The sequence below is a fragment of the Pseudomonas sp. FW305-20 genome, from assembly GCF_058788075.1.
The window spans coordinates 1-113,410 of record NZ_JBYTAJ010000018.1; the positions used below are offsets into that span (position 1 = coordinate 1).

General features: G+C 59.0%; 105 protein-coding genes and 4 tRNA genes. 53 read left to right on the forward strand and 56 right to left on the reverse strand.

Features of this window, described 5'->3' with window-relative positions:
- Window positions 1–91 precede the first annotated feature (91 nt).
- Entirely contained in the window at window positions 92–460 is a 369-nt protein-coding gene (locus tag AC3WP4_RS16675) for a PilZ domain-containing protein (RefSeq protein WP_074871075.1), read from the reverse strand.
- A gap of 159 nt (window positions 461–619) precedes the next feature.
- On the opposite strand from AC3WP4_RS16675, the gene AC3WP4_RS16680 reads away from it, so the two are divergent.
- The 3 genes from AC3WP4_RS16680 (at window position 620) to yjiA (ending at window position 4,030) form a co-directional block, all read left to right on the forward strand.
- Window positions 620–2,686: a carbon starvation CstA family protein gene (locus AC3WP4_RS16680; RefSeq protein ID WP_074871073.1), complete on the forward strand. Its 2,067-nt coding sequence runs from the start codon at window positions 620–622 to the stop codon at window positions 2,684–2,686.
- A gap of 14 nt (window positions 2,687–2,700) precedes the next feature.
- The gene (locus AC3WP4_RS16685) at window positions 2,701–2,898 is read left to right on the forward strand and encodes a YbdD/YjiX family protein (RefSeq protein WP_008154232.1); all 198 of its coding nucleotides are present in this window, start codon (window positions 2,701–2,703) and stop codon (window positions 2,896–2,898) included.
- A gap of 163 nt (window positions 2,899–3,061) precedes the next feature.
- Entirely contained in the window at window positions 3,062–4,030 is a 969-nt protein-coding gene (yjiA, locus tag AC3WP4_RS16690) for a GTPase (RefSeq protein ID WP_074871071.1), read from the forward strand.
- Window positions 4,031–4,104: 74 nt separating this feature from the next.
- Here the strand turns inward: yjiA and AC3WP4_RS16695 are convergent, their stop codons facing one another.
- The 6 genes from AC3WP4_RS16695 to AC3WP4_RS16720 form a co-directional block, all read right to left on the reverse strand.
- The gene (locus tag AC3WP4_RS16695) at window positions 4,105–4,650 is read right to left on the reverse strand and encodes a hypothetical protein (RefSeq protein ID WP_074871069.1); all 546 of its coding nucleotides are present in this window, start codon (window positions 4,648–4,650) and stop codon (window positions 4,105–4,107) included.
- A 398-nt stretch (window positions 4,651–5,048) separates the two neighbouring features.
- A complete protein-coding gene (locus tag AC3WP4_RS16700; protein WP_102616143.1) occupies window positions 5,049–5,744 on the reverse strand; it encodes a GntR family transcriptional regulator in 696 nt (231 codons plus the stop codon).
- Between the two features lie 45 nt (window positions 5,745–5,789).
- Window positions 5,790–6,494 carry a FadR/GntR family transcriptional regulator gene (locus AC3WP4_RS16705; protein WP_074871066.1) on the reverse strand — a complete coding sequence of 235 codons (705 nt, stop codon included), beginning with the start codon at window positions 6,492–6,494 and terminating at the stop codon, window positions 5,790–5,792.
- A 67-nt stretch (window positions 6,495–6,561) separates the two neighbouring features.
- Entirely contained in the window at window positions 6,562–7,878 is a 1,317-nt protein-coding gene (locus AC3WP4_RS16710) for a C4-dicarboxylate transporter DctA (RefSeq protein ID WP_102616144.1), read from the reverse strand.
- A 277-nt stretch (window positions 7,879–8,155) separates the two neighbouring features.
- Window positions 8,156–9,409 (reverse strand): serine hydroxymethyltransferase, encoded by a 1,254-nt coding sequence (gene glyA / locus AC3WP4_RS16715; RefSeq protein ID WP_033054266.1) that lies wholly within the window; start codon window positions 9,407–9,409, stop codon window positions 8,156–8,158.
- Window positions 9,410–9,650: 241 nt separating this feature from the next.
- Window positions 9,651–13,499 carry a sensor domain-containing protein gene (locus AC3WP4_RS16720; protein WP_102616145.1) on the reverse strand — a complete coding sequence of 1,283 codons (3,849 nt, stop codon included), beginning with the start codon at window positions 13,497–13,499 and terminating at the stop codon, window positions 9,651–9,653.
- A 283-nt stretch (window positions 13,500–13,782) separates the two neighbouring features.
- On the opposite strand from AC3WP4_RS16720, the gene ettA reads away from it, so the two are divergent.
- The gene (gene ettA / locus AC3WP4_RS16725) at window positions 13,783–15,447 is read left to right on the forward strand and encodes an energy-dependent translational throttle protein EttA (protein ID WP_074871060.1); all 1,665 of its coding nucleotides are present in this window, start codon (window positions 13,783–13,785) and stop codon (window positions 15,445–15,447) included.
- 350 nt (window positions 15,448–15,797) lie between these two features.
- Window positions 15,798–17,135, forward strand: coding sequence for an NADP-specific glutamate dehydrogenase (gene gdhA / locus AC3WP4_RS16730; RefSeq protein WP_102616146.1), 1,338 nt, complete (start codon window positions 15,798–15,800; stop codon window positions 17,133–17,135).
- Here gdhA and AC3WP4_RS16735 read toward each other — a convergent pair.
- The 5 genes from AC3WP4_RS16735 to AC3WP4_RS16755 all read right to left on the reverse strand — a co-directional run bounded on the left by AC3WP4_RS16735 (window position 17,132) and on the right by AC3WP4_RS16755 (window position 20,919).
- Entirely contained in the window at window positions 17,132–17,626 is a 495-nt protein-coding gene (locus AC3WP4_RS16735) for a GreA/GreB family elongation factor (RefSeq protein ID WP_102616147.1), read from the reverse strand. The genes gdhA and AC3WP4_RS16735 overlap by 4 nt on opposite strands.
- A 70-nt stretch (window positions 17,627–17,696) precedes the next feature.
- Entirely contained in the window at window positions 17,697–18,053 is a 357-nt protein-coding gene (locus tag AC3WP4_RS16740) for a hypothetical protein (protein WP_074871055.1), read from the reverse strand.
- A gap of 78 nt (window positions 18,054–18,131) precedes the next feature.
- Window positions 18,132–18,437 (reverse strand): chorismate mutase, encoded by a 306-nt coding sequence (locus tag AC3WP4_RS16745; protein WP_074871054.1) that lies wholly within the window; start codon window positions 18,435–18,437, stop codon window positions 18,132–18,134.
- Window positions 18,438–18,471: 34 nt separating this feature from the next.
- Entirely contained in the window at window positions 18,472–20,325 is a 1,854-nt protein-coding gene (locus tag AC3WP4_RS16750) for an Lnb N-terminal periplasmic domain-containing protein (RefSeq protein WP_102616148.1), read from the reverse strand.
- A 105-nt stretch (window positions 20,326–20,430) separates the two neighbouring features.
- Complete coding sequence (locus AC3WP4_RS16755; RefSeq protein WP_017340868.1) at window positions 20,431–20,919, reverse strand: DUF3015 domain-containing protein; 489 nt, start codon at window positions 20,917–20,919, stop codon at window positions 20,431–20,433.
- A gap of 276 nt (window positions 20,920–21,195) precedes the next feature.
- On the opposite strand from AC3WP4_RS16755, the gene AC3WP4_RS16760 reads away from it, so the two are divergent.
- A complete protein-coding gene (locus AC3WP4_RS16760) occupies window positions 21,196–23,634 on the forward strand; it encodes a Lon protease family protein (RefSeq protein ID WP_074871050.1) in 2,439 nt (812 codons plus the stop codon).
- Between the two features lie 318 nt (window positions 23,635–23,952).
- Window positions 23,953–24,294: a PA4575 family protein gene (locus tag AC3WP4_RS16765; protein ID WP_074871047.1), complete on the forward strand. Its 342-nt coding sequence runs from the start codon at window positions 23,953–23,955 to the stop codon at window positions 24,292–24,294.
- A 5-nt stretch (window positions 24,295–24,299) separates the two neighbouring features.
- Here the strand turns inward: AC3WP4_RS16765 and AC3WP4_RS16770 are convergent, their stop codons facing one another.
- Window positions 24,300–26,129 (reverse strand): hypothetical protein, encoded by a 1,830-nt coding sequence (locus AC3WP4_RS16770; RefSeq protein ID WP_102616149.1) that lies wholly within the window; start codon window positions 26,127–26,129, stop codon window positions 24,300–24,302.
- Window positions 26,130–26,300: 171 nt separating this feature from the next.
- Here AC3WP4_RS16770 and AC3WP4_RS16775 point away from each other — a divergent pair, with 171 nt between their 5' ends.
- The 3 genes from AC3WP4_RS16775 (at window position 26,301) to bamJ (ending at window position 27,960) form a co-directional block, all read left to right on the forward strand.
- Window positions 26,301–26,789, forward strand: coding sequence for a TIGR00645 family protein (locus AC3WP4_RS16775; RefSeq protein WP_033054284.1), 489 nt, complete (start codon window positions 26,301–26,303; stop codon window positions 26,787–26,789).
- Between the two features lie 132 nt (window positions 26,790–26,921).
- Complete coding sequence (locus tag AC3WP4_RS16780) at window positions 26,922–27,221, forward strand: DUF6482 family protein (protein ID WP_074871044.1); 300 nt, start codon at window positions 26,922–26,924, stop codon at window positions 27,219–27,221.
- A 121-nt stretch (window positions 27,222–27,342) separates the two neighbouring features.
- Window positions 27,343–27,960, forward strand: a complete 618-nt coding sequence (gene bamJ / locus AC3WP4_RS16785) for a BamJ family beta-barrel-assembly machinery protein (RefSeq protein ID WP_046048787.1) — start codon at window positions 27,343–27,345, stop codon at window positions 27,958–27,960.
- A 134-nt stretch (window positions 27,961–28,094) separates the two neighbouring features.
- On the opposite strand, the gene AC3WP4_RS16790 is transcribed toward bamJ, so the two are convergent.
- The 3 genes from AC3WP4_RS16790 to AC3WP4_RS16800 all read right to left on the reverse strand — a co-directional run bounded on the left by AC3WP4_RS16790 (window position 28,095) and on the right by AC3WP4_RS16800 (window position 29,995).
- A complete protein-coding gene (locus tag AC3WP4_RS16790) occupies window positions 28,095–28,352 on the reverse strand; it encodes a PA4570 family protein (RefSeq protein WP_074871042.1) in 258 nt (85 codons plus the stop codon).
- 206 nt (window positions 28,353–28,558) lie between these two features.
- Window positions 28,559–28,900 carry a zinc ribbon domain-containing protein YjdM gene (locus tag AC3WP4_RS16795; protein WP_008154270.1) on the reverse strand — a complete coding sequence of 114 codons (342 nt, stop codon included), beginning with the start codon at window positions 28,898–28,900 and terminating at the stop codon, window positions 28,559–28,561.
- A 126-nt stretch (window positions 28,901–29,026) separates the two neighbouring features.
- Entirely contained in the window at window positions 29,027–29,995 is a 969-nt protein-coding gene (locus tag AC3WP4_RS16800) for a polyprenyl synthetase family protein (protein WP_033054288.1), read from the reverse strand.
- Window positions 29,996–30,235: 240 nt separating this feature from the next.
- Here AC3WP4_RS16800 and rplU point away from each other — a divergent pair, with 240 nt between their 5' ends.
- From rplU to AC3WP4_RS16825, 5 genes are all read left to right on the forward strand, one after another.
- Window positions 30,236–30,550, forward strand: coding sequence for a 50S ribosomal protein L21 (gene rplU / locus AC3WP4_RS16805; protein WP_003176051.1), 315 nt, complete (start codon window positions 30,236–30,238; stop codon window positions 30,548–30,550).
- Window positions 30,551–30,584: 34 nt separating this feature from the next.
- Entirely contained in the window at window positions 30,585–30,860 is a 276-nt protein-coding gene (gene rpmA, locus AC3WP4_RS16810; RefSeq protein ID WP_017340859.1) for a 50S ribosomal protein L27, read from the forward strand.
- A gap of 194 nt (window positions 30,861–31,054) precedes the next feature.
- Window positions 31,055–32,278, forward strand: coding sequence for an Obg family GTPase CgtA (gene cgtA / locus AC3WP4_RS16815; RefSeq protein WP_076029690.1), 1,224 nt, complete (start codon window positions 31,055–31,057; stop codon window positions 32,276–32,278).
- Window positions 32,279–32,415: 137 nt separating this feature from the next.
- Window positions 32,416–33,534, forward strand: a complete 1,119-nt coding sequence (gene proB / locus AC3WP4_RS16820) for a glutamate 5-kinase (protein WP_074871039.1) — start codon at window positions 32,416–32,418, stop codon at window positions 33,532–33,534.
- Window positions 33,535–33,546: 12 nt separating this feature from the next.
- Entirely contained in the window at window positions 33,547–34,011 is a 465-nt protein-coding gene (locus tag AC3WP4_RS16825) for a CreA family protein (RefSeq protein ID WP_074871037.1), read from the forward strand.
- A gap of 121 nt (window positions 34,012–34,132) precedes the next feature.
- Here the strand turns inward: AC3WP4_RS16825 and rpsT are convergent, their stop codons facing one another.
- The gene (gene rpsT / locus AC3WP4_RS16830) at window positions 34,133–34,411 is read right to left on the reverse strand and encodes a 30S ribosomal protein S20 (protein WP_008154937.1); all 279 of its coding nucleotides are present in this window, start codon (window positions 34,409–34,411) and stop codon (window positions 34,133–34,135) included.
- A 252-nt stretch (window positions 34,412–34,663) separates the two neighbouring features.
- On the opposite strand from rpsT, the gene murJ reads away from it, so the two are divergent.
- From murJ to ispH, 6 genes are all read left to right on the forward strand, one after another.
- Complete coding sequence (gene murJ / locus AC3WP4_RS16835; protein WP_074871036.1) at window positions 34,664–36,202, forward strand: murein biosynthesis integral membrane protein MurJ; 1,539 nt, start codon at window positions 34,664–34,666, stop codon at window positions 36,200–36,202.
- Window positions 36,203–36,331: 129 nt separating this feature from the next.
- The gene (gene ribF / locus AC3WP4_RS16840) at window positions 36,332–37,282 is read left to right on the forward strand and encodes a bifunctional riboflavin kinase/FAD synthetase (RefSeq protein ID WP_074871032.1); all 951 of its coding nucleotides are present in this window, start codon (window positions 36,332–36,334) and stop codon (window positions 37,280–37,282) included.
- Window positions 37,283–40,114, forward strand: a complete 2,832-nt coding sequence (gene ileS, locus AC3WP4_RS16845) for an isoleucine--tRNA ligase (protein WP_102616150.1) — start codon at window positions 37,283–37,285, stop codon at window positions 40,112–40,114.
- On the forward strand, window positions 40,107–40,619 hold the full coding sequence (lspA, locus tag AC3WP4_RS16850; RefSeq protein ID WP_074871028.1) for a signal peptidase II: 513 nt from the start codon (window positions 40,107–40,109) through the stop codon (window positions 40,617–40,619). The genes ileS and lspA overlap by 8 nt, the downstream gene beginning before the upstream one ends.
- 7 nt (window positions 40,620–40,626) lie before the next feature.
- Entirely contained in the window at window positions 40,627–41,064 is a 438-nt protein-coding gene (fkpB, locus tag AC3WP4_RS16855; RefSeq protein ID WP_173860468.1) for an FKBP-type peptidyl-prolyl cis-trans isomerase, read from the forward strand.
- Window positions 41,065–41,181: 117 nt separating this feature from the next.
- The gene (gene ispH / locus AC3WP4_RS16860; RefSeq protein ID WP_007901894.1) at window positions 41,182–42,129 is read left to right on the forward strand and encodes a 4-hydroxy-3-methylbut-2-enyl diphosphate reductase; all 948 of its coding nucleotides are present in this window, start codon (window positions 41,182–41,184) and stop codon (window positions 42,127–42,129) included.
- Here the strand turns inward: ispH and AC3WP4_RS16865 are convergent.
- Window positions 42,098–42,655, reverse strand: coding sequence for a GspH/FimT family pseudopilin (locus AC3WP4_RS16865; protein ID WP_074871025.1), 558 nt, complete (start codon window positions 42,653–42,655; stop codon window positions 42,098–42,100). The genes ispH and AC3WP4_RS16865 overlap by 32 nt on opposite strands.
- 131 nt (window positions 42,656–42,786) lie before the next feature.
- Between AC3WP4_RS16865 and AC3WP4_RS16870 the strand changes: the two genes are divergently transcribed.
- From AC3WP4_RS16870 to thiO, 7 genes are read left to right on the forward strand one after another with little or no spacing between them, the layout of a single operon-like run.
- The gene (locus tag AC3WP4_RS16870; protein ID WP_102616152.1) at window positions 42,787–43,260 is read left to right on the forward strand and encodes a GspH/FimT family pseudopilin; all 474 of its coding nucleotides are present in this window, start codon (window positions 42,787–42,789) and stop codon (window positions 43,258–43,260) included.
- Complete coding sequence (gene pilV, locus AC3WP4_RS16875) at window positions 43,257–43,706, forward strand: type IV pilus modification protein PilV (protein WP_074871020.1); 450 nt, start codon at window positions 43,257–43,259, stop codon at window positions 43,704–43,706. Before AC3WP4_RS16870 ends, pilV begins: the two co-directional genes overlap by 4 nt.
- Complete coding sequence (locus AC3WP4_RS16880) at window positions 43,703–44,416, forward strand: PilW family protein (RefSeq protein WP_074871019.1); 714 nt, start codon at window positions 43,703–43,705, stop codon at window positions 44,414–44,416. Before pilV ends, AC3WP4_RS16880 begins: the two co-directional genes overlap by 4 nt.
- Before the next feature lie 11 nt (window positions 44,417–44,427).
- Entirely contained in the window at window positions 44,428–44,907 is a 480-nt protein-coding gene (locus AC3WP4_RS16885; protein WP_074871018.1) for a pilus assembly PilX family protein, read from the forward strand.
- The gene (locus tag AC3WP4_RS16890; protein ID WP_102616153.1) at window positions 44,894–48,013 is read left to right on the forward strand and encodes a pilus assembly protein; all 3,120 of its coding nucleotides are present in this window, start codon (window positions 44,894–44,896) and stop codon (window positions 48,011–48,013) included. The genes AC3WP4_RS16885 and AC3WP4_RS16890 overlap by 14 nt, the downstream gene beginning before the upstream one ends.
- A 14-nt stretch (window positions 48,014–48,027) precedes the next feature.
- Window positions 48,028–48,423 carry a type IV pilin protein gene (locus AC3WP4_RS16895; RefSeq protein WP_102616154.1) on the forward strand — a complete coding sequence of 132 codons (396 nt, stop codon included), beginning with the start codon at window positions 48,028–48,030 and terminating at the stop codon, window positions 48,421–48,423.
- Between the two features lie 56 nt (window positions 48,424–48,479).
- The gene (gene thiO / locus AC3WP4_RS16900) at window positions 48,480–49,580 is read left to right on the forward strand and encodes a glycine oxidase ThiO (protein WP_102616155.1); all 1,101 of its coding nucleotides are present in this window, start codon (window positions 48,480–48,482) and stop codon (window positions 49,578–49,580) included.
- Window positions 49,581–49,613: 33 nt separating this feature from the next.
- Here the strand turns inward: thiO and AC3WP4_RS16905 are convergent, their stop codons facing one another.
- From AC3WP4_RS16905 to AC3WP4_RS16920, 4 genes are all read right to left on the reverse strand, one after another.
- Window positions 49,614–50,954: a sigma-54-dependent transcriptional regulator gene (locus tag AC3WP4_RS16905; protein ID WP_102616156.1), complete on the reverse strand. Its 1,341-nt coding sequence runs from the start codon at window positions 50,952–50,954 to the stop codon at window positions 49,614–49,616.
- Between the two features lie 2 nt (window positions 50,955–50,956).
- Complete coding sequence (locus AC3WP4_RS16910) at window positions 50,957–52,546, reverse strand: sensor histidine kinase (RefSeq protein ID WP_074871008.1); 1,590 nt, start codon at window positions 52,544–52,546, stop codon at window positions 50,957–50,959.
- Window positions 52,536–52,769 (reverse strand): PP0621 family protein, encoded by a 234-nt coding sequence (locus AC3WP4_RS16915; RefSeq protein WP_074871005.1) that lies wholly within the window; start codon window positions 52,767–52,769, stop codon window positions 52,536–52,538. The genes AC3WP4_RS16910 and AC3WP4_RS16915 overlap by 11 nt, the downstream gene beginning before the upstream one ends.
- A gap of 122 nt (window positions 52,770–52,891) precedes the next feature.
- The gene (locus AC3WP4_RS16920; RefSeq protein ID WP_074871002.1) at window positions 52,892–53,914 is read right to left on the reverse strand and encodes an outer membrane protein assembly factor BamD; all 1,023 of its coding nucleotides are present in this window, start codon (window positions 53,912–53,914) and stop codon (window positions 52,892–52,894) included.
- Between the two features lie 151 nt (window positions 53,915–54,065).
- Here AC3WP4_RS16920 and rluD point away from each other — a divergent pair, with 151 nt between their 5' ends.
- From rluD to AC3WP4_RS16955, 7 genes are all read left to right on the forward strand, one after another.
- Complete coding sequence (gene rluD / locus AC3WP4_RS16925) at window positions 54,066–55,028, forward strand: 23S rRNA pseudouridine(1911/1915/1917) synthase RluD (RefSeq protein ID WP_007942311.1); 963 nt, start codon at window positions 54,066–54,068, stop codon at window positions 55,026–55,028.
- The gene (pgeF, locus tag AC3WP4_RS16930) at window positions 55,025–55,750 is read left to right on the forward strand and encodes a peptidoglycan editing factor PgeF (RefSeq protein WP_102616157.1); all 726 of its coding nucleotides are present in this window, start codon (window positions 55,025–55,027) and stop codon (window positions 55,748–55,750) included. The genes rluD and pgeF overlap by 4 nt, the downstream gene beginning before the upstream one ends.
- 129 nt (window positions 55,751–55,879) lie before the next feature.
- Window positions 55,880–58,444: an ATP-dependent chaperone ClpB gene (clpB, locus tag AC3WP4_RS16935; RefSeq protein WP_074870998.1), complete on the forward strand. Its 2,565-nt coding sequence runs from the start codon at window positions 55,880–55,882 to the stop codon at window positions 58,442–58,444.
- Window positions 58,445–58,742: 298 nt separating this feature from the next.
- Window positions 58,743–58,818 (forward strand) — tRNA-Asn (locus AC3WP4_RS16940).
- Between the two features lie 9 nt (window positions 58,819–58,827).
- A tRNA-Pro gene (locus AC3WP4_RS16945) sits at window positions 58,828–58,904 on the forward strand.
- Between the two features lie 5 nt (window positions 58,905–58,909).
- Window positions 58,910–58,985 (forward strand) — tRNA-Lys (locus AC3WP4_RS16950).
- 97 nt (window positions 58,986–59,082) lie between these two features.
- Window positions 59,083–59,159: transfer RNA gene (locus tag AC3WP4_RS16955), tRNA-Pro, on the forward strand.
- 114 nt (window positions 59,160–59,273) lie between these two features.
- Here AC3WP4_RS16955 and AC3WP4_RS16960 read toward each other — a convergent pair.
- From AC3WP4_RS16960 to AC3WP4_RS16980, 5 genes are all read right to left on the reverse strand, one after another.
- Window positions 59,274–59,672 carry an HvfA family oxazolone/thioamide-modified RiPP metallophore gene (locus AC3WP4_RS16960; protein ID WP_074870996.1) on the reverse strand — a complete coding sequence of 133 codons (399 nt, stop codon included), beginning with the start codon at window positions 59,670–59,672 and terminating at the stop codon, window positions 59,274–59,276.
- 264 nt (window positions 59,673–59,936) lie between these two features.
- A complete protein-coding gene (locus AC3WP4_RS16965) occupies window positions 59,937–61,235 on the reverse strand; it encodes an NAD(P)/FAD-dependent oxidoreductase (protein ID WP_074870994.1) in 1,299 nt (432 codons plus the stop codon).
- Between the two features lie 60 nt (window positions 61,236–61,295).
- A complete protein-coding gene (locus AC3WP4_RS16970; RefSeq protein WP_074870992.1) occupies window positions 61,296–61,469 on the reverse strand; it encodes a DUF3094 domain-containing protein in 174 nt (57 codons plus the stop codon).
- Between the two features lie 54 nt (window positions 61,470–61,523).
- On the reverse strand, window positions 61,524–62,051 hold the full coding sequence (locus tag AC3WP4_RS16975) for an MOSC domain-containing protein (protein WP_074870991.1): 528 nt from the start codon (window positions 62,049–62,051) through the stop codon (window positions 61,524–61,526).
- Window positions 62,048–62,674 carry a DUF1780 domain-containing protein gene (locus tag AC3WP4_RS16980; RefSeq protein WP_074870989.1) on the reverse strand — a complete coding sequence of 209 codons (627 nt, stop codon included), beginning with the start codon at window positions 62,672–62,674 and terminating at the stop codon, window positions 62,048–62,050. Before AC3WP4_RS16980 ends, AC3WP4_RS16975 begins: the two co-directional genes overlap by 4 nt.
- A gap of 129 nt (window positions 62,675–62,803) precedes the next feature.
- Here AC3WP4_RS16980 and AC3WP4_RS16985 point away from each other — a divergent pair, with 129 nt between their 5' ends.
- From AC3WP4_RS16985 to AC3WP4_RS17000, 4 genes are all read left to right on the forward strand, one after another.
- A complete protein-coding gene (locus tag AC3WP4_RS16985; protein WP_102616142.1) occupies window positions 62,804–63,271 on the forward strand; it encodes an FAD/FMN-containing dehydrogenase in 468 nt (155 codons plus the stop codon).
- Between the two features lie 302 nt (window positions 63,272–63,573).
- Entirely contained in the window at window positions 63,574–64,938 is a 1,365-nt protein-coding gene (locus AC3WP4_RS16990) for an aromatic acid/H+ symport family MFS transporter (RefSeq protein ID WP_102616139.1), read from the forward strand.
- Complete coding sequence (locus AC3WP4_RS16995; protein ID WP_102616138.1) at window positions 64,935–66,155, forward strand: benzoate/H(+) symporter BenE family transporter; 1,221 nt, start codon at window positions 64,935–64,937, stop codon at window positions 66,153–66,155. Before AC3WP4_RS16990 ends, AC3WP4_RS16995 begins: the two co-directional genes overlap by 4 nt.
- Before the next feature lie 17 nt (window positions 66,156–66,172).
- A complete protein-coding gene (locus tag AC3WP4_RS17000) occupies window positions 66,173–67,441 on the forward strand; it encodes an OprD family porin (RefSeq protein ID WP_102616137.1) in 1,269 nt (422 codons plus the stop codon).
- A gap of 8 nt (window positions 67,442–67,449) precedes the next feature.
- Here the strand turns inward: AC3WP4_RS17000 and AC3WP4_RS17005 are convergent, their stop codons facing one another.
- Window positions 67,450–67,692 (reverse strand): DUF2790 domain-containing protein, encoded by a 243-nt coding sequence (locus AC3WP4_RS17005; protein WP_102616136.1) that lies wholly within the window; start codon window positions 67,690–67,692, stop codon window positions 67,450–67,452.
- 121 nt (window positions 67,693–67,813) lie between these two features.
- Between AC3WP4_RS17005 and AC3WP4_RS17010 the strand changes: the two genes are divergently transcribed.
- Complete coding sequence (locus AC3WP4_RS17010; RefSeq protein WP_074870979.1) at window positions 67,814–68,746, forward strand: LysR family transcriptional regulator; 933 nt, start codon at window positions 67,814–67,816, stop codon at window positions 68,744–68,746.
- 80 nt (window positions 68,747–68,826) lie between these two features.
- On the opposite strand, the gene AC3WP4_RS17015 is transcribed toward AC3WP4_RS17010, so the two are convergent.
- A complete protein-coding gene (locus AC3WP4_RS17015; protein WP_074870978.1) occupies window positions 68,827–70,281 on the reverse strand; it encodes a TrkH family potassium uptake protein in 1,455 nt (484 codons plus the stop codon).
- Window positions 70,282–70,526: 245 nt separating this feature from the next.
- On the opposite strand from AC3WP4_RS17015, the gene AC3WP4_RS17020 reads away from it, so the two are divergent.
- Together AC3WP4_RS17020 and AC3WP4_RS17025 are read left to right on the forward strand one after the other, a co-directional pair.
- A complete protein-coding gene (locus AC3WP4_RS17020; protein WP_074870976.1) occupies window positions 70,527–71,216 on the forward strand; it encodes an energy-coupling factor ABC transporter permease in 690 nt (229 codons plus the stop codon).
- 63 nt (window positions 71,217–71,279) lie between these two features.
- The gene (locus tag AC3WP4_RS17025; protein ID WP_008153324.1) at window positions 71,280–71,495 is read left to right on the forward strand and encodes a hypothetical protein; all 216 of its coding nucleotides are present in this window, start codon (window positions 71,280–71,282) and stop codon (window positions 71,493–71,495) included.
- A 3-nt stretch (window positions 71,496–71,498) separates the two neighbouring features.
- Here the strand turns inward: AC3WP4_RS17025 and yacG are convergent, their stop codons facing one another.
- Genes yacG through pilB form a run of 5 tightly spaced genes read right to left on the reverse strand, consistent with a single transcriptional unit; the run spans window position 71,499 to window position 76,110 of the window.
- Window positions 71,499–71,699, reverse strand: coding sequence for a DNA gyrase inhibitor YacG (gene yacG / locus AC3WP4_RS17030; protein WP_008153323.1), 201 nt, complete (start codon window positions 71,697–71,699; stop codon window positions 71,499–71,501).
- Complete coding sequence (gene coaE, locus AC3WP4_RS17035; protein WP_074870974.1) at window positions 71,696–72,319, reverse strand: dephospho-CoA kinase; 624 nt, start codon at window positions 72,317–72,319, stop codon at window positions 71,696–71,698. The genes yacG and coaE overlap by 4 nt, the downstream gene beginning before the upstream one ends.
- Entirely contained in the window at window positions 72,316–73,188 is an 873-nt protein-coding gene (locus tag AC3WP4_RS17040) for a prepilin peptidase (protein WP_102616135.1), read from the reverse strand. Before AC3WP4_RS17040 ends, coaE begins: the two co-directional genes overlap by 4 nt.
- 1 nt (window position 73,189) lies before the next feature.
- Window positions 73,190–74,407 carry a type II secretion system F family protein gene (locus AC3WP4_RS17045; protein ID WP_074870970.1) on the reverse strand — a complete coding sequence of 406 codons (1,218 nt, stop codon included), beginning with the start codon at window positions 74,405–74,407 and terminating at the stop codon, window positions 73,190–73,192.
- A gap of 2 nt (window positions 74,408–74,409) precedes the next feature.
- The gene (gene pilB, locus AC3WP4_RS17050; protein WP_074870968.1) at window positions 74,410–76,110 is read right to left on the reverse strand and encodes a type IV-A pilus assembly ATPase PilB; all 1,701 of its coding nucleotides are present in this window, start codon (window positions 76,108–76,110) and stop codon (window positions 74,410–74,412) included.
- A 226-nt stretch (window positions 76,111–76,336) separates the two neighbouring features.
- Between pilB and AC3WP4_RS17055 the strand changes: the two genes are divergently transcribed.
- Both AC3WP4_RS17055 and AC3WP4_RS17060 read left to right on the forward strand, forming a co-directional pair.
- The gene (locus AC3WP4_RS17055; protein WP_102616134.1) at window positions 76,337–76,765 is read left to right on the forward strand and encodes a pilin; all 429 of its coding nucleotides are present in this window, start codon (window positions 76,337–76,339) and stop codon (window positions 76,763–76,765) included.
- 733 nt (window positions 76,766–77,498) lie between these two features.
- On the forward strand, window positions 77,499–77,852 hold the full coding sequence (locus AC3WP4_RS17060; protein WP_076029720.1) for a BON domain-containing protein: 354 nt from the start codon (window positions 77,499–77,501) through the stop codon (window positions 77,850–77,852).
- 195 nt (window positions 77,853–78,047) lie between these two features.
- Here the strand turns inward: AC3WP4_RS17060 and AC3WP4_RS17065 are convergent, their stop codons facing one another.
- From AC3WP4_RS17065 to dksA, 16 genes are all read right to left on the reverse strand, one after another.
- Window positions 78,048–78,344 (reverse strand): DUF2845 domain-containing protein, encoded by a 297-nt coding sequence (locus tag AC3WP4_RS17065; RefSeq protein ID WP_102616133.1) that lies wholly within the window; start codon window positions 78,342–78,344, stop codon window positions 78,048–78,050.
- On the reverse strand, window positions 78,344–81,295 hold the full coding sequence (locus AC3WP4_RS17070) for a DUF748 domain-containing protein (RefSeq protein ID WP_102616132.1): 2,952 nt from the start codon (window positions 81,293–81,295) through the stop codon (window positions 78,344–78,346). The genes AC3WP4_RS17065 and AC3WP4_RS17070 overlap by 1 nt, the downstream gene beginning before the upstream one ends.
- A 93-nt stretch (window positions 81,296–81,388) precedes the next feature.
- A complete protein-coding gene (locus tag AC3WP4_RS17075; protein ID WP_102616141.1) occupies window positions 81,389–82,405 on the reverse strand; it encodes a class I SAM-dependent rRNA methyltransferase in 1,017 nt (338 codons plus the stop codon).
- 241 nt (window positions 82,406–82,646) lie between these two features.
- Entirely contained in the window at window positions 82,647–83,516 is an 870-nt protein-coding gene (locus AC3WP4_RS17080) for an oxygenase MpaB family protein (protein WP_102616509.1), read from the reverse strand.
- 65 nt (window positions 83,517–83,581) lie between these two features.
- Window positions 83,582–85,519, reverse strand: coding sequence for an acetate--CoA ligase (acs, locus tag AC3WP4_RS17085; protein ID WP_102616508.1), 1,938 nt, complete (start codon window positions 85,517–85,519; stop codon window positions 83,582–83,584).
- 233 nt (window positions 85,520–85,752) lie between these two features.
- A complete protein-coding gene (gene pgi / locus AC3WP4_RS17090; protein WP_074870952.1) occupies window positions 85,753–87,417 on the reverse strand; it encodes a glucose-6-phosphate isomerase in 1,665 nt (554 codons plus the stop codon).
- 230 nt (window positions 87,418–87,647) lie between these two features.
- Window positions 87,648–88,028, reverse strand: a complete 381-nt coding sequence (gene panD, locus AC3WP4_RS17095) for an aspartate 1-decarboxylase (RefSeq protein ID WP_008153310.1) — start codon at window positions 88,026–88,028, stop codon at window positions 87,648–87,650.
- Window positions 88,029–88,224: 196 nt separating this feature from the next.
- A complete protein-coding gene (gene panC / locus AC3WP4_RS17100) occupies window positions 88,225–89,085 on the reverse strand; it encodes a pantoate--beta-alanine ligase (protein WP_074870949.1) in 861 nt (286 codons plus the stop codon).
- Complete coding sequence (gene panB / locus AC3WP4_RS17105; protein WP_076029729.1) at window positions 89,082–89,882, reverse strand: 3-methyl-2-oxobutanoate hydroxymethyltransferase; 801 nt, start codon at window positions 89,880–89,882, stop codon at window positions 89,082–89,084. The genes panC and panB overlap by 4 nt, the downstream gene beginning before the upstream one ends.
- Window positions 89,883–90,249: 367 nt before the next feature.
- Window positions 90,250–90,735 (reverse strand): 2-amino-4-hydroxy-6-hydroxymethyldihydropteridine diphosphokinase, encoded by a 486-nt coding sequence (gene folK / locus AC3WP4_RS17110; protein WP_102616507.1) that lies wholly within the window; start codon window positions 90,733–90,735, stop codon window positions 90,250–90,252.
- 3 nt (window positions 90,736–90,738) lie between these two features.
- The gene (locus AC3WP4_RS17115; RefSeq protein ID WP_074870944.1) at window positions 90,739–92,139 is read right to left on the reverse strand and encodes a polynucleotide adenylyltransferase PcnB; all 1,401 of its coding nucleotides are present in this window, start codon (window positions 92,137–92,139) and stop codon (window positions 90,739–90,741) included.
- Between the two features lie 873 nt (window positions 92,140–93,012).
- Window positions 93,013–94,449 (reverse strand): sigma-54-dependent transcriptional regulator, encoded by a 1,437-nt coding sequence (locus tag AC3WP4_RS17120; protein ID WP_102616506.1) that lies wholly within the window; start codon window positions 94,447–94,449, stop codon window positions 93,013–93,015.
- A 22-nt stretch (window positions 94,450–94,471) separates the two neighbouring features.
- On the reverse strand, window positions 94,472–97,426 hold the full coding sequence (locus tag AC3WP4_RS17125) for a sensor histidine kinase (protein ID WP_162493952.1): 2,955 nt from the start codon (window positions 97,424–97,426) through the stop codon (window positions 94,472–94,474).
- Window positions 97,410–97,586: a hypothetical protein gene (locus AC3WP4_RS17130; RefSeq protein ID WP_003176118.1), complete on the reverse strand. Its 177-nt coding sequence runs from the start codon at window positions 97,584–97,586 to the stop codon at window positions 97,410–97,412. The genes AC3WP4_RS17125 and AC3WP4_RS17130 overlap by 17 nt, the downstream gene beginning before the upstream one ends.
- 77 nt (window positions 97,587–97,663) lie before the next feature.
- Window positions 97,664–98,560 (reverse strand): tRNA glutamyl-Q(34) synthetase GluQRS, encoded by an 897-nt coding sequence (gene gluQRS / locus AC3WP4_RS17135; RefSeq protein WP_102616505.1) that lies wholly within the window; start codon window positions 98,558–98,560, stop codon window positions 97,664–97,666.
- A gap of 198 nt (window positions 98,561–98,758) precedes the next feature.
- Complete coding sequence (gene dksA, locus AC3WP4_RS17140) at window positions 98,759–99,199, reverse strand: RNA polymerase-binding protein DksA (protein ID WP_007902025.1); 441 nt, start codon at window positions 99,197–99,199, stop codon at window positions 98,759–98,761.
- A gap of 331 nt (window positions 99,200–99,530) precedes the next feature.
- Between dksA and AC3WP4_RS17145 the strand changes: the two genes are divergently transcribed.
- Together AC3WP4_RS17145 and sfsA are read left to right on the forward strand one after the other, a co-directional pair.
- The gene (locus tag AC3WP4_RS17145) at window positions 99,531–100,703 is read left to right on the forward strand and encodes a pyridoxal phosphate-dependent aminotransferase (protein ID WP_074870938.1); all 1,173 of its coding nucleotides are present in this window, start codon (window positions 99,531–99,533) and stop codon (window positions 100,701–100,703) included.
- Entirely contained in the window at window positions 100,703–101,416 is a 714-nt protein-coding gene (gene sfsA, locus AC3WP4_RS17150; protein ID WP_074870936.1) for a DNA/RNA nuclease SfsA, read from the forward strand. Before AC3WP4_RS17145 ends, sfsA begins: the two co-directional genes overlap by 1 nt.
- On the opposite strand, the gene AC3WP4_RS17155 is transcribed toward sfsA, so the two are convergent.
- Window positions 101,413–101,730: a Rieske (2Fe-2S) protein gene (locus AC3WP4_RS17155; protein ID WP_102616504.1), complete on the reverse strand. Its 318-nt coding sequence runs from the start codon at window positions 101,728–101,730 to the stop codon at window positions 101,413–101,415. The two genes, sfsA and AC3WP4_RS17155, sit on opposite strands and share 4 nt — an antisense overlap.
- 166 nt (window positions 101,731–101,896) lie before the next feature.
- On the opposite strand from AC3WP4_RS17155, the gene AC3WP4_RS17160 reads away from it, so the two are divergent.
- From AC3WP4_RS17160 to AC3WP4_RS17175, 4 genes are read left to right on the forward strand one after another with little or no spacing between them, the layout of a single operon-like run.
- The gene (locus tag AC3WP4_RS17160; RefSeq protein ID WP_102616503.1) at window positions 101,897–102,769 is read left to right on the forward strand and encodes a heme/hemin ABC transporter substrate-binding protein; all 873 of its coding nucleotides are present in this window, start codon (window positions 101,897–101,899) and stop codon (window positions 102,767–102,769) included.
- A gap of 50 nt (window positions 102,770–102,819) precedes the next feature.
- Window positions 102,820–103,803, forward strand: coding sequence for a FecCD family ABC transporter permease (locus tag AC3WP4_RS17165; RefSeq protein WP_173860491.1), 984 nt, complete (start codon window positions 102,820–102,822; stop codon window positions 103,801–103,803).
- Window positions 103,803–104,570 carry a heme ABC transporter ATP-binding protein gene (locus AC3WP4_RS17170; RefSeq protein WP_102616502.1) on the forward strand — a complete coding sequence of 256 codons (768 nt, stop codon included), beginning with the start codon at window positions 103,803–103,805 and terminating at the stop codon, window positions 104,568–104,570. Before AC3WP4_RS17165 ends, AC3WP4_RS17170 begins: the two co-directional genes overlap by 1 nt.
- 21 nt (window positions 104,571–104,591) lie before the next feature.
- Window positions 104,592–105,443, forward strand: coding sequence for a ChaN family lipoprotein (locus AC3WP4_RS17175; RefSeq protein WP_102616501.1), 852 nt, complete (start codon window positions 104,592–104,594; stop codon window positions 105,441–105,443).
- 223 nt (window positions 105,444–105,666) lie between these two features.
- On the opposite strand, the gene AC3WP4_RS17180 is transcribed toward AC3WP4_RS17175, so the two are convergent.
- The 4 genes from AC3WP4_RS17180 to AC3WP4_RS17195 all read right to left on the reverse strand — a co-directional run bounded on the left by AC3WP4_RS17180 (window position 105,667) and on the right by AC3WP4_RS17195 (window position 109,002).
- On the reverse strand, window positions 105,667–106,476 hold the full coding sequence (locus tag AC3WP4_RS17180; RefSeq protein ID WP_102616500.1) for a Crp/Fnr family transcriptional regulator: 810 nt from the start codon (window positions 106,474–106,476) through the stop codon (window positions 105,667–105,669).
- Window positions 106,477–106,491: 15 nt separating this feature from the next.
- Entirely contained in the window at window positions 106,492–106,764 is a 273-nt protein-coding gene (locus AC3WP4_RS17185; RefSeq protein ID WP_003228231.1) for a TfoX/Sxy family protein, read from the reverse strand.
- A 245-nt stretch (window positions 106,765–107,009) separates the two neighbouring features.
- Window positions 107,010–107,354, reverse strand: coding sequence for a pentapeptide repeat-containing protein (locus AC3WP4_RS17190; protein ID WP_074870926.1), 345 nt, complete (start codon window positions 107,352–107,354; stop codon window positions 107,010–107,012).
- A gap of 91 nt (window positions 107,355–107,445) precedes the next feature.
- The gene (locus AC3WP4_RS17195) at window positions 107,446–109,002 is read right to left on the reverse strand and encodes a bifunctional aminoglycoside phosphotransferase/ATP-binding protein (RefSeq protein ID WP_102616499.1); all 1,557 of its coding nucleotides are present in this window, start codon (window positions 109,000–109,002) and stop codon (window positions 107,446–107,448) included.
- Between the two features lie 118 nt (window positions 109,003–109,120).
- Here AC3WP4_RS17195 and mrcB point away from each other — a divergent pair, with 118 nt between their 5' ends.
- From mrcB to AC3WP4_RS17210, 3 genes are read left to right on the forward strand one after another with little or no spacing between them, the layout of a single operon-like run.
- On the forward strand, window positions 109,121–111,445 hold the full coding sequence (gene mrcB / locus AC3WP4_RS17200) for a penicillin-binding protein 1B (RefSeq protein ID WP_074870922.1): 2,325 nt from the start codon (window positions 109,121–109,123) through the stop codon (window positions 111,443–111,445).
- A 16-nt stretch (window positions 111,446–111,461) separates the two neighbouring features.
- The gene (locus AC3WP4_RS17205) at window positions 111,462–112,196 is read left to right on the forward strand and encodes a tetratricopeptide repeat protein (RefSeq protein ID WP_074870921.1); all 735 of its coding nucleotides are present in this window, start codon (window positions 111,462–111,464) and stop codon (window positions 112,194–112,196) included.
- Window positions 112,196–112,531 (forward strand): YqcC family protein, encoded by a 336-nt coding sequence (locus tag AC3WP4_RS17210; RefSeq protein ID WP_074870920.1) that lies wholly within the window; start codon window positions 112,196–112,198, stop codon window positions 112,529–112,531. The genes AC3WP4_RS17205 and AC3WP4_RS17210 overlap by 1 nt, the downstream gene beginning before the upstream one ends.
- 107 nt (window positions 112,532–112,638) lie before the next feature.
- On the opposite strand, the gene AC3WP4_RS17215 is transcribed toward AC3WP4_RS17210, so the two are convergent.
- Entirely contained in the window at window positions 112,639–113,061 is a 423-nt protein-coding gene (locus AC3WP4_RS17215) for a DUF4124 domain-containing protein (protein ID WP_102616498.1), read from the reverse strand.
- Between the last annotated feature and the right edge of the window lie 349 nt (window positions 113,062–113,410).

Consider the following 113,410-nt stretch of genomic DNA (forward strand, 5'->3'; position numbering starts at 1 on the left):
CTTGCTGAAAGGGCAAAGCGAATATCAACCAAAAGCCAGTTGAGGGCTTTCCCTCAACCATAGAATCTCCCACAGGGTATGGGTATGGCCTTCAGATTTCGATCAAGGCGCCCAATTCGCGCTCCAGTTCCTCAGGATCGCCCAGGTTGAGCTCAACCAACCGCCGCAGGCGCTCGATGGATTCCAGGCTGATGTGTTTGCAGACAAACCCGAGCTGACCATGATCATCGTGGGTCAATTGCACATCCATCTTGATGGCGACGTCCTCGTTGAGATGAATATCGACCAGAAAATGCCAGTCACGATTTCCCAGCCACGGTTCGGGCTTTTCGATCAACAGTCCCTTCAATGACAGGTCGATCAACTTCACCGGCCAGATGAATTCCCCTTGGCTTAGCTCGGTTCGGGCATCGAACGCAATACGTTTGAAGCGGCGGCGATCGGCAGGGTGCTCGCTCATGGCGCAATCCTCGTAAATGTCCGGTGACTATAGACCCGCATTGTCCAAGGCTGCCAGCAAAGTGATGGCTCAACCCATGTCGGGGGGATGGTCTTTGCCGTCAGGAGAGCTAAACTCCGGATGGCTGTCTTTCTTGTCCACCCTGGCTGGAATCATAAAATGAAAAACAATAATAGCCTGCTACGCCATCTACCCTGGCTGCTGCTGGCAATCGTGGGGGCGTGCGCCCTGGGTGTAGTGGCATTGCGCCGAGGCGAGGCGATCAACGCCTTGTGGATTGTGGTCGCCGCCGTGGCCATCTATCTGGTTGCGTATCGTTACTACAGTTTGTTCATCGCTACCAATGTGATGCAACTCGACCCGCGACGGGCCACCCCCGCCGTGCTCAACAATGACGGTCTGGACTACGTTCCGACCAACAAACACATCCTCTTCGGCCACCACTTCGCGGCCATTGCTGGCGCGGGGCCGCTGGTCGGTCCGGTGCTGGCGGCGCAGATGGGCTACCTGCCCGGTACGCTGTGGCTGATTGCCGGCGTGGTGCTGGCGGGTGCCGTTCAGGACTTCATGGTCCTGTTCATGTCCACCCGCCGCAACGGCCGTTCCCTGGGCGACATGGTCCGTGAGGAAATGGGCCGCATCCCCGGGACCATCGCGCTGTTTGGCTGCTTCCTGATCATGATCATCATCCTCGCGGTGCTGGCCCTGATCGTTGTGAAAGCTTTGGCCGAAAGCCCTTGGGGCATTTTCACGGTGATGGCGACCATTCCGATCGCGATGTTCATGGGCATTTACATGCGCTACATCCGCCCGGGCCGCATCGGTGAAATTTCCATCGTCGGTGTGCTGTTGCTGCTGGGGTCAATCTGGCTCGGGGGGCAGATTGCTGCTGATCCGGTCTGGGCCAAGGCGTTCACTTTCACTGGCGTGCAGATTACGTGGATGCTGGTCGGTTACGGGTTCGTGGCCGCCTCGTTACCGGTCTGGCTGATTCTGGCGCCGCGTGACTACCTGTCGACCTTCCTCAAAATCGGCACCATCGTGGCCCTGGCGATCGGCATCCTGATCACCATGCCTGAGCTGAAAATGCCGGCGCTGACCCAGTTTATCGATGGCACCGGCCCGGTATGGAAGGGCGGTCTGTTCCCGTTCCTGTTCATCACCATCGCCTGTGGCGCGGTTTCCGGTTTCCACGCGCTGATCTCCTCCGGCACCACACCGAAGTTACTGGATAACGAGGTCAACGCCCGTTACATCGGTTACGGCGGCATGCTGATGGAATCCTTCGTGGCCATCATGGCCATGGTCGCCGCGTCGGTGATCGAACCAGGCGTGTACTTCGCCATGAACAGCCCGGCGGCGGTCGTCGGCAGTGACGTGGTGGCTGTGGCACAAACCGTCAGCAGCTGGGGCTTTGCGATTACCCCGGAAGCGCTGCAAGCGGTGGCCAGGGACATTGGTGAAACCACCATCCTGGCCCGTGCCGGCGGTGCGCCGACCCTGGCGGTCGGTATCGCGCAGATCCTGCACAGTGTCCTGCCGGGTGAAAACACCATGGCGTTCTGGTACCACTTCGCGATCCTGTTCGAAGCACTGTTCATCCTGACGGCTGTGGACGCCGGTACCCGTGCCGGGCGTTTCATGCTGCAGGATTTGCTCGGTTCCTTCGTGCCAGCGCTGAAACGCACCGAATCCTGGACCGCCAACCTGATCGCCACCGCCGGTTGCGTGGCGATGTGGGGTTGGTTGCTGTACCAGGGCGTGATCGATCCGCTGGGTGGTATCAACACCTTGTGGCCGCTGTTCGGTATCTCCAACCAGATGCTGGCCGGTATCGCGCTGATGCTCGGCACTGTCGTGCTGATCAAAATGAAACGCCAGCGCTATGTCTGGGTCACCATGCTGCCAGCGGTGTGGCTGCTGATCTGCACCACCACCGCCGGCTTCATCAAGCTGTTCGATGCCAACCCGGCGATCGGCTTCCTGTCGCTGGCCAAGAAGTACAGCGATGCCCTGGCCAACGGTCAGATCCTCGCCCCGGCCAAGGACATTACGCAGATGCAGCACGTGATCTTCAACGCCTACACCAACGCAACGCTGACGGCGCTGTTCCTGTTCGTGGTATTCAGTATCCTGTTCTATGCGCTCAAGGTCGGTATTTCCGCCTGGGGCAGCAAGGAACGTACGGATAAAGAAGCGCCATTCCAGGCTCTGCCGGATGCGTAATCGAGGATTGCAGCATGTTCAATGACCTGAGTCGCCTCGGTAAATACCTCGGTCAGGCCGCGCGCCTGATGGTCGGGATGCCCGACTACGACAATTACGTCGAGCATATGCAAACCAAACACCCGGACAAACCGGTGATGACCTATGAGATGTTCTTCCGGGAACGCCAAGAGGCTCGTTACGGTGGCAAGGGTGGGCCGAAGTGCTGTTGATCCAGTTGTCGGGTTAACAGCAATACCTGTGGGAGCTAGCCTGCTGGCGATGGCGGCTGAACATTCAACATCACTGTTGATTGACAGTCCGCCATCGCCAGCAGGCTAGCTCCCACATTTGTTTTGTGTTGATACTTCTATTCAGTGAGTCAGGAGATTCAGTTTGTCCTCTCCCATCCCGGTAACAATCCTCAGCGGCTTCCTCGGCGCCGGCAAGACCACGCTGTTGCGCCACCTGCTCAAAGCCGAGCACGGCCTGAAAATCGCCGTGATCGAGAACGAATTCAGTGACGCCGGTATCGACACCCAACTGTTGGGCGACGAGCCGGTGCAAGTGATGACGCTGTCCAACGGCTGCGTTTGCTGCACCATCCACACCGACCTGACCAAGGCCTTGTACCTGCTGCTCGAACGCCTGGACAGCGGCGAAATCGCCTTCGACCGTCTGGTGATCGAATGCACCGGCCTGGCCGACCCGGCACCGGTGGCCCAAACCTTTTTCATCGATGAAGAGCTGCGTGAGCGCTACATTCTCGACGGCATCATTACCCTGGTCGATGCGGCGCACGCTGACACTCACCTGACTCAAACCATCGCCCAGGCGCAGATCGGTTTCGCCGACCGCTTACTGGTGAGCAAGCGCGATCTGGTGGACGAGGCGACCTTTACCGCGCTGAGCGAGCGCCTGACCCGCATCAACCGTCGTGCACCGATCCGCGTGGTCGAGCACGGCAAGATCGATCTGGCCGAATTGCTCGACGTGCGCGGTTTCAATCTTAATGCTGACCTCGGCGGCGGCGTCAGCCTGCGCCCGGTGAGCAAAGCGCCGTCCATCGACCGCATTTCCAGCCTGGTGCTGCGCACCGACAAGCCGCTGGATATCGACAAGCTCAGCGAATTCATGAACGAACTGCTGGAGGACCATGGCAAGCAATTGCTGCGCTACAAAGGCGTATTGAACATCCTTGGCGAGCCACGGCGCATGGTGTTTCAGGGCGTGCTGAAGTTATACGGATTCGATTGGGACACCGAGTGGGCCGACGATGAAACGCGCGAAAGCGTGATCGTGTTCATCGCCGATGATTTGCCGGAAGAGAAGATTCGTGAAGGCTTTTCTCGCGTAGAAGCATAACGGCGGAGGTATTTGCTCGATGGTAAGTTTGTCCTGCCTTTTCTTGTTATATGAAAAGGCAGGTGCTGAGATGATTAAACGGTCAGGATGCTCGAGTCAACGTTGCGCTTGATGATTTTCAGTGTGAAGTTCATCTGGACTCCCGCGCCTGTATAGATAATAAATCCTTCACTTGTATTCTTTCGGCGCTTTAGCGAGTAGTTGTTAGCATGAATTGTTACGGATAGGGTGTTTGATTTGGGGTCGTCGAGAGAAGCCAGGTTGCCGTTATTGTCTACGAAATGAAACATGGCGGATTTCTTGGGACCTGCATTCGGACCATCCATCGCGGTGAGACAGTCATTTTCGTCAATGCCGACTAGTCTTCCAAAGAGCGGGCCAGGCGTAATAACAAACATGCGATAGACAAAACCTCCAATATTCAGGAAGTAGAACTGCAAGGGAGCGCGAGGCAGGTCTCTATTGGCGAATAAAGTATCTGAAACGAATGTATGAGTGGGGGAGAAGTCGAAGAAGCCCGTGACAGGGATCGTGACTTCGCGGCCGTGTGTCAGGCGAGGGAAATGCAGGTGGCCGTGATCACTGGTCAGTTCTGCAATAAAGGATTGTTCAGCGGTCATAGTTTTATCTTCCTTGATAATAAATTGAGGTTAAGGTGTTTTTGTTCAATCGGCTGGGCGCAGCCTTCTTGTATCCATAAGTCCAGAACTTGAAAGTTTCGATGCAGTGCAATGATTATGAAGTCATGTTGTATGTTTGTGTTGATTGCATTGTCTCAGTAAAGGTCGAACCAGAGATTAAATTATTTTTTTCTGGTTGTGCTCGTTCCTTTGTTTCAGGAAGTTGGAGGTGTAAATGAGGTTTTTTATGTGGGAGGTCTAAAGCAATAGTTGGCAGTTAAAGCGTGAGATTGTGGGGTGGCATCAGGTTTAAATAGTTTCAAGTTAAAAAAACCGGCAAAAGAGCCGGCTCTCGGGGCGGTCATAAAATGTTGTACGCAAGCGGTTATAAAACCCGATTATGGGTTCAGCAACTTCACTTCTAAATGCTCCAGAAGTCGGGTCATCAAGCCTTCGGCAACTTTGGCATCTCCGCACTCCACCGCCTCGACGATCACCGCATGTTCTTGCCACAAGCAGTCACTACGCGCTTGATCTTCGTAGTAGGCGATGGCCAATGAGGTCAGCGGCACGAGGCTGCCGAGAAATTGTGCCAACGGCACGTTGCCTGCGAGTTGCGCCAGTTGCAGGTGGAACTCGCCCGACAGACGAATAGCCGGCCCGCGTTGGTTTTGCTCGATATAGCGGCGTTCGCGCTCTATCAATTCGCGTAATTGCGGCAGGTGCCGGGAAGCTGGTTGCTGGCAGGCCAGTCGCACCAGAGTGGTTTCGGTGAGCCGGCGGGCATGGAGAATTTGACGGGTTTGTTCGGCATCGGGGGTCGCGACTTGCGGGCGATGATTGGGCCGCAGAATGATGACCTGCTGATGCGACAATCGCGCCAGTACCTGGCGGATGATACTGCGGCTGACACCGAATGCCTGGCCAAGGCTTTCTTCGGTAAAGCGGCTGCCCGGGGCAATGCGTTGTTCGAGAATGGCATCGAAAATCTGCGGGTAGATGTCGTCGACGCTATGCTTCTTATCGCTCTGACGGCGCAAGGGCAGAGCAGTGGAAATCGAGAAAACGGGAATCTTCAAGGCGTAGGAATTCATGGCCTGTCTCCAGTCCGGTTGCCGATAGGTTTTTTTCCAGTACTGCTATTTGCCCAGATTGTCGTCTGGAATATTCAGTTCGATGCCCATCCGCTGGCCTTCCCGAAGGATGTGCCGACGCATCTCGGCGCTGGCCTGGGCGCTGTTTTTGCTGCGAATAGCGCGCACCACGGCTTCGTTCTCCTCAAGGCGCTCAGCCAAATGCTCCGGGGAGTTGCGCAGTACGTCGGCGCTTTGCTTGAGGGCGTTGCTGGTCTGTTGCACCACACTCTGGAAGATTGGATTCGAGGTCAGGGTGAACAGTTCTTCGTGGAACGCGATGTAGGCGTTCACCCCGGCTTCGCTGTCGTTGGCTTCCAGCGCTTCGCGCATGTCCATCAGGGTCAGGCGCAATTGCCCGACTTCCTTGCTGCTGATCGACTGCGCCACCAGGCCGACAATGAACGGCTCAAGGGTGTAGCGCAGTTGCAGCACATCTTCCAGGCTCGCTCCGGCGACTGCGCTGTCGTGGCTTTGGCTGTCGCTGAGATTGGCTTCCAGCACCACCACGCCTTTACCCGGCATGGAACGCACCAACCCAAGGGTTTCCAGGACGATGACGGCTTCACGCAGGCTAGGGCGGCTGATGCCCAGTTGTTCGGCCAGCTCACGCTGCCCCGGCAGCATCTCGCCGGAGCGCCACTGACCACGGGCCAAGGCGGCCCGAAGTTTTTCTACTACTGAATTCACAACGGTCGACGAGGTGATCACTGTTCGCTCCATGAGCATCCAAAACGATTGATGACCGTGCCTGCCCGGGGGCAGGCACGGCGATTACTCAGAATTCCTGCTGATGCGCAGGGCCAACGGGCTTTCTCGGCTGGAAGGTATAACCCACCTGGCCGGAAAGTACTTTGTTCGCCCGTTGGATATCGATGTCCTTTTCCCAGCGCGCAATGGCCACGGTGGCGACGCAGTTGCCGATCAGGTTGGTCAGCGCCCGGCCGATGCCCATGAACCAGTCCACTGCCAACACCAGCACCAGTCCGACCACCGGAATCGCCGGGATCGCCGTCAGTGTCGCCGCGAGAATCACCAGCGCCGAGCCGGGAATCCCGTGGGCACCTTTGGAGGTGATCAACGACACCAGCAGAATCGTCAGCAGGTCGCTCATCGCCAGTGGCGTGCCGGTGGCATTGGCGATGAACACGATGGCGAGGGTCAGGTAGATCGAGAAACCGTCCAGGTTGAACGAGTAACCGGTAGGAATGACCAGCCCGACCGTCGAACTGCCGATGCCCAGATGCTCAAGCTTGCGCATGATTTGTGGCAGCACGGCGTCGGAAGAAGCGGTGCCCATGACGATCAGCAGTTCTTCGCGCAGGTACTTGAGCAACGGCCACATCTTCAGGCCTGAAAGGCGCATCACCAGGCCGAGGATCAGCGCCACGAACGCTACGCAGGTTATGTAGAAAAGACCGACCAGGCTGCCCAGGTGCTGCAGCGAGTCCAGGCCATATTTGCTGGTGGTGAAAGCGATGGCGCCGAACACGCCGATCGGCGCCAGACGCACGATCATGCCCATGATGCGGAAGATCACATGGCTCAGCTCATTGATCAGCCGGGAAATACCCGACGCAGCTTCGCCGACCAGGTTCAGCGCACTGCCGAACAGCACTGAAAACAGCAGGACCTGCAGAATGTTGTTCTCCGCGAAGGCGCCGATGACCGAGGTCGGGATCAGATTCATCAGGAACTGGGAGGTGGTTTGCATGTGCTGACCGCGCTGGGCGATATCGCCCATGTCGGCAGCGGAAAAAAGCTGATCCAGATGGATGTTCGCGCCGCTGCCGATACCGGTGGTGAAGGCGAACACCAGACCAATCACCAGGGCGATGGTGGTCAGGATTTCGAAGTAGATCACCGATTTCAGGCCGATGCGTCCGACCTTCTTCAAGTCGCCGGCACCGCTGATGCCGCTGACCACCACACAGAACACGATCAGACCGATGAGCATCTTGATCAGTTTGATGAAGCCATCGCCGAGCGGTTTGAGTTGGGCGGAGTATTCAGGAAGGGTCAGCCCACAGACGATGCCGAGCATCAGTCCGAGAACCACTTGGAGGAAGATTGAACGCGAGCACCATCTGAGCATGGGAGGAATCCTGGTCGGTGTCCTGGCTGCCGTGCGCTTCGCGCATCAGATTCAGGACTTAATTATTGTGGTCTTACCGGTATGTCCAGTGCAGGCGCAGTCTAGGCGCTGTTTTTGGGTGATCGCAAGCAGATTTTGAGTAATTGGCATGACCGGTCTTACCAGTTGGGCGCAATGCCCCGACCTTGAGCCTTTTCGCGGTTTGAAAAAAAATGCGGACGAAAAAAAACCGGCCATCACTGGCCGGTTTTTTCATTGCTGCGGTTTAGCGGGCTGATTAAGCGCCGTACACCGGCAGCTTCTTGCAGATGGCCTTGACCTTCTCACGAACGGCGTCGATCACCGCTTCGTTGTTCAGGTCCGCCAGGATGTCGCAGATCCAGCCGGCCAGTTCTTTGCACTCTGCTTCCTTGAAGCCACGAGTGGTCACAGCCGGAGTACCGAAGCGCAGGCCGGAGGTGACGAACGGGGAGCGTGGATCGTTTGGCACGGAGTTCTTGTTCACGGTGATGAACGCTTTGCCCAGAGCGGCGTCGGCGTCTTTACCGGAGATTTCCTGCTTGATCAGCGACAGCAGGAACAGGTGGTTCTGAGTACCGCCCGACACCACGTCGTAACCGCGCTCGATGAACACGCCGGCCATGGCCTGGGCGTTTTTCACCACTTGTTGCTGGTAGGTCTTGAACTCAGGCTGCAGCGCTTCCTTGAAGCAGATCGCTTTGGCGGCGATCACGTGTTCCAGCGGGCCACCCTGGGCGCCCGGGAATACGGCGGAGTTCAGTTTCTTCTCGATGTCGGCGTTGGCGCGAGCCAGGATCAGGCCGCCACGTGGACCGCGCAGGGTCTTGTGCGTGGTGGTGGTCACGACGTCAGCGAAAGGCACCGGGTTCGGGTAGACGCCAGCGGCGACCAGACCGGCCACGTGGGCCATGTCGACGAACAGGTAAGCGCCAACCTTGTCAGCGATTTCGCGGAAACGCGGGAAGTCCAGGATCTGCGAGTAGGCAGAGAAACCGGCCACGATCATTTTCGGCTTGTGCTCAACCGCCAGGCGCTCGACTTCGTCGTAGTCGATCAGGCCGTTGCCGTCGATACCGTACTGGACGGCGTTGTACAGCTTGCCGGAGGAGGAAACGCTGGCACCGTGGGTCAGGTGACCGCCGTGCGCCAGGCTCATGCCCAGGATGGTGTCGCCCGCTTGCAGCAGAGCCAGGTAAACGGCGCTGTTGGCTTGCGAACCAGCGTGTGGCTGAACGTTGGCGTAATCGGCGCCGAACAGTTCTTTTGCACGGTCGATGGCCAGTTGCTCGACCACGTCGACGAACTCGCAACCACCGTAGTAACGCTTGCCCGGGTAGCCTTCGGCGTACTTGTTGGTCAGTACCGAGCCTTGAGCTTCCATCACCGCTGGGCTGGTGTAGTTTTCCGAAGCGATCAGCTCAATGTGCTCTTCCTGGCGCTGAGCTTCTTGCTCCATGGCGGCAAAGAGATCGGCGTCGTACTTGGCAATAGTCAAATCACGGCTGAACATGGCGGTCCTCAGGGATCGGGGCAGAAAAGGGGGGCATTCTAACCCAACCGCTTTTAGAAGGCATATGAAAGGACATCATGTCGCGGACAAGTGGGCTTCATGACGGGATCAGCGGTGATCATGCTGGCCCAAATCGCCAGCAGGCTGGCTCCCACAGTAGATTCTCAGTGGCCCCAAATCTTGTGTACACCCAAAAAACCTGTGGGAGCCAGCCTGCTGGCGATGGCCTTCCTACAAAATCTCAGTCGAGCATGAAGAGCGCATCATTGCTGAACTGCGCTTCAAACCGGTTCGCCGGCATCGGCCGGCCGAACAGATACCCCTGAACCTCGTCGCAACCATGCTCACGCAGGAAGTCGAGTTGCTCGTGGGTTTCCACGCCCTCGGCGATCACCGCCAGATTGAGGCTGTGGGCCATGGCGATGATCGCGCGGGCAATCTGCGCATCCTGCTCGCCCGACGGCAGGCCGTCGACGAAGGTGCGGTCGATTTTCAGCACGTCGATGGGGAACTGCTTGAGGTAGTTGAGCGATGAGTAACCGGTGCCGAAGTCGTCAACCGCAATGCTCAGGCCGAGATTTTTCAGCCCGGCAAGAATCTGCATCGCTTCGCTGACTTCGCGCATCAGGATACTTTCGGTCAGTTCCAGCTCCAGGCACGCCGGCGGCAGGCCAGTTTCCTTGAGGATATTGGCAATTCGCGTCCCGAGTTGGCCGTCGGAGAACTGCCGGGCGGAAATGTTCACCGATACCTTCGGCACCCGGACCTTGGCCTGATGCCAGGTCTTGAGCTGACGGCAGGCCTCGCTGATCACCCAATCGCCGACATCCACCACCAGGCCGAGTTCTTCGAGCACCGGAATGAAGTCTCCCGGCGGCACCAGACCGCGTCGCGGATGGCGCCAGCGCAGCAAGGCTTCGGCGCCGGTCAGGCGTTTGCCATCGCCGCTGAACTGCGGTTGGTAATACAGCACAAACTCGTCTTGCTCCAAGGCATGACGCAAGTCGCTTTCCAGCTCCAGGCGCTCCAGGGCGCTGGCGTTCATGTCGGCCTGATAGAACTGGAAGTTGTTCTTGCCACGCTCCTTGGCGTGATACATCGCGGTGTCGGCGTTTTTCATCAGCTGGCTGAGTTCGTTACCGTCCTGAGGGCTCAGGGCGATGCCGATACTGGCGGTGACGAAGAACTCGCGGCCTTCAAGCACGAACGGTTTCACCAGGCTGGCGAGAATCTGTTCGGCCACATGAATCGCCCGGTTCAAGGCAATTTCACGGTTGGCCCGCGGTTGCAGCAGCAAGGTGAATTCATCGCCGCCCATGCGCGCCACGGTGTCGTCATCGTCGACACAGCCGAGCAGGCGCGTGGCCATTTCCTTGAGCATGCGATCTCCGGCGGCGTGGCCGAGGGAGTCGTTGATCGGTTTGAAGCGGTCCAGGTCAAGGAACATCAACACCACCCAGGACTTCTGCCGTTCGGCCGATTGCAGCGCCGAGTGCAGGCGATCCTGGAACAGCGTGCGGTTGGGCAAGTGGGTCAGGGCGTCGTAATAGGCGAGGCGGTGAATCCGCTGCTCGCTGGCCTTGCGTTCGCTGATGTCGCTGAAAAAGCACACGTAGCTGGCCAGATCGCCTTCGTCATCCAGCACCGCGGTGATCCCGACCCAGGCCGGGTAATGCTCGCCGTTGCGTCGTTTGAGCCAGACTTCGCCTTCCCACGTGCTGTGCTGATGCAATTGCTTGAGCACATAACGCAGATGCGCTTCCTGCTGTTCGTCGACGGTCAGCATGTTCGGCAACTGGTCAAGCACCTGCTCCACCGCATAACCGCTGACACGGCTGAAGGCTTCGTTAGCCTGGACGATGTAGCCGGCCGGGTCGGTGATCAGGATCGCCGAGGTCGAGTGCTCAAAGACTGTCGCCGCCATGCGCAGGTCTTTTTCGGCCCGACGTTGCTGGCTGATGTCGCGACCGACGCCCAGCACGCCTTCGAATGCACCGTGTTCGTCCCAGACCAGCACCAGCCGCAGTTCGATCGGAATCTTGCGCCCGTCGGCCCGCAGGCAGTCGAACAAAAACAGTTGGGTCTGCACCTGGCTGCGCAACAACGCCAGTTGCTCGGGTTTGTTCAGCGCTTTACTGACCCGGTCCATCAGGCTGTAAATGCCGGTCAGTTGTTGCGGGTTGGCGATGGTCGATTGCCAGCCGTTCTGGAAAATCCAGTCGGCGTCGTAGCCCAGCACGGCTTGCACCGACGGGCTGACGTAGTTGAGCGCCATCTTGCTGTCGGTCGAGAAAATCACGTCGCTGATGCTTTCGGCAAGCATCCGGTAGCGCTGCTCGCTGTCGCGCAGGGACTCACTGGCTTCAATCTGATCAGTGATGTCCTTGGCCACGCCGATGATCCGCGTAACCTGATCGTGCTTGTCCCGCGCCAGTGCCTGTTCGCGGATGTCGAAGCGCCGCCATTTACCGTCCCGGTGGCGGAAGCGCAGCTGGCATTGCATCAATTGTCTGTAACCGGTCTGCCGCTGGGTCTGGCGCGAGCGGTGGTAGAAGTCGGCATCTTCGGGGTTCAGCAGGATCTCCCAGAAATACTCGCCCATCTGGTGCAGTTCGGTACGGTTGTATCCGAGCGTCTGACCCAAGTGGTGGTTGCTGAAAATCATTCGCTGGCTGACCACGTCCTGCACGTACAGATGATCCGGCACGGTGCGTACCACGTCGGACCAGAATCCTTCACGCTCCAGCAGCGACAGTTCGACGAGCTTGCGGCTGGTGATGTCGGTAATGCTCAGGATCACCGCTTTGTAATCGTCCTGGTCTTCAGGCAGGCGCAGGACCAGCCACAAATGCTGGTCACGGCCATTGGCGTCTTGCAGTTTGATTTCCAGTTCAAGCTGTTTCTGCCGGTTGAGCACCGCGTCGAGCACTTGATTGCCGATGGCGGCGCCGTCCTGCGGGTTACCGTCGATCAGCAGTTTCCAGGCGTGATCGCAGGTGTTGACGTTGAGCAGTTGCAGGGCGACCAGGTTGACTTCGGTGATGCGCAGTTCCTGCAGCAGGTGCTCGCGCTGTTGCGGTGTTTCGAGCCAGGCTTTCAGTTGTTCGCTGCTGTGCAGCTGAGCTTTGTCGAAAAAGCTTTTGAGCCCGGACACGTCGAGTACACACAAGGCGACGCCGGTGCCTTCGAAAATATCCTGGTAGCGTCGGCGGCCTTCGTGCACCTGGCGCTGGCGGCGGCGCATGTTCAGTAGAGCGATGAACGGCAGGAGCGAGAACGCCAGGCCCAGAAGGCATTTGCCGATGAACGCCGGCAGCAGGTGTTCGATCACCCGTTGCCGGTCGAACAACCCGCGCAGTTGCCAGTCGCTGCTGCTCAGGGGCACGGTCAGCACGCTGTTGGTCAGCTCATCCGGTGTTATGACCGTCGGTGTGGCCGAGGGCTGCCCATCGTCGCGGCTGATGATCTGGTGGTTGATGCGGTTTTCCACCAGCCATAGCGGGCGAATACCGGTTTCGTTTTGTTTGGTCAGCGCTGAGAAAAATGTCGGCGTCAGGCGCAGAACCCAGTAGCCGCGGGTGCTGCCACTGGCTTGATGCAGCAGCAGATGCACCACCGAACCGTCATTGGCGTTGCTGAAATAATGGGCCTGGGCGTGACTGCGCCGGACCAGTTCGCTCAGGTAGTCGGCATCGTCGCTGGTGTCGGCACTGTCGGTGAGGACTTTCCCGGAAGGGCTGAGCAACGCGAGGCTGCGCAGCTCGGGCAAGGATCTTTGCAGTTTGCGCAGCAGCGCCTGCTGTTCGTCGGCGCTTTGCGGCTGTTCGACGATCGGCAGCAGGTTGAGGGCGATCTGGGCGTTGAGCGCCATGTTCAGGCTGATTTGCGAGGCCAGATCGGCGGTGTAGTCGATGGTGTACTGACGCTGGTGTTGTTGGGTGTCGCGCAACTGATCCAGCAACTGCCAGAACAATAGCGTGAGCAACATCAGGGCGAGCGCCGCCAGCGCGCCCTTCAAGGACCCACGCAAGGGTGAGCCGGTCGCAGGATTGAGTGCGCTCACGGAAGAAGGTGGGGTGACATTAGACAAACTGTAATCCTGCGGTTTGGCTGGACTGGCGCGACGTGCACTATAAGCCGGACGCCCGGAGGGCGGCTAGCATGCCCTGAGTTGTGGCAAAGTGCCAGTCCCGCTCGGCTGGACTGCCTTCCGTCAATCAGGTAGCTTTGCCGGTTACGCGGGAGCGTTCCAGCTCCTAGAATCAGGTTTTTTCAGCGCGCAGCATTGATCGCTATCAATCGTCGACGCGCACAACCTGGACGGGCATCGCCCGCGCCCCAATCATTCATCGTTCACTGACCCTAGGTTCTCCATGGCTCAATACGTATTCACCATGCATCGGCTGGGTAAAGTTGTTCCGCCGAAGCGGGAAATCCTGAAAAACATTTCGCTGTCGTTCTTCCCGGGCGCCAAGATTGGCGTACTCGGCCTTAACGGTTCGGGTAAGTCCACGCTGTTGAAAATCATGGCGGGCGTCGACACCGAGTTCGAAGGCGAAGCCCGTCCGATGCCGGAACTGAACATCGGCTACCTGCCGCAAGAACCGATCCTGGACCCGACCAAGACCGTGCGTGAAGTGGTTGAGGAAGCGGTCAGCGTGATCAAGAACGCCCAGGCTCGCCTGGACGAGGTCTACGCCGCCTACGCTGATGAAGATGCCGACTTCGACAAACTGGCCGCTGAACAAGCCAAGCTCGAAGCCATCCTGCAAGCCAGCGACGGTCACAACCTGGATCGCCAACTGGAAGTCGCCGCCGATGCGCTGCGTCTGCCGGCCTGGGATGCCAAGATCGAATTCCTGTCCGGTGGCGAGAAGCGTCGTGTGGCCCTGTGCCGCCTGCTGCTGTCCGCTCCCGACATGCTGCTGCTCGACGAACCGACCAACCACCTGGACGCCGATTCCGTCGCCTGGCTGGAGCATTTCCTGCACGATTTCCCGGGCACCGTGGTCGCGATCACGCACGACCGTTACTTCCTGGACAACGTTGCCGGCTGGATCCTCGAGCTCGACCGCGGCGCCGGTATCCCGTACGAGGGCAACTATTCGGGTTGGCTCGAAGCCAAGTCCGATCGTCTGGCGGCCGAATCCAAGCAGCAGTCGGCCCACGAAAAAGCCATGAAGGAAGAACTGGAGTGGGTGCGCAAAGGCGCCAAGGCCCGCCAGTCCAAATCCAAGGCTCGTCTGCAACGCTTCGAAGAAATGCAATCGCAGGAATTCCAGAAGCGCAGCGAAACCAACGAGATCTACATCCCGGCCGGTCCACGCCTGGGCGATAAGGTCATCGAATTCAAGAACGTTACCAAGGGCTATGGCGATCGCGTGCTGATCGACAACCTGTCGTTCTCCATGCCTAAAGGCGCCATCGTTGGCGTGATCGGCGGTAACGGCGCGGGTAAATCGACCCTGTTCCGCATGCTGATGGGCAAGGAAACGCCGGATTCGGGCAGCATCGAAGTCGGCGAAACCGTGCAACTGGCGTGCGTCGATCAGAGCCGCGAAGACCTGGACGGCAGCAAGACTGTGTTCCAGCAGATCTCCGACGGTTCGGATCAGATCCGCATCGGCAACTACGAGATCCCGTCGCGCACCTACGTCGGTCGTTTCAACTTCAAGGGCGGCGATCAGCAGAAGTTCGTCAAGGACCTGTCCGGTGGTGAGCGTGGTCGCTTGCACCTGGCGCTGACCCTGAAAGAGGGCGGCAACGTCCTGCTGCTCGACGAACCGTCCAACGACCTCGACGTTGAAACCCTGCGTTCCCTGGAAGAAGCCCTGCTGGACTTCCCGGGCGCTGCCATTGTGATCTCTCACGATCGGTGGTTCCTTGACCGCGTTGCGACTCACATCCTGGCGTACGAAGACGACTCGCAAGCGGTGTTCTTCGAAGGCAACTACACCGAGTACGAAGCCGATCGCAAGAAACGCCTCGGCGAAGCGGCTTCCCAGCCGCACCGTGTACGGCACAAGAAACTCGCCTGATTTCAGGTGGGTTGCATGAAAAAGCGGAGCCTTCGGGGCTCCGTTTTTTTTGGCTTTCAGATAGACCGCAGTGCGGCTATCGCGAGCAGGCTCGCTCCCACATGGGATTTATCCAATGGAGATCTACTGTGAGAGCGAGCCTGCTCGCGATGGCGATTTCCAAATCAGTGCAAACCTGAATCTGATAATCCCTAATCGGGTGCAATAAAGAGCTTTTCAGGGGTTTATTTACATCAGGTGCACCATTTAATTTCATAAATGCGACATTTTGTTCTGTCGTGGTGCGCATTCAGTTTGCTAAAGTCCGGCCCAATCTCTTCCAACGACAATAAATTTGCCGAGACTTTTCCATGATCGAATCCGTTGAATCCTTCCTCGCCCGCCTGAAAAAACGCGACCCTGACCAGCCTGAATTCCACCAGGCCGTGGAAGAGGTCCTGCGTAGCCTGTGGCCCTTTCTGGAAGCCAATCCACGCTATCTGACGTCGGGCATCCTGGAGCGGATGTGCGAGCCGGAGCGGGCGATCGTTTTCAGGGTTTCCTGGGTCGACGATCACGGCAAAGTGCAGGTCAATCGCGGATTCCGCATCCAGATGAACAGCGCTATTGGTCCGTACAAGGGCGGGTTGCGTTTCCATCCTTCGGTGAACCTTGGCGTGTTGAAGTTCCTGGCCTTCGAACAGACCTTCAAAAACTCGCTGACGTCGCTGCCGATGGGCGGTGGCAAGGGTGGTTCGGACTTCGACCCGAAAGGCAAAAGCGATGCTGAAGTCATGCGGTTTTGCCAGGCCTTCATGAGCGAGTTGTACCGTCACATCGGCGCAGACGTTGACGTTCCGGCCGGTGATATCGGCGTCGGTGCGCGCGAGATCGGTTTCCTGTTTGGCCAATACAAGCGCCTGAGCAACCAGTTCACCAGCGTGTTGACCGGCAAGGGCCCGAGCTATGGCGGCAGCCTGATTCGCCCGGAAGCCACCGGTTTCGGTTGTGTGTACTTTGCTGAAGAAATGCTCAAGCGCAGCGGTGAAACCGTCGAAGGCAAGCGTGTGGCCATCTCCGGTTCCGGCAACGTTGCGCAATACGCCGCGCGCAAGGTCATGGACCTGGGCGGCAAAGTGATTTCGTTGTCCGACTCCGAAGGCACGCTGTACTGCGAAAGCGGTTTGACCGAAGAGCAGTGGCTGGCGGTGCTGGAGCTGAAAAACGTCCAGCGCGGGCGCATCAGTGAACTGGCCGGCCGTTTTGGCCTGGAGTTCAAGGCCGGCCAGCACCCATGGGCGCTGAGCTGCGACATCGCGCTGCCCTGCGCGACACAAAACGAACTGGATGCCGAGGCGGCCCGCACGTTGTTGCGCAACGGCTGCCTCTGCGTGGCGGAAGGTGCGAACATGCCGACCACCCTTGAAGCGGTGGACCTGTTTATCGAGGCGGGGATTCTGTTCGCGCCGGGCAAGGCTTCCAATGCCGGTGGTGTCGCGGTGAGCGGGCTGGAGATGTCGCAGAACGCCATGCGCCTGCTGTGGACCGGTGGTGAAGTGGACAGCAAACTCCACGCGATCATGCAGTCGATCCATCACGCTTGCGTGCATTACGGCGAAGAGAATGGCCGGATCAACTACGTCAAAGGCGCGAACATCGCCGGCTTCGTCAAAGTTGCCGACGCGATGCTCGCCCAAGGCGTGGTTTAAGCCGGCTCGATACGGATGATCTCGATCAACTGATCACCCGCCGGACGTTGCCACAGCACCTCGTCACCGAGTTGCGCCCCGAGCAGCGCCCGGCCCAGCGGTGAACCCCAATTGATCAGGCCCGCCGACGCGTCGGCCTGATCTTCACCGACCAGTTGCACGGTTTGCTCGGTGTCGTGTTCGTCGGCGAAGGTCACACGGCTGCCGATCTGCACTTTTTGCGTCGAGTTGGCGGCGGTCACGACCTGGGCGCTTTGCAGGCGCTGCTTGAAATACCGCAAATCCCGTTCAAGGTCCGCCAGGCGCTGCTTGTCGGCGTGCTCGCCTTTGGCCGATTGCTCGCTGTGCAGGTGTTGCAGTTCGGCGACTTTCACCTGCAACTGGGCCAGCCCCGTGGGCGTGACGTAATTGGGCTGCGCACTGACCTGTCGTTCGACGGGCTGATCGGCTTGCGCGGCGGCGTTATCTTCATTGACGAAGGCACGACTCATGGTTTTCTCCCGTTATAGGGTTTGGGCCATGGTCGCAGGCTTTTAGTTTCGACAGATATCTGTCAGCGACTTATTGCGAGCGAAAAGCACGAGCGGCGTCCTGGTCCTTCTGTTGCTGCCAGGCTTTGTCTCGGTCGTCCCAATGGTGGCTGCGATAATCCTCGCGGTCCTCGCTTTCGCGCATCGCCTGACACTGACGGAAGCCATCGCTCCAGCCCTCGGCGTACTGCTTGTCCTTGAGGTAACGCGGAACGTTTTTACGAAACTCTCCGGTGATTGCCCCCGCCGCTTGCCGGCCACTGCTGCAACCGTCATCGAAGCCATCGGCGAATGCCGGTGGATAACCCTTGGCGATCAAATCTTCGTGGGTCGTCTGGCAACCCGCGATCAACATCAGCAAACCCACCACACCCACGCAACGCCACATCTCAGACTCCCAGACCGTCAACGGCCTATATGAGAAGTCTAGGAGTGGATTCGTGAGGCGTTTGTGAAAGGCCTGTGATTAATCTGTTGGCGTTTTGGCCAGGCGCGCGTGTTCAGACAATTCCTGTTCGATGAACGCAGCGATCATGGCGCGGTAAACCTGCTCCGTTACCGCTGGGCTGGCGCCTGCGCCCTCAGCCAGTGCGCGAACTTTGGCGATGACCTGCTCGACCCGCGCCGGGGCTTTCACCGCGTCGGTGTCCTTCTTGAAACGAGCCGCCTGCGCCACGTAAGCGCCGCGCTCGGCCAGCAGGGTGACCATCTGACGGTCCAGTCGATCAATATTTTGGCGAACGTCTTCGAGGGAGTTGCAGGTAACGACCATGTTGTTCGAGCTCCATTTTTCTACGGGGGACGGATTAATAGTGATACCACTTCACCTCAAGCATCACTTCGTTCTCGGGCGAAGCCAGGTGGCTGAATTCGCGCTGGGCACTGAGGCGTAAACCCAGGTTGCGCGACAATTCCCACTGCTGATTCAGACTCACGCTACGGCGCACTTCGCCGTTGGTGAAAAAGTCCCCCTTGGCTTCCAGGCTGAAGTTGCCCAGCGGGTTTTTCCATAGCACGCCGCTGTTGAAACCCGCCGCAGGGGCGATGAAGCCGGCAAAGTCGTTGTTGTGTTCAACGCGCACGGTGCCCAAAGCGAAGCCGAGCATGTCGTCGCCCAGTTGCCAGGTCCCGCCGCCACCGCCATTGACGTGGCTGACCAGGGTTTCGTCGTCATGCTTGCCCGGCACGCGCTCCAGGCCGCCAGTGACTTGCCACGAGAGCGGCTGCAGCAATTCATTGCGCGGGGTCAGGGAGCGAATGGTCGCCAGGTCAAATTGCTGCAACTGCCAGTGATTGCCCTCGTACTGGCGCAGTTTCATTTGCAGGATTTCGATCTGCGCGCCAAGGGGGAAACTCTCGGCGTTGTCGTTGAGGTCGTGATACGCCATGCGCAAGCCGTACTCGCCAAACGCCTTGTCGCCTCGAGTGCCGATACCGGCCTGCCAGGTGCGCGATTCATGGCCATCCTCAGGCAGGCCAGGTTGCGGGATGTCCAATTCCGGTGCCGGGTTCTGGTTGATCGCCCGCAGCAATTCGAAACTGCGTTGCGCCCGTTGTGGGTCGCGTTCCTGGCCGTTGGCGCGGTAGCGCTCCAGGCGATAGGCGGCGTCGATGATCAATGCCTGGCGATCCTTGGGTTGAGCCTTGAACGCCGGTTCTTGCAACTGCTTCTGGTCGGCACTGACTTTCAGCACCCACTCCTGTTCTTCATGGGTCAACGGTTCGGCGCGGCTCAGCAGTTCACGTTCGCGAGACGGTCGATACTGAATGGATTCCACCAGCCCGGCTTCTTTCACCGCTTTCACGGTGTCGGTAGGAATCGCGGTCAGCGGGAACAGTTCAGTCAATCGCAGGCTCGGACGGGCCACTTGCAGCAGTTCGAGCAGGCGATACGAGCAGTTTTCATCGAAGAAAAAATAATCGAACTGAATCTGCTTGAGCTCCCAGACGTGCTCGACCATGCGCTCGGTTTCTGTCTGGGTCAGATTGAGGCGGTATTCCCACAGATCGCGATTCTCCAGGCTGCGGTATTCCGAGAGTTTTTCCTGATAGGGCACCAGGGCAAACAGACCCGGATAGCCGCCCATCAAGCCTTTCCACGCATACAGGATGCTGTTGTCCGAGCCTTCGATGTACGCGCCGAAGTTGATGGCATAACTGAGCAGGGCGGTTTGATCGCTCTGCACATTGGCCTGGTCGATGCGCAGCAATGTGTGGCCGAACATCGATGACGGACTGTTCAGATACGCCGCCGGGAAAATCATCACCGCACTGTGGGGCGAGACATCCTTGAACCATTGCTTGAATTCGGTGCAGGGAAGCGTCGGCAGATCAGTCAGGTTGAGCTGTGCCTTGAGCCAGCGGGTGCGGGCCGGGTAGACGCATTGCGCATGTTTTTCGCCCGCACTGGCCGGGGCGTACAACGCTTGCACGGTCGCCGCCAGCTCGCGGTCAGGATGTTGATTGCCGTCGGCGGCGAGGAAGAATTTCTTGTCGCTGACATAGCTGCGCCAGCCGCCGAGTTTGGCGGCTTCGTAGTGACCCAGGGAAATCCAGAAGGGGTCATTGGCCAGTTGCTGCAAACGTTGATTGTCGATTTTGGGCGTGGCAGACAGCGGGGCGCAGACACAGAGCGCCAGCCAGGCAAGGCGTTTGAGCATAGTGGGCAACTTAAGTCGGAAGAAACAAAGACCCGAAGGGGCAGGCCAAAAGGGCCAGGTTCAAAAAATAAAGCCCGCTCCCCGAAAGGAGCGGGCGAGTCGAGCTTAAGCTTGAGTGGCGTACTTGGCCAGACGCGGATCGCTCTTCAGAACGGCCAGGGTATTGGTATGCACATCGTCAGCGGTCACGTCAGCCTTGCTGAAGATCTGCTGGAAGTGCTCATGAGTAACGGCGGCGAAATGCGCACGGTCTTCCGGCGCCACGCCCAGTACCACAGCGTAAGTGGTCAGCGCTTCGCCCTGACCTTTAGCCATGTCTTCGGACAGCTCGTTCATCATGCCATTCATGGCAATCCAGGATTTGCCGCCATAGGTCAGCGACGCATTGGTCGAGCAACCGTTGGTACCCGAGGTCATACCGAACGTTGCGTTGCCGGAAGTGCCGTTGGTGGTGGATGCCAGGAAGTGAGCCGGGGTGCCACGCTGACCTTCGAACAGCATGTTGCCCCAACCGCAATCCGGGCCGCCTGGCGCCTGAGCCATGGCATTGAGGGATACAGCGGTGAAGAGAGTACCGAGAAGAATCCGTTTCATAGCTTTGTTCTCTTTATGTGCATACCAATGGACAAGGGGTCTGGCCCAATCTGGCGCCAGTGGGCCGGTTATCGTTCCAGCCGCGCAGTTTGGAGTTTAGGCACGTTCCTGAGGTTCCGTTATTTTTTGCATAACATTCGTTGAAAACACTGATTTAGACCCTGCCCGCACAGCAATACCGCTTTGTCTATGCTTTGGCCAGAGGCGCGCCTTGCAAGTGAGGTATGGGCAGCGCCAGAATGCCGCTATCTGCCCCGCCTGATGTAAGGAAGCCCGATGTCTGATCCTGTTGCTGCCAGCTTGCGTCTAGCGCCTGAAGCGCTGACCCGTCCGTTTTCCGCTGAACAGTTCAGCTTCTCTACCACCAATGATCTGGAGCCCTTCCGCGGTGTGCTTGGCCAGGAACGTGCGGTCGAAGCCTTGCAGTTCGGTGTGGCGATGCCACGCCCCGGTTACAACGTATTCGTCATGGGCGAGCCCGGCACCGGCCGGTTTTCGTTCGTCAAACGCTACCTGAGAGCCGAAGGCAAGCGCCTGCAGACCCCGGCCGACTGGGTCTACGTCAATAATTTCGATGATCCTCGCGAACCTCGCGCACTGGAGTTGCCGTCGGGCACTGCTGGCGCCTTTATCGATGACATCAACGGCCTGATCGACAACTTGCTGGCCACTTTTCCGGCGGTGTTCGAACACCCGTCCTACCAGCAAAAGAAAAGCGCCATCGACCGCGCCTTCAACCAGCGTTACGACAAAGCGCTGGACGTGATCGAGCGCCTGGCGCTGGAGAAGGACGTTGCGCTGTACCGCGACAGTACCAATATCGCCTTCACGCCGATGAGCGAAGGCAAAGCCGTGGACGAAGCCGAATTTGCCCAGTTGCCGGAAGCCGATCGCGAGCGTTTTCACGACGACATTGCATGGCTGGAAGAGCGGCTGAACGAAGAACTCGCCAGCCTGCCGCAGTGGAAGCGTGAGTCGAGCAATCAACTGCGCCAGCTCAACGAAGAAACCATCACCCTGGCCTTGCAGCCATTGCTTTCTCCATTGTCGGAGAAGTATGCGGAAAACGCGGCGGTCTGCGGTTACCTGCAAGCCATGCAGGTGTACCTGCTCAAGACTGTGGTCGAGCAACTGGTGGACGACAGCAAGACGGACGCCATCGCCCGCAAGCTGCTGGAAGAGCAATACGCGCCGAGCCTGGTGGTCGGTCATCCGTTCAGCGGCGGTGCGCCAGTGGTCTTTGAGCCGCACCCGACTTACGAAAACCTGTTCGGCCGCATCGAGTACACCACCGATCAGGGCGCGCTCTACACCACATATCGACAGTTGCGTCCGGGTGCGCTGCACCGCGCCAACGGCGGCTTCCTGATTCTTGAAGCGGAAAAAATGCTCAGCGAGCCGTTCGTGTGGGACGCGCTCAAACGCGCGCTGCAATCGCGCAAGCTGAAAATGGAATCGCCGCTGGGCGAGATGGGCCGTTTCGCGACCGTGACCCTTAATCCGCAACATATTCCGTTGCAGGTCAAAGTCGTGATCATTGGCGCCCGACAGCTTTACTACACGCTGCAGGACCTCGATCCGGACTTCCAGGAGATGTTCCGCGTCCTGGTGGACTTCGACGAAGACATCCCGATGGTCGACGAAAGCCTGGAGCAGTTCGCCCAGTTGCTCAAGACCCGCACTTCCGAAGAAGGAATGGCGCCGCTGACCGCCGATGCGGTGGCGCGCCTGGCGACTTACAGTGCTCGCCTGGCTGAGCACCAGGGGCGTTTGTCGGCGCGGATCGGTGATCTGTTCCAACTGGTCAGCGAGGCGGATTTCATTCGCCAACTGGCCAGTGACGAAATGACCGACGCCGGGCACATCGAACGTGCGCTCAAGGCCAAGGCCACGCGAACCGGGCGCGTCTCGGCGCGGATTCTCGATGACATGCTGGCCGGGATCATCCTGATCGACACGGACGGCGCGGCGGTGGGCAAATGTAACGGGCTGACAGTGCTGGAGGTCGGTGACTCGGCGTTCGGTGTGCCGGCGCGGATTTCCGCCACGGTGTATCCGGGCGGTAGCGGCATCGTCGACATCGAGCGCGAGGTCAATCTTGGCCAGCCGATTCACTCCAAGGGCGTGATGATCCTCACCGGGTATCTGGGCAGCCGATACGCCCAGGAATTCCCGCTGGCGATTTCCGCGAGTATCGCCCTGGAGCAATCCTACGGTTACGTCGATGGTGATAGTGCATCGTTGGGCGAGGCTTGCACGCTGATTTCGGCCCTGTCGAAAACCCCGCTCAAGCAGTGTTTTGCGATTACCGGTTCGATCAACCAGTTCGGTGAAGTGCAGGCGGTGGGCGGGGTCAACGAGAAGATCGAAGGCTTCTTCCGGCTCTGCGAAGCCCGTGGGTTGACCGGCGAGCAGGGAGCAATCATTCCCCACGCCAACGTTGCCACGCTGATGCTCGACGAGAAAGTGCTGACGGCGGTGCGCGCGGGGCAGTTCCACGTCTACGCCGTGCGCCAGGCTGATGAAGCCCTGAGCCTGTTGGTCGGTGAGCCGGCCGGTGCGCCGGACGCGGATGGCCAGTTCCCTGAAGGCAGCGTTAACGCGCGGGTGGTGGAACGCTTGCGGGTCATCGCAGAAATGATCAGCGAAGAGGACCTCAAGGAAGCCGAGAAAGAAGCTGCGCAGGAAGCCCTGGTCGAGGCCAAACCGGCCTGACCGATCTGAAGGATCACACCGATCCACTGTGGGAGCGAGCCTGCTCGCGATGACGCACTGCCATCCAGCACATGTGTTGGCTGGAAGTCCGCTATCGCGAGCAGGCTCGCTCCCACACTTGTATTAAGTGAACGCTGAAAAAGTGCCATCACTCTGACGTCAATATTCACACAATGACCATTCGGCGCCTTCTGGTCCCACTTGACGTGCTAGTCAGACTTTTCCTCTATTCTCAGGTCAAGGATATCGACAGTAATCACTGGATCGAGACAGCCCTCCCGTGGGGGTTGAATACCGGATCTACCGAGGGTCGCCGCCATGTCGCGCAACCTCTGCCTTACCCGTCAATGCCTGGGCCTTGTGACCCGTATCGAGTGTGCCATCCGCCCATTGGCGGGTGATACGGGCATGTGGACCTTACTCTTCGCCGCCGGGATGGCCGGCGAACAACCCTCCGCCATTAAAGCCCAGGGCCCGTTTCATGGCCCCTTTGTGGCTGAGTCGATCCTCGACACCATCGTTGAAAGTCTCACCCTGCATGGCTATGAGCTGGCCGATGATCCGCAAATCTGGTGCCTGCACCTGCAAGCTCAGTTGCGGGAAATCAATGGTGGCCGCTGCCGCAACTCTGGAGGCTTCGAGTTTCGGCCCGAGCATTGAGCAAACTATTGAACAAGGTGGGAGGTGTCCGCCTTATCGAGTTTGACCTCAAAGCCATATTGCACGGTGGAGAGGTCGGTTCGTTGATAGGTTTCCAGGCGGGTTGGTTGCCCGTAGAAATAATGCACCCCCAATAATGCCGGGCCTTCCGCGCTCGCATCGTGGCTGACCGCCAGAATCTCCTTCAGATAATTGCCGCTGTCGTCCTTGGCGAAGAAACGCCAGTCCTGGGCGGGAAACTGCTTCAGATCAACCACCAACGCATTGCCTTTGAGCGTCAGCCCTTTGGGCAGCTGGTGGGCGTCGATGGTTTTCTTTTCGATGCTGGCGAGAAACAACGGCATGGAGCCCACTGCGTAAGCCGGCGTTTCCGGAAACAGGTTCAAGTCGTAGGTGATAGTGCCGCGCAGGGGATCGACCTGATAAGCCTCAGGCGGCAATTCGATCGGCTCATCGCGCTTGCCGTTACTGTCCTCGGTAAAGAAGCTGACCGGGCTTTCGCCAGGGTTGAAGGAGGTGCCGAGCAGCTCATCATTGAAGCTTTTGGGGTGATCGAAGTCGATACGCGCGGCGCTGGGGTCTTCGACCGACTGACTGATGCGGACGCTTTTTTTCAGTTGTTCCTCGCCAAGTGTGGCGCCCTTGAGCCAGCTCGGGGCCTGGTCGTCGTACACCACCACCGGCAGTGTCAGGGGCTGGATGGTCTTTTGCGTGGTATGTGGGTCGAAGCGAAGTACCGGCAGGTTCAAGTCCTTGCGAGTCACCGTGGCCGTTGAAAAGTCCAGTACGCTGACCTCAAGCGTTTCGATCGGTCCGTTGAAGTACACCTTGGAATACTGTCGGCTCTGTTGCTTCTCAAAGGCGCGCTGTTCTTCCTCGAGCTGTTCTTCGAAGCTCTCGCTCCAGGCTTTCTGCTGTTGCATTTTCGCCAGTTGTTTTTGATAGAAGGCTATTTGTGCGGAGGTTTCGTTGATCGAGCCTGAGCGCGAGAGAAATTGCCCGGTGCTGTCCCTGGCCTGGACGATCAGCGGGTTCAACGGTATTTGGCTGACCTCCGGGGCCAGTGGCGCGCTGTTGTTGAATTCGATTTCGGCATAGTTGTTTGCAAGGTTGAGCAGGGTGACGCTGAGGTTGTCGTTGGTGCGAGTCTGGCCAACGTCCTTTTTCGTCAGGTCGAAGCTGTAGAGCCGACCCGGCGCGATGATTTCCACCTTGCCTTGCAGGCTCACCGGTTGTGGCTGTTTCGTGTTTTCGACACCCAGGCCATCGATGAAGGGGTAGGTCACCGTCAGGTCTTCAGGGTTGGTCAGGTTTGAGCTCGATGGGCTCAGTTGAATTCCAGGATCGGTTTCTGACCATTCCGGTTGATATTGAATGACGCGTTTGTTGCTCAAAGTTACCGATTGCCATTCAAGGCTATGGGGAAAGAGATACGCGGCCGGAATGTTGAAGTTGAAGGGGAGCACCGGTTGCAGGTCGGTCAGGTAGTCGGAACTGGAATCCTTGTGCAGCACGAACAGGCCGTTGATATACGTGTCGACCAAAGCCTGGGGCGTCGGATAGTGCTTGAGGATCGCGAGGGCGTCTTCGCCATATTCTGTTTCCACCGGTTTGCTGTCGAGCTTGAGTTGCGCACGCTCAAGCAACAACAGTGAGCCGCCAAGTTCAGCCACGGCATCCTTGAGCTTTGGGTCCTGAATCGCCTCCAGAGACTTCTCGAACTGCGCCGTCCTTTCCTCGAGGCTGACCTGGCGCTTCTCCTCGCTGGGTGAGCAGGCACTCATCAGCAAAGCCAGGCAAATTCCGGCGCTCGTTAAAGGCAATCGCACATCCATTTCCCGTCTTCCTGTCCGCTGTCGCTGAGCTGTCATTGCTTTGGACACTAGCAGAAAAACCTTGTCACACACGCGCAGGTTGCGGATTTCCCAACGGTTTCTGTCTGCTTCTGGGTATAGACAGGCGGCTGGTATACTCGCAGCCATTTTCAACCCCACGTGTGAGAGTCAATGGAACGCTTTATCGAAAACGCAATGTACGCCAGTCGCTGGCTGCTGGCGCCAATCTACTTCGGTCTGTCCCTTGGGCTGCTGGCCCTGGCGCTGAAATTCTTCCAGGAAGTCTTCCACGTCATCCCTAACGTGTTCTCGATGGCCGAGTCGGATCTGATTCTGGTGCTGCTCTCGCTGATCGACATGGCGCTGGTAGGCGGTTTGCTGGTGATGGTGATGATTTCCGGCTACGAGAACTTCGTTTCCCAACTGGACATCGACGACGACAAGGAAAAGCTCAACTGGCTGGGCACCATGGATTCCTCTTCATTGAAGATGAAGGTGGCCGCTTCCATCGTGGCCATTTCGTCCATCCACCTGCTGCGGATTTTCATGGACGCCAAGAACGTCGATCCCGAGCATTTGAAGTGGTACGTGATCATCCACATGACCTTCGTGATTTCGGCGTTTGCCATGGGCTATCTGGATAAGCTGACCAAGCACTGATCGCTTTTACCGGTATACCCAACCGCCCGAATGTTGCGAAACAGACGGGCGGTGTCGTTTATGGCTTGTACTTTGAAGCGCCGAGGCCTATGCCTGTAATGATCTTGGCTCGCCACTGTGTGAGGTGTGTTCATGAACCTGCAAGAGTTGAATGCCTATGCCATCGCCGGGAAGATTGATGAACTCAACCTGATCTCGATGGAAGGCGGGATCTATCTATTGGAAGCGCGGATGCATGGCGCGGCGTACCCATTGAGTGATGCCCGCGGCCAGATGTTTCATTTGCGTTCGGTCGAGCATGCGCGTGAAGTGCTTCATGCCTTTCCCAGCTTGCCGTTCAACCTTGTACACATTTCGGTTCATGACGAGATGTGTGGGCTCGGTGCCAGTTCCGAAGAGAGCCTGAAGGTACCCATCGCGTGGCAGCACTGACAGCTCTCATCAACTCAATGGCATCTGTGCTAGTCTGCTGGCCCTTTTGGTTCCGGGCGCTCCGGGGCGCGCTGTGTACGCACGGCGAGTTCCAGGGCCGTCCGCACAGCGGAGCAGTGTCATGTCCGAAGTAAATCTGTCCACCGACGAAACCCGCGTCAGCTACGGTATTGGCCGTCAGTTGGGCGACCAACTGCGCGACAACCCGCCACCGGGCGTTAGCCTGGACGCGATCCTGGCAGGTCTGACCGACGCTTTCGCCGGCAAGGAAAGCCGTGTGGGCCAGGAAGAAATGTCCGCGAGCTTCAAGGTCATTCGCGAAATCATGCAAGCTGAAGCAGCTGCCAAAGCTGAAGCCGCTGCTGGCGAAGGCCTGGCATTCCTGGCTGAAAACGCCAAGCGTGACGGCATCACCACCCTGGCTTCCGGCCTGCAATTCGAAGTGCTGACTCAAGGTGAAGGCGCCAAGCCAACCCGTGAAGATCAAGTACGCACTCACTACCACGGCACTCTGATCGACGGCACTGTGTTCGACAGCTCCTACGATCGTGGTCAGCCTGCAGAATTCCCGGTTGGCGGCGTGATCGCTGGCTGGACCGAAGCCCTGCAACTGATGAACGCCGGCAGCAAATGGCGTCTGTACGTGCCGAGCGAACTGGCTTACGGCGCTCAAGGCGTTGGCAGCATTCCGCCGCACAGCGTGCTGGTGTTCGACGTCGAACTGCTCGACGTTCTGTAATACCTGGCCCGATGCTACGTCGGGCTAATGTGGGAGCGAGCCTGCTCGCGATAGCGGCATAACAATCGACTGAAATGTTGAATGCTAGTCAGCCTTCGCGAGCAGGCTCGCTCCCACAGTTTTTGCAGTGATCTTCATACCTCGAACTTTGTATTGAGATCATGAGACGGGCGCAATGCCCGGGCATAGCAGAACAGAAACAGATTGCGCACCAGTTCCTTGAGCACCACCGGCTCGCTGGAACTCAAGCCGTTGAGGTCCAGATCACCCTGATCCTGCAGCTCGTTCAAGGCTTCTTCTTCAAGCACCGCACAGACTTCCCCGGTTTCCCGATGCAGGATCCTGAGGTAAGGGTGTGGGCGGTCCAGCCAGGCGTCGATCAAATAAGTCATGGGTCTCATCTCCATTGATGGGTTTCAATGAGAATAATTCTTATTCATCAAATAGCAAGGACCTATTGGCGGTTTGTGTTTTTTTAAGGGTAAAGCTTGCGTAAGGTCAAAGCGGCTGGCGTTTGTCTATTGCGAGGGATTATTGGGCGACGCGGGGGAGGGTGAAGCACCATCCCACGCAGGACGCGGGATGGAATACAGCAGGCTCAGACTTTTCTGACGAACTCGGATTTGAGCTTCATCGGGCCGATGCCGTCGATCTTGCAGTCGATGTCGTGATCACCATCGCACAGGCGGATGTTCTTGACCTTGGTACCGACCTTGACCACCAGCGATGTGCCTTTGACCTTGAGGTCCTTGATCACGGTGATGGTGTCGCCGTCCTGCAGGACATTGCCGACCGAATCCTTTTTCACGGTGTCATCGGACACTGCTTCGGCTTCGCCGCTGGCGGACCACTCGTGGGCGCACTCAGGGCAGATCAACTGGGCGCCGTCTTCGTAGGTGTATTCGGAATTGCATTTTGGGCAGGGTGGCAACGTGCTCACTAAAGCTCCTTGGATTGAGGATCGCTAAAAGTCGCACATTATATAGGGTTTTAGGCCGAAGAGGGCGTGGCGCTAAATAACCTGTGGGAGCGGCCCGTGGCGAGGGGGCTCCCACAGGGGGATGAATCAGTGCGTGCGGGCGACCGCAAACTCGCTCAGCTCGACCAGAGCATCGCGGTATTCGCTGGCAGGCAGTGCATCGAGGCATTTGATCGCGCGGGCCACGTAGTCACGGGCCAGTTGCGCGGTGTAATCCAGCGAACCAGACGCTTCGACGGCTTCGCGGATGCTTTCCAGGTCTTCGATGCCGCCTTTCTGGATCGCCTTGCGTACCAGGGCAGCCTGCTCCGGCGTGCCTTCGCGCATGGTGTAGATCAGCGGCAAGGTCGGCTTGCCTTCAGCCAGATCATCGCCGACGTTTTTGCCCAGGGTTTCGGCGTCGCCTTTATAGTCCAGCAGGTCGTCGACCAATTGGAACGCCACGCCCAGATGATCGCCGAATGTACGCAGGGCTTCCGACTGTTCCGATGTCGCTTCGCAAAGCGCAGCAGCACTGTGTGTCGAGGCCTCGAAGAGCATCGCGGTCTTGCCGCGGATGACTTCCATGTAGGTCTCTTCGGTGGTGCTGGCGTCACGAACCTTCGACAGTTGCAACACTTCGCCTTCGGCGATGATGCGCGTGGCTTGCGAAAGGATTTTCATCACCGGCATGGAGCCCAGTTCGACCATCATTTCGAAGGACCGCGAATACAGGAAGTCGCCCACCAGCACGCTCGGGGCGTTGCCCCACATGGCGTTGGCGGTCGAGCGGCCACGGCGCATGCCGGACATGTCGACTACGTCGTCATGCAGCAGGGTTGCGGTGTGCAGGAACTCGATGGTCGCGGCCAGCAGGCGCAGGTCATCGCCTTCGCGCCCCAGTGCCTTGCCACACAGCAACACTAATAGAGGACGCAGGCGTTTACCGCCAGCCGAGGTAATGTAATCGCCGATTTTCGATACCAGCGGCACTCGGGAAGTCAGCTGCTTCTTGATGATGCCGTCGACGGCGCTAAAATCGTCCGCCACCGCGCGGTAGAAAGCTTGGGGTTGCATCAGCGACAGTTGCTCCAGAAGGGTTGCGCGGCATGCTAGGACCCACGTCGGCGGGTGTCAAGGCACGATGGACGGCCTCTTGCATCGCCTCGGCAGCTTGCGTACAATCGCGCACCCTGAACTTCCTGGGCAGCACCTGCCTTACGCAATTGCAAACAGGCCTTCCAGCCCAATGCAGCCATGCCAGCCAATACCTCTTCTTATAAAGAGCTGGGTGAGCAGGATTATCGGAGAAATACCATGTCGTACGCAGTAATTGTTACTGGTGGCAAGCAATACAAGGTCGCCCCAGGTGAATACCTGAAGATCGAAAAACTGGAAATCGCTACCGGCGAATCCGTAACTTTTGATCGCGTTCTGTTGGTCGCCAATGGCGATGACGTGAACATCGGCGCTCCAGTTGTTGCTGGCGCTACCGTTGTGGCTGAAGTGATCTCCCAAGGTCGTCACGATAAAGTCCGCATCATCAAGTTCCGTCGTCGTAAGCACCACATGAAGCGTATGGGCCACCGCCAGTGGTACACCGAGATCAAAATCACCGGTATTCAGGCTTAATTTCAGCCTAATTCCTCACTAGGAGAATTGACTCATGGCACACAAAAAAGCTGGTGGTAGTACCCGTAACGGTCGCGACTCAGAAGCCAAACGCCTTGGCGTGAAGATGTATGGCGGCCAGGTTATCATTCCGGGCAACATCATCGTGCGTCAGCGCGGCACCCAATTCCACGCTGGCTACGGCGTTGGCATGGGCAAGGATCACACTCTGTTCGCTAAAATCGACGGCGTGATCAAGTTCGAAGTAAAGGGCGCCTTCGGTCGTCGTTACGTAAGCATTGTCCCGAAGACTGAAGTCGTCGCGGCATAATTGCGTAGTTGCTGGAAAAGCCCTGTCTCGCGACGGGGCTTTTTCGTTTGTGGGGTGAGTCTCTTGCAAAGCTGTTTGTGATGGGCTCCAGCGCTGGATTTGCGGTCGTTGATTGAGGTCGCTGCGCTCATTTTTGCAAGAGTCTTATGTCTTAGTGTTTTTCGGCTCGTCCGTATGACGAGAGGCGTTTTGTTATGAAGTTTGTTGATGAAGTATCGATTCGAGTAAAGGCCGGTGACGGCGGCAACGGTTGCATGAGCTTCCGTCGCGAAAAATTCATTGAAAACGGCGGCCCGAACGGCGGTGATGGTGGTGATGGCGGCTCGGTCTACATGATCGCCGACGAAAACCTCAACACCCTGGTGGACTACCGTTACACCCGGCACTTTGATGCCGAGCGTGGTTCCAACGGCGGCAGCACTGACTGCACCGGCAAAAAAGGTGAAGAGCTGGTCCTGCGTGTTCCGGTCGGTACTACCGTCATCGACTCTGCCACCCAGGAAGTGATCGGCGACCTGACCAAAGCTGGCCAGAAACTGCTGGTGGCTCATGGCGGCTGGCACGGTCTGGGTAACACCCGATTCAAATCCAGTACCAACCGTGCTCCGCGCCAGACCACTCCGGGTAAGCCGGGCGAGGCGCGTGACCTGAAGCTGGAAATGAAGGTATTGGCTGACGTCGGCCTGCTGGGCTTGCCGAACGCCGGTAAAAGTACCCTGATCCGCGCTGTATCGGCCGCCAAGCCGAAAGTCGCCGACTACCCGTTCACCACGCTGGTGCCGAACCTGGGTGTGGTCAGTGTCGATCGCTGGAAAAGCTTTGTGGTCGCGGATATTCCGGGCCTGATCGAAGGTGCTTCCGACGGCGCAGGCCTGGGGATTCGCTTCCTCAAGCACTTGTCGCGTACCCGTCTGTTGCTGCACCTCGTGGACATGGCGCCGCTGGATGACACCAGCGCTCCGGATGCTGCCGAAGTGATCGTCAGCGAACTGACCAAGTTCAGCCCGTCCCTGGCTGAGCGCGATCGTTGGTTGGTGCTGAACAAGTGCGACCAGATTCTTGAGGAAGAGCACGACGAACGCGTCAAGGAAATCGTAGATCGCCTGGAGTGGACCGGTCCTGTCTATGTGATCTCGGCGATCTCCAAGCTGGGTACCGAGCGTCTGTGCCACGACATCATGCGTTATCTGGAAGATCGTGCCGATCGCCTGGCTGCCGACCCTGCGTACAAGGAAGAGTTGGCCGAACTCGATCAGCGCATCGAAGACGAAGCCCGTGCTCAGTTGCAGGCCCTGGATGACCAGCGTGCCCTGCGCCGTAGCGGCGTGAAGTCGGTCCACGACATCGGCGACGATGATTGGGACGAAGAAGATGTGGATGACGAAGACGGTCCGGAAATCATTTACGTGCGTGACTGATTCGTTGCGATAAACTTAAACGCCGCTCACTGGAGCGGCGTTTTAGTATCTGGAAATCGATAGTTGGTCACGAATAACCACGAATAACGTTACGGGCAGTGCCAGGTCGCGCTGTCCTCAAGCTAAGGTTGAAGATGATGCGGAGCAAGGTGACAGGTGCGCGGCGTTGGGTCGTGAAGATCGGCAGCGCTTTGCTGACAGCGGATGGCAAGGGGCTGGATCGCGCGGCAATGAGTGTTTGGGTCGAGCAGATGGTGGCTTTGCATGAGGCTGGCGTCGAGCTGGTGCTGGTGTCCTCCGGGGCGGTGGCGGCCGGCATGAGCCGCTTGGGCTGGACCGTGCGACCCAGTGCGATGCACGAGCTGCAGGCCGCCGCCGCCATCGGTCAGATGGGGTTGGTGCAGGCCTGGGAATCGAGCTTTGCCGTGCATGGCCGGCATACCGCGCAGATTCTCCTCACTCACGATGACTTGTCCGACCGCAAGCGCTACCTGAATGCCCGTAGCACCTTGCGTGCGCTGGTCGAGCTGAAAGTTATTCCGGTGATCAACGAGAACGACACCGTGGTCACCGACGAAATACGTTTCGGCGACAACGACACCCTGGCAGCGTTGGTAGCCAACCTGGTCGAGGCTGACTTGCTGGTGATCCTTACTGATCGCGACGGCATGTTCGACGCCGATCCGCGCAACAACCCTGACGCCAATCTGATTTACGAGGCGCGCGCCGATGATCCGGCGCTGGATGCGGTGGCGGGCGGTACGGGTGGTGCGCTGGGTCGTGGGGGCATGCAGACCAAATTGCGTGCTGCGCGGCTGGCGGCTCGCTCCGGTGCGCACACCATCATCGTTGGTGGGCGTATTGAGCGCGTGCTGGATCGTCTCAAGGCTGGCGAGCGCATTGGCACCTTGCTGTCGCCCGAGCGCGGCATGCTGGCAGCGCGCAAGCAATGGCTGGCCGGGCACTTGCAAACCCGCGGCACGCTCGTGCTGGATGCTGGTGCGGTGACGGCGCTGTCCCAAGGCAACAAAAGTTTGCTGCCTGTGGGGGTCAAATTGGTCCAGGGCAGCTTCCGTCGTGGTGAGATGGTAGTTTGCGTGGCGTCGGATGGTCGTGAAATCGCTCGAGGCCTGGCCAACTACAGCGCGCTGGAAGCACAAAAAATCATCGGTCAGTCGTCTGAGGCGATTGTCGGTCTGTTGGGTTACATGGCGGAGCCGGAACTGGTTCATCGCGATAACCTGATCCTGGTCTGAAGGAATACCTGAATGCGCGTGGCAAAAGGATTGTTGGGTCTGCTGTTGATGATGCCGTTGCTGGCCTCGGCCGAGGAGATTGGTCAGGTGTCGACGGTGTTCAAGTTTGTCGGTCCGAACGACCGCATCGTCGTCGAAGCGTTTGATGATCCAAAGGTCGAGGGTGTGACTTGCTACCTGTCGCGGGCCAAGACGGGTGGCGTGAAGGGTGGTTTGGGGTTGGCTGAAGATCGCGCGGAAGCGTCTATTGCTTGTCGTCAGGTCGGACCGATCAGCTTCAAAGGCGAGCTGAAGGATGGTGACGAGGTGTTCAAGGAGCGCACGTCGCTGGTGTTCAAAACCATGCAGGTGGTGCGATTCCTCGACAAGAAGCGCAATACGCTGGTGTACCTGGTCTATAGCGATCGTGTGATCGAGGGCAGTCCGCAGAATGCGGTCACCGCCATCCCGATCCTGCCGTGGGCGCAGGCGCAGTAATCTAAAGAAGATCAAAAATATGGGAAGGGGCTGCCCCTTCCCATTTTTTTTGCGCTGGGGTTGCCAAATCGCAGGCAATAAAAAACCGACCCTGAGGTCGGTTTTTTAACAAGCTTATCGCTTATGCGGCAACAGCAAGGTTCAGAGCCTTGACGTGACCGTTCAGGCGGCTCTTATGACGAGCAGCCTTGTTCTTGTGGATGATGCCTTTATCGGCCATACGGTCGATAACTGGCACGGCCAGAACGTAAGCAGCTTGAGCTTTTTCAGCGTCTTTTGCGTCGATGGCTTTAACTACATTCTTGATGTAGGTACGAACCATGGAACGCAGGCTGGCGTTGTGGCTGCGACGCTTCTCAGCCTGTTTTGCACGTTTTTTGGCGGAAGGTGTGTTGGCCACCGTCGAGCTCCTCGAAAGACTTTTTAGGAAATAGCAAACAAAATAGGCCGCGAATCATGCCGATGAGTTGATGTCTTGTCAAGGGCGGTTGAGACGTTCCGCTAAGTGGTAGGTATAAAGAGGCGGGATATTTATTTCCGGCGCTTGACCTGTAAACTCGCGAGCTTTGGCTCTGTGCTGCTGCGGCGCGGAGTATCGCATAAGTAGGCGCTTTGTTCGCCTGCTGTTTATCGACAGGCACAAACTCTTTCAATGAATCTGCTCAAATCGTTAGCCGCCGTCAGCTCTATCACGATGCTTTCCCGGATTCTGGGGTTCGTTCGTGACACTCTCATTGCGCGCATATTTGGCGCCGGGATGGCGACTGACGCCTTCTTTATCGCCTTCAAATTGCCCAATCTGCTGCGACGGATCTTCGCCGAGGGGGCTTTTTCCCAGGCATTCGTACCGATTCTTGCCGAATATAAAAGCCAGAAGGGCGAGGAGGCGACGCGAACCTTCATTGCCTACGTCTCGGGCCTGCTGACACTGGTGCTGGCGGTGGTCACCGCTTTGGGCATGCTCGCTGCGCCGTGGGTCATCTGGGCGACCGCGCCAGGTTTCGCCGATACGCCGGAAAAATTCGAGCTGACGGCCAGCCTGTTGCGCGTGACCTTTCCTTATATCTTGCTGATATCCCTGTCTTCATTGGCCGGTGCGATCCTCAATACCTACAACCGTTTCTCGGTGCCGGCCTTTGTACCGACACTGCTCAACGTCAGCATGATCGTCTTTTCGCTGTTCCTGACCCCGTACTTCGATCCGCCGGTGATGGCGCTGGGCTGGGCAGTGCTGGTGGGTGGTCTGGCGCAATTGCTCTATCAGCTGCCGCACCTGAAAAAGCTCGGACTGCTGGTGTTGCCGCGCCTGAACCTGCGTGACAGCGGCGTCTGGCGGGTCATGAAACAAATGCTGCCGGCGATTCTCGGCGTGTCCGTGAGCCAGATTTCGCTGATCATCAATACTATTTTCGCCTCGTTCCTGGTCGCCGGTTCCGTGTCCTGGATGTACTACGCCGACCGTTTGATGGAATTACCGTCCGGTGTGCTGGGCGTGGCGCTGGGCACGATTCTCTTGCCGACCCTGGCCAAGACCTACGCCAGCAAGGATCGCCAAGAATATTCGCGGATCCTCGATTGGGGGCTGCGCCTGTGCTTTATGTTGGTGTTGCCGTGCTCACTGGCACTGGGGATTCTCGCCGAACCGTTGACGGTTTCCTTGTTCCAGTACGGCCAGTTCAGCGCGTTTGACGCCTCCATGACCCAACGGGCGCTGATCGCTTATTCGGTCGGTTTGCTCGGGATTATCGTGATAAAAGTGCTGGCGCCGGGCTTTTATGCGCAACAAAACATCCGTACGCCGGTAAAAATTGCGATTTTTACCCTGGTCGTTACCCAGTTGTTCAACCTGGTGTTGATCGGCCCGCTGGCCCATGCCGGCCTGGCGCTGGCCATCAGCATCGGCGCGTGCATTAACGCCGGGCTGCTGTTCTATCAGCTGCGCAAACAGCAGATGTATGAACCGCAACCGGGTTGGGCGAAATTTGGCTTCAAGCTGTTGATAGCGGTGTTGGTGATGTCGGCTGTGTTACTGGTCGGAATGCATTTCATGCCAGCCTGGGATCAAGGGCATATGCTGGAGCGGTTCCTGCGTCTGGGTGCATTGGTCGTTGCCGGTGTGGTGGCTTATTTCGGCATGTTGCTGTTGATGGGCTTCCGTTTGCGCGACTTCAATCGCAAAGCGCTGAGCTGAGGTCATGACCTCGATAAACACGGGCGAATCGACGGTTTTGTCGGCTCGATCACTTTGGGTTACGGTGTTGCCTGTCGTCGGCCGCCGGGTGTGGTTATAATCGACCACTTTATGAGCAAGAAGCGCGTTATGCAGCTGGTTCGAGGCCTCCACAACCTGCGCCCCCAGCATCGGGGCTGTGTCGCCACTATTGGCAACTTTGACGGTGTTCACCGCGGCCACCAGGCTATCCTGGCGAGGCTCCGTGAGCGTGCGCTCGAGTTGGGCGTGCCCAGCTGCGTGGTGATTTTTGAGCCGCAGCCGCGGGAGTTTTTCGCCCCGGACACGGCACCGGCCCGTCTGGCCCGGCTGCGGGACAAACTGCAGCTGCTGGCCGAAGAAGGTGTCGACCGGGTCCTGTGCCTGGCCTTCAACCAGCGCCTGAGCAAGCTCAGCGCCGCCGAATTCGTCGATACCATTCTGGTGGACGGCCTCGGTGTCCAGCACCTGGAGGTCGGTGACGATTTCCGTTTCGGCTGTGACCGGGTAGGGGATTTCGATTTCCTGCAACAGGCCGGCGTCCTGCAAGGTTTTACCGTCGAAGCAGCACAGACGGTCGTACTCGACGGTATTCGCGTCAGCAGCACCCAGGTTCGCAATGCCTTGGCGGCTGCCGATTTTGCCCTGGCCGAGCGACTGCTCGGGCGTCCGTTCCGGATTGCCGGGCGGGTCCTGCATGGCCAGAAGCTGGCGCGCCAGTTGGGTACGCCGACGGCCAACATACAACTCAAGCGTCGTCGCGTGCCGCTGACCGGGGTTTACCTGGTCAACGTCGACATCGACGGCAAGACCTGGCCAGGCGTCGCCAACATTGGCGTGCGGCCAACCGTTCAAGGTGATGGCAAAGCCCACCTCGAAGTGCATCTTTTAGATTTTGCCGGCGATCTGTATGACCGGCGTTTGACGGTGGTTTTCCACCACAAGCTGCGTGAAGAGCAGCGTTTCGCCTCTCTGGAGGCGCTTAAGACGGCGATCAATGCGGATGTTGCCGCCGCCCGTGCCCTGTCGCACCTAGCGCCAATCGCTAATGAAGAGCCTTAAATGACCGACTATAAAGCCACGCTAAACCTTCCGGACACCGCCTTCCCAATGAAGGCCGGCCTGCCTCAGCGCGAACCGCAGATTCTGCAGCGCTGGGACAGCATTGGCCTGTACGGTAAGTTGCGCGAGATTGGCAAGGATCGTCCGAAGTTCGTACTTCACGACGGTCCTCCGTACGCCAACGGCACGATTCACATCGGTCATGCGCTGAACAAGATTCTCAAGGACATGATCATCCGCTCGAAAACCCTCTCGGGTTTCGACGCGCCTTATGTTCCGGGCTGGGACTGCCACGGTCTGCCGATCGAGCACAAAGTCGAAGTGACCCACGGCAAGAACCTGGGCGCGGACAAGACCCGCGAACTGTGCCGTGCCTACGCCACCGAGCAGATCGAAGGCCAGAAATCCGAATTCATCCGTCTGGGCGTGTTGGGCGACTTTGCCAACCCGTACAAGACCATGGACTTCAAAAACGAGGCCGGCGAAATCCGTGCCCTGGCCGAAATCGTCAAGGGCGGTTTCGTGTTCAAGGGCCTCAAGCCTGTGAACTGGTGCTTCGACTGCGGTTCGGCTTTGGCTGAAGCAGAAGTCGAGTACGAGAACAAAAAGTCCTCGACCATCGACGTGGCATTCTCGATTGCCGACGAGGCCAAACTGGCTGCCGCTTTCGGGCTGGAGTCCTTGGCCAAACCTGCCTCGATCGTGATCTGGACCACCACCCCGTGGACCATCCCGGCCAACCAGGCGTTGAACGTTCACCCGGAATTCAACTACGCCCTGGTCGACGTCGGCGACAAACTGCTGGTGCTGGCTGAAGAGCTGGTCGAGTCGTGCCTGGCCCGTTACAACCTGGAAGGCTCGGTCATCGCGACCACCACCGGTAAAGAGCTGGACCTGATCAACTTCCGTCACCCGTTCTACGATCGTCTGTCGCCGGTTTACCTGGCCGACTACGTTGAACTGGGCGCTGGCACCGGCGTGGTTCACTCCTCGCCAGCCTACGGCGTGGACGACTTCGTGACCTGCAAGAAGTACGGCATGGTCAACGATGACATCATCAATCCGGTTCAAAGCAACGGCGTTTACGTACCGTCGCTGGAATTCTTCGGCGGCCAGTTCATCTGGAAGGCCAACCCGGCCATCGTCGACAAGTTGACCGAAGTCGGTGCGCTGCTGCACACCAGCATCATCGAACACAGCTACATGCACTGCTGGCGCCACAAAACCCCGCTGATCTACCGCGCCACCGCGCAGTGGTTCATCGGCATGGACAAAGAACCTGTGACCGGCGATACCCTGCGCAAGCGGGCGATCAAAGCCATCGAAGAGACCAAGTTCGTTCCGGCCTGGGGCCAGGCACGCCTGCACTCGATGATCGCCAACCGTCCGGACTGGTGCATCTCCCGTCAGCGCAACTGGGGCGTGCCGATTCCGTTCTTCCTGAACAAGGAAAGCGGCGAGCTGCACCCACGTACCGCCGAGTTGATGGAAGAAGTCGCCAAGCGCGTCGAAGTCGAAGGCATCGAAGCCTGGTTCAAGATGGACGCTGCCGAGTTGCTCGGTGACGAAGCGCCGAAGTACGACAAGATCAGCGACACCCTGGACGTCTGGTTCGATTCGGGCACCACGCACTGGCATGTTCTGCGCGGTTCGCACTCGATGGGCCACGAGGCCGGTCCACGTGCCGACCTGTACCTGGAAGGTTCGGACCAACACCGCGGCTGGTTCCACTCGTCGTTGCTGACCGGTTGCGCCATCGACAACCACGCGCCATACCGCGAGCTGCTGACCCACGGCTTCACCGTCGACGAGTCCGGCCGCAAGATGTCCAAGTCCCTGGGCAACGTGATCGCGCCGCAAAAGGTCAACGACACCCTGGGCGCCGACATCATGCGTCTGTGGGTCGCTTCCACCGATTACTCGGGTGAAATGGCGGTTTCCGAGCAGATCCTGCAGCGCAGTGCGGACGCCTACCGGCGGATCCGTAACACCGCGCGCTTCCTGCTCTCGAACCTGACCGGCTTCAACCCGGCCACCGACATCCTGCCGGCCGAAGAAATGCTGGCGCTGGACCGTTGGGCCGTGGACCGCACCCTGCTGCTGCAACGCGAGCTGCAAGAGCACTACGGTGAATACCGCTTCTGGAACGTCTACTCCAAGATCCACAACTTCTGCGTGCAGGAGCTGGGCGGTTTCTACCTCGACATCATCAAGGACCGTCAGTACACCACTGGCGCCAACAGCAAGGCGCGCCGTTCGGCGCAAACCGCGCTGTACCACATCTCCGAAGCGCTGGTGCGCTGGATCGCGCCGATCCTCGCGTTCACCGCTGACGAACTGTGGGAATACCTGCCGGGCGAGCGTAACGAATCGGTCATGCTCAACACCTGGTACGAAGGCCTGACCGAGCTGCCGGAAAACGTCGAGCTGGACCGCGCCTACTGGGAGCGGATCATGGCGGTGAAGGTCGCGGTCAACAAGGAAATGGAAATCCAGCGCGCGGCCAAGGCCGTCGGTGGCAACCTGCAAGCCGAAGTGACGCTGTTCGCCGAAGAGGCGCTGAGCGCCGACCTGGCCAAGCTGAGCAACGAACTGCGCTTCGTGCTGATCACCTCGACCGCCACCGTTGCACCGTTCGTTCAGGCGCCGGCCGATGCCGTGGTCACCGAAGTCAGCGGTTTGAAACTGCAAGTGGTCAAGTCGAGCCACGCCAAGTGCGCCCGTTGCTGGCACTGCCGTGAAGACGTCGGCGTCAACCCGGAGCATCCGGAAATCTGCGGTCGTTGCGTCGACAACATCAGCGGCGCTGGCGAGGTTCGTCACTATGCCTAATGCCGTTGGCCGTTTCGGACGGCTGAGCTGGCTCTGGTTGAGTTTGCTGGTCCTGGTCATCGACCAGGCCAGCAAGTTCTACTTCGAAGGCAAGCTCGAGATGTTCCAGCAAATCGTGGTGATCCCCGATTTGTTCAGCTGGACCCTGGCCTATAACACGGGTGCGGCATTCAGCTTCCTGGCCGACAGTTCCGGCTGGCAGCGCTGGTTGTTTGCCCTGATCGCTGCAGTGGTCAGTGGCGTGCTGGTGGTATGGCTCAAGCGCCTGGGGCGTAACGAAACCTGGCTGGCCGTCGCTTTGGCGCTGGTGCTGGGTGGCGCGCTGGGTAATTTGTACGACCGCATTGCCCTGGGCCATGTGATCGATTTCATTCTGGTGCATTGGCAGAACCGCTGGTATTTCCCGGCGTTCAACTTTGCCGACAGTGCAATCACTGTCGGTGCTGTAATGCTTGCGCTGGACATGTTCAAAAGTAAGAAAACCGGAGAAGCCGTTCATGACTGAACAGGTATTGGCTGAGCAACGCATCCGCCAGAACACGGAAGTCACCTTGCACTTTGCACTGCGCCTGGAGAACGGCGACACGGTCGACAGCACCTTCGACAAAGCCCCGGCGACCTTCAAGGTCGGTGACGGCAACCTGTTGCCAGGTTTCGAAGCAGCGCTGTTCGGCTTCAAGGCTGGCGACAAGCGTACGCTGACGATTGCGCCGGAAAACGCTTTTGGCCAACCCAACCCGCAGAACGTACAGATCATCCCGCGCTCGCAGTTCAAGGACATGGAACTGTCGCCTGGCTTGCTGGTGATCTTTAACGATGCAGCCAATACTGAGTTGCCTGGTGTTGTGAAAGAGTTCGATGACGAGCAAGTGACCATCGACTTCAACCACCCGCTGGCCGGCAAGGCATTGACCTTTGACGTCGAGATCATCAACGTCAAATCGTTGTAACTTGTAGGAGCGAGCCTTTGTGGGGAGGGGATAAATCCCCTCACCACAAAGGCTCGCTCCCACATTAAGTTTTTCACTGTTTTCGCTATTTCTTGCGCGCAAGACACGAGGCACCGCATGCAAATCAAACTCGCCAACCCCCGTGGCTTCTGCGCTGGTGTGGACCGGGCGATCGAAATCGTCAATCGCGCCCTGGAAGTCTTCGGGCCGCCGATCTATGTGCGCCACGAAGTGGTCCACAACAAATTCGTCGTCGAAGACCTGCGTGCTCGCGGGGCAATTTTCGTCGAAGAACTGGATCAGGTGCCCGATGACGTGATCGTGATCTTCAGCGCCCACGGTGTTTCCCAGGCTGTGCGCACTGAAGCCGCTGGCCGTGGCCTGAAGGTGTTCGACGCCACGTGCCCGCTGGTGACCAAGGTACACATCGAAGTGGCACGCTACAGCCGCGATGGCCGTGAATGCATCCTCATCGGCCACGCCGGTCACCCGGAAGTCGAAGGCACCATGGGCCAATACGATGGCAGCAATGGCGGCGCGATCTATCTGGTCGAAGACGAAAAAGACGTCGCCGAATTGCAGGTGAATAACCCTGAAAGACTGGCGTTCGTGACCCAGACTACCCTGTCCATGGACGATACCAGTCGCGTGATCGACGCCTTGCGTACTCGGTTCCCGGCCATTGGCGGTCCGCGCAAGGACGACATCTGCTATGCCACGCAAAACCGTCAGGACGCGGTCAAGCAACTGGCCGACGAATGCGACGTGGTCCTGGTGGTCGGCAGCCCGAACAGCTCCAACTCCAATCGTTTGCGTGAACTCGCTGAACGCATGGCGACTCCCGCCTATCTGATTGATGGCGCCGAAGACCTGCAAAAGAGTTGGTTCGACGGTGTCGAGCGAATCGGCATCACCGCTGGCGCCTCCGCACCGGAAGTGCTGGTGCGTGGCGTGATCCAGCAGTTGCAGGCGTGGGGCGCTACCGGTGCCGATGAGCTGGCCGGTCGCGAGGAGAACATCACCTTCTCCATGCCTAAAGAGTTGCGCGTGCGCTCCCTGCTTTAACGTTTTTGCCCGCTGGACACAGCGCCTGCTCAGCCTTATGGCTGCGCAGGCTGACACGGCCGGTCGCAGCCAGCACCACCTGCAGCTGAGTGACCGGTTCGCCGGCGGCGCAAATGTGCAATGTCCCCGCTTGAAAGGCCCGGCCGGGCATCTGTGGCTCGCCATTACTGTTGAAGCGTATGTATCGCCTGACCGGCCAATTGCCGACAATCGGCACCCGAGTGCCACTCGCGCGCTCGACCAGCAGCGGATTGCTGTTGTCCTCCGCCCCTTTGCCACTGATATCCAGAATGATCCGCCAACCCTCACTCCAGTCACCGTTGATGGCGTGAATCACGACGCTCTGATTGCGAGTGATGGCAACGGTTCTGGCGTTGCGTATACCACTGATAAGCGACTCGGCCATCTGCTCGCGATAGTTCGATTCAGTCAGTGCAGCAAACGCCGGACTGACCAACAGCAGAACAATCCCGACAATTGTCAGTCCCATGAGCAGTTCGATCAGGCTGAAACCTCGCTGATGCATGTCATCTCCCTCCCTGGAGTGCTGCGGCCCGCGCGATCCCTGCGCGAGTAATGGCAAAACAACCGTACATCTGCCGGTCGAATGTTCTAGCGTGTAGAAGCAGGTATAGCCGACGGCAACGGAGGGCACCGATGGATCATCGTACAAAAGGTTTCACGCTGGTCGAGCTGCTGATCGCGCTCGCCGTGTTTCTGATCCTGATCACCTTGGCCGTGCCGGCGTTTACCCGCTCGGTGCAAAACACCAAGGCCGATACCGAGATCGGCGACCTGCAACGCGCGCTCAATTTCGCCCGGCTTGAGGCTATCGACCGGGGCGTTACCACCCGGGTTCGCCCGACAGCAGACGGCAGTGTCTGGGCCGGCGAGTTGACCGTTTATGACGGTACTGGCAATCCGGCCAATGTATTGCGGGTTGTTCCAGCAATGAGCAGCGGGGCGACTCTGACGCTAACCTCAGGAGTGACCGCAATTGATTTCAACAATCTGGGCGGTTTGTCGGCGCCGTCCACGGCGGTCGTGATCGGTTATGTACTGGGGGCGCAGAGCAGGACGCTGAATGTGTGTTTGAACGGACGAATTCTATTGGGTGGAAGTTGCGGATGAGGGGTTGGAGCAAGCGCGCACAGGAAGGCATGACGCTGATCGAGGTACTGGTCGCGTTGTTGGTGCTGGCCGTAGGGTTGTTGGGCGCGGCGGCGATTCAGCTCAATGCGCTGAAATACACTGACAGCTCGCGGATGACCAGCCAGGCGAGTTTCATCGCCTACGACATGATGGACCGCATTCGCGCCAACTCCGGCGCCGACTACACCGTCACGCCTCCGACCTCGGGCAACCTGAGCGTGGCCCGGGATCAGGACCTTTACGATTTCACCAGCAACATCGTCAATTTCGCCGGCGCCACGGCGACCGGCAGCATCACCCGCAACCAGCGGGTGTACACCATTACCATCACCTGGGACGACTCACGGGCCGCCAATACCGCCGATTCGCGCCGCAGTTTTGTCCTTACCAGTCGCGCCACCGTTGATCCGGCGACAACACCATGATCAGAGCCAGCAAAGGGTTCGGCCTGATCGAATTACTGATCGCCCTGGCGTTGAGTCTGGTTGTGGTGCTGGGTGTGGCGCAGATCTTTATCGCCGCTAAAAACACCTACGTCAGTCAGAGCACCGCCGCCGGCATGCAGGAAGATGCACGGTTCGTCCTGAGCAAAATGATTCAGGAAATCCGCATGGTCGGCATGTTCGGTTGCCTGGGCACGATTATCGACGCCAGCTCGGCCGGGAACTTCAACGCCAGTCAAATCACGCCGATCAGTTGGGACAATGCCAATCTTAAATTAACGCTGGTTACCGCCGATGTCGGCGGCAGTGGCGGGGTGCCAACCTGGACGGTGATTTCCGATTGCCGCAACACCGCAACGGCCTACACCGATGCACGAACGCCGACGTCTGGGCAGTTGGCATTTCCGATCCGGCGATTGGTCTACAGCTTCAACAACAACCAACTGCTGATGGGCTCCGGTGCCGGCACGCCGACGCAACAGGTGCTGGTGAACAATGTCAGGGCCTTCAATGTGAGCTTCGGCCTCGCCAGTTCGGCCACCGATTCGGCCGCCTCTACCTACAGCAGCAACCCATCCGATCCGGCAAGAATCCGCAGTGTGCGACTGACGCTGACGCTGACCGACCCCAACGACCGGGTACGCGAACAAACCTTCAACGTGGTTGCCGCCTTGCGCAACCGGTTGCCATGAGGGGAGGGCCGATGAGAAATGCTCCCATGACCCCTCACGCCCAGCGCGGCATGGCGCTGTTGGTCAGCCTGGTGTTTCTCCTGGTGCTGACGTTGATCGGGCTTTCATCAATGCAGAGCGCCACGTTGCAGGAAAAAATGGCCAGCAGTGTGATCCTGCGCAACCAGTCGTTCCAGGGCGCAGAAGCGGCATTGCGTGTCGGCGAAAGCGCGGTGCAACTGGATACCTATTCCTTGCCGGTTTGCAGCGGCACCATTCAATGTGCGCCGCCGGCCGAAGCGTCGGTCATAACCGTCGCCGGGTTCAACTCAACATCGGGGGTGGCCTGGATCGCCTCTGGTAGCGGCTTTTACGGGGTGCAGAACATCGGCACCACCCTGACTGCCGTGAACGTGCCGAGCAACACGTCGGCAACGCTGTACCGGGTGACCGCCGTGGGCATCGCGGGCAACTCGCGCAGTGTGGTGGAGAGTATCTATGCGAAGTACTGAGGCCCGCACAGGCTGGCGCCGTTGGTTGTTGCAGTTGTTCTGCGGCGCGGCGTCGAGCCTTTATCTGGCAGCGCCGACATATGCCTTCACACCCTCGGATTCGCCGCTGTTGAATGCCGCCGCCGTGGCCCCCAATGTGATGCTGTTACTCGATGACTCGGGGAGTATGAACAGCATTATCTGGGCGGCTGACTTCGACCCGACGATTGCGCGTCCTCAGGTGAGTATTTGCCTCTCGAATGGCTCCTGCTCGAAAGGGCGGGAACTTGATATGACCGACAGCAATATTTCCTTGTCGAGTTTGACTCGAGGAACCTGTTCGAAGGATTGGTACGGTTTTTATAGCAACAGTGTTATCGGTCAGGATTCGTTTTGCCTGAAGCTTCCCGATCCGGTGGGGGGGGAGGACACTCGCTATTCGGCGAAATACCTGTCGTATCTGGTAAGCCTTGCAAAGAATTCCGACCGGGATTTCACCGATGGCTCGATTCCCAATGATTACCGGATGAATGTGGCGCGCAACGTTTCCAAGACGTTGGTGGCCAGCAACCGCTCGCTGCGCATTGGTCTGGCGACGTTCAACCTGGCGGTCGGCAACCATAAGAATGACGGCGGTTACATCGTCCGTTCGATCAGCGATTTGGCGGCCGTCAGCGGCTCCGTGACCCAGGCTCAGGCCGATGAAAACTACAATGACTTGATCGCCGGAATCGATGAACTGAGCGCCCAGGCCAATACGCCCTTGGCTGAAGCCTATTACGAGATCACCCGTTATTTTCGTGGCATGACGCCGTACAACAACTCGAGGCCCACCACCTATACCAGCCCGGTTCAGTATCGCTGCCAGAGAAACTATGGGGTGGTGATCACCGATGGACTGCCCACCTACGACCGAACCTTTCCCCCTGACGATCCGCTGGCTGGGAGCCTCTTGCCGAACTGGGACGGGATCAGCAACAACGATGGCGCTAACCGCTTTGGCGACGACGAGGGCGATACCCTGTACCTGGATGACATCGCCAAGTTTGCCTTCGATATCGACATGCGCTCCACGGGAGTCGATGCCGCTGGCAAAAGCTGGGATGCCGCGGATTTTCCTCGGCAGAACATGAGTACCTACACCGTGGGGTTTGCCGCGGCAAACCAAATGCTGGCGGACGCCGCGACCTACGGGCAGGGCAAGTATTGTCAGGCGACTGATGACGCCGGGCTCAACAGTTCGCTGTCTTCAGCCCTCAGCGACATCACCTCCAAGGCGGGCTCTGGCGGCAGTGGTGTGGCCAACGGCACGACGTTGTCCAGCAATTCAAGTTACTTCCAGACCAGCTACGACCCCAAGGACTGGCGCGGCACCATCAAGTCTTTTGGCTTCACATCGGCTGGCGCGGTGAACACGGCCGCAGTGCTGTGGACGACCGATACCACCATCGTGCCCGGTGCTACCGCGCCGACCTACCAGTCCTGGAATACCGTGACCAACGCCGCTGTTAGCTTGGCCTACGGCAATTTTTCCTCGGCGCAGCAGACCTCTCTCAGCCAGGACCTGCCCACGGGTATCACCGGCAGCGATCTGGTGGAGTGGAGCAAAGGCACCAACAAAACCGGATTGAGAACGCGCAGTGTATTGCTCGGCGATATCATCAATTCACCTCTCGTGCTGGCCGGGCCCACAGACCAAACCGCATCCGATCTGGTGGGTGACACCACTTACAGCTCCTACCTCGCCATCAAAGCGGCCAACATGACCGCGAGTCTTGTGGTGAACGCCAACGACGGTTTTGTAAATGTCATCAACTCGACCAGCGGTGTCAGACGCTACGGTTATATGCCCTCCAGTGTGCTGCCAGCATTGCGCTACATCGCTGACCCCACTTACATCAATGGGGTGAGCCACAAATACCTGGTCGACGGTCAGGTCGGCGTGTTCGATACCCAACTCGACAGCGCCTGGAAAACCCTGGCGATTGGAGGAACAGGGGCGGGCGGCAAAACCTTTTATGCACTGCAACTGTTCGACGCATCGGCCGGTAACGTAACGAAAGCGTTGTGGGAGATCAGCGCGCCGGCCACAGCAAACACGGCGAACGTTTTCAATGATCTGGGTTATGCCTACGCGCGACCGGAAGTGGCACGCTTGGCCGACGGTCGATGGGCGGCATTCATTTCCAACGGTTATGGCAGCAACTCCGGGGTGGCAGCGCTGTATGTGGTGGATATCCGCGACGGCTCGCTGATCAAGAAAATCGTGGTCGACAGCACGGAAACCACCAATGGCCTGTCGTCGGTGAAGCTCAGGGTCAACTCGCAAAATGTGGTGCAGGCCGCCTATGGGGGCGATCTGAAAGGGCGATTGTGGAAGTTCGATTTGAGTGGCACTAGCTCCGACACCTGGGGCGTGGCGTTTTCCGGCAAGCCGTTTTTCACCACGGCAGGCGGCGCGACCCAACCGATTACTGCGCAACCGTTGCTGGCCGATCACGCATTGGGCGGCAAGGAAGTGTTTTTCGGTACCGGTAAATTCAATGAGGCGGCCGACAAGACCAACAAGGATCTACAGGCGTTCTACGCGGTGTGGGATGCGGAGGGTGGCGCGGGACAAGTCACCGCTTCCAGCTTGCAGGCGCAGGCGGTGACCGGCGTTTTTTCGGGCAGCACGGGGCAATTCATCACCACCAGCCAGAACGAAGTGACCTACCCGGCGAAGAAAGGCTGGTACTTGCCGCTGGTGTACAACAACGTGCTGACGGGAGAGCGGGTAATCAATCAGGCCAATCTGGTGGCCAGCCGGATCGTGTTCACCACGGCCAGCGTCGACACCACCGATCCTTGCGCCAGTTTCGGTACCGGCAAACTGGTCGAGCTCGATGCATTCAGCGGTAAGATGCTCAATTACGCGGTGCTCGACAGCAATGGCGACGGGTTGGTCGACATCAAGGATTCGATCTCCAGCGGAGTGATTTTCACCGGTGGTATTCCGACGCTGAACGCGATCGTCAACAATGCGACCCGCAAGATTGTGAACGACTCCAGCGGTGGCATCAGCTCCCTGGTGGAAAAGCCCGGCAGCGGCGGCAGCCGTCGCATCATGTGGCGACAAATACAGTAAGTGAGAGTTGAGGCATGCGCAGATCCAACCGAGGTTTTACCCTGATCGAAATCATGATCGTGATTGCGATCATCGGGATCGTCATCACCATTGGCTACCCGAGCCTCACCGAGTATGTGAACAAGGGCCGCCGTACTGAAGTCGCCGGCCTGCTCTCCGAACAAGCGCAGATCCTTGAACGCCACTATTCGAAGACTAATGTCTACACCAATGCCACCGGCCTGAGCACCGGTAATGACTTCTACACCATCACCCCGACCCTGACCGATCAGACCTTCCTGCTGACGGCGGTGCGCAAGCCCGGCAAGGCCATGGCCGCTGACAAGTGCGGTGATTTCACCCTCACCAACACTGGCGTCAGAAGCATGGTCAATGCGACGGCCACGACCAAGGATTGCTGGGGGCGCTGAGTTCCTTTTCCGGGTGCCTTTTGTACCCTCTGTCTATTTAACGGTTGGATCAGAACATGACCAGGCAACAGCAAGTGGTGATTGTCGGCGGCGGCGTGATTGGCCTGCTGACGGCGTTCAATCTCGCATCCGAAGTGCAGAGCGTTGTGCTGCTGGATCGCTCGAACGTCGGTCAGGAGTCGTCCTGGGCGGGTGGCGGCATCGTTTCTCCGCTCTACCCGTGGCGCTACAGCCCGGCGGTCACCGCGTTGGCGCATTGGTCCCAGGATTTTTATCCACAGCTGGGTGAGCGACTGTTTGCCGCCACCGGTGTCGATCCCGAGGTGCATACCACCGGGTTGTACTGGCTGGACCTGGATGACGAGGCCGAGGCGCTGGCCTGGGCCGAGCGGGAAAACCGTCCGTTACGGGCTGTGGATATCTCGGCGGCTCACGACGCGGTGCCGGTATTGGGGAGCGGTTTTTCCCGGGCGATCTACATGGCCGATGTGGCCAATGTTCGCAACCCGCGGCTGGTGAAGTCCCTCAAGGCTGCGTTGCTGGCGCTGCCGAACGTGACGATTCATGAGCAGTGTGAAGTCAGCGGATTTATCCGTGAAGGCGCTACGGTGGTCGGGGTGCAGACCTCGGCGGGAGCGATTCATGGTGATCAGGTGGTGCTGGCTGCGGGCGCCTGGAGCGGTGATTTACTCAAGAGCCTGGATCTGGAGCTGCCGGTCGAACCGGTGAAAGGGCAGATAATTCTCTACAAATGCGCAGCGGATTTCCTGCCGAGCATGGTTCTGGCCAAGGGACGTTATGCGATTCCTCGGCGCGACGGGCACATTCTGATCGGCAGTACGCTGGAGCATGAAGGCTTCGACAAAACGCCGACCGAATCTGCCCTGGAGAGCCTGAAGGCATCGGCGGTGGAGTTGATTCCTGCACTGGCGGATGCCGAGGTCGTCGGTCATTGGGCCGGGTTGCGCCCGGGCTCGCCGGAGGGCATTCCTTACATCGGTCGGGTGCCGGGGTTCGAAGGGCTTTGGCTGAATTGCGGGCATTACCGTAATGGCTTGGTGCTGGCGCCTGCGTCGTGTCAGTTGTTTGCGGATGTGATGCTGGGGCGTGAGCCGATCATTGATCCGGCGCCGTATGCACCGATCGGGCGGATTTAGTCGCGGGATTTTTCGGCGCCTGTCAGGTCGCCTTCAATCCAACCCGAATTTTTTGAGCCTGTAACGCATCGACCGGAATGAAAGATTCAACCGCTGAGCCGCCGCCGTGCGGTTCCAGCGGGTTTCTTCCAGGGCCTGGAGGATAAGGTTGCGTTCGATGTTTTCCAGGTAGTCTTCCAGATTGTCGATCTGCGTCAGGTCCGGCACACCGCCTTCCGGGTTGCAGTTGCCTTCGGCCAGTCGCAGGTCGCTGGCTTCAATTTGTTTGTTTTCGCACAACGTGTGCGCCCGTTCGAGCACGTTCTCCAGTTCCCGCACATTGCCGGGGAAACGATAGCTTTTCAGCGCGTCGAGGGCTTGGGGGTGGAGTTTTGCGGCGGGTTGGCCGGTGCTGATGGCCAGGCGTTTGAGCACATGGCTGGCAAGGGATTCAATGTCGTCACGGCGTTCGCGCAAGGACGGCACTCGTAGTTCGATCACGTTCAATCGGTAGTACAAATCCTGGCGAAAGCGTTCGGCGGCGACTTCGGCGTCGAGGTCTTTGTGAGTGGCGCACAGGATACGCACATCGACCACGGTTTCCTGTTGCTCACCGACACCGCGAACGGCTTTTTCCTGTATGGCCCGTAGCAGTTTGACCTGCATCGCCAGCGGCAAATCAGCCACTTCGTCGAGGAACAGGGTGCCGCCATGGGCCGCCTGGAACAGTCCGGGTTTGTCTTCGATGGCGCCGCTGAAGCTGCCTTTGCGATGCCCGAAAAACTCGCTCTCCATCAATTCCGACGGAATCGCCCCGCAATTGACCGGGATAAACGGTCGGCTGGCGCGCGGCCCTTGCTCATGGATCAGTCGCGCGACCAGTTCCTTGCCGCTGCCGGATTCGCCACTGATGTACACCGGCGCCTGGCTGCGGGCCAGTTTATCGATGTGTTTGCGCAAGGCGCGCATGGGCGGTGAATCACCCAGCAGCCGGCGATCTATGGCGATGCCGGTGACGCCCGGCGCAGGCAACCGAAGCGCGCTACTGACCAGTTCCCGCAAGCGAGTGAGGTCCACCGGTTTGGTCAGGAAATCAAAGGCACCGGCCTTGAGGGCGTTGATCGCCGTTTCCAGGCTGCCATAAGCGGTGATCATTGCCACCGGTACGTTTGGGTGGCGTTGCTGAATGTGTTGCACCAGCTCAAGGCCGGTGCCGTCCGGCAAACGCATGTCGGTGAGGCACAAGTCGAACGTCTCTCGCGACAGCAGGGCCTGGGCTTCGCCGAGGTTGCGGGCACTGAACGTGTCGAGTTTCATCCGTCCCAGGGTGATTTCCAGCAATTCGCGGATATCCGGCTCGTCATCGACGATCAGGACTTTTTGCCGTGGGCTCATGTTCAACCTTGTTTCCGTCCGTGAGCGAAAGTGATGCGAAAGCAGCCGCCGTCTTGGCGTGGTTTGAAGTCTAGGCGGGCCTGATTGCTTTCGCACAGCTCACGGGACAGATAAAGCCCCAGGCCGGTGCCTTGGGTGCTGGTGGTGAAGAACGGTTCAAACAAGTGCACCTGATGCTCCGGTGCCACGCCGGGGCCATCGTCCAGGATCTCGAGGACCGGCAGCTGGCTGTCCGGGTCGACGAACAGCTCGAGCCAAGCCTGTGCCTGATCGTGATTCAAGGCGCTATGGCGCCAGGCATTGCGCAACAGATTGTCGAGAATCTGAGTCAACTGGTCTGGATCCATCAGGGTTTTGAAGTCTCCTGAGCCGATGCGCAGGTGAATCTGCTGATGCTCGGTCGCTCTGGCGCGGGTTTCGTTGACGAACTGTTCCAGCCACGGCTTCAGATCAAGCCGCTGCGCTACGGTTTGCTGGCGGCGGGACAGTTGCAGGACGTTTTCGATTACCCGATTCATTCGCTGAGAGTGGTCTTGAATAATCTGGGTCAGACGTCGATCCGCGCTGTTCAGTTCCTCTGATTCCTGCAATAGCTGCGCGGCATGACTAACGGCGCCCAGTGGATTGCGGATTTCATGGGCGATACCGGCGGTCAGGCGACCAAGGGCGGCGAGTTTCAACTGCTGGGCTTGTTGAGCGATTTGCGCGAGGTCTTCGAGAAAGACCAGGGTCTGGTGGTGCGGGCTTTGGTCCAGGGCAATGAAGCTCGGTTGCAGCTCCAGACCACTGCTGGCGACTTTCAGGCTCTGGGGACGCAGCGTTGGATTGTTGAGCCACAGTTGCAGGCGTTCGACCAGGCTGGGCAAGTAGTCGTCGATCAGTTGGCCTGCAAGATTTTCCCTGCCTAACAGGTTCAAGGCGCTGTGGTTGGCCAGTTGAACGCGCCGCTTGTCGTCGAGAACCAGGATGCCGGTACGCATGCGTTGCAGGATCAGGGCGTTGAGGGCTTCGAGACTGACGACTTCGCTGGCCCGTTGTTCGGCGAGGGTTTCGCTGACCTCCAGGCGTCGGATCAGCCCTTGCACCAGCAATGCCGCAGCAAAACACAAGGCGCCGAGCGTGCCGACTTGCAAGTAATCGTTGGGGGTGGCGGGATGGCTGAAACTGAGGAGGAAGCTCAGCCCGACAATGCCGAGCGCGCCAACGGCGGCAATCAGCAGCCCGATGCGCCCTCGCAACAAGGTGTTGCTGATGGCGACCGATACGATCAGCAAGTTGCCGATGGCGCTGGCCACACCGCCGGCGGCGTAGAACAGACCGCACAGCAGCAGGACGTCGGTCAGCGCCAGGCTGAACAGTTGCGCCGGGCGCCGGGTGTTCCCGAGGAATACCACCAGCAGGATGTTCAGCACCAGGTAAAACCAGCTGCCACTGCGCAGCAGGTCGTCATTGCTGAACGTCAGCAACTGGTTGTCCATGTTGCTGGCGATCAACAGCACCAGGGTGATGCCGATGCTCAAACGGTAGAGGTGATAGAGGCGCAGCAGTCGCTGGGCCTGTTTGCTGCCGGGACTGGAGGTCTCAGCGATCACTGGAGCCCGGGCCTTGCTCAAGATGAGCCTGGCTGCAATACCACTGTTGTTGAAGGCTCAGCGCGCGGTCGCGTGGCAGGTGTACGCCGCAATGGGCACAGCGGACCATGGGCGCCGCTTCCAGCTCGGCAGATGACTTGGGCACGGAAGCCTGGCCCTTGAACTTGCGCCATAACCATACCGCAGCGGCAATCAGGGCGATCCAGAACAGTAAACGAAGCATGATGAGCTGCTATTCGACGAGTGATGAACCAGTTTAGCCAAGGACATGACCAGCGCACAGCGTAATCATCGAGTCCATAAAAAAGGAGCCTCGAAAGGCTCCTTTTCGTACCGCCCGATGTGTCAGTCAAACACGCCGAAGGTCATGTAGCTGAACCACGAGCGATCGCTGTTATTGGCTTCGGACTCGTGTTCCTCTTCTTCGATCACGTCGCCGTTTTCATCTCTAGGCTTGAGCTCGTTCGGAATCGAGTCCTTGGCGTCCTGGAACTGTCTCTGCACGTCCTGGTTGGCGCGGGTTTCGCCCGGCGGCAGCGGTGGACGGGACTCGATCAGGCCCAGGGTCGCCTTGCTCAACCACGAGCGGTTGTCGGCTTCGGCCACCGAAGGCTGGAACTGACCGTCGACCAGGCTTGGATGGTTCGGGTAGTTGAGCTTCAGGGTTTCGAGGCTGGTGGCAGCCAGGTCATCCAGGTGCAGACGCTGGTAGGCCTCTGTCATCACCGCCAGGCCGTCACCGACCGAAGGGGTTTCCTGGAAGTTTTCCACCACGTAGCGACCACGGTTCGCGGCGGCGACATAGGCCTGACGGGTCAGGTAGTAGTCGGCAACGTGAATCTCGTAGGCTGCCAGCAGGTTGCGCAGGTAGATCATGCGCTGCTTGGCGTCAGGCGAGTAGCGGCTGTTGGGGAAGCGGCTGGTCAGCTGGGCGAACTCGTTGTAGGAGTCGCGGGCAGCGCCCGGGTCACGCTTGGTCATGTCCAGCGGCAGGAAGCGCGACAACAGGCCGACGTCCTGGTCGAAGGAAGTCAGACCCTTGAGGTAATACGCGTAATCCACGTTCGGGTGCTGCGGGTGCAGGCGAATGAAGCGCTCGGCGGCGGACTTCGCTGCTTCAGGCTCGGTGTTCTTGTAGTTGGCGTAGATGAGCTCGAGTTGAGCCTGATCGGCGTAGCGACCGAACGGATAACGCGACTCCAGCGCCTTCAGCTTGGCTGTGGCGGCGGTGTAGCTATTGTTGTCCAGATCGTGCTGAGCCTGCTGGTACAGCTCGACCTCGCTCAGGTTTTCGTCTACGACTTCCTTCGATGAGCAAGCAGCGGTCAATGCGAGGATGGCGATCAGCAGCAGGTGTTTCACTTGCATGGCGGCTTGCGTCCCTATGACGGCCGCTGTCTTGGGCGAGGCCGTCCTGTTATGATGAGCGCCCCGTTGAATAGCCTCGGGGCAAAAGACGCCGTATTTAACCACAAGCGCGCAGCCGAAACCAAAGGCTGTGCCGACGCCTAGTCTGAGCATGTCCGATAAAATTGAACTTCGCGCAGAGGTGCCGTCCGAATTGGGCGGCCAACGCCTCGATCAAGTCGCCGCACAATTATTCGCTGAGCACTCGCGCTCGCGCCTTTCCGCCTGGATCAAAGACGGCCGCCTGACTGTGGATGGGGCGGTTATCCGCCCGCGAGACATTGTTCACGGTGGTGCCATTCTTGAACTCACTGCCGAGCAGGAAGCTCAGGGCGAATGGATCGCTCAAGACATCGAGCTGGACATCGTCTATGAAGACGACGACATCCTGGTGATCAACAAACCCGCGGGCCTGGTGGTGCATCCTGCCGCCGGTCACGCTGATGGCACCTTGCTCAACGCCTTGCTGCACCACGTGCCGGACATCATCAATGTGCCCCGCGCCGGTATCGTGCATCGCCTGGACAAGGACACCACCGGTCTGATGGTGGTGGCCAAGACCATCCAGGCGCAGACACAGCTTGTCACGCAACTGCAGAGCCGCAGCGTAAGCCGGATCTACGAGTGCATCGTGATCGGCGTGGTGACTGCCGGCGGCAAGATCAACGCGCCAATCGGTCGTCACGGTCAGCAACGCCAGCGCATGGCCGTGATGGAAGGTGGCAAGCAGGCCGTCAGTCATTACCGCGTGCTCGAGCGTTTCCGCTCCCACACGCACGTGCGGGTGAAGCTGGAAACCGGTCGTACGCACCAGATTCGTGTGCACATGGCCCATATCAACTATCCGTTGGTCGGAGATCCTGCCTACGGCGGTCGTTTCCGCATTCCGCCGGCAGCCAGTGTGACCATGGTCGAATCGTTGAAGGCGTTCCCGCGTCAGGCACTGCATGCGCGGTTCCTGGAACTGGATCACCCGACCACCGGTAAACGCATGAGCTGGGAATCGCCACTGCCGGATGATTTCGTCTGGTTGCTGACGCTGCTCAAGCAAGACCGCGAGGCGTTCATCGGATGAGTGACTGGCTGATTCCCGACTGGCCTGCGCCTGCCGGGGTGAAAGCCTGTGTTACCACCCGTGCGGGCGGCGTCAGTCTGGCGCCGTTCGACAGCCTCAATCTCGGCGATCACGTCGATGACAGCCCCGAAGCTGTTGCCGAAAACCGCCGTCGCCTCACCGATCATTTCTCTATTCAACCGGCCTGGTTAAATCAGGTTCACGGCATTACCGTGGCCCACGCAGACCCAAGCCTTACGGCCACTGCCGATGCCAGCTGGACGGCAACGCCCGGTATTGCCTGCACGGCAATGACCGCGGATTGCCTGCCGGCGCTGTTCTGTGACCGTGTCGGTACTCGCGTAGCGGCGGCTCATGCCGGATGGCGCGGGTTGGCGGCGGGTGTGCTGGAAGCAACCCTCGACAGCCTGGCCGTGCCGCCAGAAGAAGTGCTGGTCTGGCTCGGCCCCGCCATCGGTCCGCAAGCCTTTGAAGTCGGCCCGGAAGTGCGCGAAACCTTCGTCGAACAATTGTCCGAAGCCGCCAAAGCCTTTGTGCCGAGTCAAAATGCTGGCAAATTCATGGCCGACATCTATGAGCTGGCGCGTTTGCGCCTGGCCACTCGCGGGGTTACCGCTGTTTATGGCGGCGGTTTCTGCACCGTGACCGATCCTCGCTTCTTTTCCTACCGCCGCAGCCCGCGCACCGGTCGGTTTGCCTCCTTGGTCTGGCTCGAACGCTAGACTTCTCTGATCTACATCAACATCGCGACGCTTGAATCTCCCAGAATCGACCACATCTAAGTGATATCTGGCAGGTTTCTTCATTCAGGATGTTTCATAGGTCCGGCCTGCTCAAAAGGAAGGTGACCCATGCGTATAGACCGTTTAACCAGCAAGTTGCAGTTAGCCTTGTCCGACGCCCAATCCCTGGCCGTCGGCCTCGATCATCCGGGCATTGAACCGGCGCACTTGATGCAAGCCATGCTTGAACAGCAGGGTGGTTCGATCAAACCCCTGTTGATGCAGGTTGGCTTCGACGTCAACAGCCTGCGTAAAGAGCTGACCAAAGAGCTCGATCAACTACCAAAAATCCAGAACCCGACCGGCGACGTCAACATGTCGCAGGATCTGGCGCGTCTGCTCAACCAGGCCGACCGCCTGGCCCAGCAGAAGGGCGACCAGTTCATCTCCAGCGAGTTGGTGTTGCTCGCCGCCATGGACGAGAACAGCAAGCTTGGCAAATTGTTGCTTGGTCAGGGCGTCAGCAAGAAAGCCCTGGAAAACGCGATCACCAACCTGCGTGGTGGTGAGGCCGTCAATGACGCCAACCATGAAGAATCGCGCCAGGCGCTGGATAAATACACCGTCGACCTGACCAAGCGTGCCGAAGAAGGCAAGCTCGATCCGGTGATCGGCCGTGACGACGAAATTCGCCGGACCATTCAAGTCCTGCAACGCCGCACCAAGAACAACCCGGTGCTGATCGGTGAGCCTGGCGTGGGTAAAACCGCCATCGCCGAAGGCCTGGCCCAGCGCATCATCAACGGCGAAGTGCCAGATGGACTCAAGGGCAAGCGCCTGCTGTCCCTGGACATGGGGTCGCTGATTGCCGGTGCCAAGTACCGTGGCGAGTTCGAAGAACGCCTCAAATCCCTGCTCAACGAACTGTCGAAGCAGGAAGGGCAGATCATTCTGTTCATCGACGAACTGCACACCATGGTCGGCGCCGGTAAAGGCGAAGGCTCGATGGACGCGGGCAATATGCTCAAGCCAGCGTTGGCCCGTGGTGAGCTGCACTGCGTCGGCGCGACCACACTCAACGAGTACCGCCAATATATAGAGAAGGATGCGGCCCTCGAGCGGCGCTTCCAGAAAGTCTTGGTGGATGAGCCGAGTGAAGAAGACACCATCGCGATTCTGCGTGGCCTGAAAGAGCGTTATGAGGTTCACCATAAGGTGGCGATTACCGACGGCGCAATCATCGCTGCGGCCAAGCTCAGTCACCGCTACATCACCGATCGTCAGCTGCCGGACAAAGCCATCGACCTGATCGACGAAGCGGCCAGCCGCATCCGCATGGAGATCGACTCCAAGCCGGAAGTACTGGATCGTCTGGAGCGTCGGCTGATTCAGCTGAAGGTGGAATCCCAGGCGCTGAAGAAAGAAAGCGACGACGCGGCGAAGAAACGCCTGGAAAAACTCCAGGAAGAGATCGTCCGTCACGAACGTGAGTACTCGGACCTGGAGGAAATCTGGAACGCGGAAAAAGCCGAAGTCCAGGGTTCTGCGCAGATCCAGCAGAAAATCGAACAGTCCCGTCAGGAACTGGAAGCTGCCCGCCGCAAAGGCGATCTGAACCGCATGGCGGAGTTGCAGTACGGGATCATCCCGGACCTGGAGCGCAGCCTGCAAATGGTCGACCAACATGGCAAAACTGAAAACCAGTTACTGCGCAGCAAAGTGACTGAAGAAGAGATCGCCGAAGTCGTGTCGAAGTGGACCGGTATTCCGGTGTCGAAAATGCTCGAAGGCGAGCGCGAAAAACTGATGAAGATGGAAAGCCTGTTGCACCAACGTGTGATCGGCCAGGACGAAGCGGTAATTGCCGTTTCCAATGCGGTGCGGCGCTCCCGCGCCGGTTTGTCCGACCCGAATCGCCCGAGCGGTTCGTTCATGTTCCTCGGCCCGACCGGTGTCGGTAAAACCGAGCTGTGCAAGGCACTGGCCGAGTTCCTCTTTGATACGGAAGAGGCGATGGTGCGGATCGACATGTCCGAGTTCATGGAGAAACATTCCGTGGCTCGCCTGATCGGGGCGCCACCAGGCTACGTAGGCTATGAAGAGGGCGGATACCTGACCGAGGCGGTGCGTCGCAAGCCTTATTCGGTGATCCTCCTGGATGAGGTCGAGAAGGCCCACCCGGACGTTTTCAACATCTTGCTGCAAGTGCTGGAGGATGGCCGGCTGACCGACAGTCATGGCCGCACGGTGGATTTCAAAAATACCGTGATTGTAATGACCTCCAACCTCGGTTCGGTGCAGATCCAGGAGTTGGTCGGTGATCGTGAGGCTCAGCGTGCGGCAGTGATGGACGCAATTTCCACGCACTTCCGGCCGGAGTTCATCAACCGGGTCGATGAAGTGGTGATCTTCGAGCCGCTGGCTCGGGATCAGATCGCGGGCATTACCGAGATCCAGTTGGGCCGTCTGCGCAGTCGCCTGACCGAGCGCGAGTTGAAGCTTGATCTGAGCCCTGAGGCCATGGATAAGCTGATCGCGGTGGGTTACGACCCGGTTTACGGCGCACGGCCGCTCAAACGAGCCATTCAGCGCTGGATCGAGAACCCGCTGGCGCAGCTGATTCTGTCCGGTCGTTTCATGCCAGGCGACACCGCAACAGGCACTGTGGAAAACGACGAAATCGTTTTCGTCTGACTCTAAACGGCAGTGCAATGGATAAGGCCTCGCATTGCGAGGCCTTTTTTTCGCCAGGCTGTTGAACTCTAAGGAAAAGGCTTGTAAAGTGCGCCCCGCAGTAAGTCGCCCTGAAGGGTTCCAGCTCCCCAAGCCGGAATCTGAAATAAGTTGCAAATCATTAACTTGAAAGCAATTTAGGGGGTTGACAGAGGTGCTTAAGATTGTAGAATAGCGCGCCTCAGACACACGAACGCAGCGATGCGAACGGGTCGAAGAGGTGAAGCAAGCTTCACAGTTGTAAATTGAAATATGTAGTTCCGTGATAGCTCAGTCGGTAGAGCAAATGACTGTTAATCATTGGGTCCCAGGTTCGAGTCCTGGTCACGGAGCCAATTTCAAGCCGGGGTATAGCGCAGTCCGGTAGCGCGCCTGCTTTGGGAGCAGGATGTCAGGAGTTCGAATCCCCTTACCCCGACCATTTTTGGGTCGTTAGCTCAGTTGGTAGAGCAGTTGGCTTTTAACCAATTGGTCGTAGGTTCGAATCCCACACGACCCACCATTTTTGAAACCAGTTCACGCTGGGATCAGATCTTAAGATCAGAGGCCAAAAGCACTGATCGAAGAAGGCGACTTTTTAAAGGTCGCCTTTTTATTACCGGGGTATAGCGCAGTCCGGTAGCGCGCCTGCTTTGGGAGCAGGATGTCAGGAGTTCGAATCCCCTTACCCCGACCATATTAAAAATCCTCGTATCGAAAGATACGGGGATTTTTTTTGCCTTCGAAAAATGTTCCAGATGCAAAAAAGCCGCGCTTCTCGACGGAAAAGCGCGGCCTGGTACTCGGCAGATTAGGCGCCGTCTTGGTCTTTCAAATGCTCGAACAGGCCTTTTGGCATTTTCTTGCCATTGGCTTCGTAGTTGGCTTTCACGTTATCGAATGCCTCTTGCTCGTCGATGAAGCCGTCATGGTTGGTGTCGATCTTGTCGAAATTGGATTTCGGCGCAACTTTCTGGAATTCGGCACGGGATACCTTGCCGTCGTCATCCGTGTCGGTTTTTGCCATCGAGGCATCGCCACACTTGCCCTCGCCACATTTCCCTTCAGGAGTCTTCACGACCTGTTCGGCCGAGGCCAGCAGGTAGCCCTGAGTCAGTGGTTGCGCGGCGAACACCGAACCGGACAACATCATTCCTCCGGCCAAAACAGCGCCGAGCAAACCGATAGTGTTTTTGGTGGTACGGGACATTTCAATACTCCTGGGTTGCACGACACAACCGTTCGATAAAGGACGCCACGCAAATGCGGCGATAACCGTAGCTGGCGGTAGCCTTGCTCGGGAGCGGCCATTTAGCGGGCGTGGTGTATCGCTACTGTGTCGCGCAAGGGGGAGTTTGTAAGCGAAGGGGATGAAACGGCAGGGGAGATACAGTGAGACACAGATCTACAGGCTGGTGAGTAAAAATGTGGGAGTGAGCCGCCCGGAGCCGGCTCACTCCCACGCTAGATTGTGTTAGTGAAGTTTGAGCCGTGGCTCAGTCCCGCGCCCGATCTTGCTGCCCAACATCAACATCGCCGTACGAAACGCGCCATACAACGCCATCTGGTGCATGCGATACAGCGACACGTAAAACATCCGCGCCAGCCAGCCTTCAAGCATCACGCTGCCGGTGAGGTTGCCCATCAAGTTACCCACAGCCGAAAAACGCGACAGCGAGATCAGTGAGCCGTAGTCGGTGTATTTGTAAGCCGGCAGAGGCTTGCCTTCAATTCGCAGTTTCAGCGATTTGGCCAGCAACGAAGCTTGCTGATGCGCAGCCTGGGCGCGCGGCGGCACATTGCGGTCGGTGCCCGGCTGCGGGCACGCCGCGCAGTCACCGAAGGCGAAGATGTTCTCGTCGCGGGTGGTTTGCAGGGTCGGCAGCACGTGCAGCTGATTGATCCGGTTGGTTTCCAGGCCATCGATGTCCTTGAGGAAACCCGGTGCACGAATCCCGGCCGCCCAGACTTTCAGGCTGGCATTGATGACTTTGCCATCGGCGGTGATCAGGCTGTCGGCCGTCACTTCACTGACGGCGGCATTGGTCATGACGTTGACCCCGAGTTTCTCCAGGGTTTTATGCACAGGGCCGCCGATACGTTCCGGCAGCGCTGGCAGTACCCGTGGCCCCGCTTCAATCAGCGTGATGTGCATGTTCTCCGGTTTGATCCGGTCCAGGCCGTATGCCGCCAGTTCATGGGCTGCGTTGTGCAGTTCTGCGGCCAGTTCGACCCCGGTGGCACCGGCGCCAACGATGGCCACGCTGATCTGCTCGACCTTGTCGGTCTGCCCGGCATGGGCGCGCAGGTAGTGGTTGAGCAATTGCTGGTGGAAGCGCTCGGCCTGTTTGCGGGTGTCGAGGAACAGACAGTGTTGCGCCGCGCCCTGTGTCCCGAAATCGTTGGTGGTGCTACCGACCGCGATCACCAGCGAGTCGTAACCCACTTCACGCGCCGGGACCAGTTCAATGCCGGCTTCGTCGTAGGTAGCGGCCAGCTGGATTTTTTTCTGTGCGCGATCAAGCCCGCTCATGCGCCCCAGCTGGAACTCGAAGTGGTTCCATTTTGCCTGGGCAACATAGTTGAGTTCGTCTTCGGAAGAGTTCAGGGAACCTGCCGCCACCTCGTGCAACAGCGGTTTCCAGATGTGGGTCAGGTTCGCGTCGACCAGCATCACACTGGCCGTGCCGCGCTTGCCCAGAGTCTTACCCAGACGGGTAGCCAACTCCAGACCGCCGGCGCCGCCGCCAACGATGACAATACGATGAGTCATGGGGATATCTCGCAAGGCTAAAAGAAATCGGTGCAGTCAACCGAGCGAGCGCGATGCTGCTCATAGCGTCAGGTAACTGATAAATCGGCTCAACAGGCCTAAACCAATGGTCACTGCCAACACCACCACCAGGAGCATCCACGGCCGGAAAGGCCGGCGCTCGACTTGGTGCTGGGACAATTGCAGGTACTCTTCGACATGCTTTTGGTCGTCTGGGTTCAGGCGGCTGGTCATATTGGGCCTCGTCAGGGGTAGACGTTGCTGAATGTGTAGAAGCTACAGGCGGATTTAACGAACGTTGAACGGAGCATAGCCGCTGGCAGGAATGGGCTCGACGCTCACCGTATCGTCCAGGCGAATGATTCCACTTTGTAACACCCGGGCGGTGATTCCGCCATGTCCGCGAACGGCCTGAAAAGTCCCGGGGCCGAGGTTGTTCTCGAGACGGGCGCAGGGTTGGCACCAGCCGGTGGTTTCGAAAATCGCCTGGCCAATCCTGAAGCGCCGACCCTTGAGACTGAACAGATTGATACCGCTGATAACGAGGTTGCGTCGCAAATCATTAGGTAATACCGGTTGATCCGCCGGGCGGCCCATCAGTGAGTTGATCACCGCCAGATGCTCCCATTGGATCAGCGTTACCTGCCGCGCATTGCGTACGCCGGGACGCGCGTGATCACCGGTCAATCCGGCTTCAAGCCGCGCTTCCACGGCATCGAGTTCGATCATCTGAGAACGTGATTGCGGCCGCACGCCGATCCAGCGAACGCGACCTGTTTGCGGCACTTCGGCAATCAGCTCCTGCAATGGACTCACAGGCTGATCCCGACGTCGAAAACAATGCTGCGACCCAGGTTGCTGCGCAAAAAATCCGGGGCATCCGGGTGCGCGAATAGCACACGGACGAAGGTCGGGCCGACCAGCGACAACGAGCGCCAGCCTTGGCGCAGGTATTCGGTAGGCGGCGGGAAATGGCTGTTGAGGTCCAGCACTTCGCGCTTGAGGCTGGCGAAGGCGATGATGTCCAGTTCGCCCAGGTCCATGCCGCGTTCTTTGTAGTTGTGCGCTTTTTTGCGCAAGGTTGGCGCGAGCCTGAGCAAGAACTCATTGGCCGGAATGCGCCGGGGCTTGGCCTCGCGGCGCACCAGCGAACTCAGGGAAAACGCACTGCGCCGGCGTTGCAGCTCATCGCGCCATTCGTCGTTGAGGCGTCGGCCCTCATCGAGCACGAAAAACACTTCGAAACTGGCGTCACGAAACAGCACGTCCGGCGGCTCCCCGGCCGGGGCGAATTCGTCGGCGCGATAGGGAATGTTCAGGCCTTGCAGCAGGCGCTGGCAGACCCAACGCTCACGCTCCCATTTGCGGGCATTGGACAGGAACGCGTTGGCTTGCTCGGCCGCAATGGTCAGCAGGCGTAAATAATCTGAGTCATCCATAGGCCCAAGCTTAGCGTTCATTTGCGACAAGCAGAAAGCGTGAAACGGTAAACAGGCGGACTGGGCGCTCGGAGCGGGCGGTGTAGACTGATGGCCATTACGCACATGCGCTCGAACGAGGACAGGAACGTGAAATATTGGCCCGTGTTATTGCTCAGTCTTCTGCCTCTTTGGGCGCAAGCACTGGAGGAGGGTGAGCGGCTGGCGCCGTGGACCTTGCTCGATCAGTTCGATCAGCCCTTCACACTTGATAACCAGACTCAGACGTTGCTGGTGGCGCGCAGCATGGACGCCGCCAAACTGGTCGCCGCCGCTCTGCAGGACCAGCCCAAGGGCTACCTGGAGGCTCGGCACGCGGTATTTGTCGCTGACATCCAGCGCATGCCTCGACTGATCGCGAAAATGTTTGCTGTACCGGCCATGCGCGATTATCCCTATCGAGTGCTGCTTGACCGTGATGGTCGCGTGGCGCCGCGCTACCCCGGACCTGTGGATAAAGTGCTGTGGCTGCAGCTCAAGGACGGTCAATTGGTGGGGCAGTACGAATTCGCTACGGCTGCGCAATTGCGTGAGGCGCTGGAGAAGGCCCTGCCCTGATCCGCGCAAAGCGCCTGTGAGCGCAGACGCTGACATCTGAATCATCCATCAGTCCGCACTTAGCGTTCAAATGTGATTGCAATGAAGGCAGTTCATCGCAGAGGTTCCGATCTGCCGGATTTGCGGCCCTCCATCCCCGCAACACTCCTCATCCCGCGCCCGTTTCAGGGCATTGCACAAAACGGATAGCGATCTGCGCAAAGCGGATATTGCCCCGCGCCTGGCGCCTCTACCCTCGGCTGTACGGACGTTAGCCGTGTTGCCGACGCTCTTAAAAAAAATAACAACAAGAGATAAATGCCATGCGCAAGATCGACGTACATGCGGTTATCGACAACGCACGATTCAATCGCTTTCACTGGATGGTGCTGTTCTGGTGTGCCCTGATCATCATTTTCGACGGTTACGATTTGGTGATCTACGGCGTGGTGTTGCCGATGCTGATGAAAGAGTGGGGGCTCAGTCCTCTGCAAGCGGGCGCACTGGGCAGTTATGCACTGTTCGGGATGATGTTCGGCGCGCTGTTTTTCGGCCCGCTGTCGGACAGGATCGGTCGCAAAAAAGCCATCACGATCTGCGTGATGCTGTTCAGCGGTTTTACCGTGCTCAATGGTTTTGCCCGCAACCCCACCGAGTTTGGCCTCTGCCGGTTCATTGCCGGGCTTGGCATTGGCGGGGTGATGCCCAACGTCGTGGCGCTGATGAACGAGTACGCGCCGAAGAAAATCCGCAGCACGCTGGTGGCGATCATGTTCAGCGGCTATTCGGTAGGCGGCATGCTGTCGGCGGGGCTCGGTATCGTGCTGATCCCGAGTTTTGGCTGGCAATCGGTGTTTTACGTGGCGGTGCTGCCGTTGCTGTTGTTGCCGTTGATCATGTACTTCCTGCCCGAGTCGGTAGGTTTCATGCTGCGCCAGGGGCGCAATGAAGAGGCGCGAAACGTCCTGCAGCGAATTGACCCGGCGTACGTCGCGCAAACCAGCGATCAGTTGCACATGAGCGAAGTGAAGGGCACTGGCACGCCGGTGTTGCAACTGTTTCGCGAAGGTCGTGCGCTGCGCACGCTGATGTTGTGGCTGGCGTTTTTCTGCTGCTTGCTGATGGTCTACGCCTTGAGTTCCTGGCTGCCAAAACTGATGGCCAACGCCGGTTACAGCCTGGGCTCGAGTCTGTCGTTCCTGCTGGTGCTCAACTTCGGTGCCATTTTCGGCGCGGTGGGCGGCGGTGTGCTGGGAGACAAACTCAACCTGCCGCGGGTGTTGGCGGTGTTCTTCGCCGTGGCAGCGGTGTCGATCACCTTGCTGGGCTTCAACAGTCCGATGCCGCTGTTGTACCTGCTGATCGCCATTGCCGGCGCCACCACCATTGGCTCGCAGATTCTGTTGTACGCCTGCGCCGCGCAGTTCTACTCCATGACCATTCGCTCCACCGGTTTGGGCTGGGCCTCGGGCATCGGGCGCAACGGTGCCATTGTCGGACCGCTGCTGGGCGGTGCCTTGCTCGGGATCAGCCTGCCGCTGCAACTGAACTTCATGGCATTCGCCTTGCCCGGTGCGGTGGCCGCGATGGCCATGACCGTGTTCGCCATCAGCAGTCGGCGCAGTGCCCAACAAAAGTTGCCGGGCATCCATGGATCGCCTGACGGGGCTGTCGGCGAGGCTTCATGAAAAGCTTATTCCAGGACTTTTCCCTGTCTGCGGCCGTGGCCGGATTTATCGCCACGGTGATTTCCTACGCAGGCCCGTTGGTGATCATCTTTCAGGCTGCCGAGACCGCGCACCTCTCGCGGGAGGTGCTGTCTTCCTGGGTTTGGGCGATTTCCATCGGCAGCGCCGTGCTCGGAATCGGGTTGAGCCTGCGTTACCGCGTCCCGGTGATCATCGCGTGGTCAGCGCCGGGTTCGGCGTTGCTGGTGGCGCTGTTGCCGGGGATCTCCATGCCGGAGGCGGTAGGTGCGTATCTGGTCAGTAGCCTGATTATCTTTCTGGTCGGGGTCTCGGGAGCGTTTGACCGGATCATCGGCAAACTGCCTGCGGCGATTGCGGCAGCGATGCTGGCGGGGATTCTGTTCAGCTTCGGCACCGGGTTGTTTGTCTCGTTGCAGGGCAAACCGTTGCTGGTGCTGGCGATGTTCGCCACCTACCTGGTCTGCAAACGGCTGATGCCGCGGTATGCGGTGTTGATGGTGCTGCTGGTGGGTTGCTCGATGGCTTTTCTCGCCGGTGATTTGCACAGCGAGGCGTTGGTAATCGGGATGGCCACGCCGGTGTGGATCACACCTACGTTCAGCCTGAGCGCGACCCTGAATATCGCCTTGCCGCTGGTGATGGTGGCGCTGACCGGCCAGTTCGTTCCCGGCATGGCGGTGCTGCGCGCCAGCGGTTACCCAACGCCGGCCGGCCCGATCATCGCCAGCAGTGCGGTGGGCACGGCGCTGTTGGCGCCGTTCGGTTGCCATGGGCTGAATCTGGCAGCCATCACCGCGGCGATTTGTACCGGGCGCGAAGCCCATGAAGATCCCGGCAAACGCTATGTGGCCGGGGTTGTGGGCGGGCTGTGTTACCTGGTGCTGGGGATTTTCGGCGCCACCCTGGTTTCACTGTTTTCGGCGTTCCCCAAAGAACTGATCGCAGCCTTGGCCGGGCTGGCGCTGTTCGCCGCGATTGCCGGGGCGTTGGCCGGCGCAATGGCCGTGCCGAGTGATCGCGAAGCCGCGTTGGTGACTTTTCTGACCACCGCCTCGGGCATGTCGTTGTTGGGTTTGTCCGCTGCTTTTTGGGGGCTGATTTTCGGCATGGTCACGCACGTGTTGTTAAACGCCCGTCGTCCCGTTCCCCGCAGCAAATCTGCTGCGGCTGAAGCACTTCAACCTGTCGATCAATAAAAATAAGAGAAAAAACAATGAAACAGATTCTTCCAACAACCGGTTCAGTGTTGTCCATGGCGGTCGTCTCGAGTTTCTCCGCCGGTGCGATGGCGGCCGAGAATGGCTTCATCGAAGACACCACCGCCACCTTGCAAGCACGCAATTACTACTTCAGCCGAGACTTTTCCGACATCGTCGGAGCCAACCAACAATCGAAGGCTGAAGAGTGGGCGCAGGGCTTCATCCTCAACGTCAAATCCGGTTATACCCAGGGCCCCGTCGGTGTTGGTGTGGATGTTATTGGCCTGCTCGGCCTCAAGCTCGACAGCAGCCCGGACCGGGTCAATACAGGTTTGCTGCCGGTGCAGGATGACGGGCGCGCGGCGGATGATTACAGCCGTCTGGAAGGCGCGTTGAAGGTGCGATTCTCCAAAACCGAACTGAAGGTGGGTGAGTTGCAACCCAACCTGCCGGTGCTGGCCTTCAGCGATATCCGTTTGCTGCCGCCCAGCTATCAGGGCGCGAGCATCAGCTCGAACGAGATCAATGGCCTGACCGTACAAGGTGGCCACTTGAACTCGACCAGCCTGCGCAACGAGGCCGGCGACGAAAAGATGCAAGCCATGCTCGGTCATGTGCCGCAGCGTCAGGTCAGCAGTGATGGTTTCAACTTTGCTGGCGCCGATTACGCCTTCAACGATAAACGCAGCTCGGTCAGCGCCTGGTTCGGGCAACTGGAAGATATCTACAACCAGCGCTTTCTCGGCCTCAAGCACAGCGAGCCGTTGGGCAACTGGATCCTGGGCGCCAACCTTGGGTATTACGATTCGCACGAAGACGGCAAAAAACTGCTGGGCAACATCGACAACCAGGCGTTTTTCTCCTTGCTGTCGGCCAAGCGTGGCGGCCACACGTTCTATGTCGGCTATCAGGGCATGTTCGGCGACAGTGCCTTCCCGCGAGTGTTTGCCAACATCAGCCCTCTGGGTAACGAGGTGCCGACCTACGAGTTCGCCTATACCGATGAGCGCTCCTGGCAGGCGCGTTACGACTACGATTTCGCCGCCCTCGGCGTGCCGGGGCTGACCAGCACCGTGCGCTACATCACTGGCAGCAATGTCGATACCGGCAAAGGGTTCGAGGGCAAGGACCGCGAGCGCGATCTGGACATCGGCTATGTGCTGCAGAGCGGCAGCCTCAAAGGTCTCGGGATCCGCGTGCGCAACGCGATGGCGCGTTCCAACTACCGCAGCGATATCGACGAAAACCGCTTGATCCTCAGCTACACCTGGACGCTGCTATAAGGGCGCGGTCATAGATCTGTGGTGCAGTCACCCATGACCTCGTACGTCACGCTATGGGTCTGGCCTTGATGATCGACGTACACCATGGTTGCAGGCACAACCCCGCAGGCGGTTGCGGTGTTCGACACTGAAACCACTTCGGCAATGTCCAGCGGCTGTGCGGGGTTGTACGAAGTGGCGGCGGGTTGGTTGCCGGCGGCCATGGCCGAGGTGGCGACAACGGTCAGAAACAGGCTGATCAGGGTTTTCATTTTTCCGTGCTCCGTGTTGATTCCGGTACCTGGATTCTAGTCTTTGCCCATCACCGATAAAGGGGCTCGCGCCTGAAGCAGCCTTACATCAAACGTAACAGTGACCGCCCGTGGAGGGCTTATGGATCTGCTCAATAACTTGCGGGTGTTCGTCCGCGTGGTGGAGTGCGCAAGCTTTACCGCCGCCGCCGATGCGCTGGAACTGTCAACTGCGCAAGTGTCGCGACTGGTGGCCGATCTGGAGCAGCATGTGCAAGCACGCTTGCTGCACCGCACCACGCGACGGTTGAGCCTGACCGAGGCCGGTGAACGCTTTTTGGTGCGCAGTCGGCAAATACTCGAAGAAATGGAGGTGGCAACGGCTGAGGCTCGCGGTGCCCATCTCAAACCGAGTGGACGACTGCGGGTTCACAGCATGAATGGCCTGGGGGTGCTGATCACGCCATTGATCGCGCGCTACAGCGAGCTTTACCCCGACGTGGTGTTCGAGTTGACCCTGTCGCAGCGCAATCCCGATCCTATGGAGGAAGGGCACGACGTGGTGATTTCGATTGCCCATGAACTGGCCGATTCGCAAATGGTCGCCCAGTCCATCGGGCAGATTTACAGCGTGCCCTGCGCCTCCCCGCACTACCTGCAACGGCGTGGCGTACCGCGAACACCGATGGCGCTCAATGATCATCAGTGCCTGCGCATGCTCGACCCGTTGTACAAAGATGAATGGGTGTTCCGGGACGAAGAGGGCGAGCATGCCATCAGCCCGGCCAGGACCTTTCAATGCAACGTCGCCGAATCAATGGTCAAGGCGTCGGAATCCGGCATGGGGATCAGCCTGATTCCGTTCTATACCGCGACGCGTCCCTTGAGCGATGGCACCTTGTTGCGTTTGTTGCCGGCCTGGCGCCCCCGTGAGCGCAACGTTTATGCGCTGTACCCATCGCGGCGTTTTCTCGATGCCAAGGTTCGGACCTGGGTGGACTTTCTCAAAGCCGAATTACCCAAGCTGTTCGCTGAACACGAGGCGGTGATGAACGATCCACGGCATTGGGCCTGAAGTGCCGGTTACGTCACCCCATCCAGTTCGGCAGGGCCAGAAGCGCGTTGGCACGCTGGACAGGAACAGTCCAGGCATGGCTAGTACTTCCAGAAAACCGGGATGAACAGCACCAGAACAGTGAGGATTTCCAGTCTTCCCAGCAACATGCCAACGGTCAGCAGCCATTTGGCCGAATCGGGCAGTGTCGAGAAGTTACCTGCCGGGCCAATGATCGAACCAAGGCCTGGCCCCACGTTGCAGACGGCAGTGGCCGCGCCACTCAATGCCGTGGTCCAGTCCAGGCCGATGAGCGCCAACCCCATCGCGATCGCCCCGATGGTGATGGTGAAAAAGAATGAAAACGTCAGGAGTGAGCGGGCGATATCTTCATCGATCGGGCGATTGTTGTATTTCTTCTGGATGACGGCGCGAGGATGAATCAATTGTTTCAGGCTGCCCATGAGCAGGGCGCCAGCCACTTGAAAACGGAAGATTTTAAGACCGCCGGCAGTGGAGCCGGAGCAGCCGCCGACAAAGGTCAGATAAAAAAACAGCAACACGGAGAAGCTGCCCCATAACGTGTAATCCCCTAGCGCCACGCCGGTCGTCGTGACCACCGACGTCACGTTGACCGCCACGATCCGAAACGCGTCCCACCAGCCGTGCTCGCTGTTCAAGCACAGCCAGGTGCCGAACAGCAGCCAGGTGATGAGCAAAAAGCCAATGAAACCGCGTACCTGATGATCGTTGAACAAGGCCTGTTTATTCCCGCGTAGCGTGCTCACATACAGCGTGAAAGGCAGGCTGCCCAGAATCATGACAACCACTGACACCCAATGAATGGCCGGTTGTGTCCAGTGCGCCAGAGACGCATCGGAGGTGGAAAAACCGCCTGTGGAAATCAACGCCATTGCATGATTGACGGCTTCGAACGGCGTCATCCCGGCTATCCACAGGGCCAGCGTGGAAACAGCGGTCAGCCCGACATACAGCCCCAGAATATATTTGGCGGCGACATGGGAGCGGGGTGTGACCTTCTCCGACCAGTCGGATGATTCGGTCTGGAACAGGCGCATCCCCCCGACCCGCAATAGCGGCAGGATGGCCACGGCCATGCCGATGAAGCCGATCCCGCCCAGCCAATGCAGCATTGAACGCCAAATCAGCAATCCGGGAGAGGCAGTGTCCAGGCCGGTCAGAATGGTCGATCCGGTGGTGGTGATACCGGACATCGTTTCAAAAAACGCGTCGGTGTAGCTGATGTGCTGAATAAAGACCATGGGTAACGCGGCAAACATGCAAACGACCACCCAACTGGCCGTGGTCAGCATGTACATATCGCGGGGACGCAACTGAGCGTTTTCAGGACGTCCCTTGTTAATCAGCAGCAGCCCGGACACCATCGTGATCACAATTGACCACCCAAAGGCCGACATCTCATCGTTGCGTTCATAGATCACCAGCGTGAGCAGCGGTATCGCCATACTCACTGCAAGCGTGATCAGAAAAATACCCAGGATGAAACCGATAAACCGCAAAACCGCAATGGACATAGATAACGCCTGTCTTGTTAGCGCCGCGCAGTATCGACCGGCTTGCCATTTTGTCTCGTAAAGTTTGCGTAACGTTTGTTCTTTCCCTGGATTCTCTGCGTGCCGGCTGGAAGTGCGATACGGCCACTCAGAAACGCCGGTATAGACTCATAGCTATCACGACGGGAGAGACGCGTGAAATATAGAACAATGTTGCTGCTCAGTCGTTTGCTTGCGCGGGGCCCGGCGTCCAGGAAGGCGCGCCCATGATCGGCGCCGAGTTGCTGTCAGCGCAAAGCCTTGCAGTTGGCTGGCTGATATACGTGCCGGCAGTGATCTGGGCTGTCTGTCGAGCACCCTGGGTTGAATTGTTCAGCGACAGTCGCCGCCAGCATCTGTTGTTCGGCACGGTGTTCGCGTTGTTCTTGCTCTGGCTGGTGCGGCAAGACTTCGACACCGGCGTGTCCTACCACTTTATCGGCATGACCGCCGTGACCCTGTTGCTCGACTGGCCGCTGGCGATTGTCGGCGGGTTGGTCGCGCAAGCGGGACTGGTACTGCTCGGGCGCCAGGATCTGGCGGCGATGGGGGTCAACGGTGCGCTGCTGATTCTGCTGCCGGTGCTGGTCACCGAATGCTGCGCGATCCTGGTGGAGCGAGCGCAACCGCGTAATCCCTTTGTGTATATCTTCGTGTCCGGTTTCTTTGCTGCGGCGCTGTCGGCGTTGCTGTGCCTGCTGCTGGCGCTGTGGTTGCTGTGGTTCGACGAACGTTTCGCCATGCCCTATTGGCTGGAGGATTTTGTCGGTTATCTGTGGCTGCTGATTTTTCCGGAAGCGTTCATCAACGGCATGGTCGTCAGCGCGTTGGTGGTGTTTTGCCCCGAGTGGCTGGAGACGTTCAATCGCACGCGCTACCTTTCAGCGCCCTGGAAAGACGACGATCCCAAATCTTGATCCATATCAAAGGCAAAAATCGCCCGCGAATCCATGCTTCGGAAAACCTTCAGGAGCATCGAAATGAGTGTCTACGAGTGGGCAAGGCAGGAGTTGCGTCAAAGTCTGGATGGGGCGCAGGAGGTGGGCTTTGATCCGGGGTTGAGCCTGCGTGCCTTGCTCAGTGCAGTGGTGCAACAGAGCAAGGCAGTGCGCAGTGTCGAAGACCTGGCCGATGAGTTGCGTTTTCTTGCAGAAAACCTCGATGACAGCCAGGACTACGGTTTTATGCGGCCTTGAAGATCAGTGACGCGGCTCGAAGTCTTCGCTGAACAGGTCGTCTTCGGCATCCGGGCTGACCGGAATCTTGTGTTCTTCCGAGGCCCATGCACCGAGGTCGATCAATTTGCAGCGATCCGAGCAGAACGGCCGGTTGACGTTGCTGGCGACCCATTCGACAGGGGCGCCACAGGTTGGGCAATTGACGGTTGGGGTCTGGCTCATGACTGGCCTCCACGCAAAGTAAGGTAAAAGTGATGCAGGCGTTCGACCTCGCTGTGCAGCCAGGCGAGGTCGCGGTCGTTGACCACCACATCGTCGGCGTGGCTCACGCGGTCCTGGCGGCTGGACTGGGCCTTGAGGATCGCCTGGACCTGTTGCTCGCTGGTCTGGTCACGCTGCAGGGTGCGCTCGATCTGTAGTTGTTCCGGGGCATCGATCACCAGGACTCGTTGGGTCATGGCGTACTGCCCGGACTCGATCAGCAATGGCGAAACCAGAATCGCGTAAGGCGATTGTGCCTTGGCCAGATGCTCGGCGATTTCCTTGGCGATCAGCGGATGCAACAACGCTTCGAGCCAGCGACGTTCCTCTGGTACTTCGAAGATCAATTTGCGCAACGCCGCGCGATCCAGCTGCCCGTCGGCTTGCAATACGCCAGGGCCGAAGTGTTCGGCGATCCTGGCCAGCGCCGGGCGCCCCGGCTCTACCACCCAACGCGCCGCGTGATCGGCGTCCACAACGTGTACGCCCAGGTCGATGAAGTGCTGGGCAGCCGCGCTTTTGCCGCTGCCGATGCCGCCGGTCAGGCCGAGAATCCAGGGTTTTTCCACAGGGGTATTCATTTCAAACCGACAAACTGCCAATAGAAGCCGGTTATTTGACCACCCCAGAGCAAGGCAATCCAGCCGGCAATTGCCAGAAAGGGGCCAAAGGGGATTGGCGTGGAGGTTTTTGCGTTGCGCAAACGCAGCAGAATCACGCCGACAACGGCGCCCACCATCGACGATAACAGGATGGTCAGTGGCAGGATCTGCCAGCCACCCCAGGCGCCGAACATCGCCAGCAACTTGAAATCACCGTGGCCCATGCCTTCCTTGCCGGTGATCAGCTTGAACAGCCAGAACACCGACCACAACGCCAAATAGCCGGCCACCGCGCCCCACAAAGCATCATGCAAGGGCACGAACAGCGCGAAGCTGTTGACGATCAGCCCCAGCCATATCAGCGGCAGCACCAGCATATCCGGCAGCAGTTGGTGCTCGGCGTCGATCAGGCTCATGGCCAGCAACCCCCAGCTCAGGAGCAGCGTCATGCAGGCCTGCCAGCCGAAACCGAAATGCCAGGCGATGAACGCCGAAAGCAGGCCGCAGGCCAGTTCGGTCAGTGGATAGCGTTTGCTGATGGCGGCCGTGCAGTTCGAGCATCGCCCCCGCAAGAACAGATAACTGAGCAGCGGAATATTTTCCCAGGCGCGAATTCGATGGCCGCAATGGGGGCACTGGGAGTGGGGCAGCATCAGGTTGAAGGTTGGCAGCGGTGTTTCACCTGGCAAACCCAGCACTTCACGAGCCTCCTCACGCCATTCGCGGTCAAGCATTTTTGGCAGGCGCCAGACCACCACGTTGAGGAAACTGCCCATCAGCAGGCCGACCAACATGGCTGCAATCACGAAGGACAATGGGTGGAGGGTCAGAATGTCGTTCAAGGGCATGTCAGATCGCTGAGCCGAGTTGGAAGATGGGCAGGTACATTGCAACCACCAGGCCCCCGACGATAACACCCAGCACCACCATGATGAACGGCTCCATCAGGCTGGTGAGGTTATCGACCATGTTGTCCACTTCGTCCTCATAGAAGCTCGCGACCTTGTCGAGCATGTCATCCAATGCGCCGGACTCTTCGCCGATGGCGGTCATCTGGATCGCCATACTCGGAAAAATGCCGGAGGCGCGCATGGAAAAATTCAGCTGCATACCGGTCGACACGTCCTGCTTGATCCGCAGCACCGCGCGCTTGAACACGATGTTGCCGGTAGCGCCGGCCACCGAATCCAGGGCTTCCACCAGTGGCACGCCTGCCGCAAAAGTCGTCGACAGTGTGCGGGCGTAACGGGCCACGGCGGACTTGTACATCAGCGTGCCAATCAGCGGCATTTTCAGCAGCCAGGTGTCCATTCGGTCGCGAAAGCCTTGCGACGTTTTAAACGCGTGGCGCACGCCGAAGATGGCCGCGATCAGCACGCCGAGCATCGCCCACCACCAGTCCTGCATGAATTCCGAGAGGCCGATGACCATCACCGTGAAGGCTGGCAATTCGGCGCCAAACCCTTTGAATACCGATTCGAACTGCGGCACCACTTTGACCAGCAGGATCCCGGTCACGATGATCGCGACGAACACCACCGCCAGCGGGTAGGTCATGGCTTTCTTGATCTTGGCCTTGAGGCTTTCGCTCTTTTCCTTATAGGTCGCCACTCGCTCCAGCAGGGTATCGAGGGCACCGGCCTGCTCGCCGGCATCGACCAGGTTGCAGTAGAGCTCATCGAAATACTGAGGTTTTTTGCGCAGGGAAGCGGCGAAGCTGTTACCCGCCGCGACCTCCTGTTTCACCTCGTCGATCAGCGTGCGCATGGCCGGGTTTTCGAAGCCTTCGCCGATGATGTCGAAGGACTGCAACAGCGGCACGCCGGCCTTCATCATGGTCGCCATCTGCCGGGTGAACAGGGCGATGTCCTGGGCCTTGATGCGCTTGCCCAGGTTGAAAATCGAGGTGGATTTCTTGCGTACCTTGCCGGGGGTGATGCCCTGCTTGCGCAACTGGGCCTTGATCAACGCCGGGTTCTGGCCGCTCAACTCGCCCGTCATTCTGGTGCCTTTGCGGTCGGTGCCTTCCCAGGCGTAGACGCTGATTTTTGCTGCTTTGACCGCCATATTCAGTCCTTGGTGACCCGGTTGATTTCTTCAAGGCTGGTGATGCCTTGCATGGCCTTGAGCAGGCCCGATGTGCGCAGGTCGTTGAAGCCGTCTTTACGCATCTGAATGTCGATTTCCAGTGAATTGCCTTCGGCCATGATCAGCCGTTGCAGGTCCTGCGTGTTCTTCACCACTTCATAAATCCCCACTCGCCCTTTGTAACCGCCGTTGCACAGATCGCAACCGACCGGTTCATAGATCGTGAATGAGCCGATGCGTTCCTCGGGGAAGCCTTCCTTGAGCAGCGCTTCCCGGGGAATCTCGATGGGTTTCTTGCAATGGCTGCACAACTTGCGCGCCAGGCGCTGGGCAATGATCAGGCTGATCGAGGTGGCAATGTTGAAACCCGGGATGCCCATGTTGTGCAGGCGCGTCAGGGTTTCGGCGGCGCTGTTGGTGTGCAGGGTCGACAGCACCAGGTGACCGGTCTGGGCGGCTTTGATGGCGATTTCGGCGGTTTCGAGGTCGCGGATTTCGCCGACCATGATCACGTCCGGGTCCTGTCGCAGAAATGAGCGCAGCGCCTGGGCGAAGTCCATTCCCTGCTTGGGATTGACGTTGACCTGGTTGATGCCTTCCATGTTGATCTCCACCGGGTCTTCGGCGGTGGAGATGTTGATGTCCACGGTGTTGAGAATGTTCAGCCCGGTGTAGAGCGATACGGTCTTGCCCGACCCGGTGGGGCCTGTCACCAGAATCATGCCCTGGGGTTGCTTCAGCGCGGCCATGTACAGGTCTTTCTGGTCCTGCTCGTAACCGAGGGCATCGATGCCCATTTGTGCGCTGGACGGGTCGAGGATCCGGATCACCACTTTCTCGCCCCACAGGGTCGGCAGGGTGTTGACCCGAAAATCGATGGACTTGGTCTTGGACAGGCGCATCTTGATCCGCCCGTCCTGGGGCCGGCGTCGTTCGGAGATGTCGAGGCTGGCCATGACTTTCAGCCGCGCGGCGATGCGACTGGCCAGGTGGATCGGTGGCTTGGCCACTTCACGCAAAATACCGTCGGTGCGCATCCGCACGCGGTAGGTTTTTTCGTAGGGTTCGAAATGCAGGTCGGAAGAGCCGCTTTTGATCGCATCCAGCAACATCTTGTGCACGAAGCGCACCACGGGCGCGTCATCGGCATCCTGGCCGGCAATGGCGTCTTGTCTGTTGTCATCGATCGACTCGATGTCCACGCCATCGAGGTCAACGTCAGCCATGTCTTCCAGGCCGGTGCCTTGGTTATCGAAGAATTTTTCGATGGCATCGCTGAGCTTGTCGTCCTCCACCAGGATGGCTTCGGTATTCAGCCCGGTGCTGAACTGGATGTCATTGATGGCTTGCTGATTGGTCGGGTCGGAAACCCCCACGAACAACTTGTTGCCGCGCCGCCAGAGGGGCAGGGCGTGGTGCTGGCGAATCAGTTTCTCGCTGATCAGTCCCTTGGGCTGGCTCTCCTTGTCCAGGCAGTTGAGGTCGAGCAAGGCCATGCCGAAGTGTTCCGACGCGATCTCGGCGACCTGGCGACTCTTCACCAGTTTGTTCTGCACCAGATAGCTGATGAGGGAGATTCGGCTGCGCTGGGCTTGCTGATACGCCTGTTGCGCGCTTTGGTCAGTGAGCAGCTCGGCCAGGACCAATTGCTTGGCCAGACCGCTAAGGGCAATGTCATTCATTGGGATACCGGACGCAGACAGTTCATGACTTATAGCCTAGTCAAGCGGAGGAACCAAACCAGCGGTGTTGAGGTGACAAAAAGTGTCAGATAGTGCGGATTCTGGGGGTAGGAAACGGCGTTGCACTCGCCTCACGTCCCGGCCAACAGGGCGCGCGACGCTTGGCATGGGCTGTGCTGCGGCTAGTTCAGGTCATGAGATTTCGACTCATGCATGGAGCTTGTCTATGAATACTCAGAAAGGTTTTACGCTTATCGAACTGCTGATCGTGGTGGCGATCATCGGGATTCTGGCGACGTTTGCGTTGCCGCAATATTCCAAGTATCAGGCCCGGGCCAAGGTCACGGCGGGGCTGGCTGAGATCAGCGCGTTGAAAGTGCCGTTCGAGGATCTTATGAATCAAGGGACCGATGTGACACTGGATAAGATCGGTGGTGCCACAACGACCTCCAACTGCACGACGTCAGCGACTGGCAAAGCGGCTGATGGAACAGGCTCTATTGCTTGCAAAATTCTTAATGCTCCGGGTCCGGTGTTGAATAAGTCCATCACTCTGACGCGCGCGTTGACTGGCTGGACATGCACCACCGAAGTCGATGCTGAATATGCGCCTAAAGCCTGCGCCGCTGCCGCTTCCACTGCCACATCAGGCTGATTTAAAACCGTTTTGCCTAGTGCCCCATCTTGCGGGTCGGGGGCATATCCGTTTTTGCGGTCACGGCGGCGGGCGGTTCCGCCCTTACGGCGGGTCACTTGGAAAAGCCCCAAGTAACCAAGGGCTCTTGCCCCTTTCGGTCGGTGCCTCGCCCAGGCTCGGCATGCCCTCGCTCCGGTCCTGCTCCGTGGGCCCGCCGCCATCGGCCATCCATGGCCGGGGGCGGCTAACCCGGCATCCATGCCGGGTTGCCCACTGCGCAGAACCTCCACTCGGCCTCCCGATGGGGCGTGCACCTCAAGATCAAAAGCTGGAGGCGAGCTAACGCTCGACCTGACTCTTCAAGCGTACGCATTCCCCTGTAGGAGCGAGCCTGCTCGCGAAAGACGTGAACGATAACGCGTGCTGTCTGAATGAACGCGGTGACCCAAACCTTAAATGAACAGCATTACGCCTTGCGGGGCGTTTTTTGTTCGCTCTCCGGGAAAAATCGAGTCATTGAGAAAACTTCCAATAATTCATGGCCTTAGGCCTGCGGTAAAACCCGCAACTTGCATGTCGATAATTCCGAAGTCATGCAATTTGCATGATTTCGAAAATCAGACGTTTTTGTAAGTTATTGATTTATATGTATTTATCGATTGTTTCAAAGTTGGCACAGCGTTCGCACTATCTCCTGTAACCCTGCTGACAAGACACGCAGCAGACTTTATGAAAAACAGGAGTTACTCGTATGAAGAAGTTCGCTATCGCTGCCGCTACTGCTACCGCGCTGACCCTGACCATGGCCAACGTCGCATTTGCACAGACCCAGGCTACCCAGGCTCCAATGGTTCTGGCCGCTGGTGAAGTGACCGAAGTCAAGGAAGCTACTTCCGATACCTGGATCACTACCAAGGTCAAAGCAGACCTGGTGACTGAAAAAGGCATTCCTGGCACCGACATCAAAGTCGAAACCAACAAAGGCGTAGTGTCCCTGTCGTCCACCGTTGCGGTAACTGACGCTCAGAAAGCCACCGCTGTGGCAATCGCCAAGAAAATCAAAGGCGTTCAGGCAGTCTCTGCTGATGGCCTGAAATCCGAGTAAGGCAAGGCTTCTCGCCTGGACTGGGAGAAGGCGCGACAGACGGGCCGAGCAATACGTCTGCCGCCTCAGGAGAGTTCATGCGAAGGCCATAAGGATGTGGCCATTACAGGCCCCGGACATTCGTGTCAGGGGCCTGTTCTATTTGGGGCAGTGCAAAACCACATTAAATTGTGCCCACATGATGTTGTGGTGGATTCAGTTACCGCGCTTGCTGGTGATCTGCTTCAAACGATTACCTTCAAAACGCAGGTACTGATACATCCCGCCGTTGGGCCCGTAGGTCCATTCCTCCACTTGAAACTCTTCCCGGCGGTTGGCACTGCGCTTGTAGCCCAACAGATCACGGCTGACCGGTTCTCCGCATTTCTGCAGCACCTCGCTGGACCTGTCACCGACACTGACCAATTGACTGCCGCAACGCAGGGTGTCGGCTGCCGAAGCCTGCGCTGCGGCTATCGCCAGAGCCAGGCTGATCAGCCATTTCGCGCCCATCACTCGGCGTCCAGATGCAGCGGCGTAACCACCCGACCGTCACTTTCCGCTTCGCCCAGGTTAGCGTCGATGAAGTACACGCGGTCATCGGCCAGCTGACCCTTGTCGACCAGATAATCCTTGATGCTGCTGGCGCGTTCCTGGCCCAGCTGGCGCAAGAGAACGTCGCTGGAACTCCAGAACTTGATCACGCCTTCACGCATTTTTGCCGTGCGTTCTTCCTTGCCCAGATCCTTCCATTCTGCGGGCGGCTGCGTCTTCAGGCGCGTGCGGTAGATCCCTTCCAGCAGTGGACCTTTCTCGTTATCCGGTACCTGCAGCAATGAAGCCTGAGCCGGCACCTTGTCACCGCGGCGCTGGAGCATTTTGTAGTAGTTGTACTGGTATTCGCGTTCCAGACGTTGCTCGGCGATCAGCGGGCCATCGCTGCTGGCGGCCGCCGTGCCTTCGATTTCCAGGCGCAGTGCCGGGCGCTCCTTGAGAGCCTGGGACAGTTTGACCAGCGAATCTTCGGCGTCCTTGCTCAGGTCGCTTGAACCCGGCGCAAACGACACGGTGCCCAAATCTTCCGAACCGCCACCACTGACCAGCCCGCCAATCATTTTGAAGGGCGCTGCTGCGGCCTTCACGATCAGGTTGCGCAGGGTCTGCCAGATGATAGGCATGACACTGAATTGCGGGTTGTTCAGGTCGCCGCTCACTGGCAGCTCGATGGATATCTTGCCGTCGACATCCTTGAGCAAGGCAATCGCCAGCTTCAGCGGCAGGCTCACGGCGTCCGGGCTGTCGACCTTTTCACCCAGTTGCAGCTGCTCGACCACCACTTTGTTTTCAGCCAGGAGTCGGCCGTTGGTGATCTTGTAATGCAGGTCGAGATTGAGTCGGCCCTTGCGGATGCGGTAACCGGCGAACTTGCCGGAGTAGGGCGTGAGCGTGGTCAGTTCGACACGTTTGAAACTGGTGGCGATGTCGAGGCTGGCCATCGGGTCGAACGGGTTGACCGCGCCCTTGATGGTGACCGGCGCATAACGGTCGACCTTGCCTTTGATATCGACGCTGGCCGGTTTCGCCTGACGGCTGTCGATGGTGCCGATTTGCCCATTGAGCTGTTGAACGGCCGTGGCGAAATTCGGGGTCAGGCTGAAGTCGGCGAAGTTGGCCGAGCCGTCATTGATGGCAATGCCGCCAATGTGGATGCCCAGCGGCTTTTCCTTGCCGGCAGGTTTGGCAGCAGCCGTTTTGGCGCCGGAGTCCGGCGGTTGCGGAATCAGTAGATCGTCGACGTTTGTGGTGCGGTCATCGTTGATCATGAAGCGCACATAAGGCTGGAACAGGTTGACCTTGTCGATCGACAGGCTGTCGCCGTGCTGATAGTTCAGGCCTTCAAGCACCAATTGCTGCCACTTGAGGAAGTCGCGGGTTTTGAGGGTGTCGAGGGTATGCAGTTGATCGACCTGGGCACGGCCGGTGACGTTGAATGCCAGCGGCTCAGTGCTTTTGAGATCGACCGCCAGATCACTGCCGAGCATGCCGCTGCGCAGTTCCAGGCGAATGAACGGGTTGATATAGGACTGGGCGACGCGCAGGTCGATGTCCCTGGTTTGTACGTTTAACCTGGCGCTGACCGGGGCCAGATTGACGATACCGTCTGCCGTGATCTTGCCTTGCTTGCCCACGCCCGTATCGAGCTTGAGGTTAAAAGGCGAGCCATTGAGGCTGTCGAAATTCTGCAGGTCCAGGTTCAGCGGGCCGACGTCCAGCGCCACGGCGGGTTGCGCCTTGCGGTCCGCCAGATGCACCTGGTAATTGCGCAGTTGCACGTCCTTGAGCAGCACCTGCCATGGCTTGCTCGGTGGCGCCGGCTCGGGTTTCGGTGAATCGGCGGCGGCCGGGGCGCTGGCCGGTTCGGCCTTGGCTTTAACGGCGGCTTTGGACGGTTGGCTGGCGAACAGTTTCTGCCAATCGAGTTGCCCGTCCGCCTCGAGGGCGGCCCAGGTTTCCAGTTTCTGGCTGCGGATCTTGCCGACGACCACTTGTTGCTTGGCCAGGTCCACGGTGGTTTCACTGATGTCCAGACGCTCAAGCTTCGCCAGCGGGCGGCCGTCTGGTGCTTTGATCGCGAACGGCGCGATGCTGACGGCGACGTTGCTCAACAGCAGTTCGGTTTCCTTGGACAGGTTGAGTTTGTAGTCGGTGCTCAGGCTGAGAATGCCGTTTTCAAGCACCAGTGGCAGCGCGTCACGCACATAGGGCCAGAAGGATTTCATCTTGCCATCGGTGATTTTCAGCTTACCTTCGGAGGCGAGCGGGATCAGGCTGAAATTGCCGGTCCAGTCGATCTGTCCACCTCCCGGGCCGACGGCCATCAAGGTCATGTCGGCACTGTCTTCCGGCAGGGTGCTGAGGTTCTTCAACTCGAAATCGAGTTTGTCGTAGAGGAATTCGATCGGCTCGCTGGGCCGTGCGTCCTGGAAGTGCACATAGCCGCCGGCCAGTTTGATCCGCTCGATGCGCAATGGGAATGGCTTGGCGTCCGGGTCGGCCGGGGTTGGCTCGCTGACAGGGATTTTGAACAGGCCGAGCAAATTGAGTTTGCCGTCCTTGCCGAAGAGGATTTCGGTCTTGGGTTTGTCGATTTCGATATCGGACAGGTGCAGCGCCTTGGTCCAGAGGCTGTCGATCTGCAAATTGGCGTACAGGCGCTCGAAGCCGACCTGCTCCTTGCCCGGCTCGCCGATGATCAGGCCCCACAGGGTGACTTCCAGGCTGAACGGGTTGAGTTCGATCCGCTGGATCGTCGCGGGCGTCGTTGCGTAACTGGCCAATTGTTGATTGGCCACCCGTAACGCGATGCCCGGCAAAATCAGAAACCCCAGCAGGCTGTAGAGGGCTAGAGCGGTCAACAGAGCGCCGATAGCGCGGATCAATCCTTTGGGCATGTGTGGCTTCATCTGTCTGAATCGGAGTGCGTTGGAGTATGGCACGCGTTTCTGGTTCCGAAGCGATCCTGCTTTATAGGATTTGTCTGATTTTATGGCCGAATCTCAGAGCTGGAGGATCAGGGTTTTCAGTGGCGGCTGCTGATCCATTGACGGAAAATCGCCGCCCGGCTTCATCACTGTCCACTCGCGCACCGGCCGGCCGGCTTTCTCGGCACAACGCAAGACCTGCTCGCGCCAGTCGTCCATGCTGACCTTTGCCAGGTTGTTGCAGCAGATCAGCACGCCATTGTCGGCGGTGGTCAGCAGTGCGGGTTTCAGCAGGCTCTGATAGTCGCGCAGCAGGTCGACGGTGCCGAAAGCGCTCTTGGCCCAGGCTGGCGGGTCCAGCAGCACGAGGTCGTACTGACGCTGTTCCAGACGCTGATAGCTCGGCAGTTTTTGCCCGCGGCGCTGGCTGATCGGCAGGCCGGCCAACTGGCGGATGGCCGGGAAGTAGTCGGACTGGATGAAGTCCATGGTCGGCAACTGCGGGTTGAGCAGGCCGTTCTCACGGCCGACGGCCAGGTTGCCCTCAGCGAAATCGAGGTTGCAGACTTCGCTCGCGCCACCGGCCGCCGCACTCAGGCCGACGCCGCAGGTGTAGGCGAACAGGTTGAGCACGCTTTTGTTTTTGCTGTGCTGCTTGACCCAGCCACGCGTGTTGCGCAGGTCGAGGAACAGCAGCGGGTCCTGGCCGGCGTGGCGGCCGCGAACCCGGTAATTCAAGCCCCACTCGTGACCGATCAAGTCTTGCAGGGCAGCCTCGTCGGCGCGGTAGACGGTGTCTTCACGGTCGATGCGTGAGTTGCCCCGGGAGCGATCGTTGTAGACCAGCAGCGTTTCGAGGCCCAGGTGCTGATTGATGGTGTCGTGCAGTTGCAGCAGCGCATCCCGTTCCAGCGACTGGTGAAAACTTTGCACCAGCAATTGCGGGCCGTAGCGGTCGATCGTCAGGCCGCCGGCGCCTTCCTGGCTGCCGTGGAACAGGCGATAGCAATCGGTGCCTTGCTGATGCAGTTCGGTCAGCAGGTCCTGACGACGATCGAGGGCGGCGCGCAGCGCCTGATTCAAGGAAGACATGCTGTGCGCCTTGCAGGAGGGGAATTTGGCGCGGGAGTTTAACAGCATTGCACCTGTGGCGAGGGAGCTTGCTCCCGCTGGGCTGCGAAGCGGCCCCCATAATCTCAGTACTTGTCGAAGATTTTGCGAGCGCTTCGCACTGGTGCGCCAGCCCGGTCGGGCGGGAGCAAGCTCCCTCGCCACAGAAGGCTGACATTCAGCGTTTTGATCGTTCCCACGCGGAGCGTGGGAACGATCAAACCTACAACAATCCCATCCGTCGTTTGGCCCGTTGCACCGAACCGTTACGCACCGCCCAGCGCAGCATTGGCACGCTGCGATTGACGCTGGCGCGGATCAGCTTGCGTTGCAGCGGGCTCTGGCTGACGCCCAGCATGTCACTGGCCCAATCCGGCAGCAGGTCGATCCCGGCCTTCATCATCAAGCCGCCGAAAGGTCTGGCCAAACGGCTGGGGGACGGGGCGTTCAACAACAGCCGCAACACCTCTCGACTGCGCTCGTCGCACAACAGCTGTGGACGAATGCGCTCAAGGTAATCGGCAATTTCCTGCCGCGAACGGGGCACATCACGGGCGCCGAGCCGTTCGGCAACTATCGCGATCTCTGCGTAGTAACGGTCCTGATCAGACAGGGACAGGTTCGGATTGCGGTAACGCAGGTGCGCGGCGAGGAAGTTGCTGACTTCGGCCACGTGCACCCAAGTCAATAGATCGGGATCGCTGGCCGCGTAGGGCCGGCCATCCGGTGCGGTGCCGGTCACTTGCAGGTGGATGGTGCGGACTTTCTCGATCAGCCAGTCGGCATCCTTTCGCGAACCGAACGTGGTGCCGGAAATGAACTGCCCGGTACGACGCAGTCGGCCGATCATGTCTTCGCGGAAATTCGAATGGTCCCACACCCCGGCCAGGGCCAGTGGATGCAGGGCTTGCAGCATCAGGGCGCTGATGCCGCCGATCAGCATGCTGCTGAAGTCGCCATGCACTTGCCAGCTCACCGAATCGGGGCCGAACAGGCCGGGATCACCCTTGGGGTTTTCCAGGTCGAGCTTGCCCAGAGACAGACCGGTCAGGCTCATGACCTGGGTTTCGATGCGGGTTCGAATGAATTCCATGACGACTCAGTGGCGGAAAAGAAGGCGCGGCCATTAACGGCCGCGCAGGCTTTTGAAACAAGCCTTTATTGGTTCAGGCGTTTATCGACCAGCTCCTGGACCACGCTCGGGTCAGCCAAGGTCGAGGTGTCACCCAGGCTGTCCAGTTCGTTGCAGGCGATCTTGCGCAGAATGCGCCGCATGATCTTGCCCGAACGGGTTTTCGGCAAGGCCGGCGCCCACTGGATCAGGTCCGGTTTGGCGAAGCTGCCGATTTCCTCGCTGACGTGAGCCAGCAGTTGTTTCTTCAGTTCGTCACTGGGCTCGGTGCCGTTCATGGGGGTGACGAAGGCATAGATGCCCTGACCCTTGACGTCATGCGGGTAACCGACCACCGCCGCTTCGGCGATGCTGTCGTGCAGCACCAATGCGCTTTCCACTTCCGCGGTGCCGATGCGGTGCCCGGAGACGTTGATCACGTCGTCGATGCGCCCGGTGATCCAGTAATCGCCATCCTCATCGCGCCGGGCACCGTCGCCAGTGAAGTAGTAACCGGGGTAGGGCTTGAAGTAGGTGTCGACCATGCGTTGCGGGTCGCCGTAGACGCTGCGAATCTGCGCCGGCCAGCTGGATTTGATCGCCAGCACGCCGCTGCCGGCGCCTTTGATTTCCTTGCCCACTTCATCGAGCAACACCGGTTGCACGCCGAACATCGGTTGTGTGGCGCAACCGGGTTTGATCCGTTGAGCACTGACCAGCGGGCTGATCATGATGCCGCCGGTTTCGGTCTGCCACCAGGTATCGACGATCGGACAACGCTGTTCGCCGACGGCATTGAAGTACCACTCCCACGCTTCCGGGTTGATGGGCTCACCCACAGTGCCGAGTAATCTGAGGCTCGCGCGTGAAGTTTCCTTCAACGGTTCGGGGCCTTCACGCATCAGGGAGCGCAGGGCGGTCGGGGCGGTATAGAAAATGTTTACATGGTGCTTGTCGATCACCTGCCAGAAGCGCGAGCTGCTTGGGTAGCTCGGCACGCCTTCGAAGATCAGCGTGGTCGCGCCGTTGGCCAGCGGCCCGTAGACGATGTAGCTGTGGCCGGTGACCCAGCCGACATCGGCGGTACACCAGAAGACTTCGTCGTCGCGGTAGTCGAGCACGTACTTGAAGGTCATCGCCGCTTGTAGCAGATAGCCGCCAGTGGTGTGCAGCACGCCTTTGGGTTTGCCGGTGCTGCCGGAGGTGTAGAGGATGAACAGCGGGTCTTCGGCGCCCATCGGTTCCGGCGGGCAATCGTCGCTGACGTCACGCAGCGCCTGGTGATACCAGATGTCCCGGCCTTCGACCCAGTCCACTTCGCCCTGAGTTCGCTCGACCACGATCACGGTGCTGACGTTCGGGCAGTTTTGCAGCGCTTTGTCGACCTTCTGCTTGAGCGGCACGACTTTACCGCCGCGTACGCCTTCATCGGCGGTGATCACGGTGTGGCAGTCGGCATCGAGAATCCGGTCACGCACAGAGTCCGGAGAGAAACCACCGAACACCACCGAATGCACCGCGCCAATGCGCGTACAGGCGAGCATGGCGTAGGCGGCTTCGGGGATCATCGGCAGGTAGATGCACACGCGGTCGCCTTTTTTCACGCCACGGCTTTTGAGCACGTTGGCCAGGCGGCAGACGTGGTGATGAAGTTTTTTGTAGCTGATCTGGGTAGATTCGGCGGGATCGTCGCCTTCCCAGATGATCGCGGTTTGATCGCCGCGTTTTTCCAGATGACGGTCGATGCAGTTGTAACTGACATTCAACTTGCCGCCGGCAAACCAGCTCGCTTCACCGGTTTTCAGGTTATAGCGCTGGACGGTATCCCAGGGGGTGCTCCAGTCGAGAAAGCGTGTGGCTTGTTCGGCCCAGAAGGTGCTGGGGTGCTCGATGGATTGGCGATAGAGGCGCTTATAGTCGTCTTGACTCAGATTTGCAGCCCGGCGGACGGCATCGGCTTGGGGGAACGTGCTGATATCGAACATGACGGTTCCTTATTCTTGTTTTGCGACAAGTAATAAAGATGCGCCGAGTGGGGGAAGGGTTCAAGTCAGCTGCCGATCGGTTTGGAAGGGGACGGCTACAAAATTTGTGACTGCCGCAAACCAATGTGGGAGCGAGCCTGCTCGCGATAGCGGTCTGACATACAACTAATGTTGAATGTCATGCCCCATCGCGAGCAGGCTCGCTCCCACAAGTGCCGCCGAGTGGCGTCAGATCACCCGCGGTGACGACCGCGGAAGTAGTTGATCAAGCCTTGGGTCGAGGCATCGTCAGCCGGGGTTTCTTCGCTGCCGACCAGGCGGTTGTAAACGCCTTTGCCCAGCTCTTTACCCAGCTCCACGCCCCATTGGTCGAAGGCATTGATGCCCCAGATCACGCTTTGCACGAAGACTTTGTGTTCGTACATCGCCACCAAAGCGCCGAGACGACGCGGGCTGATGCGTTCGACCACCAGGGTATTGCTCGGACGGTTGCCCGGGATCACCTTGTGAGACGCGAGTTTCTGCACCTCTTCTTCGCTCATGCCTTTGTCGCGCAATTCGGCTTCGGCCTCGGCAAGGGTCTTGCCCAGCATCAGCGCCTGGCTTTGCGACAGGCAGTTGGCGTACAGCCACTGGTGGTGGTCGGACACCGGGTTGAAGCTGACGATCGGCACGATGAAGTCGGCCGGGATCAGTTGGGTGCCCTGGTGCAGCAACTGGTGATACGCGTGCTGACCGTTGCAACCCACGCCGCCCCAGATCACCGGACCGGTGTCGGTGGATACTGGGGTGCCGTCCTGGCGCACGCTCTTGCCGTTGGACTCCATGTCCAGCTGTTGCAAATGCTTGGTGATGTTACGCAGGTAGTGGTCGTACGGCAGGATCGCGTGGCTTTGCGCGCCCCAGAAGTTGCCGTACCACACACCGAGCAGCGCCAGCAGTACCGGCATGTTCTGTTCGAAAGGCGCGCTCTGGAAATGCTGGTCCATGGTGTAGGCACCGGACAGCAGTTCCTTGAAGTTCGACATGCCGATGGCCAGGGCAATCGGCAAACCGATGGCCGACCACAGCGAGTAACGGCCGCCAACCCAGTCCCACATCGGGAAGATGTTTTCTTCGCGAATCCCGAAGGCCACCGCCGCTGCATTGTTGCTGGAGACGGCGATGAAGTGACGGTACAGCTCGGCTTCCGAACCACCCTGAGCCAGGTACCAGGCGCGTGCGGCCTGGGCATTCTTCAAGGTTTCGAGGGTGTTGAAGGATTTCGACGAAACGATGAACAGCGTGGTTTCGGCACGCAGCTTCATGGTCAGTTCGTGGAACTCACTGCCGTCGATGTTCGCCAGGTAATGGCAGCGCACGCCTTTCTGGGCGTAGGACAGCAGCGCTTCGGAGACCAGCTCCGGGCCGAGGAACGAGCCACCGATGCCGATGTTCACCACGTCAGTGATCGGCTTCTCGGAGTAACCGCGCCACAAACCGTCGTGGATACGGCCCACGAGGTCGGTGATCTGGTTCAGGACCTTGTGCACTTCCGGCATCACGTTGACGCCGTTGACCTTCAGCTTGTCGCCGACCGGCCGGCGCAGGGCGGTGTGCAAGGCCGGACGACCTTCGGAGGAGTTGACGATTTCGCCTTCGAACAGCGCTTTGATCGCGCCCTGGAGGTCGACTTCGTTGGCCAGGCCCACCAGCAGATCGCGGGTCTGGGCGTTGATCAGGTTTTTCGAGTAATCGAGAAACAGACCGCAGCTGCTGAGGGTGAATTGGGTAAAGCGCTGCGGATCGGCATTAAAGGCTTCGCGCATGCTGAAATCCTGCATGGCTTGGCGGTGGTCATTCAGCGCTTGCCAGGCGGGCAGAGCGGTAACGTCTTGAGGGGTGCGGTAATACGCCATCGCTGCGGTTTTCCTTTTTACTTGAACGGCCTTTTGAACACTAAAAATACCGGAGCGCTGCGGGTGGGCGTCCGGTCAACTGCGTCGACACGATTTCATGACACAGGGCGAATACAGTAAACCTCGCGCTGCGATCTGTCTTGACTTTGTCTGACCCGTTCCCGGTACTTTTTTATACATCGAGCAGGGAACGGTCCGACAAACGGAAGGGGGGAGAGGCTAAGACCGGATCAGGCGACCTGAACCGGAATGGCATTGCTGGTGTGGCTTAGTTCATTACCCGGCGCCATGTAGAGCATGCGTGGCTTGAAGTTGAGCAGCTCGGCTTCGCTGTAGTGGGCGTAGGCGCAGATGATCACGCGGTCACCGACCTTGGCCTTGTGTGCGGCGGCACCGTTGACCGAGATCATGCGCGAGCCTTCTTCGCCACGAATCGCGTAGGTGGTGAAGCGTTCACCATTGTCGATGTTGTAGATCTGGATCTGTTCGTACTCACGGATGCCGGACAGGTCCAGCCATTCGCCGTCGATGGCGCAGGAACCTTCGTAATCGAGTACTGCGTGGGTGACTTCGGCGCGATGCAGCTTGGCTTTGAGCATGATGGCGTGCATGAGTGTTTCCCCAGGTCGGAATCGAACGGCGGGCATTGTGCCCAAAGGCTTGAGGGCCAGCAATACGGCGTGAGCACCCACACAGACCCAATGTGGGAGCGAGCCTGCTCGCGATGGCTTGCTCACAGGCAACCTCTCTGTCGACTGTGATATCGCTATCGCGAGCAGGCTCGCTCCCACAGTGGTTTTGTAGTGTTTATGCGGGCGCGTCGAGGTTCAGATGCAGGTTGTCGATCAACCGCGTAGTGCCCAGGAACGCCGCCACCAGAATCACCAGATCCCGATCCTGCGCAGTTGCCGGGCGCAAGGTCAGCGCATGCCGAATTTCCAGATAGTCAGGACGCAAACCTGCCGCTTCAAGCTGCTTGATCTGCGCATCGATCAACGCCGGGAAATCCCGTTCGCCCTGTTTGATCGCCTCGGCAATCTGGCTCAACCCGCGATACACAACCGGCGCAACGGCCCGCTGTTCTTCGCTGAGGAAACCATTGCGCGACGACAACGCCAGGCCGTCGGCTGCACGTACCGTCGGTTCGCCGATGATTTGGATCGGCATGTTCAGGTCATGCACCAGGGCACGGATCACCGCCAGTTGCTGGAAGTCTTTCTGGCCGAAGATCGCCAAGTCCGGCTGGACCATGTTGAACAGTTTGGTGACTACCGTTGCCACACCTTCGAAATGCCCAGGACGACTGGCTCCGCACAGACCTTCGGAGAGTTGCGGAACGCTGACGCGGGTCTGGCCGACCATGCCGTCGGGGTACATTTCTTCAACGGTTGGCGCGAACAGCAGGTGGCAACCGGCCTGGAGCAGTTTCTCCTGATCGGCCGCGAGGGTGCGCGGGTACTTGTCGAGGTCTTCGCCAGCGCCGAACTGCAACGGGTTGACGAAAATGCTCGCGACCACGAAATCCACCCGTTGGGTGGCTTTGGTCACCAGTGCCACATGACCGCTGTGCAGGTTGCCCATGGTCGGCACGAAGCCGATGCGCTTGCCTTCACTGCGGGCACGGGCCACGGCGGCCCGCAATTCGCGTACGGTTTTTACGGTGTTCATGCAGAGAATCCGTGTTCGATACCAGGGAAAGTCGCCGCTTTGACTTCAGTGACGTACGCACCAAGCGCCGCTTGAATGTTCTGTTGCCCGGCCATGAAGTTCTTCACGAACTTCGGCACGCGGCCCGTGATCGACAGGCCGAGCATGTCGTGCAGAACCAGCACCTGGCCGTCGGTGCCACTGCCGGCGCCGATGCCGATCACCGGGATACCCACCGCCTGGGTGATTTCCTCGGCCAGTTCACTCGGTACGCACTCGAGCAACAGCATGGCTGCACCCGCCTGTTCCAGAGCGATGGCATCGGCACGCATCTGCCGTGCCTGGTTTTCACTACGGCCCTGGACTTTGTAACCGCCCAGAATATTCACCGATTGCGGTGTCAGCCCCATGTGGGCGCACACCGGGATACCGCGTTCGGCCAGCAGACGGATCGAGTCCGCCAGCCACAGCGCACCTTCAACCTTGACCATGTGCGCACCCGCCTGCATCAACAGGGCACTGTTGGTCATGGTTTGTTCAAGGGTGGCGTAGGCCATGAAGGGCAGGTCGGCGAGGATCAACGCATCGGTGTTACCGCGTTTGACGGACGCCACGTGGTAAGCCATTTCAGCGGTGGTGACCGGCAGGGTGCTGTCGTGACCTTGCAAAACCATGCCGAGGGAGTCGCCCACCAGCAGCACTTCGACGCCAGCCTCATTGCAGGCGTGGGCGAAGGTCGCGTCATAGCAGGTCAGCATGGTGATCTTTTCACCTTTTTGCTTGAGACCTTGCAGAGTGGTCAGGGTGATGGCTGGCATGAAAAGTTCCTCATTCAGGCGCTGTGGAAACTACTGCGAGTAACGCGCGTGATTCTTCGTTAAATACAGGCGCACGGTCTGTTGTCGTGCTTTTAAGGCCTGGATTGCGCCCTTCAACGCCGTGTTGGCGGCAGCGGGACGCCTATAGTCGTGAGGAGAACTCGGGAAGTCAATTGCGTGTGTTACCGCATTGTTACGCGTGGGGTGTTACCGGGGTAACTGATGCGATTCAGCAACTCCAGATCTTGTGTTCGACACAAAACCAATGTGGGAGCGAGCCTGCTCGCGATGGCGTCCTGACAGTCAACATCTTCGGTGAATGTTAAGTCGCTATCGCGAGCAGGCTCACTCCCACAGGGGATTCGCATTAATTCGGAGAGAGGCGTTCCAGGCCGACGAACGGGCAGGCAGCGAGCAGTTCACTGAGGTTGCGGCCATCAGCCAGACGCAAATCCGCAGGCGCCAGTTCGGCCAGCGGATAGAGAACGAAAGCGCGTTCCTGCATATGGTAGTGAGGCACCTTGAGGCGAGGTTCGTCGATCAGCCGATCACCGAACAGTACGATGTCGAGATCCAGCGTACGTGGCCCCCAACGTTCAAGGCGCTCGCGGCCCTGTCCGTTTTCGATGGCTTGCAGCGCATCAAGCAGTTCCAGCGGCGCGAGCGTGCTGTCGAGGGCGGCAACCGCGTTGGTGTAACGCGGTTGGCCGGGTAGCAGGGAGTCGCTCTGATAAAACCCGGAAACCCCGATCAGTTCGGTCTGCGGCAACTGCGCCAGCGCCTCGACCGCGCTGCGCAATTGTTCGGCGGGGTCAGCCAGATTGCTGCCCATGCCGATGTAGATGCGTTCCATGGATTACTCGCCCGTAGCGCTCGGTGCGCCGACGGTGCGTTTGCGCTTGGCGCCACCGCTGCGGCGACGCTTGCGTGGGGCGCCGGTGCCGTCATCCTTGCCGCTGAGGTCGCGGATCATGTCGCGACGTTCGCTGTCATTGGCGTCCTGATAATCCGTCCACCATTCGCCCAGGCCGTCGGTCTGCTCGCCGGCGCTTTCGCGCAGCAGCAGGAAGTCGTAACCGGCACGGAACCGCGGGTTGTCCAGCAACAGGTCGGCACGCTTGCCGCTGCGGCGTGGCAGACGCTCTTGCATGTCCCAGATCTCGCGGATCGGCATGGTGAAGCGCTTCGGAATCGCGATGCGCTGGCACTGTTCGGCAATCAGTTCATGGGCGGCTTCCTGCATCGCAGGAATCGGCGGCATGCCACGTTCTTGCAGGCGCAGTACGCGAGCAGGAAGGGCAGGCCACAGCAGCGCAGCAAACAGGAACGCCGGGGTCACCGGTTTGTTCTGCTTGATCCGCAGGTCGGTGTTGATCAACGCATCGCTGATCAGCGTGTGGGTGTAGGTCGGGTTGTATTCCAGCGCCTCGGCACTGGCCGGGAACAGTGGATCGAATAGCTGCAGGTCGACCAGCATCTCGAAGGTGTCCGCGGCATGGCCGGAGAGGAACAGCTTGAGTACTTCTTCGAACAGGCGGGCCGATGGGATCTCGCGCAGCATCGGCGCCAGCTCACGGATTGGCACGGCGCTGTGTTTTTCGATGCCGAAATTCAGCTTGGCGGCGAAACGCACGGCTCGCAGCATCCGTACCGGATCTTCCTGGTAGCGTTGCTTCGGGTCGCCGATCAGGCGGATCAGGTGATTGCGGATGTCGTGTACGCCGTTGGCGTAATCGAGGATGCGCTCGCTGACCGGATCGTAATACAAGGCGTTGATGGTGAAGTCGCGGCGTTGCGCGTCTTCTTCCAGCGTGCCATAGACGTTATCGCGCAGGATGCGCCCGCTCTCGTTGCGGGAAGACTGGTTGCTGTCTTCCTCTTCATCGTTTTGCGGGTGATTGGCGCGGAAGGTCGCGACTTCAATGATTTCGCGGCCAAAGTGAATGTGCACCAGCTTGAAGCGGCGACCGATGATCCGCGCGTTGCGGAATTCGGCCCGCACCTGTTCAGGTGTGGCACTGGTGGCGACGTCGAAGTCTTTTGGCGTGATGCCGAGCAGCATGTCACGCACGCAGCCGCCGACCAGGTAAGCCTGATAACCGGCGTTCTGCAGGCGTTCGACAATGTTCACCGCGTAGCGACTGAATTGGGCCTTTTGCAGCGAATGTTGGCCGCTGTTGAGCACTTCAGGCGTACTGCGAATGTGTTGCGTATGACGCTTGGGAGAACGGAATGACTGGAACAGCTTCTTCAGCATGGGATGCACTGTTTGAAGGAATGTTCGGCCAAAACGAAGAATGACCGCATGATGGGCGGGGATTCTAGCATTTAGTCGGGGGATGGTGTAGGAAGCTGCGCAAGCGCTTGAAGCAGGGGCTGGTACGCCTGGGACTGTAGCAGCTGTCGAGCAGCGCGAGGCTGCGTTCGACTGCGAAGCAGTCGTCAAACCAGAGATTGGGGAGTGTCAGAAGAAATCGGTTGCCTGTATTGCGACTGCTCCGCAGTCGAACGCAGCCTCGCGCTGCTCGGCAGCTGCTACAGGGGCGTGAATGCCGAATCGCAGAAACTACAAGGGGAGCCGAAGCTCCCCAAGAAAGTAGTTGCATGCTCTATTTTTATTTTTGATTCGGGCTTTTTGTTTTTGTTAAGTGCCCTCGCCATGAAGTTTTTCCTTCATGACCCTCCCAATCGGGAGCCAAGAGCAAACGGATTGCTTTGGTCGCTGTGTTGCAGTGATCTTGCGATCCAACCAGTTCAGGCTCTGTCTTGTGACAGTTTTTGTTGTTCTCGGCCTGGTCGTGGGGCAAGCCCCAAATACAACGCCTCTCCAAAAGAATCAGTTAGCTACGCCTCTCGCCGTCTTGTTTTTATTGTGCGTGAGTCGATACGTCTTATTTTTATTGTCTTGTGCATTGCTTGTTATTGTTCTTGTACCAAACATATAGCAGGGTGCGTGCCAACTTTTACGAAGCCCAGTAAAACAAGGGGTTAGGCCGGGTGATGAGGTTTTCAGAGGCCAAAAAAAACCGGGGCTTCGTTACCGTAAGCCCCGGCTTCTGTTACGTGAAAAAGGTGAGGTAACAGTTTTTTCACCTTGTCACGTGTTACCCGCACATCAGACAGGTGACGTTCAGCTCTCGCTGGCCACCCCGGTCTTGCGCCGCGGAATGCCCAGACGCTGGCGGCGTTCCCACAGGCATTTACGACTGACACCGAGTTTGCGTGCCAACTCGGTCTCGGTCATGTGGTCCTGATGCTCGAGAACGAAGTGCTGGAAGTAATCTTCCAGTGACAGGTCTTCGGTCGGCTCATGGCTGTTGTTACCGGCGGCGCTGCCCTGTTGTGGGGGCAGGCCGATGAAGTCGTCATCGTCCAGATCGCTCAGTTCGATATCGATCCCCAGCAGCTCGGCGGAAATCTCCGGGCTCTCGCACAGGATGACCGCACGTTCTACGGCGTTTTCCAGTTCCCGAACGTTACCCGGCCAGGAGTAGTGACGAATGGCTTGCTCGGCATCCGGGGCGAACTTCAGGTCGGTGCGGTTGACTCGCGCGCTCTGTCGCGCCAGGAAGGCGGTGGCAATTTCGTTGACGTCGGCGCCACGCTCGCGCAGCGCCGGCAGTTTCAGGGCGATCACGTGAAGGCGGTAGTACAAGTCTTCACGGAACTGGCCGATCTTCGCCAGGCTCTTGAGGTCCCGGTGGGTCGCGGCGATCAGGCGCACATCGACTTTCTGGGACTGCACCGAACCCACACGCCGAATTTCACCTTCCTGCAGCACGCGCAGCAGGCGGGCCTGGGCTTCCAGTGGCAGTTCGCCGATTTCGTCGAGGAACAAGGTGCCGCCGTCGGCCGCTTCTACCAGGCCGGCACGCCCGGCGCTGGCGCCAGTGAACGCGCCTTTTTCGTGGCCGAACAGTTCGGACTCGATGAGGCTTTCCGGGATGGCTGCGCAGTTCACCGAAATCATCGGCGCCTTGGCGCGTTTGGACAGGTTGTGCAGGGCACGCGCCACCAGTTCTTTACCGGTGCCGGATTCGCCCTGGATCAGGACATTGGAATCGGTTGGCGCGACTTTGCGGATCTTGCTGTACAGATCCTGCATCGGCGGGCAGGAGCCGATGATGCCGATTTCGCCGTTGTTGTTGCTGGCGCCCGGTTTCGTGGCGCCATTGCCGGCTTTGCCGACGACCGGTTCACCGCTGGCTTGCACCGCTTGACGGTCACGCAGGATGCGCGCGACGGCTTGCAGCATTTCATCGTGATCGAAAGGCTTGGCGATGTAATCCACCGCGCCCATCTTCATCGAATCAACGGCCGAACGCAGGCTGGCGTAGCTGGTCATGATCAGCACCGGAGTGCCCTGGCCGAGTTTGATCAACTCGGTGCCAGGCGCGCCTGGCAGGCGCAGGTCGCTGACGATCAGGTCAAATGTGGGGATGCTGAAACGCTCTTGTGCTTCCTGCACGGATCCGGCTTCGCTGACCTGGTACTGGTTACGTTCCAGCAGACGGCGCAAGGCGGAGCGGATAATTGTTTCGTCTTCGACGATCAAAATGTGCGGCATTGATTCGATACTCTCGACGGTCTCAGTTCACAGCGGACGTCGCTTCGACATGACGCGGCAAAGTTACCCGGATACGGGTGCCGCGTTGGCTTTGAACATCAGCCGGGCTGTCGATGGTGATTTGTCCATAATGCTCTTCAACGATGGAATAGACCAGTGCAAGGCCCAGACCGGTGCCTTCGCCAGGATCCTTGGTGGTGAAGAAAGGTTCGAACAATCTATCCATGATGTTCTGCGGAATACCGCTGCCTTCGTCTTCCACGATCAGGTCGACCGTGTGTTCGCCGGCTTCGCTTTTGACCCGCACCGCACTGCCGGGAGGCGAGGCGTCGCGGGCGTTTGAGAGCAGGTTGATCAGTACCTGTGCAAGCCGCTGCGGGTCGCCTTCGACCCAGTGGTCGGGATCGCACAGGTTGTAGAACTGCACTTCGAAATTGCGCCGGTTCAGGGCAAGCAAACCGATGGCATCCTGGGCCACTTCGGCCAGACAGACGGGCTCGTCGTTGTGCTGATGACTGCCGGCATGGGCGAAGCTCATCAGCGACTGAACGATGCGCGACACGCGTTTGGTCTGCTCCAGGATCTGCCCGCTGATTTCCTTCAGTTCGCTGTCTTCTTCACGTTCTTCGCGCAGGTTCTGCGCCAGGCAGGCGATACCCGTGATCGGGTTGCCGATTTCATGGGCCACCCCGGCGGCGAGTCGGCCGATGCTGGCCAGGCGCTCGGAGTGCACCAGTTTGTCTTCGAGCATCTGGGTTTCGGTCAGGTCTTCTACCAGCAACACCAAACCGCTGTTACCCGGTGCGAGCGGTTCATCGATCGCGGCTTTGTGCAGGTTCAGCCAGCGCGTCTGGCCGTCGAGGGCCAGGTGCTGTTTGTGCAAATGCTCGTCCGGCAGATTGATGAAGCCTTGCAGCAGCTCTTTCCATGGATCGGCAATGGTGCTCAGGCGCGAACCGACCACACGCTGTGCGGCAATCCCGGTGAGTTCCTCCATGGCTTTGTTCCACATGAGGATTTCCTGATCCTTGGCCAGCGAACAGACGCCCATCGGCAATTCCTGCAGGGTCTGGCGGTGATAGCGGCGCAGGGCATCGAGTTCGGCGGCAAGCCCGGTCAGGCGCGAGTGGTAATCCTCGAGACGACTTTCGATGAAGTGGATGTCTTCGGTGACATAGTTTTCGCCGCCGGCCTTGTAAGGCAGGAATGTTTCGACCATGTCCTGAGCCACACTCGGCCCCATCAGGCCGGAAAGGTTGGCTTCGATGCGGTCGCGCAAGCGGCGCAAGGCGTAAGGCCGGCGCTCATCGAAAGGCAGATAGAGGTCGCGCAGGGCCTGTTCGACTTCTTTCTGCGCTGCCTTGGCGCCCAAGGGTTTGGCAAGCTGTGTGGCGAATTCCTGGGGTGAGGCGGCGTGCAATTCGCGACGTTGCGGCCGGCGCACGTTGTCCACAGCGCAGGCTTCCGCGGCGCTGGCCTCTTCGCTGCTGGCGTTGGTGAACAGTGAGATCAGGGTGAACATCAGCACGTTGGCCGCCAGCGAGGCGATCGCCGCCATGTGCCAACTGGTGTCGTCGAGCACGTAGATCATGTTCAGCAGCGGTATGTAGAAGCCTTGCAGGTTGCCGACCAGCGGCAGCAGCATGGTCACCAGCCACACCAGAATCCCCGCGAGCAAACCGGCGATGAAACCACGGCGGTTGGCGGTCGGCCAGTACAGTACCGACAGCACGCCCGGCAGGAACTGCAGGGTGGCGACGAAGGCGACGATCCCGAGATTCGCCAGGTCCTGTTCCGCACCCAGCATCAGGTAGAAACCGTAACCGGCCATGATGATCGCGACGATCAGCCCCCGGCGGGTCCACTTCAGCCAGCGGTAGATATTGCCTTCGGCGGGCGGCTGATAGAGCGGCAGCACCAAATGGTTCAGGGCCATCCCGGACAGGGCCAGGGTGGTGACGATGATCAAACCGCTGGCCGCCGACAATCCGCCGATATAAGCCAATAGCGCCAAAGCCTTGCTATTGGCGGCGATGCCGATACCCAGCGTGAAGTATTCCGGGTTGGTGGTGGCGCCGAGTTTCAGCCCGGCCCAGAGAATCAGCGGTACCGCCAGGCTCATCAACAGCAGGAACAGCGGCAAGCCCCAGCTCGCACTGACCAGCGAGCGCGGGTTGAGGTTTTCGGTAAACGTCATGTGGTACATGTGCGGCATCACAATCGCCGAAGCGAAGAACACCAGCAGCAACGTGCGCCATGGGCCTTCCTGCAACGGCGTGTGCAAAGCGGCGAGGGCGGTCTGGTTTTGCAGCAGCCACAGTTCCAGCTGTTGCGGGCCGTCGAACACGCCGTACAGCGCATAGAGGCCAACGCCGCCGATGGCGATCAACTTGATCACCGATTCAAAAGCAATCGCAAACACCAGGCCTTCGTGTTTCTCGCGAGTGGCGATGTGGCGCGAGCCGAAGAAAATCGTGAACAGCGTAATCAGTGCGCAGAAGCTCAGGGCCACGCGATGCTGCACCGGCTCGCGGGTGAGGATGCCGATGGAGTCGGCCACCGCCTGGATCTGCAACGCCAGCAGCGGCAGCACGCCGATCAGCATGAAGATCGTCGTCAGGGCTCCGGCCCAGGTACTGCGAAAACGGAAGGCGAACAGATCGGCCAGCGACGACAGCTGATAGGTGCGAGTGATTTTCAGGATCGGGTACAAAAGCACCGGTGCCAGCAGAAACGCGCCGGAGACGCCCAGATAACTGGACAAAAATCCGTAGCCGTATTGATAGGCCAGACCCACCGTGCCGTAAAACGCCCACGCACTGGCATAGACGCCCAGCGACAAGGTGTACGTCAGCGGGTGGCGAATGATCGCCCGGGGAATCATGCCCCGTTCGCTGACCCAGGCTACGCCGAACAGCACCGCCAGGTAGGCGGCGCTGATCAGGATCATCTGGGTCAGGCTAAAGCTCATCGGCATCTTTTTGGCTCTGCAGGATGAAGGTCACGACAATCAGAATCAGCCAGAGCAGATAAGGGCGATACCAGGCGCCAGTGGCGTCGATCCACCAATCCATGATGGCCGGGGAGAACAGATAAATCCCCACTACCAGGAGCAGGACCAAGCGATAGATGTACATCCCGGCCTCTCTTTTTTATGCACGTGCCCGAAAACGTGCGGCGATGGTAACGGATGGGCGCGCCACTGCAAGTGTGATCACTGTAGTTGTGCTTCGGGCAGGTTGAGTGTGCGCGGGATCAACCCTGCATCCCAGTGGGCGATGCCCCAGTTCAACACCTCCCGTGGGGTGGCGTAAGCCAGTTCGGCACCGGGGTTGTGCCCCAGCGCGCGCAACGCACGCAGCAACAAGGGGGTTGCCTGATCTTCGGTCAACGGCGGCGAACGATAGGACTTGCCGAGCTTGTTGCCATCGGGCTGGGTGATCAGCGGGATATGCAGGTAGCGTGGTTCCGGCAGGCCAAGCAGTTCTTGCAAGTAGAGCTGGCGCGGTGTGGAGTCGAGCAGGTCGGCGCCGCGGACGATATCGGTAACGCCTTGCCAGGCGTCGTCCAGCACCACCGCCAATTGATAGGCGTAGAGGCCGTCGCGGCGACGAATCACGAAATCTCCGACTTCCCGGCCCAGGTGTTGGCGGTATTCACCTTGCACCCGGTCGATGAAGTGATATTCCAGCTCGGGGACACGCAGGCGAATCGCCGCATCTTTAGTGTCATGACCGGCGTTGCGGCAAAAGCCCGGGTAAATCCCGTGATACGGCTCCAATTGTTTACGCGAGCAAGTACAAGCGTACGCCAGGCCGTGATTGAACAGGCGATTGAGGACTTCGGCGTAGGCATCGTGCCGGTCACTCTGTCGGACCATTTCACCATCCCACTCGAACCCGTAGCTTTCCAGGGCGTTGAGAATCGCCGCTTGAGCGCCGGGCTCTTCCCGTGGCGGATCGAGATCCTCCATGCGCATCAGCCAACGGCCACCCACGGAGCGGGCGTCGAGGTACGAGGCCAGCGCTGCGACCAGCGAACCGAAATGCAGATGGCCACTGGGCGTGGGGGCGAAGCGCCCGATATAGGGGGTGGAGGTCGTGGCGGTCATGGACGAATGTTACATCTCTGGTCGTGCGCGAGTCCCAGTGGGAGTGAGCCTGCTCGCGATAGCGGTTTCACATACAACACATTCATTGACTGACACACCGCAATCGCGAGCAGGCTCGCTCCCACATTTTAGTTCTGGGGCAAATGTCAGAAACAAAAACGGAGCGTTCGCACGCTCCGTTTTTCGTTCAAGTCGTGATTACTTGCCGACTTGCTTTTCCTTGATTTCCGCCAGGGTCTTGCAGTCAACGCACATGTCGGCGGTAGGGCGGGCTTCCAGTCGCTTGACGCCGATTTCGACGCCGCAGGACTCGCACCAGCCATATTCTTCGTCTTCGATCAGTTGCAGCGTCTTGTCGATCTTTTTGATCAACTTGCGCTCGCGGTCGCGGGCACGCAGCTCGAGGCTGAATTCTTCTTCCTGGCTGGCACGGTCTGCCGGGTCCGGGAAGTTGGCCGCTTCGTCTTTCATGTGATCAACCGTACGGTCGACTTCCTGCATCAAGTCCTGTTTCCACTTATTCAGGATCTTGGTGAAGTGAGCGCGCATGGGCTTGCCCATGTATTCCTCGCCCTTCACTTCTTTGTAGGGTTCGAAACCGCTGATCGACTGGTTTTGCTGCTTTGCTTGGGTGGGCATGAAATGGACCGCCTCTACTCTTGTAATCCATTGCGCAGGATTGCTCCATCACCGACACCTGCCGGCCCTGCGGCTGCAAGCGGGCGAACTTACCAGATCAAATCGGACCGCGCTACTCCCGGATGTCGAGGTAGTGGCCCGCAGTGCTTGCAAATGATTGCAAAGCCTTGTCTGGTGGCGCTGGAGACCTGATCAATTATTGATTTTAGTCAAACCTGAGACACACGCTCGAGTCGTTTGAGAACAGCGTTATATCGGTCTGACCGCTTTAGGTTCTCGCTCGTTCCTGCGCTTGGGTAGAATTGGTTTTTTTCCCGTTGAAGGAAGGCTAATGGCTCAGTCCTACAGTGCCCGCAGTCGCGCGATCGAACCTTTCCATGTCATGGCGCTGCTCGCGCGGGCCAATGAACTGCAAGCCGCGGGTCACGACGTGATCCACCTGGAAATCGGCGAACCCGACTTCACCACTGCCGAGCCGATCATTCAGGCCGGTCAGGCCGCGTTGACGGCGGGGAAGACCCGTTACACCGCCGCGCGCGGCATTCCCGAGCTGCGTGAGGCGATTTCCGGCTTTTATCAGCAACGTTACGGTTTGAACATCGATCCGCAGCGAATCCTCATCACGCCCGGCGGTTCCGGTGCGCTGCTGTTGGCCAGCGCCTTGTTGGTGGATCCGGGCAAGCATTGGCTGCTGGCGGACCCGGGATACCCGTGCAACCGGCACTTTCTGCGGTTGGTGGAAGGCGCGGCGCAGCTTGTCCCGGTAGGCCCGGACGTGCGCTATCAGCTGACGCCGGACCTGATTGCCCGCCACTGGGACCACGACAGCGTTGGCGCCCTGGTGGCTTCGCCAGCCAATCCGACCGGGACGATCCTGACCCGCGACGAGCTGGCAGGCCTGTCTGCTGCAATCAAGGCGCGTCACGGGCATCTGGTGGTGGACGAGATCTATCACGGCCTGACCTACGGCACCGATGCGGCCAGCGTGCTGGAAGTCGATGACAGTGCCTTCGTCCTGAATAGTTTTTCCAAATATTTCGGCATGACCGGATGGCGCCTCGGTTGGCTGGTGGCGCCGGAAGCGGCGGTCGGGGAGCTGGAGAAACTCGCGCAGAACCTTTATATCAGCGCCCCGAGCATGGCTCAGCACGCTGCTCTGGCCTGCTTCGAACCGGCCACGATCAGCATTCTGGAAGAACGTCGCGCCGAATTCGGCCGTCGTCGGGATTTCCTCCTGCCAGCCCTGCGAGAGTTGGGCTTTGGGATCGCCGTTGAGCCTGAGGGCGCGTTCTACTTGTATGCCGATATCAGCAAGTTCGGCGGCGATGCCTTCGCGTTCTGCCGACATTTCCTCGAAACCGAACACGTGGCGATTACTCCGGGTCTGGACTTCGGGCGTTACCAGGCCGGCCATCATGTGCGGTTTGCCTACACCCAAAGTCTTGTGCGCCTACAAGAAGCGGTCGAGCGGATTGCGCGCGGCTTGAAGAGCTGGCAAGGCTGATGCGTTTTCATCCTCCCCTCGAAGAAGGCCGTTTGATTCGCCGTTACAAGCGTTTTCTTGCCGATATCGAAACCGTTAGCGGCGAGTTGTTGACCATTCACTGCCCCAACACTGGCTCGATGCTCAATTGCCAGGTCGAAGGCGGGCAGGTCTGGTTCAGCCGTTCCAATGACCCCAAGCGCAAGTTACCCGGTACCTGGGAAGTCGGCGAAACCCCGCAGGGGCGCTTGTTTTGCGTGAACACCGGGCGGGCCAACGGCTTGATCGAAGAAGCATTGCGAGCCGGCGTCATCACCGAACTCAACGGCTTTACTGAGCTGAAGCGTGAAGTGGCCTACGGTCAGGAAAGCAGTCGTATCGATTTCCGCCTCGATTACCCGAGCGGGCCGGCGTATGTCGAAGTCAAAAGTGTCACCCTGGGCTTCGACGGCTCACTGGTAGCGGCATTTCCCGATGCGGTGACCCAGCGCGGGGCCAAGCATTTGCGCGAATTGGCGCATTTGGCTCGGGATGGAATCCGTGCCGTGCAGCTCTATTGCGTCAATCTCACCGGCATCGACGCCGTGCGTCCGGCACAAGAAATCGATTCGGCCTACGCCGCAGCTTTGCTGGAGGCGGTGGCATGCGGAGTCGAAGTGTTGGCTTATGGCGTGCGGTTGACCCACGAAGAAATGGTGGTCGATCGGCGTCTGGAGGTGTTGCTCAACGGCTAAAGACTGACCCAGATTCCTTGCTCGTCTTCGCGGCAGGCGACGGTGGTCAGGGATTGCCCGGCGCAAGGGCCGGCGACGCATTCCCCGTCTTCGATCAGGAAAAGTGCGCCGTGGGTCGCGCACTGGATCAGGCTGTTGCTGGGGTCGAGAAACTGGTCGGGTTTCCATTCCAGCCCCACGCCACGGTGCGGGCAGCGATTGATGTAGACGTAAACCTCGCCGCCTCGGCGCACGGCAAAAAGCTTCTGGCCGTCGATGTCGAAACCGCGACTGCTGGCATCGGCCAGCTCAACGCCTGCGCAAAGAAACTTCATGTCTATCCTCAAGTCCGGCAGCTCGTGACTGGATATGTCCGAGCTTGACGTTCAAATGCAAACAATTATCAAATGGCCGCCTTGCCCTTCGGGTGCAGAGGCCAGGCGCCAAGGATACGTGGCCTGTCATCTCGATGCCCGGGAAAACCCTTAAAGGAAGCTGTTTATGCGCCTGAGTACCCGCGTTGCTGCGCTCTGTGTCGGACTCCTCGTCAGCCATCACGTTGCAGCGGCCGAGTTGCCACAACGTTGGGTCAGTGCCGGGGGCGCTTTATCGGAATGGATCAGCGCGCTGGGCGGTGAATCGAAACTGGTCGGTGTCGACACCACCAGCCAGTACCCGGAATCGCTCAAGGCATTGCCAAGCATCGGGTATCAGCGGCAATTGTCGGCGGAGGGCATCTTGAGCTTACGCCCGCAAATACTGGTCGGCACCGAGGAAACGGGACCGCCACCGGTACTTTCGCAGGTTCGCAGCGCGGGTGTGCAGGTCGAACTGTTTTCGGCCCAGCCGGATCTATCGACGTTGCAGGGCAATTTGCAGCGTCTGGGCAAATTGCTCGGCGCTGAAGATCAGGCTTCACAAGTGTTTCAGACTTATCAACAGCAACTCGATCAGCAAAAGATCCGGGTCACTCAGGCACAGGTGAAAGAAAAATCGCCGGGCGTGCTGTTGTTGCTTGGTCACGCGGGCGGCAAACCGCTCATCGCCGGAAAGGACACCGCCGCCGATTGGTTGCTGCAACAGGCCGGTGGGCACAATCTGGCCACGCATAGCGGCTATAAACCCTTTTCTGTCGAATCCCTGGTCAGCCTGGATCCCGAGGTGCTGGTGTTTGCCGATCGCGCACTGACCGGTGATGCGGCCCGTGCGGCGTTGTTCAAGGAGAACCCGATCCTGTCCTCGACCCGCGCGGCCAAGGACGGGCGAGTCATGGAGCTTGATCCGACGTTGTTGGTCGGGGGCTTGGGGCCGCGGTTACCCGATGCGATGAAAAAACTGTCTGACGCCTTTTACCCCGGCACGGCCGGCCAATGACCATCCTGGTTAAACCCCGTGCTTTGTTCACTGGCCTGATCCTGCTGTGTTTGCTGGCCATCTGGTTGTCATTGGCGCTTGGGCCGGTGAGCTTGCCGTTGTTCGACACCTTGCGTGCAGCCCTGCGCCTGGTGGGCGTACCGATCGCCCCCGACGGGCTGGAACAGGCTGAGCTGATCCTCGGGCAGATTCGCTTGCCGCGAACCTTGTTGGGCCTGGCCGTGGGCGGGGTGTTGGCATTGTCCGGTGTGGCGATGCAGGGGTTGTTTCGTAATCCTTTGGCCGATCCGGGGCTGGTCGGCGTCTCCAGCGGTGCGGCATTGGGCGCGGCCATCGCGATCGTCGGTGGTTCTGTGTTCGGCGGTCTGCCTGAATCCTTCGGGCCGTATCTGTTATCGCTGTGCGCGTTTCTCGGCGGACTTGGCGTGACTGCATTGGTGTATCGCCTGGGCCGGCGCAACGGGCAGACCCATGTCGCGACCATGCTCCTGGCCGGTATAGCGTTGACAGCGCTGGCCGGTTCCGCCGTGGGGCTGTTCACTTATCTGGCGGATGACGCGACGCTGCGCACCCTGACGTTCTGGAACCTGGGCAGCCTCAATGGCGCCAGCTATTCGCGACTCTGGCCGTTACTGCTGATCAGTGCCGGCGTAGCGCTGTGGCTACCGCGCCGGGCCAAGGCCTTGAATGCGTTGTTGCTGGGTGAGTCGGAGGCGGGTCACCTGGGGATCGATGTCGAACGGCTCAAGCGCGAGTTGGTGTTTTGCACGGCGTTGGGTGTCGGTGCTGCGGTGGCCGCGGCGGGGATGATCGGGTTTGTGGGTCTGGTGGTACCGCATCTGGTGCGACTGCTGGCCGGGCCGGATCATCGTGTGCTGTTGCCAGCGTCGGTATTGGCCGGTGCCAGTCTTTTGTTATTTGCCGATCTGGTGGCGAGACTGGCCCTGGCGCCGGCGGAATTGCCGATCGGGATCGTCACGGCTTTCATCGGTGCGCCGTTCTTTCTGTATTTATTGGTCAGGGGGCGTGCCTGATGTTGCGAACGCAAAATCTGCAAATCCGTCGCGGCCGAAAGGTTGTCCTGACGGACATCACGCTTGAGCTCAAGCCGGGCGAAGTTCTCGGCGTGCTGGGGCCGAATGGCGCTGGCAAAAGCACTTTGCTCGGCGCCTTGTGCGGCGAGTTGCGGGCTCATCAGGGCAGCGTCTGGCTCGATGAGCGCGAACTGAGCGATTGGACGGGGACGTCGCGAGCGCAGCGTTTGGCGGTATTGCCGCAGGTGTCGACCCTGGACTTCGCCTTTCGTGTAGAAGAGGTGGTCGGCATGGGCCGCTTGCCCCATCAAAGCGGTCGGGTCCGCGATGACGAAATCGTCGCCGCCGCATTGCACGCTGCCGATGCCGGGCATCTGAGTGGCCGCAGCTATCTGGCCTTGTCCGGTGGCGAGCGTCAGCGGGTGCATCTGGCGCGGGTTCTGGCGCAGCTCTGGCCGGGCGAAGCAGGGCAAACGTTGTTGCTCGATGAGCCAACGTCGATGCTCGACCCGCTTCATCAGCACACCACGTTGCAAGCCGTGCGCGAGTTCGCCAACAGAGGCGCGGCGGTACTGGTGATCCTGCATGATCTGAACCTGGCAGCGCGTTATTGTGATCGCCTGTTACTGCTCGAAGGCGGGCGCCCGGTAGCGCTCGATACACCGGCGCAGGTGTTGCGCCCGGAGCCACTCAAGGCCGTGTTCGGGCTGGAAGTGCTGGTGCAGCAGCACCCGGAGCGTGGGCATCCGCTGATCATCGCCCGCTGAGTTTTTTAATGGAGTGAAAACATGCGTGGGATTTTGATGCTGGCCTTGCTGTTGCTGAGTGCCTGTCAGCATGTTTCGACTGCGCCACCGGTTGTCGGCGAGATCCGGGACTTGCGCAGCGGTCAGACCCTCACAGCAGAGGAACTGGTTGAGCGGTTGGAGATGCCCTCGAGGCTGATCGTGGGCGAACAACATGACAATCGCGATCACCATGAATTGCAGCTGTGGTTACTGCAGTCGCTGGGTGAGCGGCGAGCTCAAGGCAGTCTGCTGCTGGAAATGCTCACGCCGGATCAACAGCCGCGTGTCGATGACGTTCGTCATGCCTCGACACCGCCAGCGGATTTGCCCGGTGCCTTGGCCTGGCAGGCGGGGTGGGAGTGGAATCTGTACGGGCCGATCGTTCGCTTCGCGCTATCCCAGCCATACCCGCTGCTGGCAGCCAATCTGGACCCGCCCGAAGTCCGTGCCGTTTACGCCAGCCCTGTGACATTGAGTGGTTCGCGCTCCAACGCCGCTTCAGTCAAGGAAGCGTTGCTCAAGGAAGTCAGCGACTCCCATTGTGGCCTGCTGCCGACATCGCAGATGCCGGCGATGCTGGCGGTCCAGCAGCAACGTGACCGACGGATGGCTGAACGCCTGTTGGCAGCGCCCACGCCTTCACTGCTGCTTGCCGGCGCTTACCATGCGCGCAAGGATGTCGGCGTGCCGGTTCATGTTCTTGATCTGGGGGAGCCCCAGGCGCCTGCGGTGTTGATGCTGGCGGAGCAGGGGAGCGAGGTCACACCGGCGATGGCGGATTACGTCTGGTACACGCCTGCCATGCCACCCCAGGATTACTGTGCGCAAATGCGTAAGCAATTTGGCAAGTGATCGAACACCTTTTCTCCAGGCAAAAAAAGACCCGGCAAGAGCCGGGTCAAATAACCGTGATTAGCCTGATGAGGAGATATCTGAGAGTCCGAACCAAGGGCTTTTCAAATATCGACCAGTCTCGCGACCGGATGTGGTAATCATAGCGATTCTCATTACCATGTCAACAGCTGATTTCTGAATGCTTTGAAATGCGCTGACTGTTTGCTGGAAACCTCCGTAATCATTGGGTTTCAGCCTGCGGGGTTAGTGAACTCAGCTGAATGATCTGCTCGTTCAGCAGGTCGATACGTCGGGCCATGCTCTCGATCAGGCTGTGGGCGATCTTCGGATTGCTTTGGGTCAGGCTGAGAAACTGGTCTTTGGGGATCAGCATGACAGTGCTGGCTTCGCTGGTGATCACGCTGGCGTTACGCTTCTCGCCAGTGAACACCGCCATCGCGCCAAAAATCTCGTCCTTGGGTATATCGCCGACTTTGTGCCCGTCGACAAAGGCTTCGGCGTGGCCATCAATGAGGACGAACACCTGATCCGGTTCATCGCCCTGACGGATCAATACTTCGCCAATGGCCACGCGCTGAAAACCATTGGTGCTTCGAAACTCGGGCTTTTTCAGGCGGACGACAGCGTCGGACAGCAGAACGGCCTGACCGGTCATGTATTGAAGAAACAACTCCGAACGCTCCAGGTCGGCATAGATATGTTGAAAAAACTCGGATCGCAGGTACGGCATCAGTGCCAAAGGGCTATCGCTGCGGAAGCGGCAACGCGGCAGCTCGGTGCCCTGACGCAAGCCGATCAAATCGCCCTCGTGCAGATAGAACAATGCCCGATCATCGATGGATCCATGCAGCAGGCCATTTTCCAGCATAAAAAGTTGATTGCCGGGTAACAGGACGCCCAGATCATCGACGGCCGCAAATTCCAGGCTTGGCCCGCAAGGCATCAAACCTTCCAGCAGCCGGACAGGAATATGTTGCAGTCGGTTGATCAGCGCGTCGGCGTAAGCCGGTTGTTCCCCAAGTAGGTACATGGCAGCTGCGTCCGTTCAGTTCTTGTGACGTGACGAAATAGCTTCCAGCTGTTTGTTCAGGGCGTCCTTGCGCTCGGCGGGAATGTCATTCCAGTGCACATCCATCAGGGCACCTTCGATGGCATACAACAACACCTTGGATGCCCGAAACCCGCGCGTGCGCACGGCCCGATAAGCATCCACCGCCCCCAGGCGACGCAAGTCCGAGGCGCTGTGAATGCCCACGGCATGTAGCCACTGCGCCGACGTCTTGCCAAGATTCTTCAGGTGCTGCAGTTCATCATTCATCAAGCCTCCTTGCGACGGCCGAACGGTGCGTGGGCGAGCTTCTCAGGAGTGTAGCCATCAGTAGGAAAAGCGTGATTGTTTGGTCGGTTTCGACGCAAAAGCTTCTAAGAAGCGAAGTCTTGAAGCTGCGTGAAAGTCCGCGAGCGCGGTAGGAAGAGAGGGCGGTGGAATCAGGGTTTCGGGCAAAACATGCCCAGCGTTCAGCGCGTTGCGGGGGCGCCGAACGGGTCAGTTAAAAGTCGCTTTTAGCGGGTGCGATAACGCAGGCGTGTACCGAAATTCATCGACATCAGGATCTCGTCAGCACTCAGTTCTGGCGGGAAGTAGGCGCCGGAGATCTGTGCGTGAGCCAGGCTCGCGCCTTCCAGGGAAGCGTTGCGAAAGTCGATGCCGCGCAAGTCGGCGGAACGGAAATAGGCATCGGTAAAGTCGATGCCGTCGGCGTTCAGTTCACGCAGGTCCAGCCCCCGGAAATCGCCACCGACCATGTCGACAGGTCCTTCTTTCGGGCGCTCGTTGTTGAAGCCAGTGATGTCGTCTTTGTGCAGCAAAGCATAAAGCGGGGTATCGAGAAGTTTCGGCTGGCTCATGTCAGATCACCTGTTGGTTTTATGACGCCAGTATAGTGCCACTATTTGGCAGCCGTGAAGCCGGCGAAGGCTTCACGGCTGAAATAGTTTCTTACAGGCCCGGCAGGCGCTGGCGAATCTGTGCAACGACTGTGTCCAGGGTTCCGCTTTCATTGGTCTGAACGCGTTTACTGCAGAGAATCTCTTCTGGCGTCAGAGCCTCACGAGTGGCCTGTTGGGCTTCGATAACCGCCAGGGTGGCGTCGGATGGATCCTTTTTGTCTGCCTGACGCAGGGCCAGCCAGCTCTCGATCACCGCTTGCGGCGCATTGCAATCGAGGATCAGGAAGGGCGCGCCGGTGGCTTCGGCGATTTTTGCTGCGCCGTCACGCTGGTCGCGTTTTAGGTATGTCGCATCGATTACCACGGGGAAGCCTGCCCGCAGGATCACCGAGGCGATTTCATGCAGTCGGGTATAAGTGGCGGCAGTGGCGTCGGCGCTATAGATGCCGGCCTGAGGGTCGTTTGCCACGGTTTGCTCGCCGAACAGACGTTTGCGCTCTACATCGGAACGCAGGCGAATGGCGCCCAACGCTTCCACCAGGCGCATGGCCACGTGGCTTTTGCCGACGGCAGAAACACCGTGGGTGATGGCCATGAAGCGCGAAGGAATGGTGCTGTAGCTTTCCGCCAGGTTGGCGTAATTGCGGTACTGGCGCAGGGTGGTGGCTCGCTGCACCGGGGCGGCTTCAGCCGGCATGCTGAACAGGCTGACCTTGGCGCGAACCAGTGAGCGATAGGCTTTATAGAAGTTCAGCAACTCAAGGCCCTGGTAATCGCCGGTCAATTCCAGGTATTGGCTGATGAAGCGACGCGCCAGGCTCTTCAGGCCGCGGTCTTCCAGATCCATCGCCAGGAAGCCGGTGTCGGCATAAACGTCGGTAAAGCGGAACGGTTCGTTGAACTCGATGCAGTCGAAGATCACGACCTTACCGTCGATCACGGTGGCGTTGCCCAGGTGGATGTCACCGTGGCATTCGCGGATGAAACCGTCGGCCTTGCGCTGGGCGAACAGTGGCTTGAGGCGTTCGAAGCTGCTTTCGGCCCAGGCTTGCAGCGCATCCAGTTGCAGCAGATCGGCCTTGTCGCTGAGGAACGGGCGGATCTGTTCGAAGTTCTGGCGTACCGGTGCCATCACGCTGTCCGGCGTACCGGCTTCGTGTTCGGCAGGCACTTTCGGTGCGTTGAGGTGGAATTGGGCAATCTGCGCGGCCATCTCGTCGATGTGCGCCGTGGTCAATTCACCATTGGCTTGTAGGGTGCTGAGTAACCCGCTCTGTGGGAATTGACGCATTTTCAGTGCGTAATCGACGACCGGACCCTCGCCGCCCAGTTGTGGGGCTTCGGCGCTGCCGGTGATTGGCAATACTTCGAGGTACAAATCGTTGGTCAGGCGCTGGTTAAGACGCAGCTCTTCCGCGCAAAAATGCTTGCGAGCGTCGAGGTTGGTGAAGTCGAGAAAGCCGAAATTCACCGGCTTCTTCACTTTATAAGCAAACGGGCCGGTGAGGATGACCCAGGAAATATGGGTTTCGATGACCTGGAACCCGTCTACGGGATGCGGGTAGAGGGCCGGGTTTTGCAGGGCGGCGATCAGGGACTGGCTCACAGGCGATCCTTCAAAGTCTGGGGAAAATTCACGGTCGCCATTATGGCCGCAAGTCCGTCTGACGCAAACCTCGGAGGGCTCCTGTTGAGTCTGAATAAAGTGCGTATAATCCGCCGCCATGACTCGTACTCGATCCCCCCGCACCCCCAAAAAACCACCTTCCAAGGGCCTGCGCCCCTGGCTGGGCTGGGCCCTTAAACTCAGTCTGGTCGGCCTTGTGGTGCTGGCCGGGTTCGCGGTTTACCTCGACGCGATTGTCCAGGAGAAATTCTCCGGCAAGCGCTGGACCATTCCGGCCAAGGTGTACGCGCGCCCGCTGGAGCTGTTCGTCGGACAAAAGCTCAGCAAGGACGATTTTCTGACTGAGCTCGATGCCTTGGGTTATCGACGGGAAAGCGTGGTCAACGGCCCCGGCGCAGCCTCGGTCAGCGGCAATACCGTCAATTTGAATACCCGTGGTTTTCAGTTCTATGAAGGCATGGAGCAAGCGCAACCGGTACGGGTGCGTTTCTCCGGTGATTACGTGGCCGAACTGTCGGCGACCAACGGTTCGAAGCTTTCGGTCGTGCGCCTCGAGCCACTGCTGATCGGTGGCCTGTACCCGAAAAACCTCGAAGACCGGATTCTGATCAAGATCGATCAGGTGCCGCCGTACTTGCTCGAAACCCTGGTGGCTGTTGAAGACCGCGACTTCTATCACCACTTTGGCGTTTCGCCGAAGTCGATCGCGCGGGCGATCTGGGTCAACGGTTCTTCCGGCCGCATGCGTCAGGGCGGCAGTACGCTGACTCAACAGTTGGTCAAAAACTTCTACCTGACCAACGAACGCAGCCTGAGCCGCAAACTCACCGAAGCCATGATGGCGCTGCTGCTTGAGCTGCATTACGACAAACCGGAAATCCTTGAGGCTTACCTCAACGAAGTGTTCATCGGTCAGGACGGTCAGCGTGCGGTGCACGGTTTTGGCCTGGCGAGCCAGTTTTTCTTCAGCCAGCCGTTGGCCGAACTGAAGCTGCATCAAGTGGCGTTGCTGGTGGGCATGGTCAAAGGGCCGTCTTCCTACAACCCTCGTCGTTATCCGGAGCGGGCCCTTGAGCGGCGCAACCTGGTACTCGACGTATTGCAGGAGCAGGGCGTCGCCACTGCCGAGCAAGTCGAAGCGGCGAAGAAGATGCCGTTGGGCGTGACCAAGCGCGGCAGCCTGGCGGACAGCTCATTCCCTGGCTTCCTCGACCTGGTCAAGCGCCAGCTGCGCGAAGACTATCGTGACGAAGACTTGACCGAGGAAGGTCTGCGGATCTTCACCAGTTTCGACCCGATCCTGCAGATGAAAGCCGAGGCGTCGGTCAACGACACTTTCAAGAGACTCTCGGGGCGCAAGGGTTCCGATGAGGTTGAAGCGGCCATGGTCGTGACCAACCCGGAAACAGGTGAAGTCCAGGCCATGATCGGCAGTCGTCAGGCGGGTTTTGCCGGTTTCAACCGTGCGCTGGATGCGGTACGACCGATCGGCTCTTTGATCAAGCCGGCGGTTTATCTGACAGCCCTTGAGAAGCCGAGCCAGTACACATTGACCAGTTGGCTGTCGGACGATTCCTTCTCGGTCAAAGGCGCGGACGGTCAAGTCTGGAAACCGCAGAACTACGATCGCCGATCCCATGGCACTGTGTTTCTGTATCAGGGCCTGGCGCATTCCTACAACCTGTCGACCGCGCGTCTCGGGTTGGCGGTGGGCGTACCGAATGTCCTGAAGACCCTGGCGCGTCTCGGTGTGAGTCGCGAATTCCCGGCGTTCCCGTCGATGTTGCTGGGCGCTGGCGGTCTGACCCCGATCGAAGTCGCGACGATGTACCAGACGCTGGCCAATGGTGGCTTCAACACGCCGATGCGTGGGATTCGCAGCGTATTGACTGCTGAAGGTGAACCGCTCAAGCGTTATCCGTTCCAGATTCAGCAGCGTTTCGATCCGGCCTCCATTTACCTGGTCCAGAGCGCCATGCAGCGGGTCATGCGTGAAGGTACCGGCAGTTCGGTTTACAACGTGCTGCCGAAAACCCTGACGTTGGCCGGCAAGACCGGTACCAGTAACGATTCGCGGGACAGCTGGTTTGCCGGTTTCAGTCAGGACCTGCTGGCAGTGGTCTGGCTGGGTCGCGATGACAACGGCAAGACACCGTTCACCGGCGCCACCGGTGCGTTGCAGGTCTGGACCAGTTTCATGCGCAAGGCCGATCCGTTGCCGCTGGACATGCCGCAGCCAGACAACATTGTTCAGGCCTGGGTCGATTCGCGTACCGGACAAGGCTCTGATGCCAACTGCCCAGGCGCGGTACAGATGCCGTATATTCGCGGCAGCGAACCGCCTCCCGGTGCCGCTTGCGGTGGCGAAAGCCCTGTTTCCGGCGAAACGGTGATGGATTGGGTCAAGGGCTGGATGAATTAAGCAAAGAGGGTTTCAAGTGAACAAGTGGTTGATTCCAGCGGTTACCGCCGTGGCTTTGCTCAGCGGTTGCTCCTCCGTACAACGCGGGTCGATTCCGGTTGTGGATTCCGGAAGCGCCGTTTCTAACAGTGAGCGGGTATCGGCGAATGGCGGTTTCCGTCAGACGACGACTAAACGTCCTGTGCAAGCCCAGACTCAGGCGATTCCACAAGGTGATACCGGCGTCGTCGTGATGGTGCCGGGTGGCGGTGCAGTGACGTCGGCACCGATCAGCACCGCGCCGATCACGCCAGGCCCGATTACCCCGGGGCCGATCGATACCTCGCCGGTCCAGTCGGCACCGATCAATCAGGGCAGCTACAGCATGCCGTCGACGCCGAGTGGGATTCCTTCGGCAAGCTCCGGTGGCTTATCTGCCGACGAACAACTGGACGGTCCGGTTCTGGCATTGCTGACTACCGCTCAGCAGCAACAGGCGAGCGGTGATCTCAACGGTGCTTCTTCCAGCCTCGAGCGCGCCCAGCGTGTTGCGCCGCGGGAGCCGCAAGTGCTTTATCGTCTGGCTCAAGTGCGTATGGCTCAAGGCGATGCGGCACAAGCCGAGCAGTTCGCTCGTCGTGGCCTGACCTTCGCCAATGGTCGTCCGGCACTTCAGGCCAGCCTGTGGGAATTGATCGCTCAGGCGCGTGAGAAACAGGGTGATTCTGCTGGCGCAGCATTGGCCCGTCAGAAGGCCAAGGTTTCGCTGTGATGGATGCGCGCTTTCCGAAGATTGCCGAACAGTTGCTGCTGATCGAGCGCGAGCTGCGGGTCCAGGGTTGGTGGGACGAGGTCTCGCCCTCCGCCGAAGCGCTTTCCAGTGTCGAACCGTTCTCGGTCGATACGCTGGATTTCGAGCAGTGGCTGCAATGGATCTTCCTGCCGCGGATGAAGATGATCCTCGAGCAGGATCTGCCCTTGCCCAACGCTTCGGGAATTCAGGAGATGGCCGAAATGGTTTTCGCCGCGCGTAATGTCCAAGGCAGGGATCGGCAGCTTCAGGTCTTGCTCAAAGAGTTCGACCTGTTGATCACCGCCTCTCGCTAATCCCGCCCCTTTGTAGGAGCCGAGCTTGCTCGCGATTGCAGGTGCTGCGGTGTGACAGATACACCGCGTCATCGTTCATCGCGAGCAAGCTCTGCTCCTACAAGTGTCTACTGGCAGTTATCCGCAATCTGCTTCTGTGCTTCGCTAATGCGATCCTGCCGCTGCTGGTCGGTCAGGCGGCGCATCTCGCCTTCAACATCTTCCCGTATCCGCGGATTGTTCTGCAGTTGAGCCAGGTTCGTCCGCGCCTGTTCGCAGAATGCCTCTAGCTGGGCTTGCTGCTCGGCGACCTGCTTTTTCACTTCTTTGTCGATGGCCTGTTGATCACCAATAGCGCTGCTGCGTGGCGGCGGGGGCTGGTTGCTGGCAGGCGTGGAGGGCGTGACCACGGTGGTGGCTTCCCGGCCTTGGGGCGGCTGGGCGTCGAAGTGGGTAACGCCCTGGGCGTCGACCCATTTGTAGATCTGAGCGGCCATGCCCAGAGGGCTGATGCCTATCAGCAGGCTGACGGTCAGGAAAAACGTTCGCATGCCATTTCCTTGTATTGGGTTGCGCAATTGAAGCTAACACAGTTGCTGTTTAGCGGTTTTTTCTTGCTTTCTCATGTGCTTAGTTCAATAAAGCACATAGACGACTTGACTTGGAGAGGACGAAACAGAAGAATCCAAAGTCCGCTGTAGAGGGACTGCCAGAAGCAGGCCCGCTCAGCAGATCATGAGGCGCACATCCGCGCCGACCTGTTACACCCGCAACGCGTTACCTCGCGCTGGGTGGGAAAGGCCCGCAACACTTGGGACGATCCCAATACTTGCTCAGTCAGTGCTGACGTAGTCGGCGACCACCGTCGCTCATGCTCTGCTGAGAAGTAAACCTATTAAG

Coding starts and splice junctions, on each gene's coding strand:
- AC3WP4_RS16675 (WP_074871075.1), bottom strand. CDS start 460: ATGAGCGAGCACCCTGCCGATCGCCGCCGCTTCAAACGTATTGCGTTC.
- AC3WP4_RS16680 (WP_074871073.1), top strand. CDS start 620: ATGAAAAACAATAATAGCCTGCTACGCCATCTACCCTGGCTGCTGCTG.
- AC3WP4_RS16685 (WP_008154232.1), top strand. CDS start 2,701: ATGTTCAATGACCTGAGTCGCCTCGGTAAATACCTCGGTCAGGCCGCG.
- AC3WP4_RS16695 (WP_074871069.1), bottom strand. CDS start 4,650: ATGACCGCTGAACAATCCTTTATTGCAGAACTGACCAGTGATCACGGC.
- AC3WP4_RS16700 (WP_102616143.1), bottom strand. CDS start 5,744: ATGAATTCCTACGCCTTGAAGATTCCCGTTTTCTCGATTTCCACTGCT.
- AC3WP4_RS16710 (WP_102616144.1), bottom strand. CDS start 7,878: ATGCTCAGATGGTGCTCGCGTTCAATCTTCCTCCAAGTGGTTCTCGGA.
- glyA (WP_033054266.1), bottom strand. CDS start 9,409: ATGTTCAGCCGTGATTTGACTATTGCCAAGTACGACGCCGATCTCTTT.
- ettA (WP_074871060.1), top strand. CDS start 13,783: ATGGCTCAATACGTATTCACCATGCATCGGCTGGGTAAAGTTGTTCCG.
- gdhA (WP_102616146.1), top strand. CDS start 15,798: ATGATCGAATCCGTTGAATCCTTCCTCGCCCGCCTGAAAAAACGCGAC.
- AC3WP4_RS16735 (WP_102616147.1), bottom strand. CDS start 17,626: ATGAGTCGTGCCTTCGTCAATGAAGATAACGCCGCCGCGCAAGCCGAT.
- AC3WP4_RS16740 (WP_074871055.1), bottom strand. CDS start 18,053: ATGTGGCGTTGCGTGGGTGTGGTGGGTTTGCTGATGTTGATCGCGGGT.
- AC3WP4_RS16745 (WP_074871054.1), bottom strand. CDS start 18,437: ATGGTCGTTACCTGCAACTCCCTCGAAGACGTTCGCCAAAATATTGAT.
- AC3WP4_RS16750 (WP_102616148.1), bottom strand. CDS start 20,325: ATGCTCAAACGCCTTGCCTGGCTGGCGCTCTGTGTCTGCGCCCCGCTG.
- AC3WP4_RS16755 (WP_017340868.1), bottom strand. CDS start 20,919: ATGAAACGGATTCTTCTCGGTACTCTCTTCACCGCTGTATCCCTCAAT.
- AC3WP4_RS16760 (WP_074871050.1), top strand. CDS start 21,196: ATGTCTGATCCTGTTGCTGCCAGCTTGCGTCTAGCGCCTGAAGCGCTG.
- AC3WP4_RS16765 (WP_074871047.1), top strand. CDS start 23,953: ATGTCGCGCAACCTCTGCCTTACCCGTCAATGCCTGGGCCTTGTGACC.
- AC3WP4_RS16770 (WP_102616149.1), bottom strand. CDS start 26,129: ATGGATGTGCGATTGCCTTTAACGAGCGCCGGAATTTGCCTGGCTTTG.
- AC3WP4_RS16775 (WP_033054284.1), top strand. CDS start 26,301: ATGGAACGCTTTATCGAAAACGCAATGTACGCCAGTCGCTGGCTGCTG.
- AC3WP4_RS16780 (WP_074871044.1), top strand. CDS start 26,922: ATGAACCTGCAAGAGTTGAATGCCTATGCCATCGCCGGGAAGATTGAT.
- bamJ (WP_046048787.1), top strand. CDS start 27,343: ATGTCCGAAGTAAATCTGTCCACCGACGAAACCCGCGTCAGCTACGGT.
- AC3WP4_RS16790 (WP_074871042.1), bottom strand. CDS start 28,352: ATGACTTATTTGATCGACGCCTGGCTGGACCGCCCACACCCTTACCTC.
- AC3WP4_RS16800 (WP_033054288.1), bottom strand. CDS start 29,995: ATGCAACCCCAAGCTTTCTACCGCGCGGTGGCGGACGATTTTAGCGCC.
- rplU (WP_003176051.1), top strand. CDS start 30,236: ATGTCGTACGCAGTAATTGTTACTGGTGGCAAGCAATACAAGGTCGCC.
- rpmA (WP_017340859.1), top strand. CDS start 30,585: ATGGCACACAAAAAAGCTGGTGGTAGTACCCGTAACGGTCGCGACTCA.
- cgtA (WP_076029690.1), top strand. CDS start 31,055: ATGAAGTTTGTTGATGAAGTATCGATTCGAGTAAAGGCCGGTGACGGC.
- proB (WP_074871039.1), top strand. CDS start 32,416: ATGCGGAGCAAGGTGACAGGTGCGCGGCGTTGGGTCGTGAAGATCGGC.
- AC3WP4_RS16825 (WP_074871037.1), top strand. CDS start 33,547: ATGCGCGTGGCAAAAGGATTGTTGGGTCTGCTGTTGATGATGCCGTTG.
- murJ (WP_074871036.1), top strand. CDS start 34,664: ATGAATCTGCTCAAATCGTTAGCCGCCGTCAGCTCTATCACGATGCTT.
- ribF (WP_074871032.1), top strand. CDS start 36,332: ATGCAGCTGGTTCGAGGCCTCCACAACCTGCGCCCCCAGCATCGGGGC.
- ileS (WP_102616150.1), top strand. CDS start 37,283: ATGACCGACTATAAAGCCACGCTAAACCTTCCGGACACCGCCTTCCCA.
- lspA (WP_074871028.1), top strand. CDS start 40,107: ATGCCTAATGCCGTTGGCCGTTTCGGACGGCTGAGCTGGCTCTGGTTG.
- ispH (WP_007901894.1), top strand. CDS start 41,182: ATGCAAATCAAACTCGCCAACCCCCGTGGCTTCTGCGCTGGTGTGGAC.
- AC3WP4_RS16865 (WP_074871025.1), bottom strand. CDS start 42,655: ATGCATCAGCGAGGTTTCAGCCTGATCGAACTGCTCATGGGACTGACA.
- AC3WP4_RS16870 (WP_102616152.1), top strand. CDS start 42,787: ATGGATCATCGTACAAAAGGTTTCACGCTGGTCGAGCTGCTGATCGCG.
- pilV (WP_074871020.1), top strand. CDS start 43,257: ATGAGGGGTTGGAGCAAGCGCGCACAGGAAGGCATGACGCTGATCGAG.
- AC3WP4_RS16880 (WP_074871019.1), top strand. CDS start 43,703: ATGATCAGAGCCAGCAAAGGGTTCGGCCTGATCGAATTACTGATCGCC.
- AC3WP4_RS16885 (WP_074871018.1), top strand. CDS start 44,428: ATGAGAAATGCTCCCATGACCCCTCACGCCCAGCGCGGCATGGCGCTG.
- AC3WP4_RS16890 (WP_102616153.1), top strand. CDS start 44,894: ATGCGAAGTACTGAGGCCCGCACAGGCTGGCGCCGTTGGTTGTTGCAG.
- AC3WP4_RS16895 (WP_102616154.1), top strand. CDS start 48,028: ATGCGCAGATCCAACCGAGGTTTTACCCTGATCGAAATCATGATCGTG.
- thiO (WP_102616155.1), top strand. CDS start 48,480: ATGACCAGGCAACAGCAAGTGGTGATTGTCGGCGGCGGCGTGATTGGC.
- AC3WP4_RS16905 (WP_102616156.1), bottom strand. CDS start 50,954: ATGAGCCCACGGCAAAAAGTCCTGATCGTCGATGACGAGCCGGATATC.
- AC3WP4_RS16915 (WP_074871005.1), bottom strand. CDS start 52,769: ATGCTTCGTTTACTGTTCTGGATCGCCCTGATTGCCGCTGCGGTATGG.
- AC3WP4_RS16920 (WP_074871002.1), bottom strand. CDS start 53,914: ATGCAAGTGAAACACCTGCTGCTGATCGCCATCCTCGCATTGACCGCT.
- rluD (WP_007942311.1), top strand. CDS start 54,066: ATGTCCGATAAAATTGAACTTCGCGCAGAGGTGCCGTCCGAATTGGGC.
- pgeF (WP_102616157.1), top strand. CDS start 55,025: ATGAGTGACTGGCTGATTCCCGACTGGCCTGCGCCTGCCGGGGTGAAA.
- clpB (WP_074870998.1), top strand. CDS start 55,880: ATGCGTATAGACCGTTTAACCAGCAAGTTGCAGTTAGCCTTGTCCGAC.
- AC3WP4_RS16960 (WP_074870996.1), bottom strand. CDS start 59,672: ATGTCCCGTACCACCAAAAACACTATCGGTTTGCTCGGCGCTGTTTTG.
- AC3WP4_RS16965 (WP_074870994.1), bottom strand. CDS start 61,235: ATGACTCATCGTATTGTCATCGTTGGCGGCGGCGCCGGCGGTCTGGAG.
- AC3WP4_RS16970 (WP_074870992.1), bottom strand. CDS start 61,469: ATGACCAGCCGCCTGAACCCAGACGACCAAAAGCATGTCGAAGAGTAC.
- AC3WP4_RS16980 (WP_074870989.1), bottom strand. CDS start 62,674: ATGGATGACTCAGATTATTTACGCCTGCTGACCATTGCGGCCGAGCAA.
- AC3WP4_RS16990 (WP_102616139.1), top strand. CDS start 63,574: ATGCGCAAGATCGACGTACATGCGGTTATCGACAACGCACGATTCAAT.
- AC3WP4_RS16995 (WP_102616138.1), top strand. CDS start 64,935: ATGAAAAGCTTATTCCAGGACTTTTCCCTGTCTGCGGCCGTGGCCGGA.
- AC3WP4_RS17000 (WP_102616137.1), top strand. CDS start 66,173: ATGAAACAGATTCTTCCAACAACCGGTTCAGTGTTGTCCATGGCGGTC.
- AC3WP4_RS17005 (WP_102616136.1), bottom strand. CDS start 67,692: ATGAAAACCCTGATCAGCCTGTTTCTGACCGTTGTCGCCACCTCGGCC.
- AC3WP4_RS17010 (WP_074870979.1), top strand. CDS start 67,814: ATGGATCTGCTCAATAACTTGCGGGTGTTCGTCCGCGTGGTGGAGTGC.
- AC3WP4_RS17015 (WP_074870978.1), bottom strand. CDS start 70,281: ATGTCCATTGCGGTTTTGCGGTTTATCGGTTTCATCCTGGGTATTTTT.
- AC3WP4_RS17020 (WP_074870976.1), top strand. CDS start 70,527: ATGATCGGCGCCGAGTTGCTGTCAGCGCAAAGCCTTGCAGTTGGCTGG.
- AC3WP4_RS17025 (WP_008153324.1), top strand. CDS start 71,280: ATGAGTGTCTACGAGTGGGCAAGGCAGGAGTTGCGTCAAAGTCTGGAT.
- yacG (WP_008153323.1), bottom strand. CDS start 71,699: ATGAGCCAGACCCCAACCGTCAATTGCCCAACCTGTGGCGCCCCTGTC.
- coaE (WP_074870974.1), bottom strand. CDS start 72,319: ATGAATACCCCTGTGGAAAAACCCTGGATTCTCGGCCTGACCGGCGGC.
- AC3WP4_RS17040 (WP_102616135.1), bottom strand. CDS start 73,188: ATGCCCTTGAACGACATTCTGACCCTCCACCCATTGTCCTTCGTGATT.
- AC3WP4_RS17045 (WP_074870970.1), bottom strand. CDS start 74,407: ATGGCGGTCAAAGCAGCAAAAATCAGCGTCTACGCCTGGGAAGGCACC.
- pilB (WP_074870968.1), bottom strand. CDS start 76,110: ATGAATGACATTGCCCTTAGCGGTCTGGCCAAGCAATTGGTCCTGGCC.
- AC3WP4_RS17055 (WP_102616134.1), top strand. CDS start 76,337: ATGAATACTCAGAAAGGTTTTACGCTTATCGAACTGCTGATCGTGGTG.
- AC3WP4_RS17060 (WP_076029720.1), top strand. CDS start 77,499: ATGAAGAAGTTCGCTATCGCTGCCGCTACTGCTACCGCGCTGACCCTG.
- AC3WP4_RS17065 (WP_102616133.1), bottom strand. CDS start 78,344: ATGGGCGCGAAATGGCTGATCAGCCTGGCTCTGGCGATAGCCGCAGCG.
- AC3WP4_RS17070 (WP_102616132.1), bottom strand. CDS start 81,295: ATGAAGCCACACATGCCCAAAGGATTGATCCGCGCTATCGGCGCTCTG.
- AC3WP4_RS17075 (WP_102616141.1), bottom strand. CDS start 82,405: ATGTCTTCCTTGAATCAGGCGCTGCGCGCCGCCCTCGATCGTCGTCAG.
- AC3WP4_RS17080 (WP_102616509.1), bottom strand. CDS start 83,516: ATGGAATTCATTCGAACCCGCATCGAAACCCAGGTCATGAGCCTGACC.
- acs (WP_102616508.1), bottom strand. CDS start 85,519: ATGTTCGATATCAGCACGTTCCCCCAAGCCGATGCCGTCCGCCGGGCT.
- pgi (WP_074870952.1), bottom strand. CDS start 87,417: ATGGCGTATTACCGCACCCCTCAAGACGTTACCGCTCTGCCCGCCTGG.
- panD (WP_008153310.1), bottom strand. CDS start 88,028: ATGCACGCCATCATGCTCAAAGCCAAGCTGCATCGCGCCGAAGTCACC.
- panC (WP_074870949.1), bottom strand. CDS start 89,085: ATGAACACCGTAAAAACCGTACGCGAATTGCGGGCCGCCGTGGCCCGT.
- panB (WP_076029729.1), bottom strand. CDS start 89,882: ATGCCAGCCATCACCCTGACCACTCTGCAAGGTCTCAAGCAAAAAGGT.
- folK (WP_102616507.1), bottom strand. CDS start 90,735: ATGGAACGCATCTACATCGGCATGGGCAGCAATCTGGCTGACCCCGCC.
- AC3WP4_RS17115 (WP_074870944.1), bottom strand. CDS start 92,139: ATGCTGAAGAAGCTGTTCCAGTCATTCCGTTCTCCCAAGCGTCATACG.
- AC3WP4_RS17120 (WP_102616506.1), bottom strand. CDS start 94,449: ATGCCGCACATTTTGATCGTCGAAGACGAAACAATTATCCGCTCCGCC.
- AC3WP4_RS17125 (WP_162493952.1), bottom strand. CDS start 97,426: ATGCCGATGAGCTTTAGCCTGACCCAGATGATCCTGATCAGCGCCGCC.
- AC3WP4_RS17130 (WP_003176118.1), bottom strand. CDS start 97,586: ATGTACATCTATCGCTTGGTCCTGCTCCTGGTAGTGGGGATTTATCTG.
- gluQRS (WP_102616505.1), bottom strand. CDS start 98,560: ATGACCGCCACGACCTCCACCCCCTATATCGGGCGCTTCGCCCCCACG.
- dksA (WP_007902025.1), bottom strand. CDS start 99,199: ATGCCCACCCAAGCAAAGCAGCAAAACCAGTCGATCAGCGGTTTCGAA.
- AC3WP4_RS17145 (WP_074870938.1), top strand. CDS start 99,531: ATGGCTCAGTCCTACAGTGCCCGCAGTCGCGCGATCGAACCTTTCCAT.
- sfsA (WP_074870936.1), top strand. CDS start 100,703: ATGCGTTTTCATCCTCCCCTCGAAGAAGGCCGTTTGATTCGCCGTTAC.
- AC3WP4_RS17155 (WP_102616504.1), bottom strand. CDS start 101,730: ATGAAGTTTCTTTGCGCAGGCGTTGAGCTGGCCGATGCCAGCAGTCGC.
- AC3WP4_RS17160 (WP_102616503.1), top strand. CDS start 101,897: ATGCGCCTGAGTACCCGCGTTGCTGCGCTCTGTGTCGGACTCCTCGTC.
- AC3WP4_RS17170 (WP_102616502.1), top strand. CDS start 103,803: ATGTTGCGAACGCAAAATCTGCAAATCCGTCGCGGCCGAAAGGTTGTC.
- AC3WP4_RS17175 (WP_102616501.1), top strand. CDS start 104,592: ATGCGTGGGATTTTGATGCTGGCCTTGCTGTTGCTGAGTGCCTGTCAG.
- AC3WP4_RS17180 (WP_102616500.1), bottom strand. CDS start 106,476: ATGTACCTACTTGGGGAACAACCGGCTTACGCCGACGCGCTGATCAAC.
- AC3WP4_RS17185 (WP_003228231.1), bottom strand. CDS start 106,764: ATGAATGATGAACTGCAGCACCTGAAGAATCTTGGCAAGACGTCGGCG.
- AC3WP4_RS17190 (WP_074870926.1), bottom strand. CDS start 107,354: ATGAGCCAGCCGAAACTTCTCGATACCCCGCTTTATGCTTTGCTGCAC.
- mrcB (WP_074870922.1), top strand. CDS start 109,121: ATGACTCGTACTCGATCCCCCCGCACCCCCAAAAAACCACCTTCCAAG.
- AC3WP4_RS17210 (WP_074870920.1), top strand. CDS start 112,196: ATGGATGCGCGCTTTCCGAAGATTGCCGAACAGTTGCTGCTGATCGAG.
- AC3WP4_RS17215 (WP_102616498.1), bottom strand. CDS start 113,061: ATGCGAACGTTTTTCCTGACCGTCAGCCTGCTGATAGGCATCAGCCCT.